Source organism: Vibrio sp. R10-SG3-ISO3 (assembly GCF_059834225.1).
Genome location: NZ_JCBDHE010000042.1, coordinates 1 through 115,343 on the forward strand (window position 1 = coordinate 1; position 115,343 = coordinate 115,343).

At 49.4% G+C, this 115,343-nt stretch carries 99 protein-coding genes, 6 tRNA genes and 1 riboswitch (1 of these 106 running past the window's edge); of the genes, 58 read left to right on the plus strand and 47 right to left on the minus strand.

Annotated elements, in window-relative coordinates; genetic code table 11:
- A partial coding sequence (locus AC6R1A_RS11255; RefSeq protein WP_500646180.1) for an Lnb N-terminal periplasmic domain-containing protein occupies positions 1 to 1,534 on the minus strand: 1,534 nt, incomplete at its 3' end.
- Between the two features lie 141 nt (positions 1,535 to 1,675).
- Positions 1,676 to 2,161, minus strand: a complete 486-nt coding sequence (locus AC6R1A_RS11260; RefSeq protein WP_500632467.1) for a DUF3015 domain-containing protein — start codon at positions 2,159 to 2,161, stop codon at positions 1,676 to 1,678.
- 360 nt (positions 2,162 to 2,521) lie between these two features.
- On the opposite strand from AC6R1A_RS11260, the gene uvrY reads away from it, so the two are divergent.
- From uvrY to pgsA, 3 genes are all read left to right on the plus strand, one after another.
- Positions 2,522 to 3,166 carry a UvrY/SirA/GacA family response regulator transcription factor gene (gene uvrY / locus AC6R1A_RS11265; protein WP_334550669.1) on the plus strand — a complete coding sequence of 215 codons (645 nt, stop codon included), beginning with the start codon at positions 2,522 to 2,524 and terminating at the stop codon, positions 3,164 to 3,166.
- Positions 3,166 to 4,998, plus strand: a complete 1,833-nt coding sequence (uvrC, locus tag AC6R1A_RS11270) for an excinuclease ABC subunit UvrC (protein WP_500632466.1) — start codon at positions 3,166 to 3,168, stop codon at positions 4,996 to 4,998. Before uvrY ends, uvrC begins: the two co-directional genes overlap by 1 nt.
- Before the next feature lie 78 nt (positions 4,999 to 5,076).
- Positions 5,077 to 5,634 carry a CDP-diacylglycerol--glycerol-3-phosphate 3-phosphatidyltransferase gene (gene pgsA / locus AC6R1A_RS11275; RefSeq protein ID WP_334550665.1) on the plus strand — a complete coding sequence of 186 codons (558 nt, stop codon included), beginning with the start codon at positions 5,077 to 5,079 and terminating at the stop codon, positions 5,632 to 5,634.
- A 33-nt stretch (positions 5,635 to 5,667) separates the two neighbouring features.
- Here pgsA and AC6R1A_RS11280 read toward each other — a convergent pair whose 3' ends face one another.
- Positions 5,668 to 8,757, minus strand: coding sequence for an EAL domain-containing protein (locus tag AC6R1A_RS11280; RefSeq protein WP_500632465.1), 3,090 nt, complete (start codon positions 8,755 to 8,757; stop codon positions 5,668 to 5,670).
- A 329-nt stretch (positions 8,758 to 9,086) separates the two neighbouring features.
- On the opposite strand from AC6R1A_RS11280, the gene AC6R1A_RS11285 reads away from it, so the two are divergent.
- From AC6R1A_RS11285 to AC6R1A_RS11310, 6 genes are all read left to right on the plus strand, one after another.
- Positions 9,087 to 9,160, plus strand: a tRNA-Cys gene (locus tag AC6R1A_RS11285).
- Between the two features lie 3 nt (positions 9,161 to 9,163).
- Positions 9,164 to 9,239: transfer RNA gene (locus AC6R1A_RS11290), tRNA-Gly, on the plus strand.
- 78 nt (positions 9,240 to 9,317) lie between these two features.
- Positions 9,318 to 9,404: transfer RNA gene (locus tag AC6R1A_RS11295), tRNA-Leu, on the plus strand.
- A gap of 28 nt (positions 9,405 to 9,432) precedes the next feature.
- Positions 9,433 to 9,508, plus strand: a tRNA-Gly gene (locus tag AC6R1A_RS11300).
- Between the two features lie 59 nt (positions 9,509 to 9,567).
- Positions 9,568 to 9,659: transfer RNA gene (locus tag AC6R1A_RS11305), tRNA-Gly, on the plus strand.
- 58 nt (positions 9,660 to 9,717) lie between these two features.
- Positions 9,718 to 9,809: transfer RNA gene (locus AC6R1A_RS11310), tRNA-Gly, on the plus strand.
- A 271-nt stretch (positions 9,810 to 10,080) separates the two neighbouring features.
- Here AC6R1A_RS11310 and AC6R1A_RS11315 read toward each other — a convergent pair.
- Both AC6R1A_RS11315 and AC6R1A_RS11320 read right to left on the minus strand, forming a co-directional pair.
- Positions 10,081 to 11,184 carry a PQQ-dependent sugar dehydrogenase gene (locus AC6R1A_RS11315; protein WP_500632464.1) on the minus strand — a complete coding sequence of 368 codons (1,104 nt, stop codon included), beginning with the start codon at positions 11,182 to 11,184 and terminating at the stop codon, positions 10,081 to 10,083.
- 28 nt (positions 11,185 to 11,212) lie between these two features.
- The gene (locus tag AC6R1A_RS11320; protein ID WP_500632463.1) at positions 11,213 to 11,731 is read right to left on the minus strand and encodes a GNAT family N-acetyltransferase; all 519 of its coding nucleotides are present in this window, start codon (positions 11,729 to 11,731) and stop codon (positions 11,213 to 11,215) included.
- Positions 11,732 to 11,972: 241 nt separating this feature from the next.
- On the opposite strand from AC6R1A_RS11320, the gene pheS reads away from it, so the two are divergent.
- The 3 genes from pheS (at position 11,973) to AC6R1A_RS11335 (ending at position 15,929) form a co-directional block, all read left to right on the plus strand.
- Positions 11,973 to 12,956, plus strand: coding sequence for a phenylalanine--tRNA ligase subunit alpha (pheS, locus tag AC6R1A_RS11325; RefSeq protein WP_334550655.1), 984 nt, complete (start codon positions 11,973 to 11,975; stop codon positions 12,954 to 12,956).
- Positions 12,957 to 12,974: 18 nt separating this feature from the next.
- Complete coding sequence (gene pheT, locus AC6R1A_RS11330) at positions 12,975 to 15,380, plus strand: phenylalanine--tRNA ligase subunit beta (protein WP_500632462.1); 2,406 nt, start codon at positions 12,975 to 12,977, stop codon at positions 15,378 to 15,380.
- A gap of 309 nt (positions 15,381 to 15,689) precedes the next feature.
- The gene (locus AC6R1A_RS11335; RefSeq protein WP_334550651.1) at positions 15,690 to 15,929 is read left to right on the plus strand and encodes a hypothetical protein; all 240 of its coding nucleotides are present in this window, start codon (positions 15,690 to 15,692) and stop codon (positions 15,927 to 15,929) included.
- A 154-nt stretch (positions 15,930 to 16,083) separates the two neighbouring features.
- Here AC6R1A_RS11335 and AC6R1A_RS11340 read toward each other — a convergent pair whose 3' ends face one another.
- Positions 16,084 to 17,523 carry a sucrose-specific PTS transporter subunit IIBC gene (locus AC6R1A_RS11340; RefSeq protein ID WP_500626853.1) on the minus strand — a complete coding sequence of 480 codons (1,440 nt, stop codon included), beginning with the start codon at positions 17,521 to 17,523 and terminating at the stop codon, positions 16,084 to 16,086.
- 237 nt (positions 17,524 to 17,760) lie between these two features.
- On the opposite strand from AC6R1A_RS11340, the gene AC6R1A_RS11345 reads away from it, so the two are divergent.
- From AC6R1A_RS11345 to AC6R1A_RS11355, 3 genes are all read left to right on the plus strand, one after another.
- Complete coding sequence (locus AC6R1A_RS11345) at positions 17,761 to 18,750, plus strand: LacI family DNA-binding transcriptional regulator (protein ID WP_500632461.1); 990 nt, start codon at positions 17,761 to 17,763, stop codon at positions 18,748 to 18,750.
- A gap of 171 nt (positions 18,751 to 18,921) precedes the next feature.
- The gene (locus tag AC6R1A_RS11350; RefSeq protein ID WP_500632460.1) at positions 18,922 to 20,541 is read left to right on the plus strand and encodes a glycoside hydrolase family 32 protein; all 1,620 of its coding nucleotides are present in this window, start codon (positions 18,922 to 18,924) and stop codon (positions 20,539 to 20,541) included.
- Positions 20,542 to 20,571: 30 nt separating this feature from the next.
- Positions 20,572 to 21,846 (plus strand): EAL and HDOD domain-containing protein, encoded by a 1,275-nt coding sequence (locus tag AC6R1A_RS11355; RefSeq protein ID WP_500632459.1) that lies wholly within the window; start codon positions 20,572 to 20,574, stop codon positions 21,844 to 21,846.
- A 79-nt stretch (positions 21,847 to 21,925) separates the two neighbouring features.
- Here AC6R1A_RS11355 and cscK read toward each other — a convergent pair whose 3' ends face one another.
- Positions 21,926 to 22,852, minus strand: coding sequence for a fructokinase (cscK, locus tag AC6R1A_RS11360; RefSeq protein ID WP_500632458.1), 927 nt, complete (start codon positions 22,850 to 22,852; stop codon positions 21,926 to 21,928).
- Between the two features lie 190 nt (positions 22,853 to 23,042).
- Between cscK and AC6R1A_RS11365 the strand changes: the two genes are divergently transcribed.
- Entirely contained in the window at positions 23,043 to 24,047 is a 1,005-nt protein-coding gene (locus AC6R1A_RS11365; protein WP_500632457.1) for a LacI family DNA-binding transcriptional regulator, read from the plus strand.
- On the opposite strand, the gene AC6R1A_RS11370 is transcribed toward AC6R1A_RS11365, so the two are convergent.
- On the minus strand, positions 24,012 to 24,470 hold the full coding sequence (locus tag AC6R1A_RS11370) for a hypothetical protein (protein WP_500632490.1): 459 nt from the start codon (positions 24,468 to 24,470) through the stop codon (positions 24,012 to 24,014). The genes AC6R1A_RS11365 and AC6R1A_RS11370 overlap by 36 nt on opposite strands.
- Positions 24,471 to 24,508: 38 nt before the next feature.
- Positions 24,509 to 25,849 (minus strand): MATE family efflux transporter, encoded by a 1,341-nt coding sequence (locus AC6R1A_RS11375; RefSeq protein ID WP_500632456.1) that lies wholly within the window; start codon positions 25,847 to 25,849, stop codon positions 24,509 to 24,511.
- Between the two features lie 137 nt (positions 25,850 to 25,986).
- Here AC6R1A_RS11375 and AC6R1A_RS11380 point away from each other — a divergent pair, with 137 nt between their 5' ends.
- Complete coding sequence (locus AC6R1A_RS11380) at positions 25,987 to 26,940, plus strand: LysR family transcriptional regulator (RefSeq protein ID WP_500632489.1); 954 nt, start codon at positions 25,987 to 25,989, stop codon at positions 26,938 to 26,940.
- 18 nt (positions 26,941 to 26,958) lie between these two features.
- On the opposite strand, the gene AC6R1A_RS11385 is transcribed toward AC6R1A_RS11380, so the two are convergent.
- The 4 genes from AC6R1A_RS11385 to AC6R1A_RS11400 form a co-directional block, all read right to left on the minus strand.
- Positions 26,959 to 27,915 (minus strand): AEC family transporter, encoded by a 957-nt coding sequence (locus AC6R1A_RS11385; RefSeq protein ID WP_500632455.1) that lies wholly within the window; start codon positions 27,913 to 27,915, stop codon positions 26,959 to 26,961.
- A gap of 164 nt (positions 27,916 to 28,079) precedes the next feature.
- A complete protein-coding gene (locus AC6R1A_RS11390) occupies positions 28,080 to 29,708 on the minus strand; it encodes a polysaccharide lyase 6 family protein (protein WP_500632454.1) in 1,629 nt (542 codons plus the stop codon).
- A 143-nt stretch (positions 29,709 to 29,851) separates the two neighbouring features.
- Positions 29,852 to 31,633 carry a sodium:solute symporter family transporter gene (locus AC6R1A_RS11395; RefSeq protein WP_500629362.1) on the minus strand — a complete coding sequence of 594 codons (1,782 nt, stop codon included), beginning with the start codon at positions 31,631 to 31,633 and terminating at the stop codon, positions 29,852 to 29,854.
- 509 nt (positions 31,634 to 32,142) lie between these two features.
- Positions 32,143 to 32,283 carry a hypothetical protein gene (locus AC6R1A_RS11400; protein ID WP_500632453.1) on the minus strand — a complete coding sequence of 47 codons (141 nt, stop codon included), beginning with the start codon at positions 32,281 to 32,283 and terminating at the stop codon, positions 32,143 to 32,145.
- 326 nt (positions 32,284 to 32,609) lie between these two features.
- Between AC6R1A_RS11400 and AC6R1A_RS11405 the strand changes: the two genes are divergently transcribed.
- A complete protein-coding gene (locus AC6R1A_RS11405; protein ID WP_500632452.1) occupies positions 32,610 to 32,792 on the plus strand; it encodes a hypothetical protein in 183 nt (60 codons plus the stop codon).
- A 569-nt stretch (positions 32,793 to 33,361) separates the two neighbouring features.
- Complete coding sequence (locus AC6R1A_RS11410; RefSeq protein ID WP_500632451.1) at positions 33,362 to 34,069, plus strand: oligogalacturonate-specific porin KdgM family protein; 708 nt, start codon at positions 33,362 to 33,364, stop codon at positions 34,067 to 34,069.
- Between the two features lie 93 nt (positions 34,070 to 34,162).
- Here AC6R1A_RS11410 and AC6R1A_RS11415 read toward each other — a convergent pair whose 3' ends face one another.
- From AC6R1A_RS11415 to AC6R1A_RS11430, 4 genes are all read right to left on the minus strand, one after another.
- Positions 34,163 to 35,050: a DMT family transporter gene (locus AC6R1A_RS11415; protein WP_500632450.1), complete on the minus strand. Its 888-nt coding sequence runs from the start codon at positions 35,048 to 35,050 to the stop codon at positions 34,163 to 34,165.
- Positions 35,051 to 35,080: 30 nt separating this feature from the next.
- On the minus strand, positions 35,081 to 35,797 hold the full coding sequence (locus AC6R1A_RS11420) for a 3'-5' exonuclease (RefSeq protein ID WP_500632488.1): 717 nt from the start codon (positions 35,795 to 35,797) through the stop codon (positions 35,081 to 35,083).
- Complete coding sequence (locus AC6R1A_RS11425; protein ID WP_500632449.1) at positions 35,797 to 37,665, minus strand: DUF294 nucleotidyltransferase-like domain-containing protein; 1,869 nt, start codon at positions 37,663 to 37,665, stop codon at positions 35,797 to 35,799. Before AC6R1A_RS11425 ends, AC6R1A_RS11420 begins: the two co-directional genes overlap by 1 nt.
- 209 nt (positions 37,666 to 37,874) lie before the next feature.
- Positions 37,875 to 38,594 (minus strand): FadR/GntR family transcriptional regulator, encoded by a 720-nt coding sequence (locus AC6R1A_RS11430; RefSeq protein WP_500626929.1) that lies wholly within the window; start codon positions 38,592 to 38,594, stop codon positions 37,875 to 37,877.
- Positions 38,595 to 39,130: 536 nt separating this feature from the next.
- Here AC6R1A_RS11430 and AC6R1A_RS11435 point away from each other — a divergent pair.
- Together AC6R1A_RS11435 and AC6R1A_RS11440 are read left to right on the plus strand one after the other, a co-directional pair.
- Positions 39,131 to 39,841 carry a FadR/GntR family transcriptional regulator gene (locus AC6R1A_RS11435; protein WP_500629356.1) on the plus strand — a complete coding sequence of 237 codons (711 nt, stop codon included), beginning with the start codon at positions 39,131 to 39,133 and terminating at the stop codon, positions 39,839 to 39,841.
- A 75-nt stretch (positions 39,842 to 39,916) separates the two neighbouring features.
- Complete coding sequence (locus AC6R1A_RS11440) at positions 39,917 to 41,272, plus strand: MATE family efflux transporter (RefSeq protein WP_500632448.1); 1,356 nt, start codon at positions 39,917 to 39,919, stop codon at positions 41,270 to 41,272.
- Positions 41,273 to 41,295: 23 nt separating this feature from the next.
- On the opposite strand, the gene AC6R1A_RS11445 is transcribed toward AC6R1A_RS11440, so the two are convergent.
- The 7 genes from AC6R1A_RS11445 to AC6R1A_RS11475 form a co-directional block, all read right to left on the minus strand.
- Positions 41,296 to 42,027, minus strand: coding sequence for a BUD32 family EKC/KEOPS complex subunit (locus AC6R1A_RS11445; RefSeq protein ID WP_500632447.1), 732 nt, complete (start codon positions 42,025 to 42,027; stop codon positions 41,296 to 41,298).
- 247 nt (positions 42,028 to 42,274) lie between these two features.
- A complete protein-coding gene (locus AC6R1A_RS11450; RefSeq protein ID WP_500632446.1) occupies positions 42,275 to 43,768 on the minus strand; it encodes a tripartite tricarboxylate transporter permease in 1,494 nt (497 codons plus the stop codon).
- Between the two features lie 9 nt (positions 43,769 to 43,777).
- Entirely contained in the window at positions 43,778 to 44,221 is a 444-nt protein-coding gene (locus AC6R1A_RS11455; RefSeq protein WP_500631558.1) for a tripartite tricarboxylate transporter TctB family protein, read from the minus strand.
- A gap of 65 nt (positions 44,222 to 44,286) precedes the next feature.
- Positions 44,287 to 45,213 carry a tripartite tricarboxylate transporter substrate binding protein gene (locus AC6R1A_RS11460; protein WP_334550603.1) on the minus strand — a complete coding sequence of 309 codons (927 nt, stop codon included), beginning with the start codon at positions 45,211 to 45,213 and terminating at the stop codon, positions 44,287 to 44,289.
- A gap of 23 nt (positions 45,214 to 45,236) precedes the next feature.
- Positions 45,237 to 45,713, minus strand: coding sequence for a hypothetical protein (locus AC6R1A_RS11465; RefSeq protein ID WP_500628437.1), 477 nt, complete (start codon positions 45,711 to 45,713; stop codon positions 45,237 to 45,239).
- A gap of 337 nt (positions 45,714 to 46,050) precedes the next feature.
- Positions 46,051 to 48,204, minus strand: a complete 2,154-nt coding sequence (locus AC6R1A_RS11470; protein WP_500632445.1) for a heparinase II/III domain-containing protein — start codon at positions 48,202 to 48,204, stop codon at positions 46,051 to 46,053.
- A gap of 22 nt (positions 48,205 to 48,226) precedes the next feature.
- A complete protein-coding gene (locus AC6R1A_RS11475; protein WP_500632487.1) occupies positions 48,227 to 50,392 on the minus strand; it encodes a heparinase II/III domain-containing protein in 2,166 nt (721 codons plus the stop codon).
- Positions 50,393 to 50,703: 311 nt separating this feature from the next.
- Between AC6R1A_RS11475 and AC6R1A_RS11480 the strand changes: the two genes are divergently transcribed.
- From AC6R1A_RS11480 to AC6R1A_RS11530, 11 genes are all read left to right on the plus strand, one after another.
- The gene (locus AC6R1A_RS11480) at positions 50,704 to 51,039 is read left to right on the plus strand and encodes a cupin domain-containing protein (RefSeq protein ID WP_334550598.1); all 336 of its coding nucleotides are present in this window, start codon (positions 50,704 to 50,706) and stop codon (positions 51,037 to 51,039) included.
- Positions 51,040 to 51,070: 31 nt separating this feature from the next.
- Positions 51,071 to 52,003 carry a 2-dehydro-3-deoxygluconokinase gene (kdgK, locus tag AC6R1A_RS11485; protein WP_500632444.1) on the plus strand — a complete coding sequence of 311 codons (933 nt, stop codon included), beginning with the start codon at positions 51,071 to 51,073 and terminating at the stop codon, positions 52,001 to 52,003.
- 58 nt (positions 52,004 to 52,061) lie between these two features.
- Positions 52,062 to 52,685 (plus strand): bifunctional 4-hydroxy-2-oxoglutarate aldolase/2-dehydro-3-deoxy-phosphogluconate aldolase, encoded by a 624-nt coding sequence (locus tag AC6R1A_RS11490; protein ID WP_334550595.1) that lies wholly within the window; start codon positions 52,062 to 52,064, stop codon positions 52,683 to 52,685.
- Between the two features lie 188 nt (positions 52,686 to 52,873).
- Positions 52,874 to 54,955, plus strand: coding sequence for a DUF4962 domain-containing protein (locus AC6R1A_RS11495; RefSeq protein ID WP_500632443.1), 2,082 nt, complete (start codon positions 52,874 to 52,876; stop codon positions 54,953 to 54,955).
- A 293-nt stretch (positions 54,956 to 55,248) separates the two neighbouring features.
- Positions 55,249 to 56,997: a sodium:solute symporter family protein gene (locus AC6R1A_RS11500; RefSeq protein WP_500631554.1), complete on the plus strand. Its 1,749-nt coding sequence runs from the start codon at positions 55,249 to 55,251 to the stop codon at positions 56,995 to 56,997.
- A 290-nt stretch (positions 56,998 to 57,287) separates the two neighbouring features.
- A complete protein-coding gene (locus AC6R1A_RS11505) occupies positions 57,288 to 60,605 on the plus strand; it encodes an MHYT domain-containing protein (RefSeq protein ID WP_500632442.1) in 3,318 nt (1,105 codons plus the stop codon).
- Positions 60,606 to 60,619: 14 nt separating this feature from the next.
- Positions 60,620 to 61,645 (plus strand): HD domain-containing phosphohydrolase, encoded by a 1,026-nt coding sequence (locus tag AC6R1A_RS11510; protein WP_500632441.1) that lies wholly within the window; start codon positions 60,620 to 60,622, stop codon positions 61,643 to 61,645.
- Between the two features lie 193 nt (positions 61,646 to 61,838).
- On the plus strand, positions 61,839 to 62,816 hold the full coding sequence (locus AC6R1A_RS11515; RefSeq protein WP_500632440.1) for an isopenicillin N synthase family dioxygenase: 978 nt from the start codon (positions 61,839 to 61,841) through the stop codon (positions 62,814 to 62,816).
- Between the two features lie 135 nt (positions 62,817 to 62,951).
- Positions 62,952 to 63,191: a hypothetical protein gene (locus AC6R1A_RS11520; protein ID WP_487902401.1), complete on the plus strand. Its 240-nt coding sequence runs from the start codon at positions 62,952 to 62,954 to the stop codon at positions 63,189 to 63,191.
- Between the two features lie 203 nt (positions 63,192 to 63,394).
- Entirely contained in the window at positions 63,395 to 64,663 is a 1,269-nt protein-coding gene (locus AC6R1A_RS11525; protein ID WP_500632439.1) for a GGDEF domain-containing protein, read from the plus strand.
- Positions 64,664 to 64,806: 143 nt separating this feature from the next.
- The gene (locus tag AC6R1A_RS11530) at positions 64,807 to 65,727 is read left to right on the plus strand and encodes a dienelactone hydrolase family protein (RefSeq protein ID WP_500632438.1); all 921 of its coding nucleotides are present in this window, start codon (positions 64,807 to 64,809) and stop codon (positions 65,725 to 65,727) included.
- A 66-nt stretch (positions 65,728 to 65,793) separates the two neighbouring features.
- Here the strand turns inward: AC6R1A_RS11530 and AC6R1A_RS11535 are convergent, their stop codons facing one another.
- Positions 65,794 to 67,275, minus strand: a complete 1,482-nt coding sequence (locus AC6R1A_RS11535) for a carboxypeptidase M32 (RefSeq protein ID WP_500632437.1) — start codon at positions 67,273 to 67,275, stop codon at positions 65,794 to 65,796.
- Positions 67,276 to 67,480: 205 nt separating this feature from the next.
- On the opposite strand from AC6R1A_RS11535, the gene AC6R1A_RS11540 reads away from it, so the two are divergent.
- Positions 67,481 to 68,122 (plus strand): LysE family translocator, encoded by a 642-nt coding sequence (locus AC6R1A_RS11540; RefSeq protein WP_500628425.1) that lies wholly within the window; start codon positions 67,481 to 67,483, stop codon positions 68,120 to 68,122.
- Positions 68,123 to 68,233: 111 nt separating this feature from the next.
- Here the strand turns inward: AC6R1A_RS11540 and AC6R1A_RS11545 are convergent, their stop codons facing one another.
- Positions 68,234 to 69,604 (minus strand): alanine/glycine:cation symporter family protein, encoded by a 1,371-nt coding sequence (locus tag AC6R1A_RS11545; RefSeq protein WP_500632436.1) that lies wholly within the window; start codon positions 69,602 to 69,604, stop codon positions 68,234 to 68,236.
- Positions 69,605 to 69,706: 102 nt separating this feature from the next.
- A riboswitch (glycine riboswitch) is annotated at positions 69,707 to 69,814 on the minus strand.
- A 324-nt stretch (positions 69,815 to 70,138) separates the two neighbouring features.
- Complete coding sequence (locus tag AC6R1A_RS11550) at positions 70,139 to 70,477, minus strand: YggL 50S ribosome-binding family protein (RefSeq protein ID WP_500632435.1); 339 nt, start codon at positions 70,475 to 70,477, stop codon at positions 70,139 to 70,141.
- A gap of 217 nt (positions 70,478 to 70,694) precedes the next feature.
- Between AC6R1A_RS11550 and AC6R1A_RS11555 the strand changes: the two genes are divergently transcribed.
- From AC6R1A_RS11555 to AC6R1A_RS11570, 4 genes are all read left to right on the plus strand, one after another.
- Positions 70,695 to 70,853 carry a hypothetical protein gene (locus tag AC6R1A_RS11555; RefSeq protein ID WP_487902409.1) on the plus strand — a complete coding sequence of 53 codons (159 nt, stop codon included), beginning with the start codon at positions 70,695 to 70,697 and terminating at the stop codon, positions 70,851 to 70,853.
- 17 nt (positions 70,854 to 70,870) lie between these two features.
- Positions 70,871 to 71,602 carry a chromosome partitioning protein ParA gene (locus tag AC6R1A_RS11560; protein ID WP_334550558.1) on the plus strand — a complete coding sequence of 244 codons (732 nt, stop codon included), beginning with the start codon at positions 70,871 to 70,873 and terminating at the stop codon, positions 71,600 to 71,602.
- A gap of 149 nt (positions 71,603 to 71,751) precedes the next feature.
- A complete protein-coding gene (locus AC6R1A_RS11565; RefSeq protein WP_500638613.1) occupies positions 71,752 to 73,521 on the plus strand; it encodes a putative bifunctional diguanylate cyclase/phosphodiesterase in 1,770 nt (589 codons plus the stop codon).
- Between the two features lie 8 nt (positions 73,522 to 73,529).
- Positions 73,530 to 73,946 carry a ribosome recycling factor family protein gene (locus AC6R1A_RS11570; RefSeq protein ID WP_500632168.1) on the plus strand — a complete coding sequence of 139 codons (417 nt, stop codon included), beginning with the start codon at positions 73,530 to 73,532 and terminating at the stop codon, positions 73,944 to 73,946.
- A gap of 11 nt (positions 73,947 to 73,957) precedes the next feature.
- Here the strand turns inward: AC6R1A_RS11570 and paeA are convergent, their stop codons facing one another.
- Entirely contained in the window at positions 73,958 to 75,262 is a 1,305-nt protein-coding gene (gene paeA / locus AC6R1A_RS11575; protein WP_334550554.1) for a polyamine export protein PaeA, read from the minus strand.
- 162 nt (positions 75,263 to 75,424) lie between these two features.
- Between paeA and AC6R1A_RS11580 the strand changes: the two genes are divergently transcribed.
- Together AC6R1A_RS11580 and AC6R1A_RS11585 are read left to right on the plus strand one after the other, a co-directional pair.
- A complete protein-coding gene (locus AC6R1A_RS11580) occupies positions 75,425 to 75,820 on the plus strand; it encodes a DUF2391 family protein (RefSeq protein WP_334550553.1) in 396 nt (131 codons plus the stop codon).
- A 3-nt stretch (positions 75,821 to 75,823) separates the two neighbouring features.
- Positions 75,824 to 76,069 (plus strand): Rho-binding antiterminator, encoded by a 246-nt coding sequence (locus AC6R1A_RS11585; RefSeq protein ID WP_500632432.1) that lies wholly within the window; start codon positions 75,824 to 75,826, stop codon positions 76,067 to 76,069.
- A 59-nt stretch (positions 76,070 to 76,128) separates the two neighbouring features.
- On the opposite strand, the gene AC6R1A_RS11590 is transcribed toward AC6R1A_RS11585, so the two are convergent.
- Complete coding sequence (locus AC6R1A_RS11590; protein ID WP_500632431.1) at positions 76,129 to 77,238, minus strand: M20/M25/M40 family metallo-hydrolase; 1,110 nt, start codon at positions 77,236 to 77,238, stop codon at positions 76,129 to 76,131.
- Between the two features lie 368 nt (positions 77,239 to 77,606).
- Between AC6R1A_RS11590 and hppD the strand changes: the two genes are divergently transcribed.
- The 4 genes from hppD to maiA are packed head-to-tail and all read left to right on the plus strand — an operon-like array spanning position 77,607 to position 81,480.
- Entirely contained in the window at positions 77,607 to 78,680 is a 1,074-nt protein-coding gene (hppD, locus tag AC6R1A_RS11595) for a 4-hydroxyphenylpyruvate dioxygenase (protein WP_500632430.1), read from the plus strand.
- Positions 78,673 to 79,821 carry a homogentisate 1,2-dioxygenase gene (locus tag AC6R1A_RS11600; protein WP_500632429.1) on the plus strand — a complete coding sequence of 383 codons (1,149 nt, stop codon included), beginning with the start codon at positions 78,673 to 78,675 and terminating at the stop codon, positions 79,819 to 79,821. The genes hppD and AC6R1A_RS11600 overlap by 8 nt, the downstream gene beginning before the upstream one ends.
- Complete coding sequence (locus AC6R1A_RS11605; protein WP_500638634.1) at positions 79,818 to 80,831, plus strand: fumarylacetoacetate hydrolase family protein; 1,014 nt, start codon at positions 79,818 to 79,820, stop codon at positions 80,829 to 80,831. The genes AC6R1A_RS11600 and AC6R1A_RS11605 overlap by 4 nt, the downstream gene beginning before the upstream one ends.
- Positions 80,824 to 81,480 (plus strand): maleylacetoacetate isomerase, encoded by a 657-nt coding sequence (gene maiA, locus AC6R1A_RS11610; protein ID WP_500638635.1) that lies wholly within the window; start codon positions 80,824 to 80,826, stop codon positions 81,478 to 81,480. Before AC6R1A_RS11605 ends, maiA begins: the two co-directional genes overlap by 8 nt.
- An 89-nt stretch (positions 81,481 to 81,569) precedes the next feature.
- On the opposite strand, the gene AC6R1A_RS11615 is transcribed toward maiA, so the two are convergent.
- The 4 genes from AC6R1A_RS11615 to AC6R1A_RS11630 all read right to left on the minus strand — a co-directional run bounded on the left by AC6R1A_RS11615 (position 81,570) and on the right by AC6R1A_RS11630 (position 84,692).
- The gene (locus tag AC6R1A_RS11615) at positions 81,570 to 81,752 is read right to left on the minus strand and encodes a hypothetical protein (RefSeq protein ID WP_500632380.1); all 183 of its coding nucleotides are present in this window, start codon (positions 81,750 to 81,752) and stop codon (positions 81,570 to 81,572) included.
- Positions 81,753 to 81,936: 184 nt separating this feature from the next.
- Positions 81,937 to 82,998, minus strand: coding sequence for a tetratricopeptide repeat protein (locus AC6R1A_RS11620; RefSeq protein ID WP_500632379.1), 1,062 nt, complete (start codon positions 82,996 to 82,998; stop codon positions 81,937 to 81,939).
- A 179-nt stretch (positions 82,999 to 83,177) separates the two neighbouring features.
- Positions 83,178 to 83,861 carry a DUF2786 domain-containing protein gene (locus AC6R1A_RS11625; RefSeq protein ID WP_334550544.1) on the minus strand — a complete coding sequence of 228 codons (684 nt, stop codon included), beginning with the start codon at positions 83,859 to 83,861 and terminating at the stop codon, positions 83,178 to 83,180.
- A 147-nt stretch (positions 83,862 to 84,008) separates the two neighbouring features.
- The gene (locus tag AC6R1A_RS11630; protein ID WP_500632603.1) at positions 84,009 to 84,692 is read right to left on the minus strand and encodes a DUF3334 family protein; all 684 of its coding nucleotides are present in this window, start codon (positions 84,690 to 84,692) and stop codon (positions 84,009 to 84,011) included.
- Between the two features lie 200 nt (positions 84,693 to 84,892).
- Here AC6R1A_RS11630 and ydiJ point away from each other — a divergent pair, with 200 nt between their 5' ends.
- From ydiJ to AC6R1A_RS11650, 4 genes are all read left to right on the plus strand, one after another.
- Positions 84,893 to 87,940 (plus strand): D-2-hydroxyglutarate dehydrogenase YdiJ, encoded by a 3,048-nt coding sequence (gene ydiJ / locus AC6R1A_RS11635; protein WP_500632569.1) that lies wholly within the window; start codon positions 84,893 to 84,895, stop codon positions 87,938 to 87,940.
- 113 nt (positions 87,941 to 88,053) lie between these two features.
- Positions 88,054 to 88,515 carry a methyltransferase family protein gene (locus AC6R1A_RS11640; protein WP_500632570.1) on the plus strand — a complete coding sequence of 154 codons (462 nt, stop codon included), beginning with the start codon at positions 88,054 to 88,056 and terminating at the stop codon, positions 88,513 to 88,515.
- 128 nt (positions 88,516 to 88,643) lie between these two features.
- On the plus strand, positions 88,644 to 88,781 hold the full coding sequence (locus tag AC6R1A_RS11645; RefSeq protein ID WP_500632571.1) for a hypothetical protein: 138 nt from the start codon (positions 88,644 to 88,646) through the stop codon (positions 88,779 to 88,781).
- Positions 88,782 to 88,901: 120 nt separating this feature from the next.
- Complete coding sequence (locus tag AC6R1A_RS11650) at positions 88,902 to 89,207, plus strand: hypothetical protein (RefSeq protein WP_500632572.1); 306 nt, start codon at positions 88,902 to 88,904, stop codon at positions 89,205 to 89,207.
- Between the two features lie 232 nt (positions 89,208 to 89,439).
- Here AC6R1A_RS11650 and AC6R1A_RS11655 read toward each other — a convergent pair whose 3' ends face one another.
- From AC6R1A_RS11655 to AC6R1A_RS11685, 7 genes are all read right to left on the minus strand, one after another.
- Entirely contained in the window at positions 89,440 to 90,165 is a 726-nt protein-coding gene (locus AC6R1A_RS11655; protein ID WP_500626361.1) for a DUF3581 domain-containing protein, read from the minus strand.
- Positions 90,166 to 90,317: 152 nt separating this feature from the next.
- Complete coding sequence (gene hutH / locus AC6R1A_RS11660; RefSeq protein ID WP_500632573.1) at positions 90,318 to 91,856, minus strand: histidine ammonia-lyase; 1,539 nt, start codon at positions 91,854 to 91,856, stop codon at positions 90,318 to 90,320.
- 19 nt (positions 91,857 to 91,875) lie between these two features.
- Positions 91,876 to 93,576 (minus strand): urocanate hydratase, encoded by a 1,701-nt coding sequence (hutU, locus tag AC6R1A_RS11665; RefSeq protein WP_500632574.1) that lies wholly within the window; start codon positions 93,574 to 93,576, stop codon positions 91,876 to 91,878.
- Positions 93,573 to 94,646: a formimidoylglutamase gene (gene hutG / locus AC6R1A_RS11670; protein ID WP_500632575.1), complete on the minus strand. Its 1,074-nt coding sequence runs from the start codon at positions 94,644 to 94,646 to the stop codon at positions 93,573 to 93,575. Before hutG ends, hutU begins: the two co-directional genes overlap by 4 nt.
- Positions 94,639 to 95,859, minus strand: a complete 1,221-nt coding sequence (gene hutI / locus AC6R1A_RS11675; protein ID WP_500632576.1) for an imidazolonepropionase — start codon at positions 95,857 to 95,859, stop codon at positions 94,639 to 94,641. The genes hutG and hutI overlap by 8 nt, the downstream gene beginning before the upstream one ends.
- A gap of 107 nt (positions 95,860 to 95,966) precedes the next feature.
- Positions 95,967 to 96,677: a histidine utilization transcriptional repressor HutC gene (gene hutC / locus AC6R1A_RS11680; protein WP_334550531.1), complete on the minus strand. Its 711-nt coding sequence runs from the start codon at positions 96,675 to 96,677 to the stop codon at positions 95,967 to 95,969.
- Between the two features lie 152 nt (positions 96,678 to 96,829).
- Positions 96,830 to 97,603: a nucleotidyltransferase family protein gene (locus AC6R1A_RS11685; protein WP_500632577.1), complete on the minus strand. Its 774-nt coding sequence runs from the start codon at positions 97,601 to 97,603 to the stop codon at positions 96,830 to 96,832.
- A 309-nt stretch (positions 97,604 to 97,912) separates the two neighbouring features.
- Between AC6R1A_RS11685 and AC6R1A_RS11690 the strand changes: the two genes are divergently transcribed.
- Entirely contained in the window at positions 97,913 to 98,566 is a 654-nt protein-coding gene (locus AC6R1A_RS11690; protein ID WP_500632578.1) for a thiopurine S-methyltransferase, read from the plus strand.
- Positions 98,567 to 98,678: 112 nt separating this feature from the next.
- Here the strand turns inward: AC6R1A_RS11690 and purT are convergent, their stop codons facing one another.
- Positions 98,679 to 99,854 carry a formate-dependent phosphoribosylglycinamide formyltransferase gene (purT, locus tag AC6R1A_RS11695; RefSeq protein WP_500632579.1) on the minus strand — a complete coding sequence of 392 codons (1,176 nt, stop codon included), beginning with the start codon at positions 99,852 to 99,854 and terminating at the stop codon, positions 98,679 to 98,681.
- Positions 99,855 to 100,041: 187 nt separating this feature from the next.
- Between purT and AC6R1A_RS11700 the strand changes: the two genes are divergently transcribed.
- Positions 100,042 to 101,271, plus strand: a complete 1,230-nt coding sequence (locus tag AC6R1A_RS11700) for a cyclic di-GMP phosphodiesterase (RefSeq protein WP_500632580.1) — start codon at positions 100,042 to 100,044, stop codon at positions 101,269 to 101,271.
- A 149-nt stretch (positions 101,272 to 101,420) separates the two neighbouring features.
- On the opposite strand, the gene cdd is transcribed toward AC6R1A_RS11700, so the two are convergent.
- The 5 genes from cdd to AC6R1A_RS11725 all read right to left on the minus strand — a co-directional run bounded on the left by cdd (position 101,421) and on the right by AC6R1A_RS11725 (position 105,806).
- Positions 101,421 to 102,308 (minus strand): cytidine deaminase, encoded by an 888-nt coding sequence (gene cdd, locus AC6R1A_RS11705; protein ID WP_500632581.1) that lies wholly within the window; start codon positions 102,306 to 102,308, stop codon positions 101,421 to 101,423.
- A gap of 206 nt (positions 102,309 to 102,514) precedes the next feature.
- Entirely contained in the window at positions 102,515 to 103,192 is a 678-nt protein-coding gene (locus AC6R1A_RS11710) for a CidB/LrgB family autolysis modulator (RefSeq protein WP_500632604.1), read from the minus strand.
- The gene (locus AC6R1A_RS11715; RefSeq protein ID WP_334550520.1) at positions 103,192 to 103,557 is read right to left on the minus strand and encodes a CidA/LrgA family protein; all 366 of its coding nucleotides are present in this window, start codon (positions 103,555 to 103,557) and stop codon (positions 103,192 to 103,194) included. Before AC6R1A_RS11715 ends, AC6R1A_RS11710 begins: the two co-directional genes overlap by 1 nt.
- 15 nt (positions 103,558 to 103,572) lie before the next feature.
- A complete protein-coding gene (gene sbcB, locus AC6R1A_RS11720; RefSeq protein WP_500632582.1) occupies positions 103,573 to 104,997 on the minus strand; it encodes an exodeoxyribonuclease I in 1,425 nt (474 codons plus the stop codon).
- 182 nt (positions 104,998 to 105,179) lie between these two features.
- The gene (locus AC6R1A_RS11725) at positions 105,180 to 105,806 is read right to left on the minus strand and encodes a Rossmann-fold NAD(P)-binding domain-containing protein (RefSeq protein ID WP_500632605.1); all 627 of its coding nucleotides are present in this window, start codon (positions 105,804 to 105,806) and stop codon (positions 105,180 to 105,182) included.
- A gap of 509 nt (positions 105,807 to 106,315) precedes the next feature.
- Between AC6R1A_RS11725 and AC6R1A_RS11730 the strand changes: the two genes are divergently transcribed.
- The 8 genes from AC6R1A_RS11730 (at position 106,316) to btuD (ending at position 113,288) form a co-directional block, all read left to right on the plus strand.
- On the plus strand, positions 106,316 to 106,927 hold the full coding sequence (locus AC6R1A_RS11730) for a flavin reductase family protein (protein ID WP_500632583.1): 612 nt from the start codon (positions 106,316 to 106,318) through the stop codon (positions 106,925 to 106,927).
- A gap of 1 nt (position 106,928) precedes the next feature.
- The gene (gene cobT / locus AC6R1A_RS11735; protein ID WP_500632584.1) at positions 106,929 to 107,957 is read left to right on the plus strand and encodes a nicotinate-nucleotide--dimethylbenzimidazole phosphoribosyltransferase; all 1,029 of its coding nucleotides are present in this window, start codon (positions 106,929 to 106,931) and stop codon (positions 107,955 to 107,957) included.
- The gene (locus AC6R1A_RS11740; RefSeq protein ID WP_500632585.1) at positions 107,957 to 108,766 is read left to right on the plus strand and encodes an adenosylcobinamide-GDP ribazoletransferase; all 810 of its coding nucleotides are present in this window, start codon (positions 107,957 to 107,959) and stop codon (positions 108,764 to 108,766) included. Before cobT ends, AC6R1A_RS11740 begins: the two co-directional genes overlap by 1 nt.
- On the plus strand, positions 108,763 to 109,323 hold the full coding sequence (gene cobU, locus AC6R1A_RS11745) for a bifunctional adenosylcobinamide kinase/adenosylcobinamide-phosphate guanylyltransferase (protein ID WP_500632586.1): 561 nt from the start codon (positions 108,763 to 108,765) through the stop codon (positions 109,321 to 109,323). Before AC6R1A_RS11740 ends, cobU begins: the two co-directional genes overlap by 4 nt.
- 8 nt (positions 109,324 to 109,331) lie before the next feature.
- Complete coding sequence (locus AC6R1A_RS11750) at positions 109,332 to 110,015, plus strand: histidine phosphatase family protein (RefSeq protein ID WP_500632587.1); 684 nt, start codon at positions 109,332 to 109,334, stop codon at positions 110,013 to 110,015.
- A 423-nt stretch (positions 110,016 to 110,438) separates the two neighbouring features.
- Positions 110,439 to 111,467, plus strand: a complete 1,029-nt coding sequence (locus AC6R1A_RS11755) for a succinylglutamate desuccinylase (RefSeq protein ID WP_500632588.1) — start codon at positions 110,439 to 110,441, stop codon at positions 111,465 to 111,467.
- 86 nt (positions 111,468 to 111,553) lie between these two features.
- Entirely contained in the window at positions 111,554 to 112,549 is a 996-nt protein-coding gene (gene btuC / locus AC6R1A_RS11760; protein WP_500632589.1) for a vitamin B12 ABC transporter permease BtuC, read from the plus strand.
- Positions 112,536 to 113,288, plus strand: coding sequence for a vitamin B12 ABC transporter ATP-binding protein BtuD (gene btuD, locus AC6R1A_RS11765; protein WP_500632590.1), 753 nt, complete (start codon positions 112,536 to 112,538; stop codon positions 113,286 to 113,288). The genes btuC and btuD overlap by 14 nt, the downstream gene beginning before the upstream one ends.
- Before the next feature lie 445 nt (positions 113,289 to 113,733).
- Here btuD and AC6R1A_RS11770 read toward each other — a convergent pair whose 3' ends face one another.
- Positions 113,734 to 114,309, minus strand: coding sequence for a nucleoside triphosphate pyrophosphohydrolase family protein (locus AC6R1A_RS11770; protein WP_500627853.1), 576 nt, complete (start codon positions 114,307 to 114,309; stop codon positions 113,734 to 113,736).
- Positions 114,310 to 114,597: 288 nt separating this feature from the next.
- Between AC6R1A_RS11770 and AC6R1A_RS11775 the strand changes: the two genes are divergently transcribed.
- Positions 114,598 to 115,343, plus strand: partial view of a sensor domain-containing diguanylate cyclase gene (locus AC6R1A_RS11775; RefSeq protein WP_500632591.1) — the 5' portion only. Its footprint extends 325 nt past the window's final position; 746 of the gene's 1,071 nt are visible here — the first part of the coding sequence; its start codon is at positions 114,598 to 114,600; the stop codon falls past the right edge of the window.

Sequence of the window (115,343 nt, forward strand, 5' to 3'; positions counted from 1 at the left end):
CTCCCCCTTGGCCGAACCAGCGTCCGGACGTGTTGGTGCTATCGGGCTGTCTGTCAAAGCCTATGCGAATATTCCATGCCCAACTGCTGAAGACGCGATTACTCGGCGCAAGCGCCATTGCGTCAATAACATACAGCTTCTCTAACCGGCTTGTGCCGTTGTCATCAAGGCTCATTTGCGCATCAAGAAAGCTAATTTGTGCGCCGGGAATAAATCCAGCTTGCGAGTCTAATAGATCATGATACGCGGCGCGCCAATCTAAGGTCAGCCGATGACGGTTGAAATCGGAATAGCGATAACCTAGCCCGACACGCGCAGAACCATGCCCATCTTCAGGCGATACGCTAGGTACGGGGACGTCGCTGAAGGGTGAGGGGGTTTTAATGATACTGCGTTGATACAAGAGGTCGGTGAGCTGTTTGGCGGTAGGGTCGCGCTCTAACCCTAGGTCGTAGAGCTCAAAGTTAAGCCACTCATAGGCGAACTCAAGGATCGCCGCACGTTCTGCATCACTGTATTCTGATGCGCTAGGGTAGATGCCCTTTTTTGCGCGTTGCGCCGCAGCAAAGCGCTCATCACTCATCGACTGCGATTGATGCAGTAAGCGTGTACCAAAGGCCGCACGATACTGGGGCGCGGCTAACAGATCTTGCGCAGCGAGGGCTTTGACTGTATCCGAAGGAATGGCCTGAACGGGGAACTGATCGACTAAATAGAGATCTTCACGAGCCAATTCCAAAAGAGCGAGCAGTTGGTAAGAGCAGTTTTCATCCAAGAAATAGTAATCAAATTGAGCTTGCTGCATTTCCCAGAGATGCAGTAAGACCCGTTCCACTTCATCTTCTGTTAAGTTGAGGGGGTATTCCCAAATATCTCTCGACTCGATGTCATTGTATTCCCTTACCTTTCTGTAATAGGGCATCACGGTATAGCGACCTGGATAAGCGCCAAACAACCCTTTCATCGCATAGAGTGCTGCGTTGTCTTGCGTTTCCGGCTCCGCGGCGAAATTCACCGCAAACGCAACTAACTCTTTATGACGCGTCTGGTCTTTGGCGTCGACGCGCAGCAGGGTGTGGCCAAACATGGAGGACGGGTTGTTCATAAAAGCAGTAGGAAACACCAGTGTGAGTCCTTGAGGATCCAGTACCGCCTTCCATGTCTCCAACTCCGGGCAGTCGAGCGTCGCTCGTCGTCCTTGTTGCTCTTCAAGCCAAGTAAAGCGTGCGGGAAATTGGCACCTTGCAATGTGGGCTTGTGCTTCCTCCTGCTGATAGAACGCATGAATAGTCGCCTCAAGCTCTCGCTCTGGCGAACGCTTACCCTGTGCAGAGAAAAAGAATTCGTCCGAATCTACTTGGCTCTCTATACGGCCAGACCAATGGCTCTGATAGTGGCCCAGTTTCTGCCAATATGAAGAGTGAGCTAACGTTGCGACGTCTAGTGCGACCTCGGTCGGCGACTCGGCTTGCGCCAAGCAAAGAGGGGAAGAAAGTGCAAGTAAGGCGCCAGTGAGTGGCATCAGTTTTTTCATAGTTGGTCGGGGAGATCCTAAATCGGCTTGCGATGACTTTAACGCCAACATGCTGATAATACGAGTGTTACAGTGATATTCAATACAAGTTTGAGAGGATAAAAGACGCCACACAAGCGTGCAGCGCCTTTTAAGCGAGGATTAAATCGCGTAGTTGGCCAGTGTTTGGTCGCTTGAAACCAAGGCGTTGAGGTTGGTGAACACCTCTTCAGACGTGACGTTTTCAGACTGGAACACTTGCGAGAAGTTCTCTTGCGCTAGCGTATTGAACGCGCCTTTATCTGATTCTTGGATGCCCCACACTTCAGAAAGTGTCGCGAGCGTTTCACCTTCGCCTTTCGCGATGTCACGCGCAAGATTGTCCATGTTGCCATCGATAAACAGGGCTAATTTCTGCGCTGAGTTGATCGTGCCGTTGCCATCACATCCCAATGTACCAAATGTAATACCAAAGGTTTGGTTACCGAACGTACCGTTTGTTGTGGCGCCTAGCACTTTGAAGACTTTGCCAGATTTACCATCAAAAATCATGGTACCTAGACCACAACCGATATCAGAATCGGCCATTGCGACGTTTGAGAGAGGAAGAGTTGAAGCCAGTGCTGCCACTGCGAGAAGCTTTTTCATACCATATCCTTATATCATTATGGTTCGTCAGCTTAATGCCAACGAAGGTTATGCAACGCAATTCGTTACATCCTTTTTATGAATAGTTGAAATTGATTGCATTTTCAATGCATAGCTACGAATAAAGTATTCATGCTCCAAATGTTGAGAATCTATCGCTTAAAATAGTGTCAAACTATTGATTCTTAGGTTAATTAAGTGCAGCCCAACAGTTATGAAAATAAGTTCTTGCGAAACTTTGCGTTTGGGCACATATTCAGTGCAGGCAATAAAAACCAAAATGAGTTAAACTAGGCAGCCATGCTGTTATCCACTGTATAAGTGGGTGCAGAGCCAAGTTAAAAGTGTGGAGATACAAGTTTGATAAATGTTTTCCTTGTAGATGATCACGAGCTGGTTCGCACAGGGATACGACGTATTATTGAAGACGTCCGTGGAATGAACGTAGCAGGGGAAGCTGTAAGCGGTGAAGATGCAGCAAAATGGTGTCGTAGCAATCATGCAGACGTCATTTTGATGGATATGAATATGCCCGGTATTGGTGGCTTAGAAGCGACAAAGAAAATCCTGCGATTCAATCCAGATGTAAAAATCATTGTTTTGACTGTTCATACGGAAAATCCGTTTCCAACGAAAGTGATGCAAGCGGGAGCTGCCGGTTATTTAACCAAAGGTGCAGGTCCTGATGAAATGGTCAACGCGATCCGCGTTGTTCACAGTGGTCAGCGTTACATCTCACCAGAGATAGCGCAGCAGATGGCATTAAGCCAATTCTCACCCGCTTCTGAAAATCCATTCGCTGATTTATCAGAGCGTGAGCTGCAAATCATGATGATGATCACCAAGGGGCAAAAAGTGACGGACATTTCCGAACAACTCAATCTTAGCCCCAAAACGGTAAACAGCTATCGCTACCGTTTGTTCAATAAGCTGCACATCAGTGGCGATGTTGAATTGACGCACCTAGCGATACGACATGGAATGCTCGACACCGAGACCCTCTAGTGACACAAACGTTTGACTCGGTAACCTTCCTTAAGACTGTGACCAATCAGCCCGGTGTGTACCGCATGTACAACACCGAGGCTGAGGTTATTTATGTCGGCAAAGCCAAAGACCTCAAAAAGCGCCTCTCTAGCTATTTCCGCAAAAATGTGGATAGCGAGAAGACTCGCGCGCTCGTCAGCCATATCGCCAAGATAGATGTCACCGTTACGCACACGGAGACGGAAGCCCTTATTCTTGAACACAATTACATTAAGCAGTATTTGCCTAAGTACAATGTGCTATTGCGTGACGACAAATCCTATCCGTACATCTTTGTCAGTGGTCATAAGCACCCTCGACTTTCAATGCATCGTGGGGCGAAAAAGCGCAAAGGTGAGTATTTTGGTCCGTATCCTGACTCTGGTGCTGTTCGAGAAACGTTGCATCTGATTCAGAAGATCTTTCCGGTTCGTCAATGTGAGGATACGGTATACAGCAATCGCACCCGCCCTTGTTTGATGTACCAAATTGGTCGCTGTGCTGCACCTTGTGTCAGTGACGTTATTTCTGACGCGGAATATCAAGAGTTAGTTGATCTCGTGCGCTTGTTCTTACAAGGCAAAGACAGCCAAGTGCTCTCGACGCTGGTGGAAAAAATGGAGCAGGCGAGTCAGTCACTGCGCTTTGAAGATGCGGCTAAGTTTCGCGATCAGATTCAAGCTATCCGCCGCGTGCAAGAGCAGCAATTTGTCTCTGAAGATTCGATGGACGACATGGATGTACTGGGTTTTGCTCAAGAGAAAGGCATCGCGTGTATCCACATCTTGATGATTCGCCAAGGCAAGGTACTTGGCTCTCGAAGCCATTTCCCTAAGATCCCAGCAGAGACGGATGCACAAGAAGTCTTTCACAGTTTCCTGACTCAGTACTACCTCGCGCACAATGAAGCACGCACCGTACCGACGCGTATTATCTTAAATGCCGGGTTAAGCGACGAAACCAAAGCGTTGCAAACTGCCCTCAGTGAGCGGCTCGGTCGTAAAGTCCATTTTCATACCAATCCGACAGGGACACGGAGTCGCTACCTCAAACTGGCGAACACCAATGCACTGACGGCAATCACCACCAAGATCAACCATAAAATGACCATCTCTCAGCGCTTCAAAGCTCTTCGGGAGGTATTGGGTATGGAGACGATCGCCAGAATGGAGTGTTTTGATATCTCGCACACCATGGGTGAGAGTACGATTGCCTCTTGTGTGGTATTTAATCACGAAGGCCCTTTGAAGCAAGAGTATCGACGCTACAACATTACCGGGATCGCCGGTGGCGATGATTACGCCGCGATGGGGCAAGCCCTTGAGCGCCGATACGCCAAGCAGCTAGATGTCGAAAAAATCCCCGATATTGTCTTTATTGACGGTGGTAAAGGTCAGCTTAACCGAGCCTATGACATCATTTCGCAATACTGGGGAGATTGGCCAAAGCGACCCAAACTGATTGGTATTGCGAAAGGGGTGACACGAAAACCTGGCCTCGAAACCTTAATCACCACCGATGGTGAAGAGTTCAACTTGCCCAGTGACGCGCCTGCTTTGCATTTGATGCAGCACATTCGCGATGAGAGCCACAATCATGCGATTGCCGGGCATCGTGCGAAACGTGGTAAAACACGCCGTACGAGTGCACTTGAAGGCATTGAAGGCATAGGACCGAAACGTCGTCAGGCGCTGCTGAAATACATGGGCGGTTTACAAGAGCTCAAACGTGCAACTGTTGAAGAAATCGCCAAAGTTCCGGGCATCAGCCACTCTTTGGCAGAAAACATCTATCAAGCATTGAAACAATAAGAAAAATCCCGCAACATAAGAGCCCGCCAAAACGGCGGATTGCCAGCCGTACGCACACAAAAAGAGCCTTAAATAAATATGCGTTTAAACATTCCGAACCTACTGTCTTTGTTGCGACTTTTCTTGATTCCCATTTTCGTCGTGGCATTTTATCTTCCTTACGCTTGGGCTCCATTCGCGGCGGCAATGATTTTCTTTGTGGCAGGGTTCACCGATTGGTTAGATGGCATGTTGGCGCGAAAACTGGGTCAAACTTCCCGTTTTGGTGCGTTTATCGATCCTGTTGCGGACAAAGTGCTGGTGGCAACCGCCTTGATTCTGATTACCGAGCACTTTCACTCCATTTGGGTGACCATCCCTGCTGTCACCATGATTGCCCGAGAGATCATCATCTCTGCGTTACGTGAATGGATGGCGGAAATCGGCAAACGCGCCAGTGTCGCCGTCTCTTGGGTTGGCAAAGTGAAGACGGTGAGCCAGATGTTTGCGCTTTGGGTTCTGATTTGGCGTTACGATGATTGGATGATTTGGCTCGGCTACGCGGCATTATACGTCGCGACGTTTCTTACCTACTGGTCGATGGCGCAATACTTGTTGGCCGCCAAAGATGATCTACTCGACGAAGAACATCATTAATCCATTACGTTCATGTTTCACACTCACAGCCCGTCAATCGACGGGCTGTGTTGTTTCTAATGCTGAAGGTTCAGTCAAGGCGGGTTGTTGCGCCGGAACGTAGTGACTGAGTTGCTCTATAGGGCTCGGCATAGCAAAACAGTAGCCTTGCAAGAAATCCACGTCCAGTTTGGTGAGTTTATCCAAATGCGCGGTGGTTTCCACGCCCTCTACCACGACGCGCAGCCCAAGCCCTCTCGCCATCACGACGATGGTCGAGACAAAGTTAAGGTCGTTGTCGTTAAACACGATGTCTTTGACAAACGAACGGTCAATTTTTATCTCATCAATCGGCAGTTTTTGCAGTAAAGAGAGAGAGGAGAAGCCGGCGCCGAAATCATCGAGTGAGATCTTCGCGCCCGCTTGGCTCAAGGTGGTGAGCGCTTGTAAGCAGGCGTCGAAATCTGTGATGGCGGCGGTTTCTGTGACCTCAAAACAAAAACGGCTGACAGGAAGGTGGTGGTGATGAATGATGGTGATCAGCTCATGGGCGAAGTCGGGTTGGATTAATTGTTTTGCACTCAAGTTGACAGAGACATGCTGGTAGCGGCTAAGGCTGACGGACTGTTTTATGTCGCGACACACCTGATTAATCAGATGCTTACCCAGTGCACCAATCAGGTTGATTTCCTCTGCGAGACGAATGAATTGATGCGGCGCAACGTGTCCAAGCTGCGGTGAGTGCCAACGCGCCAAGGCTTCCACAGCGGTAAAGTGATTGTCCGTTGGGGAAAACAGCGGTTGGTAGTGCATGACGATTTCGCGGTTTTCAATCGCGAGCTTGAGGTGATGCTCCATGGTCACTTTATCAAACAGGGATTCTTCGTCTTGTTGGCGATAGCAGGCGGGCTGTGTTGCACCTTGGCGCTTGGCTTGGTACATGGCAATGTCTGCCCGCTTGATGAGATCATCGGGTGTTGTCGCATCCCACGGATACATGGCAATGCCAATACTGCCGCTGGCGACCAGCTCAATCTCTTCGCAGTGCAGCGGTTTTTTGATGACGTCCAACATATCACTGGCGAGCGCCAGCGCTTGTTCGCGGTTTGCCACATCGCAAAAGAGTAAGAACTCATCACCCCCGAGTCGGGCGATGCGATGTGTCGCGGCTAATGTGCTTTGTATTTGTTGCGTGACATGTTGTAACAAGGCGTCACCGACATGATGACCAAAAGTATCGTTGATGAATTTAAAGCGATTTAAATCCATCAACATGACCGCTTTGGGCTGTGTAGGTAGGGCGGCAAGTTGGCTGTTCATGACTTCAATGATCTTGCGGCGGTTCGCTACGCCTGTTAGAGCGTCGTAATAGGCCATTTGACGGATTTTTTCCGCGCTCACTCGGCGCTCGGTGACATCGGTGACCGAGCCGATCATTTTCACCGCGCGACCCTGCGCATTATATAGGGCGGAACCAGCCGCATTGACCCACAATATCTCACCTTTCGAACTTTTTAAGCGAAATTCCAACTTGAAAGGGGTTTGATCGCGCAGATGCTGCTTGAGCGCTTGCTTTAGCGTCTCTCTATCTTCATGGTGAGCTAACTCGATGACCTGTTCGAGAGGGTAGACGCCGCTGGTTCGGCTGCTCTCTATACCCACCATCGCCAGTAAACGACCATTGAGGCGAAAATGGTTAGCGGCGATGTCCCACTCCCAAATACCATCGTTTGAGCTATTGGACACCACTTCGAGTTGTTCTAGCAGTTGCTGTGATTGTTGCTCGTTATGTTTGCTGGTGGCAATCAGTGCGTCACGCTCGATAAACAGCGCCAGCATATCTAAATAGTTATTGAACATCGCCATCGAGTGAATGTTGACTTCGTCACTGATGGCGTCCACAACGGACACCAGTTTCCACTGCTGCTGGGTTCCGGTGGCGATCGGAATGATGGTGGCAATGTAGTGGGTATCGTGTTGGATAAACGGAAAACTCTCGATCCCGTCGCTGATACGATGTTGACTATCCAACGTACTAGGATGTGTCATCCCTTTCTCAGCCCAACTGTCGACGTGGTACTCACCATGACGCCCTGTGGCTAAACATGCCCAAGCGAGCGGACTGTTATAGATACTCTGGGCATCTAATATGGCAGAAAAGCCCTCTTGAGCGAGGGAATAAAAGTTTTCGAAAATCTCAAACGACGATCGCCCTTCATTGGTGAGTAAAGCTTGGCGAATCGGGGAGCCGAGGGTGGGGTCGATGGCTTTGAGACCTTTACGAGGCTTAGTGCCACAAGAGCGCCGCACAATCAACTGTTGCTCGAGCGATGTGCTGATTCTTGAATAGGGTGCACCTTGCATCCGCTTAAGGGCACGAAAGAAGACATCTCGAGTGAGCGTCTCAAGCCTTTGGTCGACAGTGGTGAGCGGCGGGGTAGTGTGGTCGCCAAGAAAGACATTGTCTACGCCAACCACCGCGATGTCCTGTGGTACCTTTAGGCCCTTGTGTTCAAGCTGTTCTATCATTCCTATCGCATTGTGGTCAGTGGCACAAATAATCGCGCTACATGGTGATTGGCGCTGTTGATAAAGCACCGCTGCTTCACGGCCGCCGGCCAGCGAGCAGTTGTTGACCTCGAAGATCATCGCTTGACTGGCAGGGTGACCATAGGCCTGTTGGATGGTTTTATAGGCAGAGAAACGTTGTCGAATGTCATCAACGGTAAAATCGCCACAAAAGCCTATCTGGCGGTGACCAAGTGAGGTGAGATGCTGGTAGAGGGCGGTGATTCCCTGAGCTTGGTCGCTAAAAAACTGTTCAACGTCCAATGAATAATGCCCACCCATTGAAAGGACGGGAATGTTGAGAGAGAGGGCTTGTTCAACCAAACGTTCACTGGCGCAACCGAGCAATACAATGAGGCCATCTAAATGCTGAAAACCGACGGGTAAATCGAACTCTGGATGATCGCCACTGCGAATAAACATCAGGTTGATATTGTTCTCAAAGGCAAGCTGCCTGAGGGTCGCGTTTATCTCACCCATGTAAAATCCACTCAGCACCGGCATGATGATACCCAGCGTCGGTCGCGTTGGAATAAGGTTGTCTGGTTGCTGCATTGGGGCTTGTCTCTCCGCCATATTCTTTTTAGAACTTCATTCTATATAGAACTCAGTGCCGAACGAGCAGCAAAGCAAGATTTTGTTTCTTGGCTCACGCTCTGTGCAAGAGGGTACGGGGCCTAGCGCACAGTTGGTGTCGATCTGATTGACAACGAAACAGACAGAAACAAGGTGAAGAATTGGCGGAAATTGAACAGAAAATAGTTAATTTTGAAAGTTTTGGCGGTAAATTAGACAAACGATTCAAAAAATAAAAATTAGTGTTGACGAACAAGTTCGAATCCGTAGAATGCATCCCGTACCCAAGAGGAAGGCAGCAAACAAGCAGCTTAACTTGGTGCAACGAAGGCGCGTTGGCAGAGTGGCTATGCAGCGGATTGCAAATCCGTGGACCTCGGTTCGACTCCGGGACGCGCCTCCATTTGCGACACTAGCTCAGTTGGTAGAGCGCAACCTTGCCAAGGTTGAGGTCACGAGTTCGAACCTCGTGTGTCGCTCCAAATTTTCAGATAGCGATAATTCGATATCTAGATGGTGTGTTACGTTTCCGTAACGGCATCACAAATTTAGATTTGTGTGCCCTGGTGGTGGAATTGGTAGACACAAGGGATTTAAAATCCCTCGGCGTTCGCGCTGTGCCGGTTCAAGTCCGGCCCGGGGCACCATCTAGCGCTAAGTTATTAGCAAACCTATGCGACACTAGCTCAGTTGGTAGAGCGCAACCTTGCCAAGGTTGAGGTCACGAGTTCGAACCTCGTGTGTCGCTCCAAATTGCAAGCCCTAGCAGAAATGCTGGGGCTTTTTGGTTTTTGGTGAATGTCCATGCCAGTGAATAGTGGCATCAATTGGCAGAGCGCAACCTTACCAAGGTTGAGGTCACGCTGATGTTCAAAAGAAAGCGAACCTCGTGTGTCGCCCCAAATTGCAAGCCCTAGCAGAAATGCTGGGGCTTTTTGGTTTTGGTGATCGTCTGTGTCAGTGCATAGTGGCATCAATTGGTAGAGTGCAACCTTGCCAAGGTTGAGGTCACGCTGATGTTCAAAAGAAAGCGAACCTCGTGTGTCGCTCCAAATTATGAGCCCTAGCAGAAATGCTGGGGCTTTTTGGTTTTTGGTGAACGTCCATGCCAGTGAATAGTAGCATCAATTGGCAGAGCGCAACCTTGCCAAGGTTGAGGTCACGCTGATGTTCAAAAGAATGCGAACCTCGTGTGTCGCTCCGAATTATAAGCCCTAGCAGAAATGCTGGGGCTTTTTGGTTTTTGGTGATCGTCCTTGCCAGTGAATATTATCACCGTCTTAACTTGTAGCCGATTTAGCTGCGGCGCAGGCACCCAGCGCTCTAAGGCTTAGTCAGTTGAAACAGTTTTCCGCTGTCTGTACTAAACACGATGCCTCCGTTGGGGAGCACTTCGATATCTCGAATACGTTCACCTAAAGGCTCCAGTAAGCGCGTCTCTTCGATAATGTTGTTGTTTTGCAAGGTCAAGACGTTGATATGGGTGAGTTTTAGCGCCCCAGCGAGAAGTTTGCCATCCAGCTCAGGAAAGGCCTCGCCGCGATACAGCACTAACGAGCCAGGTGCGATAGACGGGACATACACTTTTCGGGGAGACGTCACGCCGGGCGCTTCTTCAGCTTCACCTACCGCAAGCGGCCCCCAATACTCTTTGCCGTGCGATGTGATAGGCCAACCATAATTCGCGCCTTTTTCTATCAGATTGATTTCATCGCCGCCGCGTGGCCCATGCTCTATAGACCAAAGTGTTTGACTCGGGCCGTCGTAAAACAGTCCTTGGGGATTTCGGTGACCATAGCTCCAAATTTCTGCTTGCGCGTCCTTCTCGGTAACAAAAGGGTTGTCTCTTGGGGCTGTACCACCGGGATGAAGCCTTAATATCGAACCTGCATGCGTGGAACGATCTTGACCATTGGGCCGCTCACCACGGTCGCCGACGGAGAGGTAAAGGTATTGGTCATCAAAGGTAATCCGGCTGCCAAAATGGCGACCGGTATCAGAGCCAGATGTTGTCACGAGCAGTTCACGCCACTGGCTGAGTTTACCCGCTTGAATCGCTGCAGTTGCCAGTGCGGTTTCAAGCGCATCGCCGACACGCTTAGTGAAGGTAAAGTAGTAGCGATCGCTCTCGAAAGGTGAACGGGCGACATCCAACAATCCACCTTGCCCCGACACCGCCACATCGCTAACTTGATGGATGGGCGTGTAGCGCTGAGTGTTGAGATTCACTTGACCGATTTCGCCATTTCTCTGGCTGATAAGTAAGGTGGTGTCATCGACAGCGGCGATTCCCCAAGGGACATTGAGCCCGGAGACGATAAGATTGGCTTGCCACTCGTTCTCTGGCGCTTGCGCAGTGGCGTAAGTGACGTTCAGTGAAGCAAGTGTACAGATTAAAAAAGCGCGCGTGAGAAATAGCTTGGTCATACATCGTCCTCTGAGTTAGAGCCGAAAACTAGTCCGTTATGAATGATTTTAGCATCCATACGTCGCAGCCGTTGTGCTCTGTTTCGTCCATTGGCTCGGATAAGTGTGTAAAGCCTAAGGATTCATACAGAGCGATGGCTTGCGTCATGCTTGCGAGTGTGTCGAGATAGCACTCTTCAAATCCGGCGGATTGAGCGAACGCCAAACATTGCAACGCCAACGCTTTGCCGATTCCGAGACCGCGAGTTTCAGGCAAAAGAAACAATTTCTTCAGTTCACAGCGCGTAGCGGATTGGCCAAACGGCGCCAAACCACACCCACCAACGACTTTGCCATCCAAGACAGCAACCAAGTAGAGGCTGCGTTCGCTCGGTCGGTAGTGCTCACTCATGGCGAGCACTTCGGCATCGGAAGGGCCAAAGCCTTCCCCAATGGCGCCGAACTCTTGCCCGACACGTTTGATAATATGGCAGATTGCATCGTTATGTTCTGCTGTGATTGGGGTGATGGTATGGTCTGGAGTGCTGGTATAGCTCGGTGTGTCCAATTCTGATTCCTTGTCCGTTTAAATTTGTGTTACCTACGATAGGCCTAAATAGAGTTTTATCAAGGCTTGGGGCGAATTTTCATTCAAAGGCAGTAATTATCACGATTTCGGTTTGGATTTGACCTTGGCATTCGTTACTATGTACAGCTATTTGAAAATGCCCACAATCCCTTTTGGGAACCTTATGGACACTACCACTTATGGCGGTTGTGATTGACCGGCATAGGGTAATGAGGAAACGATGCAACATCTACAAGAGATCATTGCTAATGCGAACGCAGCCATTGATGCTGCGACATCGCTCGTCGCACTTGATGAAGTGCGTGTTCAATACCTAGGAAAAAAAGGTGAGCTGACGGCTCAACTTCAAAGCCTAGGTAAACTGCCACCGGAAGAACGTCGCGAAGCGGGTCAAGAGATCAACAAAGCGAAAGGTGTGGTTCAACAAGCTATCGCGGCGCGTAAAGATGCCCTTCAACGCGCAGAGCTAGAAGAGAAACTGGCTGCTGAAACCATCGACGTGACACTGCCTGGTCGTCGCATCGAAAACGGTGGTTTGCACCCGGTGACTCGTACGGTTGAGCGTATCGAGCAGTTCTTTGGTGAGCTAGGATTCAATGTTGAGTCTGGTCCTGAAATTGAAGACGCTTTCCACAACTTTGATGCCTTGAACATTGCAGAGGATCACCCAGCACGTACGGATCACGACACCTTCTTCTTCAATCCTGATTTGATGCTGCGTACTCACACATCGGGTGTACAGATTCGTACAATGGAAAACGGTCAGCCTCCTTTCCGTTTCATTGCACCTGGCCGTGTTTACCGTAATGACTATGACCAAACGCACACGCCAATGTTCCACCAAGTGGAAGGCATGCTGGTGGATGAAAACGTCAACTTTGCTCAGTTAAAAGGCATCCTGCACGACTTCCTATGCAACTTCTTCGAAGAAGAGGTTCAGGTACGTTTCCGTCCATCTTACTTCCCATTTACTGAGCCTTCAGCGGAAGTGGATGTAATGGGCAAAAATGGCAAATGGTTGGAAGTTCTCGGTTGTGGCATGGTTCACCCGAACGTACTTCGCAGCGTTGGTATCGATGCGGAGAAATACTCTGGATTTGCATTTGGTATGGGTGTCGAGCGTTTGACTATGCTGCGCTACGGCGTCAACGACTTGCGTGCGTTCTTTGAGAACGATCTTCGTTTCCTTAAACAGTTCAAGTAATCCAGGGGATACATCACTATGAAATTTAGCGAATCATGGCTTCGTGAGTGGGTAAACCCTTCAGTCTCGACTGATGAACTTACTCACCAAATTACTATGGCCGGCCTAGAAGTCGATGACGTGCTACCTGTCGCTGGCGAGTTTACTGGCGTAAAAGTGGGTAAAGTGGTCGAATGTGGTCAGCATCCAGATGCGGACAAACTGCGTGTGACTAAAGTCGATGTTGGTGCAGAAGAGCTGCTAGACATCGTGTGTGGCGCGTCGAACTGTCGCCAAGGTATCAAAGTGGCTGTCGCAACGGTTGGCGCTGTGCTACCGGGCGATTTCAAAATCAAAAAAGCCAAGCTGCGTGGTCAACCATCACACGGCATGCTGTGTTCATTCTCTGAGCTCGGTATTGATGTTGAATCTGATGGCATCATGGAGCTAGCAGAAGACGCAGTCATCGGTACTGATTTCCGCGAGTTCCTAGGTCTTGACGATGTAACCGTTGACGTAGACCTAACGGCGAACCGTGCGGACTGTTTCAGTATCCGTGGTATGGCACGTGAAGTGGGCGTTCTCAACCGCGCTGACGTAACTGAGCCAGCGGTGAACCCAGTGGCTCCTGTTATCGATGATCAAGTCTCTATCGAAGTGAAAGCGCCGGCGGCGTGTCCACGCTACCTTGGCCGTGTGGTTAAAAACGTTAACGTTCAGGCTGAAACGCCGCTTTGGATGCAAGAAAAACTGCGTCGCTGCGGTATTCGCTCTATCGACCCTGTGGTCGACATCACTAACTTTGTTCTGCTAGAGCAAGGCCAGCCAATGCACGCATTCGATCTTGCTAAGATTGAAGGTGGCATCGTGGTTCGTATGGCAGAGCAAGGCGAAAAGCTTACTCTTCTAGACGGCAGCGAAGCTGAGCTAAACGCAGATACGCTAGTGGTTGCAGACCACAACAAAGCTCTAGCTATTGCGGGTATCTTTGGCGGTGAAGAGTCTGGTGTAACGACTGAGACTAAAGACGTACTACTTGAGTGTGCATTCTTTTCACCAGACCACATCCGTGGCCGCGCGCGTAGCTACGGTCTACACACGGATTCTTCCATGCGTTTTGAGCGTGGTGTGGATTTCGCACTACAAGCTAGCGCAATGGAGCGTGCAACAGAACTTCTTGTTGAGATCTGTGGCGGTGAAGTCGCACCTGTTGTTGCTGTAGAGTCAGAAGCTGACCTACCAAAAGCAAACACAGTAGCTCTACGTCGCACTAAGCTAGACAGCCTACTAGGTCACCACATTGCTGATAGCGATGTTGTTGAAATCCTAGAGCGTCTTGGCTTAGTGGTTGAAACAACAGACGCAGGTTGGACAGCAACAGCACCGACATGGCGTTTTGATATCGCTATCGAGCAAGACCTAATTGAAGAAGTCGGTCGTATCTACGGTTACGATAACATCCCTAACCAAAACCCAGCCGCAGCACTCAAGATGCACGACCACGTTGAAGCGAACATTCCGCTAAAACGCGTTCGTAACTTACTTGTTGACCGTGGTTACCAAGAAGCGATCACTTACAGCTTCGTTGAGCCTGAGCAGCAAAAACTGATCGTTCCGGGTGTTGAGCCACTCATCCTGCCATTCCCAATCTCTGCGGATATGTCAGCAATGCGTCTTGGTTTAATTCAAGGCCTGCTCAACACTGTGGTTCACAACCAAAAGCGTCAACAGCCACGTGTTCGTCTATTCGAATACGGCCTACGTTTTATCCCTTGTGAGTCTGCTGAAAACGGTATGCGCCAAGAGCCAATGCTTGCTGGTGTTATTGCAGGTACTCGCAGCGAAGAGCACTGGGACATCGAAACCAACACGGTTGATTTCTTTGACCTGAAAGGTGATTTAGAAGCGGTGCTTGAGCTAACAGCAAACGAAGCCGCTTACTCTTTCGCAGCGCTTTCTGCAGAAGATAAAGCTGCGAACCCAGCGCTTCACCCTGGTCAATCCGCAGCTATCATCGTTGATGGCAAGCAAGTTGGTGTGATTGGTACCGTTCACCCAGAGCTAGAGCGTAAGTTTGGTCTAAACGGCCGTACTATCGTATTCGAAGTGGAATGGTCTGCAATCAACACCAAAGTGATTCCAGAAGCGGTAGCGCTTTCTAAGTTCCCATCAAACCGTCGTGACATCGCGGTCGTTGTTGACGAAGCCGTCGCTTCTGGCGACATCGTTGCAGCATGTCTAGAGCAAGGTGGTGAGTTCTTGAAAGGCGCGAAACTGTTCGATGTTTACGTTGGTAAAGGCGTTGAAGAAGGCAAGAAGAGCCTAGCCATCGCTCTGACCTTGCAGTCGGTTGAGCGTACGCTCGAAGATGCGGACATCGCCGGTGCGGTTGACGCCATCGTCGCGCACATCTCGGACAAGTTTGGCGCGAGCTTGCGCGATTAATTGTCCATATTGACTGAATAATAGAGAGCCCGAAGCGACTTCTTCGCTTCGGGCTTTTTTATCTCTATCGCTCTGCATCTCAACGGAAGCAGAAAAAATTACTGTCAATAATGTTGTATAGTATGACAAAATATGTGTGCTGAGCGTGAGTTTCGTGCTTCAGTGAAGGTTACACTATCACTCCCCCCAAGTGTGTTGTTGCGTATCGATGAGATCGGTTACGCAATAGTTTTGCCCAAAAAAGCAAACGTTTGCACCAAGGTGATAAGACAGAAATAGATACAGATAATTGAATATTAAGGGTTAGTTGTGGAAAAGTTTTTTACAGCATTAGATCAGTTGGGGTTAGCTTGCACCCCAACTCAAGAAAATTCTCAGACGCTCCTTTGGGATGGCGTGGTGGACAATCAAGGCACAGAGACCAATGTTTGGATTCGTTGGTGCAACGAATTCAAGCGCCCGATTTATTGCAGTTTTGGCTTTCAAAGTTATTGCCATGCATTGTTTATCCGTAAGAACTTTGACAACGCATACCCTATCAGCGCTTAATTTCGTGTGGCTATAGGTCACAACTGAAAAAGCAAAACGCCCCATTATCAATGATATGGGGCGTTTTTTGTTCTTTAAGACTTTCAACTAACAAAAAAGAGCCCCGCTCAGGCGAGGCTCGGCGTCAAAAACATGTTTTGACTGCGGGGGTAGGTTAGGCCGTCGCGGTGGCCACCGCTTTGGCTTTGTCTCGCGCACCGAGTACCAATGTCAAACCAAAGGCGACAGCGAATGAGATAGCCATGCCGGCGACATAGTATCCAATCTTATCAGGGGTGATTGAGATAATGCCCGGTAGTCCTGCTGCGCCCAATGCTTGTGCTTTCACATTGAATAAGGTGACAAACGCACTCGCCGCCGCTGCGCCAATGATGGCAGCGATGAAGGGGTAGCGTAGCTTGAGGTTCACACCAAACATTGCAGGTTCGGTAATACCGAGCAGAGCTGTGATACCAGATGGCATTGCGATACCTTTCAGTTTTGTCTCTTTGGTGGTGATGCCGACCGCTAGTGCCGCTGCACCTTGTGCGACGTTCGACATTGCCGCAATCGGGAAGATGAAGGTACCACCGGTCACAGCGATGTCTGCCAATAGTTGAGTTTCAATAGCGATAAAGCTGTGGTGCATGCCGGTGATAACAAACGGCGCGTAAATAAAACCAAACAGCGCGCCGCCAATAAAGCCAGCCGAGTCGTAGAGCCAGTTGAGGCCATCACCGAGCAAGAAGCCGATATCGCGGGTAATGGGTCCAACGAGTGTGAACGTCAGGAAGCCCGTAATGAAGATTGCGAGCATGGGTGTCAGTAAGTTATCCAACACAGATGGGATAAACGAGCGTAGGCCATTTTCGACTTTCGCTAAGATGAACGCTGACACGAGTACAGGCAGAACCGAACCTTGATAGCCGACTTTCTGAATCTCAAAGCCAAAAATGTTCCAAGTCGGAATCGTACCCGCAACGCTCGCGCCGCCAAAACCCCAACCATTGAGCAAATCTGGGTGGACCATCAACATACCCAGTGCTGCGCCTAAGAAGGGGTTACCACCAAATTTCTTACTGGCAGAGAAAGCGAGAAGAACTGGCAAGTAAACGAAAGGCGCATTGGCGAAAGTGTTGATCATACTTGCAAGATCGGCGAGGCCTGGGTTTGCGTCAATGAGTGACTGTCCTTCAATGAACAGACCCGTCGCGGTCAGCACATTAAACAGACCCATCAACAGACCTCCCGCCACAATGGCAGGGATGATAGGGACAAAAATGTCCGATAGCCCCTTAACAGCGCGTTGGACGATGTTCTGCTTTTGTGCACCCGCAGAGGCAACGTCCGACGTCGACATTTCGCTCATGCCAGTCAGTTTCGCCATTTCTGCGTAGACTTGGTTGACGATGCCTGAGCCAAAGATAATTTGGTATTGCCCTGCCACTTTAAACTGACCTTTGACGCCATCGAGATTGCCGATAGCCTCTTCATCGATTATCGAATCGTCTTTCAATGCTAGGCGAAGACGAGTCGCGCAGTGGGCGAGTGCTTGGAGGTTATCTTTGCCTCCTAGCAGCGTGAGCAGCTCTTTTGCAATATTAGGATAATTCATTCCGGACCCCAGTTTGGTTCGTTACTGTTGATTATATACAATTCTCGCTTGTTCTCTTTGGGAACGTTTGCAATATGGATTTTTGGAGATTTAACCTATTCAGTCAAAGAATATTGGATGTTTATGTGAGATGGATCGGTTTATATTTTTTGCTAAATCGTTTGAGCAGAGTGATTTTTGCGGTGTTTTTTGCTAATTTTTGCAAACAATCCCAATAAGTTAACCCAAGGAATTCCGATGGCGAGCCTACATGACGTCGCGAAGTTAGCCGGCGTCTCTAAATCGACGGTATCCCGAGTCATTAATGATGAATATGGCGTGAAAGAGGCCACCAAGCAAAAAGTGATGAAGGCAGTCGAAGAGGTCGGTTATGTGGTGAATCAGGTTGCCAAAGACCTTAAATCGCAGAAAACCAATTTGGTGGGCGTCATCGTTCCTCGTATGTCATCAAACGCTGTTTCCCTCGGTGTTGATGGCATCAGCGCGGCGTTTGATGCCGCAGGAAAACACGTATTGTTGGCGAGCTCTCAACAGCTGTCAGAAAAAGAAATTGAATACATTCAGGTGTTTAATCAAAAGAGGGTCGAGGGTATTGTGCTCTATGCGACCCATATTGACATGCAATTGGTCGATGCTATCCGCGCCTCTCGCGTTCCCGTTGTACTTGTCGGGCAAGATGGCTCTCTGTTCAACATACCCAGTGTGGTACACGATGATTTGCGCGTGGGCTTTGAAGCGGGTCACCGCTTATTGGATGTGGGCTGCAAAAACATCGGCTTTATGGGGGTAAGAGACTCCGATATCGCTGTCGATAGCTTGCGTTCGCAAGGCTTAGAGCAAGCCCTAAGCATGCGCGGCGCACAACCTCTGCTGTTCCATAGTCATGGAGAGTTTTCGGTTGATTCGGGTTATGCGCAGATCCCGTCGCTTATCGAGCAATACCCTCAATTGGATGGCCTATTTTGTGCGACGGACCGCATTGCCGTTGGCGCGATCAAGGCCTTGCAAGAGCGTGGCATTCGAGTTGGCGAGCAAATCAAAGTGCTCGGAGTGGGGAATGATGAACTGGGCTATGTGGTATCACCGAGTTTATCTACCTTTGGTTATGCCTTTGATAAAGCGGGAGAAAAAGGTGCCAAGCTACTGCTCGATTTGATTGAAGGCCAACCTCAAGAAATGAGTAAAGTGGTATTAACGTTTGATCGGGTTGATCGAGAGACGTGCTGATCCCTTGATACTCAGATTTTTATCTTCAGTTAGGCTACTGGGACACATGCTATCAAGCACTTAGCCTTAAAAGGACCACTGAAGTGCGGTTCATGACGGACTCATTGCTTGCTCAAACCATCATTTTTGATTAATCTTGCAAACGTTCCCAAAATTTTTAGGTGTTGAGCCATGTCGTTAGAATACTACGTTGCGCTGTGTGGCGGTGAAGAAAATCTCCTTCGAGTCCTAATCCCCGATAGTCGGTTGATCTTTGCGGTGAAAGAGAGGGATTGCTTGTCAGATGAACTCGACCTCAAGGCCATAAGCCGTGTCGGTGACGAATGGCAAGTAACTTTTGTTCGTCCCTCAGACATAGAAGCCGAGCTTCTCCAGCTTGGGCAAAAGATAGCAAAGCGTCAGCAACTAGCGCTCAGCGAGGCCATGGTGCCTGCCGCGTGCTCATATCGTCCTAAGTGGCACGTTTCTCCGCCGCAAGGGCTTCTCAATGATCCAAATGGCTTTATTTATCATCAAGGGCAATACCACCTCTTCTATCAATGGTACCCGTTTGGTTGCGTGCACAAAGACAAATACTGGGCTCACCTGACCAGTAAAGACTTAGTCAATTGGCATTGGCAGCCAGTGGCATTGACGCCATCGGATTGGTTCGACAGTCATGGCGTATTCTCGGGTCATGCGCTGAGTGATGATGAGACATTAATGCTGTTCTACACAGGTAACACCCGGATTGATGAGCAGCGGGATCGGCACACCACGCAGTGTCTTGCGACTTCAACCGATGGCATTCATTTCATCAAGCATGGCCCAGTGATTGATTCGCTGCCACCAGGCGTGACTGCCCATATTCGCGATCCCAAAGTGATACGTCACCAGCAGGAGTGGTTGATGTTGCTCGGTGCGCAAACCACCGATCTGAAGGGGCGCCTAGCGGTGTATCGCTCTGATGACTTGCGCAACTGGACTTTCTCGGCTTTGCATGGTGATGAGCTTGGCGATTTTGGTTATATGTGGGAGTGCCCTGATTGGTTTGAACTCGGTGGGGAGACGTTTGCTGTACTTGGCCCGCAGGGGATCGAATCGTTCTCGCCTCTCAATACCATTCCACACCATAACGGCATTGCCCGCGCATCATGGGATGGTCAGCAATTGCAGTTGGAGGATTTTGTACACCTAGATTACGGTTTTGACTTCTATGCGCCCCAAACGTTGTTAACACCTGATGGTCGACGTGTCATGTGTGGCTGGATGGGCTTACCTGATGAGGTGGATCAGCCATCCAGTGACCACGGTTGGGTTCATCAACTGACGGCGCCACGCGAGCTCACTTACAGGGATGGGAAATTGTATCAATGGCCTGTTGAAGAATTGATGCAGCTAATGATAAACTCCAGTATATTAACATTGTCTAATGTAACTCAGCGTCTCGACGTAAACAGCTATCAACTAGAAGTTGAACTGCAATGGGGGCAGACGTTAAACCTTTTCGAAGGTCATGGGCAAAAGGTAGCTTTGACCGCAGACGCTAACCACCGCCGGTTGGTACTAGATCGCAGTGAGACGCAAAATCGCGCTCAAGATGAATGTCGAGAAGTGCCGCTGACCAGTGATAGCGTTCGTTTACTGATTTTAGTCGACACGTCCAGTGTCGAAATATTCATTAACAGCGGTGAAGCGGTGATGACCTCAAGAGTGTTTGTCGATGCTCAGTCGACGGGCATTTCGGTCACGGGAGCGGCAACCCGTGCTGAACTGAGATATATGAACCAAACGACGGAGCCATTTGTTTAGCGGTTCGTCGAAGTTGATAAAGGGCGACCAATGGCAGTATCGGAATACCTCGCATCGAAGGAAAAACAAGATCAGGGTTTAGCATCCGCAAGTTACTCATTTATAGCACGACAGCCTATTTTAGATAGTAATCGAGAGATTCATGCCTTTGAACTTTTGTACCGCGACGGTGAGCACAACGGTTTTCCGGTGCATATGGATTCCTCTTTGGCGACGCGAAAGTTGCTTGCGGAGCACTTCCTCAGTTACAAAGCGAGAGTGTTGGAATCCTACAAAGGGTTTGTCAATTTCAGCCAAAGTTGCTTGATAGATGGTGTTCCTTTTGACTTTCCCAGCGATTCTTTAGTGGTGGAAGTATTGGAGCAGTGTCAGCCCGACGAAACGTTGTTTCAAGCGCTCAGCAAGCTTAAGAAAGCAGGTTACACCATCGCATTAGATGATCATGTTTTCGATTCGAACTGGCAACGGTTTTACCCGCTTATCGATATTATAAAAGTCGACATTCAGCAAACCTCCATGCCCAAAAGTGCGCTAATGATTGAGGGTTTAAAACATCTCGATATCATGTTTCTTGCGGAGAAGGTCGAGACAAATGACGAATTTGAAAGGGCCAAAGCGTGTGGCTTCACACTTTTTCAAGGCTACTTTTTTACTAAGCCGGAAATCATAAAGAGTCGAAAAATTAACGCGTCATTTACCGACTTGATGTCATTATCTGAGAAACTCTCTGCAGATATTATTGATTTTGACGAAATTAGCCAAATTGTGGCGAAAAATCCGGTCCTATCACTTCAACTTCTGAATTTCATCAATGGTAGTTGTAAGCTTCGTGCGCCGATTCAATCCGTGAAGCAGGCAGTGGCTTATCTTGGTGAAGACAAGTTGAAGAAGTTTGTCACTTACGTATTGATTTCCTCACTCGCGCCCGGCAAACCAGAAGCTTTGTTTCTCATGTCATTACACAGAGCAAAAATGGCGGAATTGTTGGTGCACTATATGCGTCGATCAAGCCTAAAAAATCTTGCATACCTTTGCGGTTTGCTGTCTCTGATCGATGGCATTCTCGATATAGATATGCGAGAGGCTTTGCAGTATATCCACTTAGATAGCACCATTAAGCAAGCATTGATTTATCGAAGCGGGACTTTGGGGCAGTTAATTGATTTATTTGAATATATTGAAGCGTCAGAGTGGGATAAGATCGATCAGATTCGTCGATCCCTAGACGTGAATGACCAAGATATCATTGGTTGTAATGTTGAGGCGTCAATGTGGCTTAATGAGCTTTCAGTGCAGCCCGATTAGTATTTCTATCAATGATCATTATATCGCCCCATCTGCTCAGAAGAGCCAAACGGGGCGATGAATCCTCCATCAAAGGCGCTTAGAGTGCAGTGATATAATCGCGTAGCGCACTTTCGGATGGCAATGCGGTCATCGCGCCTTTTTGGGTTGTCGCAAGTGCGCCACAGCCATTGGCCCACTCAACGGCATGATGAATAGCCTCTTGGTTATCCCATTGATCGTATTGAGAGAGTTTAGCCAGCAGGCCGCCCACGAACGCATCGCCTGCACCTGTCGTATCGATGGGTTGAATCGCCTTTCCAGCTTGTAGGGTCTGCGTTCCCTCAAACACCACCAATGCACCTTTCGCGCCTTGCGTGACGACCACCAAGCGGTTGTTGTTACCCTTAATCGCCTCTAGTCCGGCATCGAGTGTGTGGGTCTGTGTGAGGTACATCAGTTCATCGTCAGAAAACTTAAGCACATCTGCCAGCTCAAGTGCTTGGCGAACAACCGGTAAAATCTCACTAGGGTTAGCCCACACTTCTTCTCGCAGGTTAGGATCAAAACTCACATAGCCCCCGGCTTGTTTAATTCGACGCATCGCTTCCAAGGTACTACTGCGGCTCGGCTCATTCGCCAGTGCAATAGAGCAGACATGCAGCCAATCTCCGGCAGCAAACTCAGGAATATCGCTGGGGATCAAGAACTGATCGGCGCTGGGTTTGACCATAAAGGTGAAGCTGCGCTCACCGCTGTCGTCCAGATCGACGATGACAGTCGATGTGCGCTGTTCTTCATCAAGCCGCATGCCCTGTGTGTTGACCTTTTCTGCGGTTAAGGTCTCTTTCATAAATCGGCCCAGTGGGTCGTTTCCTACACGGCCGAAAAATCCACTCTTGCCGCCTAATCTTGCGATGGCAACCGCCACGTTTGCGGGTGCACCGCCCGGGCATTTTAAGTAGGTGGTGTCGGAATCTGGAATCAGGTCAACAACCGCGTCACCTGTCACCCAAATCATGCTCATGTTCTGTTCCTCGCATAAATAGATACTGGCTTATTATAAAGCTAAATCGATTTAGCTAAACGCTAAACGGATTGTTTTGTGGTTTAGATCGTTTAATTTCTGACAAAAATCGGCCCAGGTAGAGTAAAGATAGTATTTCCTTCCCAGCGGGGTAAGATAAGGACCGATTTTGAGGAAAGAAAGGCTGAGGGTGATGAGCAAAAGGCCCAAATTGGCAGATATCGCGGCGTTGGCAGGGGTATCGAAATCGACGGTGAGTTTTGTGCTTAACGGACATGCAAAGAAACACCGAATTCATGCAGAGACGGTTGAAAGGGTACTAGCGGTAGCCAAAGAGCACAACTACGCCCCCAGTTTGTACGCACGGGCGTTGAAATCAAGTCGCACCTACAGCGTCGGCTTAGTGATTCCCGATATCCTCAATATGGGGTTCGCCACTATTGCCAAAAGGCTTGAGCAGCTAAGCCGAGAGGTGGGCTACCAACTCTTAATAGTCTCTTCAGAAGACGATGCCGATATGGAGCAAAGCGTCATCAAACACTTGCTGGAGCGCCAAGTAGACCTACTGCTGGTGGCCAGTGCAGCGCAAAATGCCGATTTTTTACTGGATGTGAATCAACACACGCCCGTCATCACCTTTGACCGCGTGTTTGAAGGCAGTCCCCTTTGTGGGGTGAAAAGTGATGCGACTGCCGCCACAAAGCAGGTGGTGGCAAAACTGTGTCACGAGCGCAGCGAGTGCGTTTATATCGGCGGGCAGCTTACGCTCTCTACTAGCCAAGAGCGATTTGAGGGGTATCGACAAGGATTAGTCAGTGCAGGGCTCGATTATCAGCCACAGCATGTGTTGATCAAAGATTATCAACCTCAAAGTGGCTATGAGCTGATTGAGCAGGCTCACCGGTCTATGGGACGTTTACCCCAAACGGTTTTTACCGCCTCATATTCCATTTTAGAGGGCGTGCTCCGTTATCTTAGTGAACACAAGCTATTAAATGCCGACATTCGTCTCGCGACATTCGATAACTATTCAATCCTTGATTGTCTGCCGCTGGCGATCGATTCCATTGAGCAAGATTGTGAGCAAATTGCACTGGCGCTGTTTGAGTGTGGTAAACAGTTACTTGAGAGCGATGAGCCCCTAGAGTTGCAGCGTAGCCTAGCGGCCAAAATCCATTATCGAGATACCCGCTGACGTAAAGCGGCAATCTAGGTGCTGTTTATCACTTTGATACCACTCAGTGGGCATGGCGTTTAGCAGGCCCGCCTTTTTTAACCGGTTCTTTTCGGCTTTGGTGATGACAACAAAATGCAGCAAACTTTGTAGTAGTCGCCTTAGCTGCGGTTTGGTTAGCTCACCGTCTCGCCAGTGGCGTTTGATCTCACCCACCACCACGGCATAAGGGACGACAGGTTCAAGCTCACACCCTTTGATGTGGTTGACCTGCAAAGAGCGAGGCGCACTCGCGCGTAATTGCTCCCAGTCTGCTTTTCCTTGTCTCGTCACCACACCGTGAGCAAGGCAGTAGTAACTGAGCAGAAATCGTTCGATGTGCATCCAACGCTCAGCCGATACTTCCAGCCAGATGTGTTCAAACTCAATATCGATATCGGTCATGACTTGGGACATTAGGGTGAAAACCGCGAGTGTAGCGACTAACTGACCGCGTGCGCAAGTTCAACGGTTTGGCCCTGCTTGCGTATCGCCGCCATCAATTGTGCGAGCAGCAATACGCCCGTCACCGCCAGACCAATGCCGATGCCCGCCCAAATCCCTTCGAGTTGATGGTGTTTCATCAACAGCCAAGCTGCAGGCAGACCGAACAACCAGTAGCCGATCGCGGTCATGATGGTCGGAGCAATCACGATCTTCATGCCGCGCAGTAGATTGATCGCCAGCAGTTGCCAAGCATCAACAACAAACGAAAGCGCCACGACCCAGAGCACTGAGACCAACAAGGCGCTGAGGTCTGCACTTAAATTGAATAGATGAGCGATGCCTTCTGGCCAGAGCATAAGTCCGCCTGCCAGAATGACGCTAACCACGGTGGTGATCGTAAAGCTACGTATGGCGGTTTGTTTAATGCCGCTATAGTTCTGCGCACCAAAATCTTGGCCTACCAGTATCGCGGCGGCTTGGGAGAAGCCGAAATTGACGTTCCATGTAAAGCTCAAGCATTGCAGCAGAATTTGATGCAGTGCAAGAGCACTGATGCTGATGGCGCCTGCCATCAAGGTTCCGCCATAGATCAAGCCGTGCTCTAGCAAGGCTGCAATGGCGATAGGCAATCCCATAGAGAGTAGGGGAATCATGAGCTTGAGCGAGTACTCATCACGATTTAGCCAAGGGGCATACGGGCGATATTTTTCGCTGCTAAAGACCCAGTAGCCATAGCCAAGCATAACGCTAAAGGCAGAGAGCGCCGTGCCTGCGCCTAGACCAGCGAGACCAAAATCGAAGGTAAAAGCGAGGAGGTAGCTGATGGGCACATTGAGCGTGACGGTGAGCAGAGACATCACCATGATTGAACGCACATTGCCGAGCGCGCTTGTTAGACCACGCAGTACCAGGAGGATCAAAGAGGGCAGCATCGCCCATTTCAAGGTATTCACGTAAGTCATGGCGAGCTCAACCAGTTCGTCGGGCTGCTTGGCGTAACTCAGTAAAGAGGGTACCCATTGGAAGGCGACCATTAATAGCACAGAGAGCGTGAGCGAGAGCAGCACCGCGCCTTTCACCGCGAAGCGAATTTGTTGGTTGCCATACTCCGGGCGAGCAATTCTTTGCCCATAAGCAATCGCAATCAGGTTTGCCACGCATCCAACGGTGCTGCTAGCAACGATAAAAACAAACGAGTAGACCGATGCGCCTAAACCGCCAGCGGCGATGGCGGTCATACTCAGGCGTGACATCATCCAGACATCCGTCAATACCAGTGCCATCGCAATCAGTTGCGACACAATAAGGGGCAGCGCCAGTTTTAAAATGGTATTCATAATGTTCTCGATCTTGGCTGTGTGCTGTCACGATTTTGTTCGTGATCTCTATCACGCTAAGTTAGTGGTTGTTCATCTGGTTTTCAAATGACATTTATGCCACTCTGAAATGATCTGAAATCATGCGAGTAAAGAGTGTGCACCCTTACCCGAATCTCCCGTATTCTCATAACGCGCTGAAAGTATTCGAGTCCGTGGCAAGGCTGATGAGCTTTACCAAAGCGGCGCAAGAGCTGCATGTGACGCAAAGTGCAGTGAGCCGTCAAATTAAGCAACTGGAAGATGATCTCAATTCATCCTTAATTGTACGTCAGCATCGGGCGATATCATTGACGCCGCGCGGAAAAGAGTTGTTTGAAGTGCTGCGTAAAAACTATCAGTCTCTCTCTCATTTGATCGCATCTTGGCAGGCGCCGACAAGAAAACGAATTGTGATTAAAAGTGCGCTCAGCTACGCAACGCGCGTCTTACTGCCCAAGGTGGAAATGCTCAATCAACGTTACCCCGATCATGAGGTGGTGATCATCCCCTCTATTGAGGAAGACCCGGACTTGAGCCATGAAGATTGCGATTTGCTTATCATCAACACCCAGCGTCGTGAGCAGTATCAGGGTCAGAAAGGGGTCACCTTTCTGCGTGATGAATACATGGCACCAGTCTATGCACAATCGATGTCTGAGCGTCGGATCACCCAACAGGATGTACTCAGCTTGCCCCACCTTCATGCCACATTGGAGCATCAAGATTGGAATATCTGGCTGAACAACGCGGGGTTAGATGGCGAGAAACAAGGTCGCGATACTGTGTTCTTTAGTTTGGATTTGGCCCTCAGTGCTTGCTTGTCCGGCCAAGGCGTGACCGTCACGGATTTGTTGTTGGTCTTGCCGGAGCTGCAGCGTGGCTTTTTACAATGCCCCGAAGGGTTGGCGCTGCAACATAGTCATTGGTGTTACTTTTGCTACCGAAATCAAGATGACACATTAAGTCAAGAAATCTTGGAGTGGCTGGTGGCACAAACAGAGCAAGAGAGGGCACTGCTGCGCCGTCTAGCGCATGAGCACGGTTGGGGATTAGAGAGCGTCACCTTATAAGTGTCATTGGCAACGGCGTTAAAACGCATCAAGGCCAATCAGAATCATTACACCTAGGGTACATGTGAACGTTGAGACGACGGTGGTCAAGGCGATGATGTTGGCAGCAAGTGTTGCGTTACCTCCCATTGAGCGTGCCATTACATAGCTGGCGGCGGCCACCGGAGAGGCGTTCATGAAGAACAGTATCCCCAGCTCTACTCCGCGAAATCCCCACCAATAGCCAGCACCTGTGATGGCGATAGGGGCGAGCACCAGTTTGTAGCCGGCGGCAAACCAGGTTGGCTTTTGATCGCTCTTCATCGACGAGAGATTGAGCGACCCACCGGTACAGAGCAAGGCCAAAGGGAGCGTCATACGCGCTAAATAGTCACCTGCGTCAACGGCCACCTTAGGGACGGGAATAGATAATAGATAGAACACCACGCCGGTGACGATAGCGATGATCAGTGGGTTTTTGGTCAGGGTTTTGACCATCACTTTTGCAGCCTGGGTGCCAGATGTCTGCCCGCGAGGGGTTAAGCAAATCACCGCTTGAACATTATAGATAAAGGTTGTAGCCGCGACGTAGAGCGCGGCTTGTGCGACGCCTTGATCGCCAAAGGCGTTGGCCACATAAGCGATACCTATGATGGCGGTGTTGGCGCGATAGCCACCTTGGACAATCACCCCTTTATCCGCTGAGCCAGCAAAAGCACCGTTGACGGAGAGTGTGGTGAAAATGAAAAATGCCACACTGGCAATGGCACCAAAGCCGATAAATCGCCCGGCTGAGACGAAGTCGTGATCGGAGATGACGATACTCAAAAAGAGCATGGCAGGTAGGCAGACTTGAAACACCAGCTTTGACGCGACATCGATAAAATTGTCGTTGATTAAACCGATGCGCTTAAACGCCACACCCAATACCAGCATCAAGCAAATAGGGCCGGTAATGGAAAGTGAGAACTGTAACTGACTAACAATGGCGTCCATGCGTGATCCGATTATGAAGAAATAAGTGGAGAAGAATCCACAACATAGCGATTAGTTGGCGAGATCACAATAGCGACATCTTACCAAGGTGAAAAACAGTCAAGCCTGGTGTTCTCACCAGGCTTGTTAGGCGCAGCTTGTTTGCTTGAGTGTCTCAATATGGGTTACTTGAGCTTTACCGCATTGATGAGTCGATAGCTCGGTCCTGCGACCTCAGCGGTGATCACGCTCAGCGATTCGACGTTCGCACCTGCACCTTCGTAGGCATAAAAACCACCAATTTGTGTTTTGCTTGGTAGCGTCGCACTGTAATCATTGATCTGTTCTTTAGCCGTGACTGTGCCGGCGTAGAATTCATTGTGATAGGTCGCGTTGACCAGTGGGTGTTCATCAGTCGCTCGTACACTAACAAATTCTGGATTGCGCGTATTGTCTACCACGTTTGAGTCGAAGTCGACATCTACGCCTGTGTAGATAGTATCGACGACGTCATTGTTAAACAGGCTCACGCGGTGCGTTTGATTGCCGTAGACCATACCCCACTCAGTATCCACTAAGGTGTTGTGGTGAATCTGAATATTTTTCGGTGTCCACTGCTTGTTGAGCTCTTTCCCTTTGACCGCTTGATCCAGCATTTCACCGTTCGCCACATCAATGATGCCCGTATTGATCACGACACCGCCGCGCAAATCGGCATTGCCCTCTATCAATCCATCACGTCCACGGGTACCTGAGATGTAATTATTGCTGATCACATGGTCTTCGTCATAAATGCGAATGCCGCCAGTCAGCAATTTCTCATTGCCGACGATGATGTTGCTGTCGACAGTGTTGGCTTTACCGTGACGCAGCGAGATCAGTGCTGCACTTTCAAAAATGGTATTGCGCGCAATGGTGTTACCACCGGATTTGATGGAAATCAGCTCTCGCTCACCATCCATATTGATCAGCAGGTTATCGACAAACTGAGAATTCGAATGCCACTGAGACGATTTAGAATCACCAATGCGAATCGCTTCCCAGCTATTGCCGTTGTAGCGAATGGCTTCTTTGATATCCAACTCATTGAACTGATTCTGTTGCTGATCGAGGAAAATGTTATGTGCGATCAAGTGGTTATCCGGCGTGTCATCTTTTTGAACGCCGATTAACGTGCCACGCTTTTGCTTGCCTTCAAATTGGTTGTTGATGACTTTACCGTCTTTGCCCCAGAGTGATAACCATAGGTACTTCGGGTACTCAGAGCGGCGTTCATCTGGCTCATACGCATAGTCATGGTTGAAGTAGTAGAAGGTTGAGTTTTGCAAGGTATTGCGATCGCCCATCATACGTACCGCACCAAAGCGCTCGGCTGGACCACCTTCGGTAAAGACCAGGCCATCAAGAGTGATGTCGTCGCCTTCAAGGACAAATTGCACTAAGCCTGTAAGCCACGCGCTACCTGCTTGCTCTGCGTTGATGGTGATATTGTTGGCAGAAATCGTGACGACGCCAAGATCTGCATATTTGCCAGCAGGTAGAGTGACAGTGTCACCATCTGCTGCATTTTCCAGTTGGGCTTTGAGTTTCGCGGTTTCTTGCGCTGAATGTTCAATCAACGCACTGCCGTCAACGATATCGAGTCTCGTTGTTGAAAGAAGGTAGTCTCGGGTCAGTGTATGTGCAGAGATATCCGCCGTGGCGGGTGTGGGTGCATCTAGGGCTAGCTCATTTGATTGTGTGGTCGTGCATGCTGTCAAAGTAACAACAGAAAGAGAGGCGGCAATCACGCCCGCCAGTAGAGTTATTTTCATTGTTGGTCTCAGTCTACTTAGGTAAGGAAACATACTCAAAGCGTCTTATGTGATGGAGCAAAATGGAGGTGACACAAAACGCCTTGAGTATGTAAGGCGGCCGAAGCCGCCTTGATTAAGAGAGTTACGCCGAAAGAGAGCGTTTATGCTGTCGCAGATTTTGACTCTTTTTTGTCTTCAATGCTCTGATCGACCGCTTTGACCAGCAGTAGACCAACACCCATGACAATGGCGCCGCAGAGAATAAAGATGAAGCGTCCCCATAGCGGGTTAGGCAGTAAGAACATCGCCATCACACCCACACCCGCTACTGCGATAAGAGAACCCAGCATACGACGTTGTTTGTTGTCGAGTTTCTTCTGTTCCGTTGACTCAGAAACTAGTGGTGTTGCCAAGTTTTCGAAGAACTTATCGACGTTCTTCTGGCGCTCTTCAGAAAGAGGCTTGTAGAACAGGGTAGTGAGGATAAAGAAGCCGCCTGTAAACACTAGGTGTCCAATCAGACCAATCGCCACTTTCAAGTCAGACCATTCACGACCTGTTAGTGGTTCAAGGTTGAACCAGTTTGCGACCATTTCTGCATTGATCACAAAGCCCACGTAGTAAGAGACGATAGCACCGACAACCAGCGTACCCCAGCCAGCCCAGTCCGGAGTTTTCTTGATAAAGAAGCCAAGGAAAGCAGGGATGGTCATTGGGAAGCCAATCAAAGCACCTACGTACATCATGGTATCAAATAGGCTCAAACCTTTGAGTGAGTTGATAAATAGTGCAACGAGAATGATCGCAATACCGAAGAAGGTAGAAGTCAGTTTCGATACAAGCACCAACTCTTTCTCTGTCGCGTCTTTACGCAAAATCGGTTGGTAGAAGTTCTTAACGAAAATACCAGAGTTGCGGTTGAGGCCAGAGTCCATGGATGACATGGTCGCAGCGAACATCGCCGCAATCAGTAGACCAACCATACCCGCTGGCATGTACTCTTGGACAAAGTAGAGGTAAGCAAAGTCACCCGCTTTCTTGCCTGCTTCAGGGTATTGCATCGCTAGGTCGACACCTTGACCCGCAATAAACCAAGACGGCATAAACCAAATCAGTGGACCCATTGTCATCAGAATGCACGCCAGTAGAGCGGCTTTCTTCGCATTTTTGGAGTCTTTTGCCGCCAAGTAGCGGTAAGAGTTCAACATGTTGTTGGTGATGCTAAACTGCTTGAAGAAGATAAAGAATGCCCAGATACCAAAGATGCTTAGATAGTTGAGGTTGTTACCTGAAACAAACGACGCGCCTTCTTGTACCGGGAAGTTGCTGACGATCTCACTCACGCCGCCACCTTGGATAACCGCTACAACCGCACACGTCACGGTCACAGCCATAATGATCACCATCTGCATGAAGTCAGAGGCAATTACCGCCCAAGAGCCGCCGGTGACCGACATCACCAATACAACCAGACCAGTAATAATAATGGTGGTGGTCATATCAAAGCCGAAAATACCAGAAGCAATGATCGCTAGGCCGTTTAGCCAAATACCGGCTGAAATAACGCTGTTTGGCATACCAGACCAAGTAAAGACTTGCTCGTTGAAGTTACCAAAACGCATGCGAATCGCTTCAATGACCGTAACAACGCGAAGTTGGCGGAATTTCGGTGCAAAGTAGAGGTAGTTCATCAAGTAGCCAAACGCGTTGGCAAGGAAGATAACGGCTACCGCAAAACCGTCTGCGTAGGCTTTACCCGCCGCACCGGTGAAGGTCCAAGCACTGAACTGCGTCATAAACGCGGTCGCGCCGACCATCCACCACAGCATGCTGCCGCCCCCGCGGAAGTAGTCACTGGTGTTACTAGTGAAGGTTCTGAACATCCAACCTATCGCAATCAAGAATAGGAAATAGATGCCAACAATAATTGTATTGAGTTCCATCTTTTGACCTTTGTAATGTTATGTAATGTCACCTCACTATGTTATCTAGCTCTTTGTTTATTTGTACTACAATAACTCAAAAATGTGACCGATGATCGAAGAGTGTTGGATTAATAAATCATACAAGTGATCGAGATCGAATCTCTAAATATTCAATGATCGCGATAGAGTTGGAGGTTGCTCCATTGGAGCTAAATTAAAACGGTGTTTTAATTGTATGATTTAAATTAGGGGGGGAATAGGATAAAAAAACGCCCACATATTGCCTGTAATATGTGGGCGCAAACGGTATGGGTACCGTCTGGATAATCACCATCGTCGTTACACTTAAACCAGTGATACACATCAAGACGCAAAGACGGAACGGGGGTGAGCGATGTCCTGTCTTTTGAGCCGTGATTGCAGCACCAGATCTTCGAGCGTTTAAGCTGCCGGAGCGAGGCTGTGTCCAGAAAATATTATTGTTAATTAGGTTGGGAGCGAACTTAAAACTCACTTCGCTGCTTGTTTCACTGAGTAGAGAGCATCGACAATGCCAATAACACCTTCGAAACAAACAGCAATAATACTGTTGCGACCATCAACACACGTGCACTTAATACCAGCGTTCCAATCAAACTTGCTTTGAGCATGGTGGTCAAAGTTTGCATTGTTTGGTCGCTATTCCTGCCTTAGTGCGTTGTTCAGTCGTCTTTTTTGCTAACTGTTCAACATCCAACGCTGCGTATAGTAATGTAGGACTATTAAAAATGAAACTGTTTTTTATAAAAATCAAATCAAGCGCACATTTTGTGTTCAGTGACGATTCGCCACTTCTTGTCATCACCCCGTACAATCAGTCATTTAGCAAAATCAAAGCCCAAATGATGAAGGGCCTGTCACTGCTTTGTTACCAAAATCGGAAATGAATCACAGAAACATTTTATTTCCTTACTGGTATTTTAATACTACAAATAAGTGAAAAGCAAGGAAAAACATGAAATTTAATGTGAAACCTCTACGTCTTGCCGCTATCGTGTCGACGGCTCTGTTAAGCAGCCAAGCGGTGTCAGCGAATTTTGTCTTTTTGGATCAGAATGTCATCGAAAAAAATCGCGCCGTTCTCCATTCCCAAGAGGCACCGCATTCGATGAAAGTGGCGTATCAACGTCTACTGTAAGAAGCGGGTCTTGCGATGCAAGATGGGCTTTTTACAGTCGTCGATAAGAGAATGACACCTCCCAAGATGCTCCTCGACGTGTTGAGCGCATGACCCCCTTTACCTCAAAGGCGGCATCGCCACGGGCAACCAGGAGTGGGTCAACCTCGCCAAACAAACGAACTTTGATGCCTATACGGTCAAGAAAAATCTCGCTGAGGTCTGGGCTCAGAGAGATATAGAGTTGCTTTATTCTACCTACTAATCCTTTTAAGGCCTCTTCGGAGGTCTTTTGGTTGCCTCATGTCCAACACTAAGTATGGATAGAGTGAATGAGTGATATGATAATTACTTTTTAAAAGTAATACAAAATAAATTATTTCATTTTGTAAACGACAGCTTTAGATCACACGCTCAACAATAGGTTTTCAAAGTGTTTTTACATAAATTCGTTATAAAACAAAGTATTAAATTTATTCTCTGGATTGGCTTTTAGTTAAAAAACAAACCAGGTGATGAAAGTCACAGAAAGGGATTGTGGTTTTTAGTTATTATATTTGTATTACATTAACACATAATAAGGTCTAAAAATGAAAAAGCTGACTAAAACCTCACTCGCGGTGGCCACTCTATTAGCAACAACTGCGGTATCCGCCACGACGATTAACTTGCGTCACGAATACATTGATCGTGACGATGCGGACTACAGCCATGCAGATCGTATTTCGGTCTCTCACCGTTTTAGCAACGGCATTGGTTTCTCAGCGGAAGCAAAATGGCGCTATCAAGATAGTGATAAACAAAAAGGTCTCATTAACAACGGTCATGAAGTAGGGGTAAGTTACAACCACAAGTTGAATGATACATTCACTCTACAACCTTCCTACGCGGCAGATGCAAGCAACAACGCCAATCAAGTGACACATAAGTTCAACATTCGTGGTATCGCAAAAATTACTGACGAGTGGACCACTAGTCTTCGCTACCGTTATGGTTACCAAGCAAAAGCGAATCGTTCGGATAGTAACGGTCACTACCATCAATATAATCTAGTGAGCAGCTACAACTTAGGTTGGAGCAGCTTTGGCGTCGATTTAGAGTATAAAGATCTACAGAGTGGTGGTTGGAAAAACAAAGGTTCAGATCATCTCGTAAACTTCTTCGGTGAGTACAAAGGTCTGGAAAGTGGTTGGGTACCGTTTGCAGAACTTGGTGTCATCACGACCAAGGACGACGGTTCCGCTTATAAAGAAGATTACACTTTACGTTACCGTGTAGGTGTGAAGTATAGCTTCTAACTCCTCATAGTAGATAGTGAAAAGACCTAGCGTTTGTGCTAGGTCTTTTTGTAGAGAGCCACAATATATCAATGCTTGTCAGGAGTTTGATGCTTACACTTCGGGCTGAGCGGAGGTGACTGTGCGTTTCTTTCCTCTTATCCACCGTTTCCAACGTATTGGCATCATTGGAACAATAATCAGTATTATGCCTAGCGCTGTGAACAAATCAGGGATTTCATCAAACCACATCACACCAAACAGAGTGACAAAGGCAAGGCCAGAGTATTCGGCGAGCGCGATTTGGCTGGCGGGGGCTCGGCGAAAGGCTTGTACAACAAGGGCATGGTAGCTCAGCACAAACAGGTTGATCGCTACAATCCAGCCTACGTGGTGCCATTCGATAGGTTGCCACTCAAGGTAGGCAATGACGGCGCCGATGGGCAGAGTCATTAAGGTGGTCCAAAACAGAGTGCACACCAAGGGCTGATTTTGAGGCATACGTCTGATGAGAATGTTACCCACCCCCATGGCGAGCGCACTGCCTAGCGCGATGATGGCCGCCCAGTGAAAGTGCTCCGGGCGCAAGACAATCAAAACACCAATAAAGCCCAGTAGCGTGGCAAAAATTTTGCCCGCGGAAGGGCGCTCTCCCAAAAATACGATGGAAAGCGGCAACACTAACAGTGGCCCAACGTAGAAAATCGCATTCGCGGTCGCCAAGGGCAGGTGAGTAATGGCCACCATGGCACATGCGCTTCCCAATAAAATCAATTGTGCGCGCCAAAAGGTAATGCCATCACAGCCCATTCGACGGCGCTGCTTGGGGAGTGACCACCAAAAGGGCAGTAGCAGAGTGAGGCTAATCAATTGACGGAGGAAGACATATTGAAATGTCGGGACTTCACCATTGAGGATTTTTAACGATACATCAGACAGTGAAGCGAGTAAGTTTGCGCCAACCAGCAGGAAGATGGCGAACGAGACATCATTTTTTTTCATACAGTGTGTTTAAGGTGCGGGAAAACCGAGTTAATGACTGAGTTTATACAACTGGCTCAGCGTCACCGTCTTGTGGGAAGCGATGCGTTTTTTCTGCGCCAATAAAAGTTCTGCCGTGGCGACCGCATCCGTGAGGGCGTTGTGGGCGAAATATTCGGGTAGTTGATAGCGTTGTCGTGTGGCTGAGAGCGACACGTCGATCTCTTCGTGGTGATTGATCGCTTTTGCCATCTTCTTTTCGATACACAAGGTGTCGAGCCAGGTGAGAGGAAAAGCGTTCAGGCCAAATGATTTAGATAAGTAACGATTGATGAAATTGCTTTCTACCATACAACCGTGCGCGACGAGTATTTTGCCGTGTGCGGCTTCAAAGAAGGTGTTCATCGCATCATGAATCGAAATGCCATCTTCAAGCATTTGTGGCGTAATGTGGTTGATGACTGCTGTCTCGGCTTTGATTTGCGAACGGCTATTAACATAGTAGTGGTGCGCCGAGGTCATATCGATAGACTCGGCGGAGAGCGTGACCCAACCAATCGACAAAATTCTATCTACTTCACTGTCTAAGCCCGTCGTCTCAAGGTCGACAACCAAATAGTCGTAGTCACTTGCAAGCGTCAACAAATTGAGTTCAGGTTGTTTCACCAACGGGTAAAACACATCGGCGAGACGAACATTCGCAAGGTAATGCTCGCGCGCTTTAATGTGATGGGACAGCGGATGGAAATAGCGATTAAAGAGCTGAATCATCGTGAGCCAAACCTTATCTTCGCCCCGTCTTGTAGCTCAGAAACGATACGGAACGCATCTTTTAGGTGATTACGCTCAAAGCTACCGAAGCTGTCTGGGTTGATGTGGTTATCTGCCACCTCACCGCGTTTGAGCGCTTCCACTTGATGGCTAAAGCGAAATGAGAGAATAAACTGATAGGCACGCAAGATGTTCTTATACGAATCTTCACTCATGATGCCTTTTTCAAACGCGGCTTTAAAACGCTCGTCGGTTGCAGAGACATCGGACTCCACTGCTAATCCATAGATACGTGCCAAATCAATGATCAAGTTGATGGCGTATTTCTTAATATTGAGTGTTTTCTTGTTCTCGCCAGATTTTTCTAAAACGAGCTTGTTAAAGATGCCGAGTGGTGGGTTGGTTTGCACCGAATCATTGACGAGGATACTCAAGAAAGCATGGTTATCACGGATGTTGCGATGCAACTCATCACGGAGGATCTGCTCAAACTCTTTGTTGCCGTAGACGGAGCGAATCTCTAAGAACACGCTGATATTCAGCAGCCGCTCATATTCTGGATTCGCGACCCACTTTTTGTAGTAGTGCTTCCAAACGCTCAGCGGCTGGCACCATTTGGGCGTCGCGGCCATGTACTTGCCAGGGCATAAGGGGTAACCACAGCTCGCTAATCCATTGGAGACCATCATCGCCATGTGTTTAAAGTAGATTTTATCACTGTCGGTGGCGTCGTCGGCGAGAACGATCGCACTGTCTTGATCCGACAGCATGTGAACTTCATTACGTGCATGAGACCCGGCCACCAACCAAGAGAACTCACACGGCGGCGGTCCCAATTTGTCGATAGCAATTTGAATCAAACGGCGCGTATAGGCATCCATGATCATTGTCATGACTTTACCGATCACTTCTGGTGCGACATGGCCCTCGACCAGAGCTTCGAAAATTGCTTGTCTTTCCGGTGTGTAACTGGCCAATGTCTTGATACTGCCTGAGTATTTAATCTTTTCAATCAAGAAGATGGCTTGCACGCGGTGGTTTTGCACCAAGTGGGTGGTGGTAAGCAAACCGACCACTTTGTTGCCTTTGACCAAAGGCAGGTTACGGATGTTGAACTGCATCATCATAGAGGCAGCGTGCATCACAAGATCATCTGGGCTGATGGTCAGCGGCGACAGTGTCATGACTTTGGAAATCGGCTCATCGGTGCTGACGTCCTGTGCGATGACGCGTTTGGTCATGTCACGGTCCGTGATGAGACCTACAATTTTTTCGTCCTCGTAGATCACCGCACACGGTGAGCGTTTGATCAGCATCTCTTTGGCAACTTTCTTGATGGAATCTTTAGCATCACCAATCGCAACGCGACCACTGGCAACCTCAGAGACCTTCTTGATAAAGATGCCTTTCTCTTTGTTTGACCACACCACATCTAATGCAGATTTAAGCCGCACTTGAGCTTGGGAAGCAAAGTGCTCTGCGCATTCAGGGTGTGCCTTAAACAGAGCCTTCAGGGCTGAGTGAGGCACGATGTAGAGCAGGGTGTTTTCTAGCGCAATCGCTTTGTAGCCTTTATCGCTGTTACTATCGACATCTTTTGAGAGGAAGGTAAAACCAAAAATATCTTCAGCTTCGAGCTTGGCGCGCAAGACGCCATCGTTTTTACGTTGCTCCATTGAGCCGGTGCGGATCATGTAGAGGGATTTTTCTTTGCCCTCCTTACATAGATCTACGGTGTCTCCTTTGCACAAATAGGTGATCTGAACATTCCCTGCCAATTCACGCACTGCGGTTTTAGGCAGCTTATCAAAAGGGTCAATTTGCGCGATAAATTGGACAATATTTGGCAGTAAAGATTCGGTCATGAGCGATGTGAGTCAACGAGTCAAAATGAATTGTCTTATGATAGCCCCTGTTGCTGGGTGAAGTCCAAATTTAAGTCAACTTTTGCGGAAATTTTGGGAGGTTAGGCGAGATAGAAGTGCGCTAGGCTTGCAGTAAGTTGGATGATTTATGTTGAAAATGACAAAGCCCTCGCATCGGCGAGGGCTTTGAGTTTGATATGTGCCAGTGATCAGTTCACTGCTGCGAGGCGGTGCTTCGAATCTTGCAGGTGAACGATAGACGCTTGACGCGCTTTGTCTGGGTTGCCCGCCATGATCGCATCGTAGATGTGGCGGTGCTCATTGATGCAAGTGCTGCCTTCCTCTGACGAGTGCGCAATAAAGTTGACAAACATGGTGGTCAGAATGTTACCAAAAGGCAGGTAGAAATCATTACCGGTTGCGTTGAAGATCAGGCTGTGGAATCGCGTATCCACTTCCATCCAGCGCTCTTGGTCAAACACGTCAGCTTCGGCAATCTCAACCATCTGTTGGAAGGTCTCAGAAAGTTCAATGCGCTCATCAGCCGACGCATGGATGGCGGCAAGTGCGCACGCTTCGGGTTCAATGGCACGGCGCAGACCCAAGAACTGTGAGCAGAACTGGTCAGTGTCTGTTAGTCCATCCATCCACTCAATCAGTTGAGGGTCGAGGAAGTTCCAGTAGGCACGATTGACCACTCTGGTTCCGACTTTAGGTCGTGACTCAAGCATGCCTTTCGAGGTCAGCAATTTGACGGCTTCGCGCAGGGCAGTGCGGCTGATGCCAAATTGTTCACATAATTCCATCTCACCAGGGAGAATAGAGCCTTGTGCCAATTTGCCAGATAAAATGCCTCGAGCGATTTCTCTCGCGACTTGTACGTGCAGGCTACGTTTTGAACCTGCGATTGAGTTAAAAGCTCCAGTCATCATATTGCTACTTCTTCGACCTGTTTCAATTAAAAATATAAGTATTATTTAAGCCTAAATATAGCACTCTTCTCACCGTTGACCAACCATTGCTTTTGCAAAGCGCGATTGACTCACACTCTTTGTGCCATAAAGGCTCGCACGATCACTCAAAAGGCTCAATCTAGCACGTAGAGAGGGGCGAGTTGCGTCTGTTTTTTGCGCCTTTTTGTGACTAAATGCGTGTTAAATCTGCGCATTATTTCTTGAGTTTGAACTGGTTCACAAATATTAAATGAAACAAAGGTTTATTTTGTTGGGTGGTTATTTTACTGAGAAATTAAGTTGTTAAAAATTGATATTATTGTATTATTAATGGTGTTTGGTGTGTTTTTCTCTCCACGCAACCCTTCGTCTGACCCAAAAGCCGACGCTGACTGGCTTTTTATAATTCAAGCGTTCTTCTTGCTGAGAGTGTTTCGATTATATCATTGTGTCTGTGCTCACTATGGCCTTGTCGTGAACCTGGTCATCATTGGGTGCATCGGGAGTACTGTATGGCGACATTTACCTCAGTCGAGGATTCAAGCCGTAAAATTCACGTTCAAGTCGCGCGGCAGATCGCTCGGCGCATTTTATCGGGGGGATTGCAGCCTCTGGAAAAGTTGCCTTGTGAGCTGGAGATGTGTGACATTTTTGGTGTCAGTCGAACCTCATTACGTGAGTCGATCAAACTTTTGTCCGCCAAAGGACTTATTGAGTCCAAACCCCGGGTAGGAACGCGAGTTCAAGGGCGTAATAATTGGCATTTTCTTGACCCTCAGTTGATGGAATGGATCCAAGATTTAGAGGATAATCAACGTTTTCTTGCGCAGTTCCTCGGACTGAGAAAAGCGATTGAGCCAGAAGCGTGCGCCCTTGCCGCGAAACATGCCTCGGTCGCTCAGCGTAAAGATCTGTCTATTGTGTTTCAGCGCATGACCTTTGCGGCACAGAGCCACAACATGGCGCAGTGGACAGAAAACGATCACTTATTTCACCAACTGATTTTTCAGTCAACAGGTAATCAGTTTTTCTTGCCGTTTAGCAATATCCTCTCCACTATCTTCCGCGAGTTTATTGATGAGTCGGCAGAAGGCGGACGGTTTTGTTTAGCCGAGCACCAACGCATTTACGATGCGATCATGGCAGGAAAATCGGATGCGGCGCGTCTCGCCTCTCAAACGCTACTGAATGATGAGAACCAGCGTTTAGCGCAAGTCGTTTGAAAAAGAATCACCCCAATAACGTCACTTCGGTGACGTTTTTTCGTTTGTTTAAGCATCGGAAATCGAGTCATCACCATGCCCCTTAACCCTTACGTTCGCAAAAACCTATCGCTTGCTTGGCCCTTAGCACTCAATGCATTGCTGATGCAATCCATGCTGATGATCGACACCTTGTTGGTGTCACCGCTTGGTGAGATATCGCTAGCGGCGATGGGGATAGCGTTTACCATCGTCTCTTTCTTGCTCGGGATTCAAATCTCATTGGCCAATGGCTCGCAATTGGTGCTCAGTCGCGCGTTTGGCTCTGGTCAAGAGAGTGCGCTGAATAAGGGCTTCTGGGCGGCGATTTTGATTAATGGCTGTATTGCTGTGCTGTTTTTAGCCTTGTTGATGCTCGCAGACAGTGCGCTTATTAGTGCGCTGACCAATGATGACCTTTTAAAGCAAGAAACCGCGCGTTACTTATCGGTGGCGAAGTACATTGTGGTCATCAACGCGGCGACGCAGGTGATGATTGCCCTCTTTAACGCACTGGGGAAAACCAAGTTGCCGTTTAAAGGGTACCTACTTGAAGCGCCTATTAACGTCGCGGTTTCATACGCGATGATTTACGGTATGGGGTCATGGCAAGGCGTTGGGGTGCAAGGGGCGGCAATCGGAAGCTTGGTGGCGATTACTGTTCGGCTGCTGTTTCTCGTCCTTTGCTTACAGCGTAGTCATGTGCGTCTCTCGCTGCGCACTTTGGATGCGTCATTGCGGCGCAACGCTATCAACCACTTTAAAGAGATCTTTCCCGTGGCGGCTAATGTCACTATGCTGATGACGGGCGCAACACTGTACATGCTGACTTTTTCGCAGTTGCCGCTTTATTCCTACGTGGCGATCACCATTATTATGCCTTGGGTTAAGGCGGGTAATCAGTTCATCACGGCGTGGGCCGTCTCATCGGCCATTACCATTAGCCAAGCGATTGGTTCTAAGCAGCTGGATGACTTACGCAAGAACGTCGATGTCAGTATTGATGTCGCGGTGACCATCTCGGCATTGTCTTGCTTGGCCTTTTTAGGATTAAGCTTTCTGTTGCCCCATTTGTATTCCAATTTGGACCCCGACACCTACCTTGCACTGGCGGTGATTGCACCTTTGTATATATTCCTTCCGATTGTGCGGGGCTATAACACCGTGCATGGGCAGGTTTTGCGTGCTTTGGGTAAAACCACTGAAGTTTTTAAGATCAACTTTACGGGGCAATGGGTGATTGCGCTGCCGCTGTGCGCTGGCATCGTACTGTGGCTAGAAGGCAGTATTTTCTGGGCGTTTGCTGTGATGCCACTTGAAGAAATCGTCAAAGCGTGGCCGTTTAGACGCTTAGCCAGACGTTCTTTGGATGAGTTTGATGCAGAAAAAGCCAAACAATTGATGTATGACTAGAGCGCTTCTAGATGATGAGCGCACTAACGAAGTGCGCGGCTCAATAGGCGCTCAAGTAGTAAAAGCTGGCGTGACAATCGGTTCGATTTAAACGTCAGCACTAACTTGGCCATCCAGCGATTGTAGGTGAGAAAGCGTGCGACAACGGCTAGGTTGTGCGTACTGCCTTGTCCCACTTGCTGTTGCCACTCAGTAAGGAGCGCCAAACGTGTGGCTTGACTGACTCGCGGTAAACGATAGGAGTCGAGTAAAAGCAAGAGCACATCGCGCGTGCGCAGTGTCTGGCAGGCAGAGAAGCGCGACTCTTCGAAATCAATGTAGGTCACCTGTCCAGCGTGATTGATTAAAATATCCCGCATCGCCGGACGGCCATGAATCATGTCTTGTTGGTGAAACGCAATCAGCCCGCGCATCGCTTTGGTTAAGCGCTGTTTGGGGGAGACAGTGTGCGACTCGGTCAAAGGCTGGCCGGCACACTCGGTAACAAACAACCCGCGACCTTGCATCACGACGCGAGGCACCGGGAGTGACCGTTTTGCCGCCTCAATCAAGTGACTCTGTTCAAGCAAAAAGCGCGTTTTGGTGTCGAAGCCACTGTGTAACTGCCAATTTTGGCTTTTTTCTGACAGCGTCATCAGACGATTGAATAGGCGGTTAATTGGATTACGTTTGTTCTCACCACAGAATTTCATCCAGTAGCGCTTATCGTGTCTTTTCAACTGATAAATAAACGTTTTTCGATGTTTAAAACCCATAACCGTACCTATTTGAACGCGCAGAAATCTTATCAACTAGCAACGCAAATAGAGGAGAGGTATTACTCTAGTTTATGTAATAAGCCAATTAAATCAGTGATTTAATTGGTCTGGAGCGTTGCGCGGGGAGTATAGCAAAATCCGGCGTTGTTGATGACGAATAACGGCTATTCCAACTTGGCATAATGTAACAAACTGTGGTGTGACGACTCCCAAGCAGGCTTGGGAGTCTGGGGAAGGGAAAAGCTTACTGGTGCGCGGATTCGAGTTTGGCTTTCTTTTTCATCTTCATTGTTGAGTAGACAGAGAAGATGGCCAATAAGACAAAGCCAAGGGCGATTGGACGTTCATAGAGGAATGACCAGGAGTTATCGTACATCAATAGAGCTTTTCGTAAGTTCGTTTCGGCCATAGGGCCAAGAATGATGGCGAGTAAGATGGGTGAGGATGGAATATCAAGCTTACCCAATACAAATCCAAGTAGGCCAAATGCAATCGCAATACCGACATCGAACATGGAGTTATTGATGGCATAGGCACCGACGATCGATAAGAAAATGATGATGGGTATCATTAAAAGCTTCGGCACTTCGATGATGCGACAGAAAAAACGAATGCCAACTAAGCCGACGATGAGCATCACTACATTGGCGACCAACATCGAGCTAAACACACCGTAAACGACATCTGGATTTTGCGCAAAGAGCAATGGACCCGGTGTGAGGCCTTGCACAATCAAGGCACCAAGTAGTACGGCGGCGACCGCATCGCCGGGTACACCAAGCGTCAATAGGGGGACTAATGCACCGCCGGTAACACCGTTGTTTCCAGCCTCTGCGGCGGCGAGACCTTTCACTGAGCCTTTGCCAAATTCATCAGGATTTTTCGAGACCCGTTTGGCTTCGTTGTAACAAACGAAGGCCGAAATGTCTGCACCCGCACCGGGCACAGAACCGATGGACGTGCCAAGTACGCCGCTTTTCACCGCGGTGGGCATCATCTCTTTTAAATCAGATCGGCTGAGCAATGTGTGGTCGAATTTGGCGATTGAGGCACGTTTCTCATTGAGGAGTTTCTCAATTTGATTGATGGCCTCAGACAGAGCAAACAGACCAATCAGAACCGGAATGACGTTCACGCCACTGTATAAATCCATCACGCCAAAAGTGAATCTGGGTACGCTGCTGATAGGGTCTAAGCCTATCGTAGAGACCAGTAAGCCAATGGTGCCAGCTAACAAGCCTTTAAGAATATTTTGTGCCGAGACACTGGCGATGATGGTTAAGCCAAACAGGGCGAGGGCGAAATATTCCGGCGCGTTGAAGCGTAGGGCGAAATTGGCCAATAGGGGCGCGATGGCTATCAAGACTATGGTACTGATCAATCCACCAATAAAGGACGCGACAGCTGAGATACTGAGTGCACGGGCGGCCTGGCCTTTCGCCGCAAGTGTATGCCCATCCAACACCGTCGCTGCGGAAGCGGGTGTACCGGGCGTCTTAAGTAAAATCGCCGCGATAGAGCCGCCGTAAATGCCCCCAATGTAGACGCCGATAAGCATCACCAGTGCCGGAGTGGACTCCATGCCGAAGGTGAAAGGCAGTAAAATGGCGACCCCCATCGTCGCGGTCAATCCTGGTAGGGCGCCAAGTACAATACCGCCGACAACGCCGAAAATCAGCACTGGCAATACAGCTGGGCTAAAAGCCGTCAAGAGGCCGTTAAACAGATGTTCTAACATACGCCCTCCTTAATAGAAGTAGCCGTCGGGCAAAGCAATGTAAAACACCTCGCCAAACAGATAGTAAACAGAAAAGACAAATACCCACGCCACGGCATAAAATACCGGCTTTTTCACTCTAAAGCAGATCAGGTAGAGGGTGAACGCGAGTAAGCTGGCATACAAGTAACCGATCACGCTGATGAGCGCGGCATACGTAATGAGAAAGGCCAAACCGAACCACGCCATTTTGGAGAAAATCGGCGCATCGCTAGACGCAGTGGTTTTGAGCTTGTGTTGAATAATCAGCGCAACGCAGATGACGATTTGCATCATAGCGATCACGCTCGGGAAGAATTGTGCGTTGACGCTCGCATCTTGAAATCTCGGTTGATCAAACTGAGTGATGACTGCAAGAGTCAGTGCGCTCAATACAATCATGAGAGAAGGGAAAATTACATGACGGTTCATCATAGGGACACCTTGATACAGCAAAAAATGGGAGCCTCAAGAGAAGGCTCCCAATAACTCGACGTCGATCAGTTGATGAGTGTGCTCAGTGCTTTGGTATCGTCTTTGACGAACTGAGTAAACTCTTCGGCGTTCATGTTGTGGATAGTCATCGCACCTTTTTCCATGAACTGTTTGAACTCAGCAGATGCCATTGCTTCATCAAAGGCTTTACCTAAGGTCTCAATGATTTCATCTGGCGTGTCTTTTGGCGCGCCAATACCACGCCATGTACCTGTTACCACATCAACGCCTTGTTCTTTGAGGGTTGGGACATCTGGAATGTACGAGATACGCTCATTAGACATCACGCCGAGCGCTTTAAGCTGACCTGAACGAAGCTGCGCAATCGCTTCTCCTGGCGTAACCATAGTCACGTCGGTGTGGTTACCCAATACAGACGGGATGGCTTCCGCTGCACCGTTGTAAGGAATGGCGTTTAACTTGATGCCTTGGTCTTTTTCTAGAGCCATTAGGTAGAAGTTTGGCGCTGCGGTGGAGGCAAACTTCACGACGCCATCGCCTTTTTTGGCTTCGGCAATCAGATCGTTGATGGTGTTGTATGGGCTGTCTTTGTGCACCAACACAACCGCAGGGTCAAGGTTGACCAAACGGATCAATTTAAAATCGCTCGCGTCGTGTTGCATGAGTCCCATTTGAGGTAATGACGCAATTTCGCGTGTAACGACCGTCAGTGTGTAGCCATCGGGACGTTGTTGAGCACCAAAGCTCATGCCTACGGCGCCTGCACCACCAGTACGGTTCATCACGGCAATGTTTTGACCGAGAATATCTTTGGCAGAATTGGCCAAGGTACGACCTACGGCATCCGTACCGCCACCCGCACCAAAGGGAACAACAAGTCGAATGTTTTTGGTCGGATAGTCGGCGGCGATAGCGCTCGCTGAAGCCATAATGCCCGCGGTAACCAGTAGAGATTTCAGTAGTTTGCTCATAGTCTTAGACCTTCTCTTCACGTTCAGTTTCGGTAAGTTTGTGTAGGGTTGTTACTTTTATTGTTTTGGTACTCGCTCATGCACAGTTGCTCAAATGCGACGGCTAGCCATCCGCTGATGAGCATGTCGTACCATTGTTCGACGCCGCTGCACGCGACGACGACATCGCCGTATACAAAGGAGCCATAGAACAGCAGATCCTCCGATTGCAGTGATGATGTGTGCAGGGTTTGGTTGACCAGGTTAGGTTGACCGCTGCGCCATGCTTGCTTAGCTTTATTAAGGGCAAATTGGTCAAAAGGGATGGTCCACTCATCTGGAGAGCCCAGTGAGGTTTGGTACAAAATGGCCTCTTCGAAGCTTGCCTCCCAAGGTTTGAGCCTTGGGTCCATGATCACTATGTGTAGCTCCTGGCGATTGGTTCGCTCAAAGAGCTTGTCTATAGCGGGTTTGACAAGTTCGACGGCATCTTTAGCTATGGATACGTGATCCTTCTTCATGGGCATTAATTCCGTGTTACGTCCTAATCACAATCAAATGATATTGTATTATTTTAATAATGAACAACGCAGAATTGACTGACTGTTATTTTGATCACTATTGAGAGTGCCAAACAGTGCTCTGGCTCAGATATTTAAAGGTCTAAAGGGAGGTTTTAGTGATCGCGAGCACGATGAAATCCTCATCACAGGCGTGGTTATTTTGTCATATGATAACTTGTAAATAAAAAGCCGAGCGGGATGCTCGGCTTTTGTCTTAGTTCGATTTTTACATCAATAAGTCCATGTGAGAGAGGGGCACTTAGTCGGTGGAGCCAACGAGCGAACCGAACACGGTCTAATCAATTTGGGCAAAGGCACCCTGCCAGGTGTAGGCAGTACCATTAAATTCAACACTGTGCTCGCCATGTTGTGCCTGTTCATCAAGGTTACAAATGGCGTAGTGGTAGTGATTACCTGACGTTGTATCGATACGAATCACAGTGCCGACTTCGTTGTGACCCACCACGGTCACCGCGTTGACAAGACCACGTGCATTGACGGATTGTTCAAACTCTTCGTTGAAGTAACCGTGTGTCTCAAGGACGGAAGCAAAGACATGATCTTTTGCACTTTGGCGATGAATCAACGCTGGCTCACTGCGTAGGTTGAAGTCAGGATCGCTGGCGCCGAGACGAGCAAAAATCACTTCGCTGTCAGCAGTCGCACTGGTGACTAATGTGTAGTAGCTGTTTTTCACTAGCCAACTGACCAGCGCGCTGCCTTCAACTTTACCTGAGCCTAGGTTCCAAAGGTGCTGATAACCGTCAGAATCGCCAAGCGGCTTGAGTGTGGAGTGTGTGTTGTATTCAAAGTCGGTACGAATGATCTGGCCGCTGTAGTGTACAGGAAGGTCGTACTGGTTCTCCTGCTCGGATTCGATTCGATAGACATCAATCACCAGCGGTTTTTCAAACTCGGGTAACTCGGCAAGTAGGATGCTGCGCTGCATCTGCGTGCCTTCATAGTAATCACAGATACAACCACTCATGCCTTGCAGTTTGGCGTTGTCGATGTTGAAGAAGTGCTTCTCACCAAACTTTGACTCTGCCAGGGCAGTGTTGAAATTGTTCTGCGTTTTCTGATTCACCGTCACGGTGTTGTGGGCGACCGTTTGTTTGCAGTACGACTTGTTCTCCGGGATGTAGCGTCCACCAAACTTAGGCTCGACATTGACCCAGCGACCGTAGCCGTAATCGTGCAGGACCTCTACGCCGCGATTGAATACGCTCAGATGCAAACCATCGTAGTGACCATGATCGAGTGCTGAGTGGTATTGGTGATCAGAGCCGTGTTGCCCAAACCAGATCAATGCCATGGTGTCGTCGTCTTGCGCATCGCGGTGACGCAAAATACCGAGACCCCCTTTCTCACCTTGTGGGCCGTCGGTAATGTATAAGCTCCCCCAGTTGAATGGCTTGATGTCGCTGGCATTCGCAACCGCATCAGAGAGCGTTTTACCTGAGATGTGTACCCATACGTCCTGTTGGTGGTTGGCCATCGCGAGCAAGGTTTCGTTCTGTTCATAGCGATGGAAGCAAACAGACGTCGCCATCACCACGCCTTCATCATTGATAGAGATGGTTTTTGACGAGTCGTTGCACGCTGGTAAGGTGCCGTCTGGGAACGCGGTTTTGAACACTGCGTAAGACGTCGTCTTAATGACCGAGTTATTGAACTCGTAGATCCCAATCTCTGGCTGACGGCGCTCAATCGCTTCGGCGAACAGGTAAATAGGACGCAGTGAGAAGCGGTGGTAGTAGGGGCCTTCCATGTAGTAGCCATCGGGCGAGAATAGTTGATCAAGCTGTGCTAAGAAGCCGCCACTGACCTTGTCCAACTTCAGACCATACAGTGCTTTATCAACCGAGGCTTGATCGTTAATGGCATAACCACAAATACCGACCGCAGCCACTGCCCAAAGACCGTGGTTGTGAACGATATCAAAATCATGGCCATAGGTGACAACAAACAAGTCAATCATCTGCTTGAAGAGATCGTTTTCGATCAGCGCCTTTTGCTCATCCGATAGTGTCTGGTAGACACAAGAGTAGGCGCACGATGCGTAGAGCATCCACATGTTTTCATTCAGTGTCTGGTGAAAGATCTTGCCTGGTGGGTTGGTATCTTTACTGACATTGCTCTCAAGCGTTGGGTACACTTTGGCGTAAGCGGTGAGCATATCGACAATGTAGTCACGATACTTATCTTCTTGGGTGATGAGAAACAAACGACCCGCCAAATCCATGTGGATATAGTTCTGCTTGTGGCGGTTATGCTCATAACCGCCACCTTCACCATGACCAGGGACTTCAATGCCAACCTGTGTCATATATTGGTCGGTTTTTTTGATGTCGCGCGCCAATGCGCGTCCTAATAGGCTATCCGTGCCAAGTGCTTTACGTAGTTCAGCTGCTTCCTCAACATTCATTAATAGAGGTTGATAGCTCATTATGTTGTCTCCTGACCGATACTTAGTTATTTGGGGTGATGTCTAACGCGTAGGCACCGTTCCAGCTGTAAATGTTTGCATTCTCTGTGTCCGCCACTTGGTGCGGCGTATTCTCAGCCACGTGCTGCTGGTGGCTGACCATCAAGGTAATTTCATGGAGGCGGGTGCGGATCTGCACAACGCTCCCTGCATCGCTATTGGCAACCACTTGGATGGACTCCACTTGGCCTCGAGCATTGACCGACTGTTCAAATTCTTCATTAAAATAGCCGTGCGTTTCAAGCGCAGAGGCAAACACCGTCGACGGGCCTTCACTTCGAAGCAGAAAGGCGGGTTCGCTGCGCAAATTGAAACTAGGGTCATTGGCCCCTGTGCGTGTAAAGATTAGCTTGTTGCTCGGATTTGAACTCGCGCCAACCCAAGTGTAGTAGCTGTGGCCCTGAAGCCAACTGACCAATGCACAATCTGCGACTTCTCCTTCTGCCACGTTCCATAGGTGCTGATAACCGTGGCTATCGCCCAGTGGGCGCAGCTCTTGATGGGTGAAATACTCCACGTTGCTACGAATGATTTGACCTTGATATTGGTGTGTGTAGTCGTAACTGTGCAGCGTATTGGCTTGGTCCGGTTGGTTGTCGATGCGGTACAGGTCAATCAAGAGTGGCGCTTCTAGCTCGTCTAGGCTGAGTAAAAAGACACTGCGCTGCATGTCGCAACCATCCACATGCTCGTTGGCGAATGCGCTCATGCCCTTTAGTGTCTCTTGAGTCGCATCGAAAAAGTGTGGAGTCCCGCTGCGAGTGTCTGCGCGTTCGACGTCGAATTGGTTCTGGCACTTTTGATCAACGGTGACCAGATTATGAGCAACGGTTTGGCGAGCATACGATGGGTTTTCGGCTAAGTAGCGTCCACCAAACTTAGGTTCAATGTTGACCCAACGCGCAAAGCCATACTCACGTAGCACTTCTTGACCGCGATTGAATAGGGTGATGCCAAGGGTATCGAAATGGCCATGCCCCATGCCGTGCATGCCATAATTCATCACAAGTTGGGTTACATCGCCACTTGGATCTTGCATGCGGATAAAGCCTTGTGCACCTTGATCGCCATTTGGACCTTCACACAGTTCAACACTTGGCCAGTAGGGTAGACCAATCTCACGCTGCGCCTGAACCTCTTCAAAGGCATTAGAGAGTGCCAAACCGCAAGGATGCATCCAAACGCCTTGTTGAATTTTCGCCATGCCTAGAATGTTATCGTCCAAACCATAATGCGCACCATAGATGCTCACGGCGACCTGCACGCCGGCATCGTTGATGCTCATGCTTTGTGAGGCGTCATTCAGAGCAGGGAACACCCCATTGGGGTAAGCGGTCGCCAACAACGCTTGCACGGTTTTACCGACCACACCATCTTTATAGCGGTAAATATCGACCTCAGGTAGGTGTCGGTGGATGATCTCGGCAAACAGCACTAACGGTCGAATGGTAAAACGAGAGTAGTAAGGCCCTTCAAGGTAATAACCCGATGGGGAGAAGAGGTGCGATACTTGATCTAAAAATCCGCTCGTTGCGTTTCTATCGCGGCCATAGACGGCCATCTCCAAGTACTCAGGTTTATCAATCGCGACGGCGCAGGCACCGACAGCGGCGACTGCCCAGACACCATGATTATGAATATGGTCAAAACGGTGTGCATACTTCTCTGTACTCATTTCAATCATCGGCACAAAGAGGCGATCAATAATGCGCGTTCTTTGCGCTTCACTCATAGTGTGAGAAACACAGGAATAGGCAATGCTGGCAAACAGAAGCCAGCCATGTTCATTAAGGATCTGGTGGAACAATCGTCCAGTGGGGTTGGTATTCTTCTGAACTTGATAATCAAGCGTTAAATAGATATCCGCATAGCCATCGAGTAAATCACGAACAAACGCTGCATATCGCTCATCTTGTGTGACCAGAAACAAGCGTCCAGCAAGGTTTATGTATGTGTAGTTCTGTTTGTGGCGATTGTGTTCGTAGCCACCGGCTTCACCGTGACCGGGTACTTCGAGGGGTAAGCGCATAAACGCTTCAAGTTCACGACAGTGTTTGTCGATGGTCTTGCCCATTAAGGTGGGCTGACCCACTTCCTGGCGTAGGAGTGTCAGTTCATCTTGCGTGAATAAGAGCGCGTTCATCGTTATGTCCTCGTCACCTTTGGGTGTAGCAGAGAAATTATTTGTCACATAAAGTAATACAATATTGATTATTATGGTAGGGTAGAGAGGAAAAATGATGAGCGAAATCACTGAATTCGCATTGAGGACCTGAATTAACGGGCCAGAACACAGAGATTTACTCGACGTTTTCTTGTTCGATAATTGATGGTGAAATAGTTGAAACGTAGTTTCATTTTTGATTTGCGTCACACTTTTGGTTTGTATTGTATTACAATTAATCTCACTGAGGTATGATGTGAACAAACAGCACTACGCTAGATTTTAGGAGCAAAACGATGAATCCATTTTTTCTTTTAGACGATCACCCTTGGGAAGACATTGGCGGCGGGATTAAACGTAAAATTGTTGGCTATACTGACGACTTGATGGCGGTTCACCTTGAGTTTGATAAAGGCGCGATTGGTCACCCTCACGCTCACGAAATTCACGATCAAATCGGCTACGTAGTGAAAGGCAGTTTCGAAGCAGAAGTGGACGGCGTGAAAAAAGTACTGAAGCCAGGCGATGCGTACATCGCACCGAAACACTTTGTTCATGGCGCGGTTGCGCTCGAAGAAGGCAGTATCCTGCTAGACGTCTTTAACCCTGCACGTGAAGACTTCCTGAAGTAATTCATTGGCAGTTCAATTGCTAAGGTAAACAATGAAAATGATTAACGTTGCTATCATCGGCGAATGTATGGTTGAGCTTCAGAAGAAAGAAGGTGAACTAAAGCAATCATTCGGTGGTGACACACTAAACACCGCACTCTACCTCTCTCGCTTGACCAAAGGTCACGATGTGAACACCAGTTACATTACGGCGCTGGGTGAAGACTCGTTCAGTACTGAGATGCTACAGGTTTGGCAAGAAGAGGGGATCGATACGTCACACGTGATGCGAATTCACGGCAAAAACCCAGGTATGTACTACATCGAAACCGATGATACTGGCGAGCGTTACTTCCACTACTGGCGTAACGAAGCGGCAGCGAAGTTTATGTTCGAGCAGCCTGAGTCTAAAGCATTGATTGATGCGCTGTTTGGCTTTGACGCGGTTTACCTAAGCGGTATTACGCTCGCGATTTTGACCCCAGTGGGCCGTGAGACGTTGATCAACTTCCTAACGCAATACAAAGAGCGCGGCGGTCAAGTATTCTTCGATAACAACTACCGTCCTAAGCTATGGGCAGACCAAGCTGAAGCGATTGAGTGGTACTCGAAGATGCTGTCTCTGACCGACACTGCGTTGTTGACGTTTGAAGATGAGCAGGCATTGTACGGTGATGAACACCTTGAAGAGTGCATCAAGCGCACATCGGAAGCGGGCGTAAAAGAGATCATCATCAAACGTGGTGCGCAAGATTGCCTCGTCGTTGAAGGTGAAGAGGCGAACTACGTCGCGCCAAAACCGGTCAGCAACGTGGTTGACACCACAGCAGCAGGTGATTCATTCAGCGCCGGTTTCTTAGCGAAACGTCTGACGGGCGGTAACGCACAAGAAGCAGCATTCAACGGCCACTGCATGGCAGGACAAGTGATTCAGCACAAAGGTGCGATCATTCCTCGTGATGTAATGCCAGATTTACCTTTGTAATCGAATGAATAGTAAGCTCGCCTTTGTGCGAGCTTTATAACGAGAGAGTCTAAACATTATGACAACATTGAACGAAAAACTAGCAAGCCTGAAAGTGATCCCTGTTATCGCCATCAACAAAGTTGAGCACGCGATTCCTCTAGGTCGTGCGTTGGTAGAAAACGGCATGCCTTGCGCAGAGATCACGCTACGTACTGAATGTGCCATTGAAGCGATCCGCGTGATGCGTAAAGAGTTCCCGGACATGCTGATCGGTTCAGGTACCGTTCTAACGAACGAGCAAGTGGACGCGTCTATCGATGCGGGCGTTGATTTCATCGTTAGCCCAGGTTTTAACCCTCGTACCGTGCAATACTGCCTAGACAAAGGCGTGGCGATCGTTCCTGGCGTGAACAACCCAAGCCTTGTTGAGCAAGCGATGGAAATGGGTCTTCGTACGTTGAAGTTCTTCCCTGCTGAGCCTTCAGGCGGCGTGCCTATGCTAAAAGCATTGACAGCGGTTTACCCAGTTAACTTCATGCCAACGGGTGGCGTTAGCCTTAAGAATGTGGATGATTACCTATCTATCCCTTCTGTACTAGCGTGTGGCGGTACTTGGATGGTACCAACGAACCTGATGGACGAAGGTAAGTGGGACGAGCTAGGTGCACTAGTGAAGGCGGCGGTTGCGCACGTAAACTAAGCCGACACCAAATCGATGATGAAAGCGAGCCGTGTGCTCGCTTTTTTGCGTTTCTGAGCTGTCAATTTGTTTTAGGTCACGGAAATGACAAAAAAGCCCATTTTTCGCGTTTTAAGGTTTAATTGTCCTACAATAAGATTTATATTATTGCCCATACCCTTCAAACCCTCACTACAAAGAGAGTTAACATGAGCAACCAAAAATCTCTTGATGCGATCAGGAAGATGAAGCTGGAAAATGACACTTCAGCAGGTAACCTTGTCGATCTACTCCCAATCGAAGTACAAAAGCGCGATTTTGATTTGTCGTTCCTGGACAACCTAAGCGAAGCGCGTCCGCGTCTTCTTGTTCAATCTGCGGACCTAGACGCGTTTAAAGCCGCGGTACGCGCAGATGAATCTCACTGCATGTTCGATGACTTCTACAACAACTCAACGGTTAAGTTCCTAGATACCGCACCATTTGAAGAGCCTCAACCTTACCCAGAAGAGACGGTAGGCAAAGCTTCTCTATGGCGTCCTTACTGGCGTCAAATGTACGTTGATTGCCAAATGGCGCTTAACGCGACACGTAACCTTGCCATCGCTGGTATCGTGAAAGAAGACGAAGAGCTCATCGCCAAAGCAAAAGCTTGGACTCTAAAGCTCTCGACTTACGATCCAGAAGGCGTCACTTCTCGTGGTTACAACGACGAAGCCGCTTTCCGTGTAATCGCAGCCATGGCTTGGGGTTACGACTGGCTACACGCTTACTTCACTGATGAAGAGCGTCAGCAAGTTCAAGATGCACTAATCGAGCGTCTTGACGAAATCATGCACCACCTACGCGTGACAGTTGATCTACTGAACAACCCTCTAAACAGCCACGGTGTACGTTCAATCTCTTCTGCTATTATCCCAACGTGTATCGCGCTTTACCACGATCACCCGAAAGCAGGCGAGTACATCGCATACGCTCTGGAATACTACGCAGTACACTACCCACCTTGGGGCGGTGAAGACGGCGGTTGGGCTGAAGGTCCTGACTACTGGAACACGCAAACTGCATTCCTAGGCGAAGCATTCGACCTATTGAAAGCCTACTGTGGCGTAGATATGTTCAACAAGACATTCTACGAAAACACTGGTGACTTCCCACTATACTGTATGCCTGTTCACTCTAAGCGCGCGAGCTTCTGTGACCAGTCATCAATTGGTGACTTCCCAGGTCTAAAACTGGCTTACAACATCAAGCACTACGCAGGTGTTAACCAGAAGCCTGAATACGTTTGGTACTACAACCAGCTTAAAGGCCGTGATACTGAAGCTCACACGAAATTCTACAACTTCGGTTGGTGGGACTTCGGCTACGACGACCTACGCTTCAACATCCTTTGGGATGCGCCAGAAGAGAAAGCACCGTCAAACGATCCACTGTTGAAAGTATTCCCAATCACAGGTTGGGCGGCATTCCACAACAAGATGACTGAGCGTGATAACCACATCCACATGGTCTTCAAGTGTTCACCATTTGGCTCTATCTCTCACTCACACGGTGACCAAAACGCGTTCACTCTGCACGCATTCGGTGAAACGCTAGCTGCTATCACTGGCTACTACGGTGGTTTCGGTGTAGACATGCACACTAAATGGCGTCGTCAAACCTTCTCTAAGAACCTTCCTCTATTCGGTGGTAAAGGTCAGTACGGTGAGAACAAGAACACCGGCTACGAAGGTCACCAAGATCGTTTCTGTATTGAAGCGGGCGGTAACATCACTGACTTCGATACTGAATCTGAAATCAAGATGGTTGAAGGTGATGCGACAGCATCTTACAAATACTTCGTTCCAGAAATCGAGTCTTACAAGCGTAAGATCTGGTTTGTGAAGGGTAAAGTATTCGTAATGCAAGACAAGGCTGCTCTTTCTGAAGAGAAAGACATGACTTGGCTAATGCACACAACATTCGCGAATGAAGTGGCTGACAAGTCATTCACTATCCGTGGCGAAGTAGCGCACCTAGACGTGAACTTCATCAACGAGTCTGCTGACAACATTGAATCTGTTAAGAACGTTGAAGGCTTCGGCGAAGTTGACCCATACGAGTACCAAGATCTTGAAATTCACCGTCACGTTGAAGTGCAGTTCAAACCATCAAAACAGCACAACATCCTAACGCTTCTTGTGCCAAACAAGAACGCCGGTGAGCAAGTGGAAGTCTCTCATAAGCTAGAAGGGCAGTCGCTGATTCTTACCGTTGATGGTGAGACTGTTGAAATCTCGCTGTCTTAGTATAGTGTGTAAGTAGTAAAAAAAACCCAGCGTAAGCTGGGTTTTTTATTTTTAATTGTATGACTTTTTGGAGTGTCGTTGTCGGGAGTACTCGAAGTAGTACCTTTGTATCATTCTTCGCTATGTATCTGTGCTCTGCATCTTGTTTATGTATGAAACTAAATATTCGCTTGCAAATAAAGTGTGCGATCAAATCTGTTTTAGATCACACAAAAGGCATATTGTAGTACAAATGGATTTATGTTCGGGTATGCTTGTCACAAGCTAATGTTATTAATTTTAAGGCTGAAAAAATGACCATTGATACTCTTGTTGTTCTTGCCTATTTCTTCTTTTTAGTCGCGATTGGGTGGATGTTCCGTAAGTTCACCACCTCAACCAGCGACTACTTTCGAGGGGGCGGTAAGATGTTATGGTGGATGGTAGGAGCTACCGCCTTCATGACGCAGTTTTCAGCATGGACGTTCACAGGAGCCGCAGGACGCGCGTTCAGCGACGGTTTCGTCGTTGTTATCCTATTCCTTGCCAACGCGTTTGGCTATTTCATGAACTACATCTATTTTGCGCCAAAGTTCCGTCAACTTCGTGTTGTTACGGCAATTGAAGCCATTCGTCAGCGCTTCGGTAAGACGTCAGAGCAGTTCTTCACATGGGCAGGTATGCCAGATAGCTTAATTTCAGCAGGTATTTGGCTGAATGGTCTTGCTATCTTCGTAGCCGCTGTCTTCAACATCCCGATGGAAGCCACGATCGTTGTGACGGGTCTGGTTCTCATGCTGATGGCGGTGACAGGCGGCTCTTGGGCGGTCGTAGCCTCTGACTTCATGCAGATGCTCGTTATCATGGCGGTAACCATTACCTGTGCGGTAGCGGCATACTTCCACGGTGGTGGTCTAACGAACATCGTGTCTAACTTCGAAGGCGACTTCTTTGTTGGTAACAACCTAAACTACATGAGCATCTTTGTGCTTTGGGTGGTATTCATCTTCATCAAGCAGTTTGGTGTAATGAACAACAGTATCAATGCATACCGCTACCTATGTGCAAAAGACAGTGACAACGCTCGCAAAGCAGCAGGTCTTGCTTGTGTACTTATGATTGTTGGTCCACTGATTTGGTTCCTACCTTCTTGGTACGTAGCGGCGTTCATGCCGGACTTCGCTGACCAATACGGTAGCGTAGGTGGCGATGCAGCTTACCTAGCATTCGTACAAAACGTAATGCCTGCAGGTATGGTGGGTCTACTAATGTCAGCAATGTTTGCGGCGACCATGTCTTCAATGGACTCAGGTCTGAACCGTAACGCGGGTATCTTCGTGATGAACTTCTACAGCCCAATTATGCGCCCTCATGCGTCTCAGAAAGAGTTGGTTGTGGTAAGTAAAGTGACCACTATTGTGATGGGCTTTGTCATCATCGGCATTGGTCTGTTTATCAACTCACTTCGTCACCTAAGCCTATTTGACATCGTACTTAACGTGGGCGCTCTGATCGGATTCCCAATGTTGATCCCAGTACTACTGGGTATGTGGGTTCGCAAGACGCCAGACTGGGCTGGTTGGGCAACGCTAGTGGTCGGTGGCTTCGTCTCTTACTACTTTGGTATCTCGCTAAAAGCAGAACATATCGAGAACTGGTTCGGTATGGAACAAGCATTGACTGGTCGTGAATGGGCGGACTTGAAAGTGGCACTGAGCCTTGCGGCGCACGTAGTGTTCACTGGTGGCTTCTTCTTAGCGACAACCTTGGTGTACAAAGGACGTTCGCCAGAGCGTGAAGCGGAAGTAGAAAAACTGTTCGAAAACTGGAATACGCCTGTGGTGGCTAACTCAGAAGAACAGCAGAACCTCGATACTAAGCAACGTGGCATGCTGGGCAAACTGATCAGTGTTGCTGGTCTAGGTATTCTTGCGATGGCATTGATTCCAAATGAATTCACTGGACGCCTTCTCTTCATCTTGTGTGGCACCATGGTTCTGACCGTTGGTGTGCTCTTGGTCAACGCATCGCGCGCGCCACAGCAGCAGTTTGTCAGCGAATAGCTCTTAAATTTGACCTTTTGGTCATCAAAAAGCCGCAGAATTCTGCGGCTTTTTTGCGTTTTAGGGGGAGTGTAAAGATCGGAAAATAAACAAAAGTGATTGAAATAGCTGTCAAGTTTTTAGATCAGCGAGATTCCACTAATAATTAAGGGTTATAAATGCCTACACATTTATTAATACAAATAGTACCTTATGCATCCAATAGTTGATAAAAATATCATTACAAAAAGTGGGTGATTTCCCTCATGCTCGATAGGTTATTCATAACAGAAGTTGGCTCATATACGTTGATGACAGGAACCTACGTTCCTTGGTTGGTTGTTGTCTCCATCTTTCTTGCGATGATGGCGTCATTCTTTGCACTGAGACTCGCCGCTGCCGCTCGTCACATCGTTACGCCATCACATAAGCAGGTGGCGTTGATTTCTGGTGCTTTCATTATGGCGGGGGGGATTTGGAGTATGCACTTTGTCGGCATGCTCGCCTTTCAGATGCCTCATCACATGAGTTATGACACCTTACTCACATTGATATCGCTTCTTCCTGCGGTGTTAGCCAGTTATTTGGTACTGCGATCGTTGATCAACCAGCGTGATTCTTATCGGCTTATTCTGCGCAATGGTGTGGTGGTAGGCGCGGGTATTGGTGCCATGCACTATATCGGAATGGAAGCCATGGAAATGGGGGCCATGCTGCGCTATGACCCGTATTGGTTTGGTCTGTCGATTGTTGTCGCGGTCGGATTGGCCATCGTCGCACTCTCTGCGCGCCGCTTACTTAAGCATCATTTCCCTACCATGCGTTCATTTCATATCAACTTGGTTAGCGCTGCGATCATGGGATGCGCCATTTCAGGTATGCATTACACCGGCATGGAAGCGGCGCGCTTCATTATGCTCGAACCTCATTCTATGATGATGGCCCCGCAGGATTTACACGAACAGTCTTTTATCGCCATCGCCGTTTCCATTGCGACTTTGCTTATTTCCACCTTAGCGGTGAACGTCAGTTCACAGCTGCGCTACCGACAGTTATTAACCGAGAAAACTGCCAGCGAATCTCGATTGCAAGCAATCCTCGATACCGCGACGGACGGGGTGATTACCATCGATGCGAAAGGCGTCATTCAAGGTGTGAACTTTGCCGCAAGCCGAATTTTCGGTTGGCAAGAGCATGAATTGCTCGGGCAAAACATTTCCAAATTAATGCCAGCCCCCCACAAGCAGGCACACGATGGTTATTTGGCTAATTACCTCAGAACGGGCGAGAACAAAATCATTGGTGCGCCGCGCGAAGTTTATGCACAGCACAAAAAGGGCCATCAATTTCCAGTGCGCCTTGGTGTAGGGAAAGTCCACCTAGCGCATGGTGATACATTATTTGTGGGCTTTATCGCGGACATTTCTGAACGTAAAGCGATGGAAGTCAAGCTGCGTGATAGCCAAGAGCGATTAACCTCTTTGATGCGTAATATCCCCGGCGCGGCTTTTCGACGCTGTTTTGACCCAAAATGGAGTCCGATTTTCCTCAGTGATGCCATCGTGGAGCTCTGTGGCTATCGATCGGAGGAGTTCCTTGAAGGAAACATAAGCTTAGCTTCACTGATTGTTGAAGAGGACGAGCAATCGGTGCGTGACACGATCGCCGCCTTGCCCAGCAACAAGCAAACCTATGCTGTCGAATATCAGTTGATTGATAAAGCCGGTCAACCCGTATGGGTGCTTGAAAACGGCATGGTAGTGCGCGATGAAGACGGCACCATATTGTGGATTGATGGTGTGATGATCAACATCACCAATCGCAAAGAGATGGAGTCTGAACTGTTAAATGCGAAACGCATTGCCGAAGAAGCGGTCGAAACCAAAGCTGCATTCTTGGCTAATATGAGTCACGAAATCCGCACGCCCATGAACGCGATCATCGGTTTTACCAATATTTTGCTCGAATCACCAATGGGTAGCGAGGATAGACGTCACCTGGAAACCATATCCAACGCGTCTCGCTCTTTGCTTCATCTTCTCAATGATATTCTCGACAGCGCTAAGTTGGAAAAAAGCAAGCTCGAAGTCGAACCTGTGGTGTTTCATCTTGCGGATTGTGTCGATGGCGTCATCTCTACGTTATGGCTTAATGCGAAAAACAAAGGCATTGAGCTCAACCTACATATTGATGATCGCGTGCCAGCTATTGTCTTCGGCGCAGAAGACCGCATCCGCCAAGTACTGATGAATTTAGTGGGTAATGGCATCAAGTTTACCGAAGAGGGGAGCGTCACGCTTAACATCGCGCCCACTGAGCTGAGCGATGTGATGCGTTTTAGCGTGATTGATACCGGTATCGGCATTGCGCCTGACCGGGTTGAGGCGATTTTTGATCCTTTTACGCAAGCCGATGCTTCCATGAGCCGTCGTTTCGGTGGTACGGGGTTAGGGACCAGTATTTCCAAGCAGTTGGTTGAACTAATGGGTGGAGAGATTCATGCCACCAGTGAACTCGGAAAAGGAAGCTGCTTCTACTTCGAACTGCCCCTGCCCAAAAGTGAACGGCTGCCGCGCGCGGACGTTCACTCGCAAGTGAAGCTGCCAAGCCAGCGAGTGTTAGTCTGTGACGATATTGAACAAAACGTGACGCTGCTTTCTCTGCTTCTTGAACGAGCGGGTCATCAAGTATGGGTCGCGCGCGATGGTGTTGAAGCGGTCCAGCAATACCAAACGCACGAGATTGATTTGATATTGATGGACTTACAAATGCCGCGCCTCGATGGCCTACAAGCCAGCCGTCAGATTCGTCAATGGGAACGCGAGCAAGACAAACCCCCTGTCGCGATTATTGCTCTGACTGCCAGTGTCTTGACCGAAGACAAACGCCAAGCGCAAGAAGCGGGAATGAACGGCTTTGCCAATAAGCCGGTTGATTTTAACCGTTTGAGCGCAGAAATGGCGCGCGTGTTAAAGGTTGAATCACAGGTCAGTATCCCATCGTCGCCCGCAGAGCCGTCTGGCAAAGAGAGCCGTGATCAGGCGATGATTCATTGGCAGAAAGCGCTGACACTTTGGGTGGATGAGGCGCTCTACTTAGCGGAGCTTGGCAAGATGCTGGACAAGCATGAGGGGCTTCCGAGTGCCTTGGCGCAGTCACTGCAAAACCAAGACTGGCGGGCTGTGCGTTCGCAAGCCCATGCACTCAAAGGCGTGTGTGGCAACTTGGCTTTAATGGCGCTGCACCAACTCTTTGCCCAGATAGAGCACGCCGCTATACAGCAAGATCACGCGAAGGCGCTGCCATTGATTGGCGATCTGTCGCTATGTTGGCATAAGGTCAAGCAGGAGCTCGATAGTCGCATTGCACTGAGTCAAACCGATACCCAAGTTAAAGAAATAACGCTCGATGACGCGTTGCATGCCGATGAGATTGAGCGTCTATTAACAGAGTGGCGAGCGGCGACCCACAGTGGCGAGTTGCGTGAGGATATTGGTGAAACCCTTCGCAGTCGCGCGCCAGACAAACTGCAAAAGCCGATCATCGATGCCATGAACGCGATCGACGAGTTTGAATTTTCCAAAGCCAGCGAGCATATCGACTTGGCGTTAACCTACCTAGCTGAATAAGGAACGCTGTGACGATGACAACATTAACGCCAGAGCCCCTCACACGTCATAACCCAGTGATGCGTTCGGTGCCAAGATTATTGGTCGTGGACGATGAACCCGCGAACTTGAAAGTGATGAAACAAGTACTGCACAGCGATTATAGGCTCTCCTTTGCTCGCAGTGCCAAAGACGCATTAAGTTTGCTCGAGCAAGAGAAGTTTGACCTTATTTTGCTTGATGTGATGATGCCTGAGATGACAGGGTTTGAGCTTTGTCAGCAACTGAAAGCGAACCCCGATACGGCAATGATACCGATCATTTTTGTCACCGCGCTCAGTGACAGCATTGATGAGGAGACCGGTTTTAACCTCGGCGGAGTCGATTACATTGTTAAGCCTATTGTCCCTGCCATTGTGCGTGCTCGAGTTAAAACGCAGTTATCTATGGTCAAAATTGATGTACTCAAAGCGACGCAAATTGACTTAATTCAGCGCTTAGGCCGCGCCGCTGAATACCGAGACAATGAGACCGGGATGCATGTACTGCGCATGAGTCATTATGTGAAAACTCTGGCGCTTGCGATCGGTTTTGATGAAGAAGCGGCAGACGAACTGCGCATGGCGGCATCGATGCACGACATTGGAAAAATCGCGATTCCAGATCGTATTTTGCTCAAGCCGGGTCGATTGGAACCAGAAGAGTTTTCGTTGATGCAGACGCATGTGGAAGCAGGGGTACGAATCTTGGAAAACCCGCGCTCTCCGCTTATCGCCCTCGCTCAAAGTATTGCGCTTAACCACCATGAAAAATGGGATGGAACCGGATACCCTCAGGGATTAAGCGGTGAAGCGATTCCGATCGAAGGACGCCTAGCGGCAATTGCGGATGTGTTTGATGCCCTGACCAGTGAACGCCCATACAAGAAAGCTTGGCCGGTCAGTGATGCTGTTGCCCTAATTCAAGAGCAAGCCGGAAAACATTTTGATCCACAATTGGTGCCCGTATTTATGGACCAGTTACCGAATATTCTGGAGATTAAAGAGCGATTCATCGATTGATGTCGGCTCGCTATATGTTTCCTCACTTTGGTGCAAACACAATCCTATTCGGCAGTTTGTGGGGCAAATATCATTTGGTTTCTCTTTCGCTTTAGTTTAAGCGATTGATAATATTGGATAAATAAAAGTTGGCTTGTTGGTCAGCTTTTTGCTCACTCCTTGCAGAGTCAATGACACACTGCAAGGAGCATTCATGTCACTTCCTATTATCGATATTTCTCCGCTCAATTCTGATGATCGCCGCGACTGGGGCCCAGTTATTGATCAGATTGATCAAGCCTGCCGAGAGCTCGGCTTTTTTTATGTAGTAGGACATGGTATTCCTCAAACTCAATTTAATCAGATTGAACACTATGCACGCTCTCTGTTTTCCCTACCGCAAGAGGAGAAACAAGCGATATCGATTGAGCACAGTATGAATCACCGTGGTTGGGGGCGTTTGAGCGCCGAGAAACTCGATCCACTCGGTGAGTTGGATTGCAAAGAGTCGTTTGATATGGCGCTTGACCTTTCACCCTATCATTCGCAAGTTGCGCGTTGTCCAAAGCTCTATGGCCCCAACCAATACCCCTCGATTGAAGGCTTTACCCAGGCGATGAATCAGCATTACAGCCTTACGTTAGATGTCGGCCTTAAGTTACTGAAAGCGATGGCAATTGCACTGAATGAGCCAGAAGATTTCTTTACCCAATATTTTACGTTAACTATCTCTGTGTTGCGTATGTTGCACTACCCAAGTCAAGAACCTTCAACCAACACGGTGGGAAATGGGGCGGGAGCCCACACGGATTACGGCTGTATCACATTACTCTACCAAGATGCGAGCGGCGGCTTACAGGTGCTGAATAAGCAAAATCAATGGATAGACGCCACGCCCGTCGAGGGAAGCTATGTCGTGAATATTGGCGATTTAATGCAGCGCTGGACGAATGATATTTATCGCTCCACTAAGCATCGAGTCGCGAGTCCGAGCAACGGTAAGACGCGTTTTTCCATGCCATTTTTCGTCGAGCCAGATTTTGATACCCCAGTCACGACGCTAAAATCCTGCCTAGCTGAAAAACAAGGGCAGGGTGGCTACCCTTTGATCACGGCTGGGGATTGGATTTTGTCACGCTTTGCGGATACCTATGAGTACCGACGTGAAGGGACACTCAGCACAGAACGTTGACTTTGATCTGGAATTTTTAACTTTCTATTGGTTTAAATTTAATTGTAACAATCAGAGACTACGCTTTCTGCAAAATTTAACACTGCCAACGAGCAGTGACTAACAACGTCAATCCGAAAAATATAAGAAACCGTTATGCCAAGAACACCACACCCAGCCGACATGGAAATCATCAAGTTGCTTCAGCAGCAAGGTTGTATCAAGAGTGAAGCGATGCAACGCCTCAAACGCGAGGTGTATCAACTTCAACCTGAAGAGATTTCTAAGGTGAAAAATTACGCCGATCATTTTGGTCTCCGTGCGAAAGAGCAGCTTATTGATGAAATCCTAGAGTTGCGCCGTGATGAGCTACTGACTCAGTTGGCGGAGGCGTAAGCCTAGGAGCCGAGGTTTGGCGATTGCAGTGGTGGACGTTGTACAGCATAAATGTGAAACCTGTCTCAAATGTGACGTCACGTTGAAATATGCCAAAAAGTGATTGAAAAGATGAATATTTCTTGAGTGTAGAGGTAGCGATTGCTAGGTTTGGACTTAGCGTTTTCATACAGGGACATCCTGGGTCTTAAAAGGAAGGCATCGTGCTACTTACCTCATTGCCTATGTTTATCGCATCAAGCATCAGTTTAGTGCTGAGCTTCTTTTTTGTGATGCTGTATAACCGGCTTCAATCTCGTTACGAGGAAAATGTTCATTACTATCGAATATTTTCCTTAACCGCTTTAGCTAGCGGACTGTTCCTTGGTGCGTTTGGCATTATGCTGAACGTTAGCGACAGCCTGGTTCTGCTGAATATTTTTAACCGAGTCGCCATCGTGACTTCAATGTTTACGATTGTACTCGGTCTGCATTTTTACATCGCTTTCTTTGACTATAAGGCTCCGACCCCATTGAAGATTGCCTACGCGATATGTGGTCTGTTTTCATTGATGGCTGTGGTTCCGAGTCCATACTTTCTGGACAACCAATTTTACGTGACATCCAGTTACTACACCGGACTAGTGTTTGGTCCTCTGTTTGAGCTTTGGGGTGCGTGGATATTACTGCTGGCGATGTATTGTATGATCGTTCTATTTCGTGTTTACCTAAGGCAAAGGGCTAAGCGACAAGAGGACGATTTGCGCACATTGAGAATGTTGTTGGCCGCCAGTGCGATTTGGATGTGCACTGGCGTCAGTGATACGCTGACCGCGATAGAAGTGCTCGATATGCCACCCTTGACTTGGATAGGCTCGTTTCTGCTGACTTGCTGTATTACGTGGATATTGGTCCTCCATATCGACGAGTTATACAGTGAGCGTCAAGAGCTTAGCACCCGTCTGATGTTTGACCATCTAACACAAGCGTATTCGCGTAGTTATTTTGAAATTCGTTTGGCTGATGAAGTTTCACGCAGTCGACGGGCGAGCGACCATCGTTTTTATCTCTGTATCTTTGATATCGATGATTTCAAGGCGATCAATGATCATTATGGGCATACGAGTGGTGATGGGCTACTTAAGGACATCGCCCGTATTACTCGATATACGATCAGACCGACAGACTGTTTTGCGCGTTTTGGAGGTGATGAGTTCGTGATACTGCTGTCTGGTTTATCAAATGACGAAGAAGCCGTGGCCATTGTCGAGAGAATTCGCCAACGTATTGCTCAGACGGAATTTGGGCAAGATGGGGGGCGCTTTCACGCTTCCTGCTCGTTTGGGATTGTCAGTAGCGTGGGTCCGCAGTTGCATTCAGAGGATTTGCTCAATGACTTGCTCACCTATGCTGATGAAGCCTTATACCAGTCTAAGTTCCAAGGTAAAAACGTGACGAGCTTGGCTGCGATACCAGTCGCGTCTACTGTGTAAATTTATGTAAATAACACTCGTTTTTGTCCAATCGCGACTATCTTACTTCTTGAACGATCGTTTCAAATGACGAACGTTATCAAATAACTATTGCTTCAAGTAACTATCGCTTCAAGTAATAACAGTCAATGAGGAAGATAAGGATGTCAAACATCATCGGTGAAAAGGTCACAGCGCCTATGGCGCCTAAAGCAATTCCGCAAGAAGCATTTGATTGGTACGACGAATACGCACATGGATTGATAGACAGACGAGAATTCATGAGACGTCTCTCTGGTCTTGTCGCATTAGGCTTTACGATGTCAGTCTTAACGTCAGCACTGACACCGAACTATGCACTGGCAGAGCAGGTGTCGTTTAACGATCCCGCAATCAAAGCCAGCTACGTCAAGTTTGATTCACCGAATGGTCACGGTGAAGGGCAAGGGTATTTGGTCGTGCCACGAGAGTTGGTAGGCACCGCGCCTGTCGTACTGGTTGTGCATGAAAACCGTGGGCTTAACCCTTACATTGAAGACGTCGCGCGAAGATTAGCCGCGAAAGGTTTTATCGCCTTTGCCCCCGATGCACTCTATCCGTTGGGCGGTTATCCAGGAAATGACGATGAAGGCCGCGCGATGCAAAAGAGTCTAGATAGAGAGAAGATTGAAGCGGACTTCCTAGCCGCTGCGAGCTTTTTGAAATCGCATGAGCTAAGTAACGGAAAATTAGGGGCGGTCGGTTTTTGTTTTGGCGGCTACATAGTCAATATGCTGGCTGCGACCATTCCTGAGCAGTTGGATGCAGGGGTGCCTTTTTATGGTACACCTGCAGCGGAATCTTTGATCCCGAAGGTGAAAGGGCCGTTGATGATTCAGTTCGCGGGTCTTGATGAGCGTGTCAACGCCACTTGGCCGGAGTACGAGAAAGCGCTTAAGGCCAATGGGGCGAACTATCAAGCCTACGTTTACGAGGGCGTGAATCACGGATTTCACAATGACTCCACCGGACGTTACGCCGAAAAAGAGGCCGAGCTTGCTTGGCAGCGAACATTGGAATTTTTTGAGCAACATCTTAAAGCGTAAAGAGCACACAAAAACGCCGTCACAGGGTAAACCCTGTGACGGCGTTTCATTTTACGTGAGTACTATCTACAGGTATCGACTTCTCAGGTGATTTTGGAAGAACTGAGCGTTCAACACTTCGCTTGTTGCCGATTTAACCAGCTCATCGGTTGTCAGTAAGCTGCCCTTGCTCCAGATGTTATCGCCCAGCCAAGCAAAAATAGGCGTGAGATCACCAGAGTGAATAGCTTCATCCACATCCACGGTTTTCTTCATCGCTGCCATAAACTGCGCCGCGTACATGGCCCCTAAGGTGTATGATGGGAAGTAGCCGAAGGCGCCATCCGTCCAGTGAATGTCTTGCATGCAGCCATTTTTGAAATTACCGGCGGTAGAGAGACCGAGATACTGGCGCATTTTGGTGTCCCAGAGCTCGGGAACATCTTGGTGGGAAATATCACCATTGATCAAATCACGCTCGATCTCATAGCGTAAAATGACGTGAGCCGGATAGGTGAGCTCGTCGGCATCAACACGGATAAAGTCTTTTTTGACGCGAGTATAAAGCTTTTGAAAGTTCGCTTGACTAAAAAGCGACGTATCGTGTCCGGAGAAGTGTTGGGTGGCAAGTCGCGATAGATGGGCAATAAACGCATCACTGCGGCCCACTTGCATTTCGAAAAACAGTGATTGAGACTCATGAATACCCATTGAGCGAGCTTCGCCTGACGGCAATCCTGCTAGTGCTTTGGGTAAACCTTGCTCATAACGGGCGTGGCCTGTCTCGTGAACGATGCCCATGAGCGATTGTACAAATTCGTTTTCATCGTAGCGGGTGGTAATTCGCACATCTTGCGGTACGCCACCACAAAAAGGGTGGACGCTCTCATCCAATCGGCCATGATCGAAATCGAATTGCAGTAGTTTCATCACATCCAGCCCGAGCGCTTTTTGTTGCTCGGTGGGAAAATGGCCTGTTGGGGTGAGGTAGTGCTCAGAAGACTGCTTTTCGATCACCTCATCGATCAAGGCAGGTAGCCAGCTTTTTACGTCGGCAAACAGCGTATCGAGTGACGCTGACGTGGTGTCCGGCTCGTAAATGTCGAGCATCGCATCATACGGTGTCGATCCGTTGGCATCGGCACGAATTTGCGCCTCTTCTTTCGAAAGTTTAACGACTTCTGCCCAGTTTTTCTCAAACCCGATCCAGTCGTTTTGGCCACGCTGGGTACGCCAAGCGTGTTCACATTTCGAGCCCGCTAGGGATTTGGCTTGTACCAGTGCTTCAGGCAGCAAATTGGCTTGTTGCCACTGGCGTTTAAGCTCTCGCAGTGTGGCGCTCTCTTCAACGCTGAGCGTTTCTGTTTCTGCTTCGGCAAACCAATCCGCGAGCTGTGGCTGGGTATGCAATTGATGAATATGCACGGATAGCTCGGCCATTGCCTCTGAGCGAGCTTGATTCCCTCCGCTCGGCATCACTGCCGCTTGGTCCCATCCACAGATGGCCGCTAAGTGATTAAAACGAGAAATTTTTTGGGAATGCTGTTTGAGTTTGTCGAATGCGCTCATGACCACACCTTAGGTGACTGGGAAAACCAAAATCTTAACAACCTCCTCAGGATTGACCAAGGGGTTTGCGTTCAATAATTGCAGCAAGAAGCATAATCATTGCCTATTTTGACGGCCTTGCTATAAGATGGCGATCTTTCCTGAGATGACCTGGTTATATCTCGCGCTGACTGGAGCCTTTGCTCCCCAATAATAAGGACCTGCAATGATCAACAATATGGAAGCGTTTTTGGTCGCCATCACCATTTTGACGTTAACCCCCGGACTCGATACTGCGCTTGTGATTCGTAACTCGTCGCGTGGCGGCTTTTCCGATGGTGTATTAACCAGTTTGGGGATTTGCTCGGGCTTGTTTGTCCATGCCACCTTTTCTGCGATTGGTATCTCGGCGGTCTTGGCGCAATCGGCTGAGCTATTTAGTGCGGTGAAAATGGTCGGCGCGGCCTATTTGATTTGGCTAGGTGTAATGTCCATTAAGGGGCTGTTCAATGGCCAATTGGATGCGGGGATCGCGGTGCAAACGGTGGCGCACACCAAAGCCACGGCGTGGCGCTCACTGCGAGAAGGCTTCTTGTCGAACGTGCTGAACCCTAAAACGGCGGTGTTTTATCTGGCGTTTTTACCTCAGTTCATCAATCCAGAGGGTTCTGCGTTTGTGCAGTCATGTGTGATGGCTGCGATCCATTTTGTGATTGCGATGGTATGGCAGTGTGGACTGGCGGGCGTGCTGACTCGGGCTAAATCTCTGCTTCGCAGTGCGCGTTTTAATCGCTGGATGGAAGGGACCACCGGCGCGGTTCTTATTGCGCTTGGTGTTAAACTGATGATTGAAAAACCGCAGATTTAAAGAGAGTTTAATCTATACACAATGTATTAGAAATCACAGTGGATTAGAAATGAAAAAGCCCGCGCTTGCTAGAGCGCGGGCTTTTTGATCACGTCACCTTACACGGTCGTCTTACGCGGTGGTTTTGGCACTGCTACCCACCGACAGCGCAGCAAAGTACAGTTTAGTCTCTTCGACCACAATGTGGCGCAACGCAATCAAGCCGATAAGGTTAGGAATGGCCATGAGTCCGTTGACGATGTCGGCGATGATCCAAATCATATCGAGGTGAAGGAACGCACCAGAAGCGACCAGAGCGACAAAGATGACTTTGTAAGGCAGTACAGCCTTAGTACCTAGTAAGAACACAACGCAACGTTCGCCGTAGTAGTTCCAGCCCAAAATAGTCGTAAAGGCGAAGAAAATCAGGCCAATGGAGACGAGCAATGGACCTAGCGTGTCGGCGTTAAGTCCGACGGCAAAGGCGTGAGTGGTCATGGCCGCACCAGCAAAATCACTTTGCCATGCGCCAGTCAGGATCAAGGCAAGGCCCGTCATAGTACAGATGATGATGGTGTCAAAGAAGGTGCCGGTCATCGAGATCAGACCTTGCTTGACGCAAGAGTCGGTCTTCGCTGCGGCCGCTGCCATCGGTGCGCTACCCAGGCCAGATTCATTCGAGAACACGCCGCGGGCAATCCCAGATTGAATCGCCAGCATAATGCTTGCCCCTAGGAAGCCGCCTGTCGCTGCGGTTGGTGTAAAGGCAGAGACGACTACCAATTCAACGGCAGCGAAAAGCTGATCAGAATTCATGATGATGACACTCAAACACGCCATCACATAGAACAGCGCCATCATAGGCACCACTTTTCCTGCGACTTTCGCAATCGACTGAATGCCACCTAGCGTTACAAAAGCGACCAATAGCGTCAGTACGACCGCCGAGACCTCACGGGATACGCCAAACGAGATTTCAGAAGCATCCAAAATGGCGTTAACCTGCGGGAAGGTACCGATACCAAAACAGGCGACACCGAGGGCGAAAATGGCAAATAGCACGGCTAAGGTTTTAGAACCGACACCATATTGCAAGTAGTACATCGGTCCGCCGACCATTTGACCTTTATCATCCACTTTGCGGTATTTCACTGCGAGTAGACACTCAGCGTACTTGGTGGCCATGCCAAATAGGGCCGCCAACCACATCCAAAATAGTGCGCCGGGACCACCCAGTTTGATGGCGGTGGCGACACCAACGATGTTGCCCGTACCTATGGTGGCGGACAGGGCGGTACAAAGCGCAGCAAAGCTGGAAATATCCCCTTGCTTGCCGGAGTCTGATTTGCTGAACACCATTTTCAGTGCCGTGGGAAGGTGTCTAAACTGGAGCAAGCCTAAACGAAAAGTAAAATAGACACCGGTACCCACCAACAAAATCAGCAGGGGCGGTCCCCAAACGAAATTGTCGATAGTGATCAGTAAAGATTGTAGGTTATTCATGGGTTCCCCTTAAATTGATAATGCTTAAATAAGGAGAAGAGGGAAAAGCCGAGATCGATGATCTCAAAAACGATAGACAGGAAGCTACCGAATAACGGGTCTTTTCACTCCTCTGTCCTTTTGCCTGAGAGTTTCACCTAAAAATAGGCTTGCTCCTTCGGCGACCACTTTCTACAACAAGGTAGAGCGGTTCTCTCCAGAGGTTCCTCCAACTACAGTCCTCGCTACCTAAGTAGCACCTGAAATAGTTAATTCTTCGGCGGGTTATCTTAACTAAATGTTAAAATTTAGTTATTAACCACTCTCCTGCAGTCTTCGTCGGAACAATTGCTCAATGCGTTGAGCAAAAGATGGTCAATAGTTCTGTGCTATTAACGCGAGAACTGTAACACTTTTTTTTGTGAGATCAAGCGTGTTTTTGCACTTGTGATCGTTTTAAGAGGGGAGGGCGCGGAAAACGCTGAAAGTATGGTGAATTGAGGGGAAAAAAATAGCGCTCAACTGCGCTATTTTTGAACAATCAAAGATGAAAGCTTAGAAGTAGTTGGCGTCTACCAGCTCGCCGATCTCCACGTTGGTCACTTCTTCGCGTTTTTCTAGCCACGCGCCAACCAAAGCTTGCTGCTCAGCCGTCGCATTGCCGTAGCGGGCCACACTGCATAGGAAACCGTCAAATGTCTCAAGGCCACCGCCACCGAAGCACAAACCAAGGCTGTCGATGTAGTCAATAAAATCATCCACAAAGTGGTCGTAGCGGTCGAAATCTTGAATGTTGGTTTCACAACGAATCTCGAAACCCAGCACGGCAAATTCGCCGAGGAACAATTTCTTTTGAATACGACGTTTTTTCTTCTCTAACTGATACGGTTTCATGTTTATCTCCCATTTGGTGTCGCGCTCTTTATACCCCAAAAGTGCAGCTTGCCCAAATGAATCACTCATAAAAGGTATTAAGCGCGGATAATTTGCGCACTCACCTAAGTAAACAGAATAAAACTACCGGACGCTGACCAAAAGGCGCGAAAAAATGGTATAAATGAAAAGGTTATCAAGTTGCCCCCAAGCATGTGGGTACAGCTAAGGAGAGGCTATGACAAGATTGTTAGCGATTGCCTTTTTGGTCGCATTGGCATTTGTGTTGATCCGCTATCGCACGAGCGAAAAACTGCAAAAAGCAGTGGTGGTGACGTTGATTTCAGGATTTTTAATTTATACCGTGACACTCGTGATCACCGAGTTGATTCGCTAGTGGAGCAGGAGTCATACGTGAATAAACAGACAGACGTAGATAATGATGATGTGGTCGTTATCGAACAACGCGACAAGCGAACCTACCTCTATATTGCTATAGCAGGTGTATTGGGTATCGCACTAGGAGCATTAATTGGCTCGAGCGTGACGGCGTCAAAGTGGCAACAGACATACCACGCGTTGGAATCGCAGTATCAAACGCTGGTGTCAGACAAAAAACAGCTCGTGGTGACGGTGGAAGAAAAAGTCGCCAACGTTGACGTTGAAGTGCAGCAAAAGCTGGAGCAAGCGATTGAAGAGCAAAAAGCGCAGTACGAGGCATCAATCGCTCAGCTTGAATCGCAAGTGGCGGAGCTGGAAAAGGTCAACCTGTCCCTAGAGCAACAAGTCGGCGAGCAGAAATCACAGTTAGCGGATGTCGCGGGTGAAAATGCGCAGCTTAATCGCCAAGCCGATATGCAGGCAACCATGTTTGAGCGTTCGCGTGAGCTCTTCCAACAAGAACTGAGAGTCAAACAAGAATTAGCCGCATTGCAAAAAGAGCGCGACGAGTTGGAGCCTAAGCTAGCCTCACTGAAGAAAGCGTGTGACACCTTTCTAGAAGGCACGTCTTGGGAAGCGAAATCGGATGCGTGCGACAAACAAGATGCCGCCAATTCTCGTTTGAGCCAAATCAACCAGATGATTCGTGTCCATCAAATGGATCTTGAAGAGATGAAAGCGATGGCAGAACAGCTCGGGCTGTAAAGTTATCCCTACATTCATGTAAAGAGGAAGCGGTGAACCCCTTCCTCTTTTTTGTATCTGCTTGTTCGACAAAGGTATTGGATTGACGAAAAAGTGTGGAAATTATGCAACAAAGTCGCTATAAATTTTAAATCACCCACAGATTAGGGATGGCAGTGCAAGAGAATTTATTCAATCGGTCGATCGGAATGGCGATTCAAGTGGCCTATGTTCTCTCTATTGCCCTGATTTCTCGCACCCTGCTGCTCGAACACGAGATGGGCAGAGCGGCGTATTTACTCTTTCCCCCCTTAATGATTTATGCTTTGTTCACTCAATCTGAGCAGCGTAAGCGTATCTGCGCGCTGTTAGCGGCGAGCCTGATTTTTATCGGTGGGCTGATTGAGCCGTTAGAGATGGATGCCATCGAAGAGAGCTTCATTTTACTGCCACTCTGTTTCATCGTCCTATTTCCCGGGTCGTTTTGGCCTCTGGCTATCGCGGCATTACTGATTGTCAGCTATCTTCACAGCCTAGATCCCGATGACTTTGACGAGTTTATCGAAGACGCCATAGATGTGGGCGCGATCACCGTGTTCGCTACCCTGATGACGTATTACATCAAGAAAACCCAACAACAAACGCTGGCCTTTAAAAAAGACAGCTTCACCGATTACTTGACCAAGCTGCCCAATATTAATGCCTTCTATGCGGCGGTATCGGCCATGAACGAGAGTAATGCACACTGTTTTGGGGTATTGCAGATTGGTCTGCACAATTTCAAAAGCGTCAATGACAAATTGGGCTATCGCAATGGTGATGAGCTACTGCAATCTTTCGCCAGCCACATCAGTGGATTAATAGAAAACCAAGCCCAAATGTATCGCATTGCAGGCGATGAGTTTGTCGTGCTGGTGGAAAATGTCCATGTAGAGCGAAAGCTGCAAACCGTGCTAGACACCATTCTTACCAAACACAGCAAGCTGTTTGTAGTCGGCGACACGACCTATCGGCTGAATTTTTGTGTGGGGGTCGCATTGGCCAAGCACGCGAATGGTGTGGTGAGTCTGTGGGGAAAAAATGCGAATTTGGCACTCTATCGCGCGCTATCCCAAGGGCCCGGCTCCATCGTTTGGTACGATGACCAACTGCTCGATGAGACGATTCGTCAGCATCAGTTAGAGTCGGAGATGAAGCAGAGCCTGCAATTGGGCCATTTCGTTCTGCATTATCAGCCTAAGGTCTCTATGATCAGCGATCGCGTGGTTGGAGCCGAAGCGCTGATTCGTTGGTCACACCCCCAGCTTGGTATGATTTCGCCGTTCGAATTTATCCCGATTGCAGAACGAACTGGGTTTATCGTGCCTCTTGGCCGTTGGGTGATTACGCAAAGCATTAAGCAGGTGAAAGCTTGGCATGACTCTGGGCTACTGATCCTTGTGTCGATTAATGTCTCTACCGTTCAGTTTACCCATGATGACGTTGCCAGTTTTATCATCGACGCGCTTGATAACGCCCAGTTGCCTGGAGAGGCGCTGCAAATTGAAATCACAGAATCGACCTTAATGAGAGAGCCCGAATATGTGGTGGAAGCGTGTGAACGTCTGCGAGAGCGAGGGATGTCGGTGGCCATTGATGACTTCGGGATTGAATACTCGTCGCTCAACTACTTGAAGCGTTTGCCCATTGATGTACTTAAAATCGATAAGTCATTTGTTGATGATTGCACCACTGACATCACCGATCACATGTTGGTGCGAACCATTATTCAGATGGGGCAAAACCTAGGCAAATCGGTCGTGGCAGAAGGTGTTGAGACCTCTGAGCAATTATCTCTACTGTTTAATGAAGGGTGTGATGAGTATCAAGGCTACTTTTTCTCAAAACCGCTGGACGCACAGGCCTTTTACGATAAAGTGACCCAATCCAACACCCACTGATCTCTGTTATGACTCTTCAAGCTGACCTTGTGACACTCGCACTGCCCTCATTGGTGCAAAAACTGGGCAGAGAGAAGTGTCAAAACCTCAAACGACTCGCGCAGCAGCACCACTGTGTGTTGAGCCGTGTTAGGCGTTCACGCCACTGGCAGTTGGTAGGGGAAGAGGGGGCGCTCAATGCTCTCTGTCATGAATTGCTTAGCCGCGAAGATAGCTGCGAAGATTATGCCTACGTTAGGCAAAAAATTGACACGCTCATCAATGCGCGAGTTGCCGCGCGTGCTCCTGCGCCGTTGCCACTCAACATCCAGCTTGCTCAGCTTATCGCCGGTAATCCCAGTATCACCTTAACGGAACTGATGGCGAAAACGGACTGCACACTCGCTCAAGCGAGGTCCGCCCGTTTTCAAGAGGAGTCTTGGTAACGGTTGGTGCGTTACTGCTCGTCGTCTTTTTGTTCCACTCGAGTGACCAGCAATTGGTCTACTTTATGGTCATCGATGTCGACCACCTCAAATTTGTAGCCAGAGTAGGTCACCGAATCAGTGCGTCGCGGAATTTTCTTTAACATAAACATCATAAAGCCGGCGATGGTTTCGTAGTTTTGTGAATGGGGCAGTTCGTCAATTTGCAGCGTGCGCATCACATCGGTGATCGGCGTGACACCATCGACCAGCCAAGAGTGCTCGTCACGGGCGACAATTTGCTCTTCGCCTTCGGCCAACACCCAGCTGCCCATTACGGCACTTTGCAAATCATTGAAAGTCACAACGCCCATGACCAAGGCGTATTCGTTCATCACCACAGAGAAGTCGACGCGATTGGATTTAAAGTATTCCAACGCTTCCGATAGGCTCAAGGTGTCAGGGATGATGGGGCAGGTTTGCACCACGCTGCTACTTTTAAGATCCAATGTTTGCTCATTGATGAGGCGGATCAACAGTTCGGTTGAATTGACAAAGCCTTTGATCGCATCGAGCTGGCCATCACAGACTAAAAATTTGTGATGAGGGTTGTCGGCGATCTTGCGCTTAAGCATGGTTTCATCGTCATCAAGTGAGAGAAACGCAATGTCTTCACGCGGCGTCATGGCAGACGTAACGGGGATCGATTGCATCTGAAACACGCTTTCCATCATTTGCTGCTCGTTCGTATCGAGGACGCCTGCTTCGGCTCCTGCATCCATGACGGCGTAGATGTCATCACTGGTGATGTCGTCATTGCGTTCGGCAGGGACGCGCAATAGGCGAAAAATCAGCGTCGCCAAACCGTTAAATACTAGTACGATGGGTTTGAGGATCAGAATGCACACCAAGAGTGGTTTCACGAGGGCCAACGCGACGGTTTCCGGCATCGCCATCGCAATGCGCTTAGGCATCAGATCGGCGAACAAAATAAACAGGCTAGTGACCAAGGTAAAAGAGAGCACAAAGCTGGCCTGCGCGATCCACGCAGCGGGCACCCAGTGGCTCAACATAGCAGCAATATACGGGGTAAACGCCGATTCACCGACGATACCGCCCATGATAGCCACGGCATTGAGGCCAATTTGCACCACGGTAAAAAAGTTACCCGGATGGGTTTGTAGTCCGAGGACTAAGGTCGCGCGGTGATCGCCATCGTCAGCGAGTTGGCGCAGACGAATTTTACGCGCCGCAGCCAACGAGATTTCTGACATGGAGAAAAAGCAACTGGTTAAGATCAGCGCCATGATAATGGAGAGATTTTCAAGTAGACTCATGGAGGCTATCCGAATAGAAAAGTTGCGCCATTCTAGCCACAACTGACCACGATATTGGGAAAACTTCCACGAAATCATTTTGTCGTGACGATAACGGCTCTAGCGCTTTATCGTCCTCGCCTTATCAACTAAGCTTGATAGAAAATTCTGCAGGATAAGTGAATGAAATATAGCTTTAATTTCGAAGATGCGAGTCAGATATTTGTCGGCGCCTTTGCGCTTGCTGTGCCGATTTCGTTCTCTGAAGAGGCGTGGCGTTTGGGTGAAACCTTACCGCCGCTCAATTTGTTTCTCCTGTTTTCGCTCTCGGTGGTGTTCTTAACCCTGTTTACCTATCAAAGCGTATTCCAAAGTAACGTTCAGACGCGCAAATGGGAGTTTGTTGCGCGCATCGTCGCGGCGTATTTGATTGCGGCGTGTGTGGTCGCCTTAGTGCTGGTCTGTCTGGATAAGTTGCCCCTGATGGAAGACCCCATCACCTCATTTAAGCGCGTGGTGGTGATCACCATGCCAGCCTCCATGGGTGCCATCGTGGTCGACAGTTTCGATAAGGAGTGATGCATGATACGTTGCAGTGACTATGACTATATTGAAATTGTTTGCCTCTACCGTTATCCCGTGCGTTTGGCACTCAAAGATGGCACCGAGATGGAAGGGATTGCGCTGGATACGCGCCGAGATGAGAGCAGGCGAGAAGCCATGCAGATCAGCATCCATCAACAAGAGCGTTTGGTGGTGCTCGATGAGATCAAACAGTTGTCAGTTTTGGTGGAAAATCCGCATTTTCGCGACATCACATTGAGATAAAACCCATCCGTTTCCTTACTTGGATAAAACAGATGGGCTTGTCTGTGCCTTTGGCCCGTTTACGCTTGAGTCACGTAGTGCTGAACAAACTCGGTCACTTTCACCATGTCATCAATGGCGATGTACTCTTCTGTCGTGTGCACTTTTGCCATACCCGTTGAGATGTTCACGGTCGTCAGCCCTTTGGCGTTAAAGTTGTTGGCATCACTGCCACCACCGGTGCCTTTGGTGAATGGCTGTGCGCCAATCGCGTTAAAAGAGGCTTTAACCGATTGAATCAATGGTGACGCTTCGTCGATGACAAAGGCGTTGTAAGCACGCGTCGATTCAATCTCAACCTGTGCGCCGTGGGCGTCAGCGGCGCGCTGGAAAGTCTCAATCATATGCTCAACTTGCGCGTCGAGTTTGTCGCCATTGAGCGAGCGCGCTTCTGCCACTACCGTCAGTTCAGGCATCACAATATTGGTGGCGTTGCCCCCTTCGACAATCCCGATATTGGCGGTGGTCTCTTCATCAATGCGCAGCAGTTTCATTTGCGTGATCGCCTCTGCGGCAATTTGAATGGCGCTGATGCCTTCTTCTGGCGCAAGGCCTGCGTGTGCTGGGCGGCCGATAAATTTCGCGACGATTTTCTGTTGGCCCGGGGCGGCATTGACAATGGTGCCAATCGGGCCGCCGGTATCAAGTACGATGGCGTGGTTGGACTCGATAAAGCTCATATCAAAATGCTCAGAGCCAAATAGGCCACCTTCTTCATGCACGGTGAAAGCAAGCTCAATGGTTTTGTGCGCTTGATTGTGCTCTTTTAGCACGCGTACCGCTTCCATGATAGCGGCAATGCCCGATTTGTCGTCGCCACCTAGGATGGTCTCTCCTTTAGAGCGAATAATGCCGTCTTCAATCACAGGTTCAATACCTATGCCTGGCGTTACGGTGTCCATATGACAGCTGAACGCGATGCTACCTGCTAGGCTGCCTTCCAATTTCGCATACAGGTTATGACCGTTAGAGATATGAGCCGGGACGGGCAGTTTGTGTACGGTGAAACCGAGCTCGCCGAGCTGCTCTGCTAGGTGTTCTGAAATCTGTTTTTCATTGCCTGTCTCACTGTCGATTTTGACAAGCTCAATAAAATGCTCGACCAAGCGTGATGGGTTGATGTGACTCATGGTCTACCTCATGGGTTGTGGTGAGGGGAATAGATGGCGTTAGCCTAATGAGAGCGAGCGCCATGACGCTGCGCCAAATCAAATCGAAGGCGGATTTGACTCAATCTTGACTTAAGTGGCGAGGAGTTCGCCACTGCTTAAGGAAATTTATCACACAAGAGTGATTGTAAAATAATTGTTACTGCCATTGGCCGGATTTGGGATAGTTAAATCATGTGTTTATGGTGATTTCATTGTGGTGTTACATTAATTTTACATTTCGAGGTGGTTTTTTGAATAGGTGCCAAATCGAGCCTCGATATTTCATTAATCGTATCAATGGGCGAATTTAAAGGCGATAGAGATCAACAACAGGTGAGGATAACACCATGAATACGGCACTAAACCCGTTAGGCACAGACGGATTTGAATTTGTTGAATATACCGCTGCTGATGACAAGGGCATTCAAGATCTGAAAGCGCTGTTTACGTCACTCGGCTTTGCAGAGGTAGCAAAGCATCGCTCAAAAGAGGCGTGGTTGTATCGCCAAGGGGACGTCAATTTTATCGTCAACGCGGAGCCTCACAGTCAAGCTGAGCAGTTCTCGCGCCTACATGGCCCTTCGGTTTGCGGCATGGCGTTTCGAGTCAAAGATGCTGCCAAGGCACTTGAGCATGCGTTAAACAATGGCGCCGAGCGCTATGTCACGGAAATCGGTCCTATGGAGCTCTCCATTCCGGCGGTGTACGGCATTGGTGATAGCTTGCTTTACTTCGTTGACCGCTACCAAGACGGCAGTATCTATGATGTGGATTTCCGATTCTATGCCGATGCTGACGAGCGCATGAACACTATGGATGTTGGGTTGTTTGAAATCGATCACCTCACACATAACGTTAAGCAAGGCAACATGGACACCTGGGCTGGATTTTACGAACGGATCGGTAACTTTAAAGAGATTCGTTACTTTGATATTGAAGGCAAGTTGACCGGTCTTGTGAGCCGAGCGATGACCGCGCCGTGTGGCAAGATTCGTATCCCAATCAACGAATCGTCTGACGACAAATCGCAGATTGAAGAGTTTATTCGTGAGTACAACGGCGAAGGCATTCAACACATTGCGCTGAGCACCAACGACATCTACCAAACGGTGCAGACTCTGCGCGATCGCGGCATGGACTTTATGCCTACCCCCGACACCTATTATGAAAAAGTGAATCAGCGTGTCGAGGGGCACAGTGAAGAGCTCGCACGCCTGCGTGAGCTGCAAATTCTTATCGATGGCGCGCCGATGAAAGACGGCATACTGCTGCAAATTTTCACCCAAACGGTGATTGGCCCGGTGTTTTTTGAAATCATTCAACGTAAAGGCAATGAAGGATTCGGTGAAGGTAATTTCAAGGCGCTGTTTGAATCCATCGAAGAAGATCAAATTCGTCGCGGGGTACTGAGTGATGCGTAAATGGATCACCTTTCCGCATCGGGAGGGCGTCTGTTCTAAGCAAGCCCATGCGGATTTTCCTGATGAGGCCATTTTTGAGCGAGAGGCCGGTCGCAGTGGATTTTTCGGTCCTGCCAGTCACTTTCATCATCGACACGCGCCGACGGGATGGAGTGAGTGGCAAGGGGATCTTAAGCCACGCGCGTTCAACTTCAATCAGATAGACAGTGCCCGTCAGTCCTCCCCTTGGCAAGTGCCGAAGCTGTTACATAATCGCCATTGTAAGGTTCGAGTGTGGCGCTGCGAGCAGTCGATGCGTCATTTGGTGCGCAACGCCGATGGTGACGATCTGCTTTTTATTCACCAAGGCAGTGGGGAGCTCTATTGTGACTACGGTCACTTGTCGATTTGCGAAGGGGATTACGTGATGATTCCACGTTCGACATCTTGGCGCCTAGAGATCTCAGAACCCATGTTTGTGTTGATGATTGAAAACAGCGATGCCGCCTATTCGCTACCAGAGAAAGGCATGGTCGGCAATCACGCGGTATTTGATCCTGCGGTGCTCGATGTGCCCAGTATTAATAAGGCGTTTAAAGCGCAGTATTCAGAGCAAACCACAGAGGTACACATCAAACGCCACGAACAGGTGAGTGTGGTGACCTATCCGTTTAATCCTTTGGATGCGATTGGTTGGCATGGTGACTTATCCGTGGTGCGAGTCAACTGGCGTGATATTCGGCCATTGATGTCACATCGTTATCACCTGCCGCCATCGGCGCATACCACCTTTGTCGGTGAGGGATTTGTCGTCTGTACGTTCGTACCGCGCCCAATTGAAAGCGATCCCGGTGCGTTGAAAGTACCGTTTTTTCATAACAATGATGACTATGATGAAGTGCTGTTCTACCACGCCGGAGATTTTTTTAGTCGCGACAATATCGAAACCGGCATGGTGACCTTTCACCCCGCAGGGTTTACTCACGGGCCGCACCCCAAGGCGTTTCAGGCCGGTCAAGCTCATAAGAAAACCTTCACCGACGAAGTAGCGGTCATGATCGATACCCGACATGCGCTCGACATCGGTCAAGCGGCGAGTGAGGTGGAGAATATTGATTATGTCTACAGTTGGCGTCAGCCCACGGGCAAGGAGGAAGTATGAAGCTCGCCAGTTTGAAAAATGGAACACGCGATGGTCGGCTTGTTGTGGTTAGCAAGGACTTAAGCCGTTATTTGGATGTATCAGACATTGCGCCGACCTTGCAAGCTGCGCTTGATGATTGGTCCAGCGTGGCGCCGCAGCTTGAGACTCAATATCAACGTTTGAACCTAGGCGAAGCCAAAGATTCGCTGGCGTTTTCGGCTCAGCAGTGTGAGTCTCCTTTGCCACGTGCGTATCAATGGGCAGACGGCTCTGCGTACGTCAACCACGTCGAATTGGTGCGCAAAGCACGCGGCGCGGAGATGCCGCCCAGTTTTTGGACCGATCCACTGATGTATCAAGGTGGGTCGGATCACTTTATTGGTCCAACCGATGACATCCCACTGGCGGATGAAGCTTGGGGCATCGACTTTGAAGGGGAAGTGGCCGTCATCACAGGTGATGTGCCGATGGGCGTCAGCGCTGAGGAGGCCAAATCTTCAATTCGGTTGTTAATGTTGGTCAATGATGTCTCGTTGCGCGGGTTAATCCCCAATGAGTTAGCGAAAGGCTTTGGCTTTTTTCAATCCAAACCGTCGTCGGTGTTTTCTCCGGTCGCGGTCACCCCAGATGAGCTAGGGGACGCGTGGGATGGCGCAAAGGTGGCGTTGCCGCTGCTCAGCCACTTCAACAACGAACCGTTTGGCTGCCCAAACGCTGGTGTGGACATGACCTTTGAGTTCCCTGAGCTTATCGCGCACGCAGCAGCAACACGCCCACTGGGCACCGGAGCCATTATTGGCTCAGGCACTGTTTCCAACAAGCAAGGCACAGATTACGGAACGTCTATTATGGAGGGAGGTGTTGGCTATTCCTGCATTGCCGAGCTGCGAATGATTGAAACTATCCGTGATGGTCAGCCTGCCACGTCTTTTATGCGTTTTGGCGATCGCATCAAAATAGAGATGCTCGATGAGCAGGGCGCGTCGATCTTTGGCGCTATTGATCAACAGGTTGTGCGCTATGAGTGAGCGGATTCTTTACGATTACTGGCGTTCCTCTGCGGCGTATCGAGTCCGAATTGCCCTCAACCTAAAAGGCTTGAGCTATCAATCACGCCCGACTCATCTAGTCAAAGAGGGTGGTGAGCAGCACAGCGATGCGTATCAAGCGATCAATCCTGCGAAGTTAGTCCCTGTGCTGGTGGAGGGTGATAGGCACATTCACCAGTCACTGGCGATTATTGAGTATCTTGATGAAACCTATCCACACTCAAGATTGATTCCACCGTCAGGCGACGAGCGATATTGGGTCAAAGCCTTGGCTTTGGATATTGCCGCGGATCTTCATCCCATCAATAACTTGCGCGTGCTCCAGTACCTCACTTCGACATTGCACGTCAGCGAAGAGCAAAAACAGCAGTGGTACCGACACTGGATTGAAGTCGCGTTTGAGGCGCTTGAGTCACGTATTAGCGAGCGTCGCGGCTGCTACTGTGTTGGGGATGAAGTGACCTTAGTGGACGTCTGTTTGGTGCCGCAAGTCTATAATGCACATCGCTTTGACCTCGATATGCGGCGCTATCCCAACATTGCGGATGTGACAGCGTCACTTGGTAAGTTGGCGGCGTTTGCCCGCGCGCGACCTGAGTGTCAAGCCGATGCACCAGAGAACGGTTAAACGCCAAGATAGTAGAAAACCAGAGACTAAAAAGCCACTCGTTGAGAGTGGCTTGTCGTCCTTGAGAGAAGTGCTGATAACTGTCTAACTCACAGTGAGTGTGATAGGCGCTCGCGTTGGCGGAGCTCGGCAAGATTGAATTGACGCACATCCAGTGTCGCGTATTCAAAACACTTTTTGCAAGAGTGGTGGTACTTGCCATCGACATAATCATGCTTGGTGAGTAGGCTGGGCTTTTTACACCAGTCACATACTCCTTCGATCGTAAACATCTCGTTCTCCCCATCTTACCCGAGTCTGTTTGTCTTGCTCAGGTTTATTGTCGGGCAGGATTATGACATACAGAACACGGTTAGGTTAATGATTTGTTATCGAAGTGGGATGGAGATCGATTGCGCGACGCCGAGTTTTAAACGCTTGGTGAAAACTTGAACAGGATGCGCTGAGTAAATGTAACTATTTGTTAACCTCTTTAATCAGAAGCTTGAGCGCACCGTTAAGACGTTTCATTTCCTCTTCGCTGCCTTTGAGATCCGGGTGATAAATCTTACTCAATTGCTTGTAACGTACTTTGATTTCACGCTCACTGGGCAATTGTGAGGGCTTAAAGCCAAACATTGCACTGGCTAAGTGAACCGGTGAAGGCGCCGCAGGTTTGCTCTGCGTTGGACGAGCGGGAGAAACCTTGCTCTGCCCTTGCAGTTTTTTAAATTCACGGTAGAGGGTTTCAAGCTGGCGCTTTTGCTGCTTGAGCAGAGCATCTTGCTCTTTAACTCTGGTTTGCATTTTAGACGCTTGAGCATGGCCTTGTTGCTCAGTCGCGGTGCGCTGGCGTACTAAACCTCTTTGCTTGCGCCACAGCCAAATGCACAGGCCACTTGTTAGCAGGCAAAGACCCATCAAGCCGAACAAAACACCATCGTGCTCTTGGCTGGCGTCGATGGTTTGGGCTTGAGGGCTGAGGGTGATGGATTCATCGTCAAAGGCTACGTCTAGTTGACTGATGGCCGCCACTTGCTTGGCTCTCCTGGCGTTAAATTGTGCTTCTAAGACGCGGTTGTATCCGTTTTCGGCGTCACTTTGTAAGCTTGGGTCAGTGGCATTTTGCGCAGCGAGTTGAAACCACACCTTGGCAAGATCAAGGTTGTCGGGTTGTACTGACAGTTGCTCATAGACTCGGCCAAGTTGCAGCTGAGCTTGAGCGTCATCGGCCAATGCCAATTTCGTAAGCCAGAAGAGGGCTTTTTCTAGGTCGGGTCTGACGCTGTTATTATCAAGCGACAAGCTGGCTAATTCAAACGCAGCTTGACGGTTACCCCCTTGCGCCGATGTTTCGAGCCAATAGAGGGCATCATCGATCGTTTGTTGATCGGGGTTTTCTTGTGCAAGGTAAGTGCTGGCGAGTTGGAACTGAGCGTGAACATTATTCGCTTGGGCTTGCTGCTGAAGCTCTTCAAGCGTATTGGCCCAGAGTGGGGTGCTCAGAATAAGGAAAAGTAAAGCCGCAAATCGAGTCAAAAACAACGTCCGTTTGGTAAAGTTGACCAGTGATACCTTTGATTATACTCAGCCGCGCAAAGATGTGTATGCCTCTTAACCAAGTTGATGAGTGCGCGGCGTCGCTTTTCTCTCATGCCGTTGCCGATCTAGCGTTGAAGCATCGAGCTAGCACACTCTTGGGCTAACGCACTCTTGGGTTAACGCAGCAGTTTTGGCGCTTGTCCACCATCGATCGGGCGATTGACCGATACGGTTCGACCTTTCTTAAGACCCACTTCGTAATCTTCTGTGATGTTTTTCATCGCTTCACGTAACTGCTGCTTGAAGGTTTCACGATCGATGTTTTGAAACTCTTTATCGATGTAGTCATCGATTTTTTTCGCAGACTCTTCATCTGGAGAGATGATAGGCAGTTTTTCTAGCGCACCTTCCACCCATCCAGACAAAAACGAGTTCACGCGGCGAGTGACTTCGGCGTTAGATGTCCCGGTGCCTGCAAAACTGTTTCTGAAACGACCAGTCTGTTCGTTCATTTCGCGGTATACGATGTCAAAAGCGAAGGCGGCGAAGATGGCGCGATCCGCTTCGCCAATAAACTCCACGCGTTTTAAACCCTTATGGTTCAAAAGCACTGCCTCAACGCCGAATTTGGTGTTGATACCACGGATGATGCGCAGCAGATTCGAGCTGACATTGGCAGGGAGTAAGTGTGTCGATTGGGTTTTGCCCATCTTGATAAACTCGATATCGTCCTTGTCGAGACCATATTTGAGCATCAAGCGATGTGCCATCTTGATGGCATTGGCGGCTTCGTTAACGTTGGCTGAGTTTCCGAGCTCCAGACACTTCGCTATTTTTTTGAGGGCTTTTTGTTTATCCATCGACAGCTAAGGGGTAACTAATTTAACAAAGTCGGCTATTTTAACGTGTTCTGTCATAAAACGGAAATGGTGATGTAGGAAAACGCCACCGAAAAGTCGATGGCGTTTGAAGGGGGTAAAAACCGCTGGGCTGAAAAGTTGGCGGATTTAGATACCTAGTTCGGCGAAGATGTCATCGGCATCGTCATTTTTATCGGTCGATTTTTTCTCTTTGTCCTGCATCTCTTGGCGCGCTTTCTCTAGGATGCTGTCTGGCGTTTCATCTTCGTCGTGGCTTTCAAATTCTTCGAGCTGAATAAACTCAGTCTTATCCATCGCCAACTCTAAGTAGAAGATGTTGCCTTTCTCAGTCGAGAAGGTCACACGTCGCGCTTGAGGGCGATCAAGGTTGGTATCGACCGACAGAATCACTTGTTTGTTGAGTGACAGCATTTTAGGTTGGTTCTGCGTGATGTGGGTTTGCAGATCTTTGCGCACTTGGTTGGTGAACGCACCGACGAGCTGGTTCATCAGCTCACCCAGTACATCGGCCACTTCGTCGGAGGTGTGAGTGACGGCGAGCTCTTCTTCCGGCATCCCCATATTGCGCATGTAGTTGGTGTACACCTCAAGCGCGGCTTTGGCCGTAAAGTTGATCACCACCAACCCAGAAAAACCACCATCAAAGAGGACAAAACAACCGAAGTCCGGTTTTAGGCTGGTCTTGGTGATTTTCTGCACCATGGCAGAGTAGGTAATTTGAGAGCTGGTCGCAGAGGTCATAACGCCAGAAACGGACTGGCATAACTTAAGGAGAATGTCTTCTGTCGTGATGATTTTGTTTTTCTTCATTGATGAATCGCTCATAAAAGCACTTTAAATCAAGTCCATGATTTCTAAGTGTGGGAAAGAATTGCGAGAAGTTCCAATTTGACACTGCATTTCTGTTTTGATCACCCTTTTAAATGTTGTAAAGTGACCTAACTCAAATTATAACCCGAATGTATCGAACCCAATGCTGATAGGATCAGCGCAGTAGGGGCAGGAAGCAAATGTTACCAAGATTACACTCTCAACCAGATGTCGATCCCGTCGTCCTCGGTTTTCTTGATGAATTAAAACTCGCCGGTTTCAGCGGCGATATCGAAAGCCAATACTCAAGTCGCCTCGCTGTCGCCACCGACAACAGCGTCTATCAGCAACTACCGCAAGCCGTTATCCACCCGAAATCGACGCAAGATGTCGCGCTGATTGGTCAACTCGGCAGCAAAGCCGCCTATGAACGTGTCACCTTTTCACCGCGTGGTGGCGGTACCGGAACTAATGGTCAATCGCTGACGAAAGGCATCGTGGTCGATTTGTCGCGCTACATGAATAAGATTCTCGAAATCAACTCCGAAGAGGGGTGGGTGCGAGTGCAAACCGGCGTGATTAAAGATCAGCTCAATGATGCAGTGCGCCCATACGGCTACTTCTTTTCGCCAGATCTTTCCACCAGTAACCGCGCAACCTTGGGTGGCATGATCAATACCGATGCCTCGGGGCAGGGGTCACTCAAATACGGTAAAACCTCTGATCATGTCCTGTCATTGCAAGCGGTGTTTGCCGATGGTTCGATTCTTGAGTCGGACTTATCTCATGGGCTACCGAAAGAGGGCGAGTACGCGCATAAAGCGTTAACGGTGACTGAGCAAGTGTGCCGCGACAAACGCGCGCAGATTAACGCTAAATTCCCGCCGCTTAACCGTTTCTTAACGGGTTACGATTTAAAAAATGCGTTTGATGAAGCAAACGATACCTTCGACATTACTCGTGTGCTGTGCGGCGCAGAAGGCTCGCTCGCTTTTATCACCGAAGCCAAGCTCAATCTCACGCCAATTCCCAAAGCACGTACCCTAGTTAACGTAAAATACGACACGTTTGATTCTGCCTTGCGCAATGCGCCGTTTATGGTGGAAGCCAAAGCGCTCTCCGTTGAGACGGTGGACTCTAAAGTGCTCAACTTAGCCAAAGAAGACATTGTTTGGCACACCGTCAGCGATCTGTTAGCTGATGTGCCGGGCAAAGAGATGCAGGGCATCAACATGGTGGAGTTCGCCGGGCAAGATGAGCAGGAAGTCACACAACAAGTGAGTGACTTAACCGCCCGTCTAGAAGAGATGCTCGCAGCGGGTGAAGCTGGGATCATTGGCTACCAAGTGTGTGATGATTTGGCGAGTATTGGCCGTATTTACAATATGCGTAAAAAAGCGGTGGGCTTGCTCGGCGCGGCGAAAGGACGCGCAAAGCCGGTCGCGTTTGCCGAAGATACGTGTGTGCCACCAGAAAACTTGGCCGATTTTATCTCAGAGTTTCGCCAACTGTTGGATGACAAACAGCTGAATTACGGCATGTTTGGCCACGTGGATGCGGGGGTATTGCATGTGCGTCCTGCGTTGGACTTGTGCGATCCGAAACAAGAAGCGCTGATGCACCAGATCTCCGATGAGGTGGTGAAGCTTGTGGCCAAATACGGCGGTCTTATGTGGGGCGAGCATGGCAAAGGCTTCCGCTCTGAATACGGTCCGGAGTTCTTCGGTCAAGAGCTCTTTACTGAGCTGCGCCGTGTTAAAGCCGCCTTTGACCCACACAACAAAATGAACCCTGGCAAAATTTGTACGCCGCTCGATAGCCAAGAGTCTTTGGTTAAAGTGACCGATACCAAACGCGGCTACTATGATCGCCAAATCGATGTACAAGTGCGAGATAGCTTTAAGCAAGCAATGGAGTGTAACGGCAACGGTCTCTGTTTTAACTATGACACCGCTTCGCCAATGTGCCCGTCGATGAAGGTCACTGCCGATCGCCGTCACTCGCCAAAAGGACGTGCAGGGATAGTGCGAGAGTGGTTGCGCCAGTTAAGTGAGCAAAACATTGATGTGCTCGACCTGGAAAAGCAGACGCTAGAGCGCACGCCAAGCATCAAGACTATGAGCGACCGTGTCCGCAATACACTCAACAAGCTTCACGAATACGATTTCTCTCACGAGGTGTTTGAGGCGATGAGTGGCTGTTTGGCCTGTAAAGCGTGTGCGAGCCAGTGTCCGATTAAAGTCGATGTGCCGAGCTTCCGCTCGCGCTTTTTAAATATCTACTACTCACGTTATCAGCGTCCAGCGAAAGATTATCTGGTGGCGAACATTGAAACCATGCTGCCTTTGATGGCAAAAGCGCCTAAGTTGGTCAACGGCGTACTTAGCCAAAAGTGGGTACAAGAGATGACGGCTGCCACCGTCGGTTATGTGGATGCGCCTTTGCTCTCAACACCGACGCTGAAATCGCGCTTATCCGCGCTTAAGCCGTTTAATCTTCAAGAACTTGCCGCGCTCTCTGCGGATGACAAGCAAAATCACGTCGTGATCGTGCAAGACCCATTCACCAGTTACTACGACGCGCAAGTTGTGGAAGATTTTGCCAAGCTGGTACAAAAGCTCGGTAAAACGCCGATTTTGCTACCGTTTAAGCCCAACGGCAAAGCTCAGCATATCAAAGGCTTTTTGAAGCAGTTTGCCTCAAGCGCGAAAAACACCGCCGCCTTCTTAGAGCAAGTGGCCGATGTCGGCGTACCGTTAGTCGGCGTCGATCCTGCGTTGGTTCTTTGTTACCGCGATGAATATAAAGAGGTACTTGGTGAGGCGCGCGGCGATTTTGAGGTGTTGACCGTGCATGAGTGGCTCTATCCGAAATTGTCAGAGTTTGAGGTCAACAGCTCAACCCGTGATTCAGCCAATAATGACGAACCTTGGTATCTGTTTGCGCACTGCACCGAGAAAACCAAGATGCCAAACGCTGAGAAAGAGTGGGGTGCCATCTTTACTCATTTCGGCGCCAAGCTAAATACCGTGCCAGTGGGCTGCTGCGGTATGGCGGGGACGTTTGGTCACGAGGTGGATAAGCTCACCATGTCGAAAGACATTTATCAACTGAGCTGGAAGCCCAACTTAGACGCATTGCCTAAAGAGCGCTGTTTGATCACCGGCTACTCATGCCGCAGTCAGGTCAAACGCTTTGAATCACAGGTGACTCAGCACCCGTTACAGGCGCTGTTGCAAATCGTATAAACTGATCTCACCCTAGGTCACGCTCTCAATAGCCCAGAACTCGCCTCTGGGCTATTTTTATCATATCGGCGGGTAATAACACTGCCCAAAACACAAATCAGTGGAGAACCAAGATGCAAAAGCTCGAACTTAAGATCCCTCCCGTTGCGGTATTTATCGCGATGTTTGTTGTGATTGCTAAAGTCGCTCAGCTCTTCCCAACGTTGCGCTTTCCACTGCCGTTTGGCTTTACCGTGTTTGCGATCTGTTTTGTTTGCGCTGGCTACGTGGGGATCACAGGCATCATCGCCTTCAAACGCGCCAAAACTACCGTTCACCCACAAAAGCCCCACGAAACATCACAAATGGTTGTGAAGGGCATTTATAGCATCACGCGCAACCCGATGTACTTAGGCTTATTCCTTCTGCTGTTCGGCTTTGCCTACTGGCAACAAAACCTGCTCTCCATCCTGCTATCGTTCGGCTTTGTCCTCTACATCAATCGTTTCCAAATCGAACCCGAAGAGCGCGTCTTAGAGCAACGTTTTGGCCAAGCGTTTATTGATTACAAGCAGAGCGTGCGCCGGTGGATTTAGTGGTAAGGTGATTGGAGGGTTAATATTTGGTGGTATTAGAAGTGTTTGGTGGGTGGCTCGGAAATGCCCCTAAATGAGTTTCGCCAAAAAATCTACATCCACATGCGAGTAGGTTTTGACAAAGTAGCTTGAATTGGGAAGGACATGAGTTCATTGCAAACCTGCGTGAAGATCATGTGTGGAGTGCGATTAAGCGTGATTTTAAAGATGCGAGCTTCTCAACTTTAGTCGGTGTAGGTAAGCAACTAGCTGAAGGGTATGCATAGAAAAAGGTCGAATTTCTACTGAATTCCGAATCATAAAAAAGAGTAAGAGATTCGACATTGTTATCATCCGCATTAAACGTTGTGGATATTATGAGTCATTAGATCGCTGGAGTCCTGTGTATGTTTTGGAAAATATTGTTAGTTGTTGTAGTGGGCGTTGGTGTTTTTTTTGGTTATTCAACCACTGTAAAGCCGGGAGTTGATTTTTCTTACGGTGAGTGTGTCGCTGCATATGACAAGTTTGGCAGTGATAGGGATATTCTAGAGAAACTTAAATACAAAGATAAAGGAGAAGAAAGCTATGGGAAATATACCGACAATAAGTTAACTATATCAGTAACTTTACTAAAAGATAAAGTTGACTTTAACAACTACTTACTTGTGAGACAAGTTACAAGATATATTGGTTGTATTAGTCATATTTAGTCCATCGTCATAGTAGAGGAGAGTACAAACTTCGTTGTGTGTAGTTGGTCGATTTACCATATCCCTAGTTTTTAATGATTTTCTAATTTAGCAAAATCGCTGGCACGTTTATGTCCAAAAGCATTTTAGATTAAATCCATATAAAAGAATAACTATCGTCACACATACAAAAACTACGCCCCACTATTCTGGGGCGTAGTTTTATCAATCGCTATGTAATGAGCCTAGCTAATCACGCAGCAACACTAAACTGGGCAAGAAACGCGTCTTTACGCTCGTTGAAGCGATTCACCAAATCATCGATGTCGGCTTGGTTGTAAGGCTTCAGACCACTGGCCACCATGCGCTTGACACCTTTGCCGACAATTTCGCCATCTTCTTTAAAATCAAAGTTGAGTGTTACAACGCCGCGCTTACCTTCCACATCAAAGGTGGCACCGGCAAAGCTCACTTCTGGATGAGTCAGATCTAGGCGGGTAAATTCCACTTCCATGCTCTCGTAAATCACCAAAGGACGCTGGCAGTTGATCATCATCTGCTGCTCTTCCATCAGAGGCACCATGATGTGAGGGAAGTTCATGCCGGAGAACTGTACGTAGTTTGTCACAACGTGCTCAATGAACGCAGGATCGTGGCTCACTGCGCCTTCACGGTTCATGTGCAGGTACTCTTTACCGTTGGCATCAACCACCGCGGCTTCTTTGCTGCATTTGTTCTCAATGTGCAGGGCAATGCCATCATTCACCATACCTGAGAAGTCAAAACGCATCTTCTGGCTGACGCCCTCTTTTTGTAGCAGCACAGCAAACAATAGATCACCGGGTACACAGAAGCGCTTGTTGTCTTCATCGTGAATAGGGTTGTAGTCACCGGCCACTTTTTTGGCGAAATGACTGGCCTGAAGGCGAGTGAATTGGAATTGCTTGTCGTTGCTAGAAAAATAAGGAGTTAAAAACATAATGTACGCTACTTAGCCAAAACTGCCGTGATTATATATGACGATTTGATTTCAATGGTCGATCCAGTTGAATTTTCACCAAACCATGACTCGTTTTGAGATGGGCCTAGAACGCAGGTGGCATTCTAGGCATTACGTTTGAGCGTAGAGGGTTAGATGCTTGGCAGGATCTCTTGTGGCATCAGATGGTTATGAACGGCCATTTTGAGCAGGCTATTGGCTTTTTCAATATCAGGGGCGAAGTAGCGATCTTTGTCGTAGAAGCTGACTTTCTCGCGCAAGATGCGCTTAGCCTCTTCAATACGTGGGGAAGAGGAGAGCGGGGAGCGAAAATCGATCCCTTGCGCGGCAGATAGATACTCAACGGCTAAGATACCGCGGGTATTTTCGGCCATGTCTCGAAGGCGGCGGCCGGCGAATGTCGCCATCGACACGTGATCTTCCTGGTTCGCTGAGGTTGGCAAACTGTCCACCGAGGCAGGGTGAGCCAAGGTTTTGTTTTCGCTTGCCAGTGCCGCAGAGGTGACTTGAGCAATCATAAAGCCCGAGTTCACGCCGCCGTTGTCGACCAAAAATGGTGGTAGTTTGCTGAGCGCGCTGTCAATAAGTAGCGCCATACGACGCTCTGAAAGGCTACCAATTTCGGCAATGGCGAGCGCCAAGTTATCTGCGGCCATCGCCACCGGCTCGGCGTGAAAGTTACCGCCAGAGATGATGTCGCCATCGTCGGCAAACACCAAGGGGTTGTCTGACACGGAGTTGGCCTCTACCTGCAATACATCGGCCGCGTTACGAATCTGCTGCAAACACGCGCCCATCACCTGAGGCTGGCAGCGGAGGGAGTAGGGGTCTTGCACCTTTTCGCAGCCATTGTGCGATTCACCGATTTCACTGCTGTTATCAAGCAGGTGACGATACGCCGCAGCGGCATCCATTTGCCCGCGATGGCCCCGCACGCGATGAATGCGCGGATCAAACGGACGACGACTGCCAAGCGCTGCTTCCACCGACATCGCGCCGCACACGGTTGCTGAAGCAAACAGATCTTCGGCTGCAAAAAGACCTTCCAACGCGAAGGCGGTGGAGGCTTGCGTGCCGTTGAGCAGAGCAAGGCCCTCTTTTGGCGCTAACGTGATAGGTTTTAGACCCGCGATCGTCAGGGCTTCAAGACCTGAAATGATCTTGCCGTTGTGACGCGCTTGTCCTTCACCAAGCAACACGGTGCTCATGTGAGCCAGCGGCGCTAAATCACCCGAGGCACCAACGGAGCCTTTTTGCGGCACACAAGGGTAGACTTGCGCGTTGACCAGCTCGATAAGCGCTTGGATGACACTTAGGCGGATCCCTGAGTAGCCACGCGATAAGCTATTGATTTTCAGCACCATCATCAAACGTACGGTTTCATCTGCCATCAGCTCGCCAATGCCGGCAGCGTGTGACAGCACAATACTCTTTTGCAAGGTTTCTAGATCTTCAGGCGCAATACGCGTGTTGGCCAGTAAGCCAAAACCGGTGTTGATGCCATAGACGGTGCGATTTTCCGCGATCACCTGTTCCACCACCTGCGTACTCTCTTCAATGGCAGGGATGGCGCTGTCGTCCAGTGAAAGGTTAACTGGGCTGCGACTGATGTGGCGCAATTGATGTAAGCTGAGCTGTCCCGGCTTTAACAGTAAGTTGAGCATGTTCATATTCCTTCTCGTGCGCGGGTTATTTTAGCTTTTTCAGTTCTTCATTGAGCATAGGAAGATCTAATCCTTGCTCTGCGGCGCATTTTTTCGCGATATCGTAGCCTGCATCCGCATGGCGCATTACTCCTGTTGCAGGGTCATTGTGCAGGACACGTGCAATTCGCTCGCTGGCATCTTGGCTGCCATCACAGCAAATAACCATACCCGAGTGTTGTGAAAAGCCCATACCAACACCGCCGCCATGATGCAGCGACACCCAAGTGGCGCCGCCTGCGGTATTGAGTAGTGCATTCAATAGAGGCCAATCTGAGACGGCGTCAGAGCCATCCATCATGCCTTCTGTTTCACGGTTCGGGCTGGCCACCGAGCCAGAATCAAGGTGATCGCGGCCAATCACAATCGGCGCTTTGAGTTCGCCGTTTTTGACCATTTCATTGAATGCTTGGCCAAGACGCTCGCGATCTTTAAGGCCCACCCAACAAATACGTGCCGGTAAACCTTGGAATTGAATGCGCTCGCGCGCCATATCGAGCCAATGGTGCAGATGGGGGTTATCGGGGATCAGCTCTTTCACTTTTTGGTCGGTTTTGTAGATATCTTCCGGATCGCCAGAGAGCGCCGCCCAGCGAAATGGTCCAATCCCTTCGCAGAACAGTGGGCGAATATAGGCAGGGACAAAGCCAGGGAAATCAAACGCATTTTCGACGCCCTCTTCAAGCGCCATTTGGCGGATGTTGTTGCCGTAATCTAGGGTAGCGGCACCGCGCGATTGTAAATCGAGCATCGCTTGCACTTGGCGCGCCATGGATTGCTTGGCCGCTTTCACCACGGCGGCTTCATCTTGTGAGCGCATTGTCGCAGCGTGTGCCATCGTCCACCCTGATGGTAAGTAGCCATTCAGAGGATCGTGCGCCGAGGTTTGATCGGTGACAACATCCGGTGTAATGCCGCGCTCAACCAACTGAGGGAAAATATCGGCGGTGTTGCCCAGTAAGCCAACAGAAATCGGCGAGGTGGCGTCTGCGATCATTGCTAGTGCTTCATCGAGCGAGGTCGCTTTCTTGTCGACGTAGCCCGTGCGCAGACGGTAATCGATTCGAGATTCATCACATTCAACGGCGATCATCGAAAAGCCCGCCATCGTCGCGGCCAACGGCTGCGCACCGCCCATGCCGCCTAAGCCTCCGGTAAGCACCCAACGGCCACTGGCATCACCAGAGAAGTGTTGTTTGGCTACCGCGACAAAGGTTTCATAGGTGCCTTGGACGATCCCTTGTGAACCGATGTAAATCCAACTGCCCGCCGTCATTTGACCGTACATCATCAGCCCTTGCTTATCGAGCTCATTAAAGTGCTCCCAGTTGGCCCAATGGGGAACGAGATTTGAGTTGGCGATCAGTACGCGTGGCGCATTTTTATGAGTAGGGAAAACACCAACAGGCTTGCCCGATTGCACCACTAGGGTTTGGTTTTCTTCAAGGCGCTCCAGCACCTCGACGATTTTGTCATAACACGCCCAATCGCGCGCCGCGCGGCCGATACCGCCATACACGACGAGTGCGTGTGGGTGCTCGGCCACATCGGGGTCCAAATTATTCATCAACATACGCAGTGGCGCTTCGGTGAGCCAAGACTTCGCGCGCAAGGTTGTGCCATGTGGCGCGCGAATGGTACGCGCCGTATCAAGGCGCGGGTTGTGATGCTTGGTCGGTTGACTCATTGGGGGAACTCCTTGTTCGGTTGTTTAGTCTGGCTTGGTGTGTTCACCATGGCCTTAGCTATGTCCCAGCATAAGCGGGCTGCGAATCGCGCCGTTTGCTGGTCGATGTCAAATTTAGGGTTGTATTCGGCAATGTCGGCTAGACGCAGCTTTTCAGGCTGAGCAAGACAGAGCTGTAAAAGTGGCGACAAGGTATCAAGGCTCACGCCCCTAGCGGCTGGTGCGCTCACGCCCGGTACCGTGGCGGCAGGAAACACATCCAGATCGATAGTGAGATAGAGGTGATCGCACTGCTCGATAAATTGGCGCAACAGCTCTAGTGGGGTTTTGAGTGAGTAAGGCGCGAGCTCGGTGTCTTCGATGTACAAGACGCCCAGTTCATCCGCGCGTTGAAACAGCGCGGCGGTATTGCTCGCGCGGCTTACGCCAATGCACGCGTACTGAAAGGGCCACTGATGCGCTTGGCAGTAACGAGCAATTTGATGAAACGGCGTGCCTGAGCTCGGTTGCGTGTCTTGGGTATCAAAGGTGCGCAAATCAAAGTGGGCATCAAAATTGATGATGCCTATCTTCGGTGCGATCTGCTGCTGTTGAGCTCCGCCTTGAGTTGTTGTTGCAGGCGATGTTTTATCTAAGTGGTGCTGAAGAAAGCTCGCTAACCCCTGAAAAGAGGCCCACGCCACTTCATGCCCGCCACCTAAGGTGATCACTTTGCTGTGCAGAAGGGCGCGTGAAATGTGCTGCGCGCACTCATGCTGCGCCGACTCAAGCTGACCTTGGGTGCAGGTGACATTCCCTAAGTCCAGCCAACGGCTAGATTCATGCCACGCGAGGTTTGCCAATGCTTGGCGAATCGCATCTGGCCCATTGGCGGCACCGACTCGTCCTTTATTACGCGCCACGCCTTCATCACAGGCAAAACCCAATAGAGAAATGGCATCTTGAGTGTGCTCACTGAGCGCGTCACTAGTGGTAGAGGTAACGACATGATGCACGCGCTGGCCCAGTACGCCATCTTCTTTGTCATCGCGCCCTTGCCAGTGAAAAGCTAAGTGGGGTTGATTAGGCATGATTGAGCTCTCCCAATACAACACGTGCGGTTAAACGTGGCATGCCTTGCTGGTAGCTAAGGTCTGCTGGGTGGGCGATGTCCCAAATCGAAAGATCAGCGTCAAAGCTCGGTGCTATCTGCCCGCGTGTCTGTCCATAGCCCAGCGCTTTCGCGGCGTGGCAGGTGACACCGCGCAGTGCTTCTTGCGGCGTTAAGCCAAACAAGGTGCACGCCATGTTCATCACCATGGTCAAGTCGGCAAACGGCGAGGTGCCGGGGTTGAAGTCTGTCGCTAGCGCCATAGGGACGCCGGCTTGGCGCAAGGAGCCTATCGGAGGGCGCTGCGTCTCTTTTAAAAAGTAAAACGCGCCGGGGAGCAAGGTGGCAACAGTGCCTGATTGAGCAAGCTCATTCACGCCGGTCTCATCCAGGTACTCAATATGATCCGCTGAGAGCCCAGAGTACTTGGCCGTTAACGCACTGCCGCCAAGGTTCGACAGTTGCTCAGTATGCCCTTTAACCGCGAGCCCATGCGCGGTCGCACATTGGAAGACACGCTCGGTTTGCGCCAGTGAAAAGCCGATGGATTCACAGAAGACATCCACACTAGTGGCAAGCTGCTCATCAGCCACGGCAGGAATGATCGCTTGGCAAATATAATCAACGTAATCGTCGGCGCGTCCTTGGTATTCTGGTGGCACTGCATGAGCGGCAAGCAGGGTGGGCGTCACGCGCACCTTACGGTGCTGCTCTAGTGCTTTGGCCGCGCGCAACATTTTCAGTTCATCGGCAAGCGTCAGGCCATAACCGGATTTGATTTCCACAGAGGTGACACCGGTGCGCAGCAGTCCATCCAAACGAGGCAGCGCGAGTTCGGTGAGCGTCTGTTCGCTCGCCTCTCGAGTGGCTTTCACGGTTGCGAGAATGCCGCCGCCTTGCTCCGCGATGGTTTGATAACTGGCGCCGCACAATCGCATTTCAAATTCGTGTGCTCGGCTACCGGCATGAATCAGATGGGTATGGCAATCAATCAACCCCGGCGTCACCAGTTGGCCTTGGCAATCATAGCGTTCGGGCTGCGGTTGGATGTCGCCGATAAAGGCGATTTTGCCTTGCACAATACCGATACTGGCCGGCGCGCTGACTTGATAGCCGCTCTCGCCCTCACACATCGTCACGAGCCGAGCATTGCAGAGCACCAAGTCGTAGTGGGGTAGCTCAGAGGAGAACATTCGATAGACTCTTAGATTTAAATGTATATACAAATAATGAGTCTTGAGTAGTCAAATGATCAAGTGTGATGTTATGAAAATGTGATCGCTAGACCAATTTCAAACGGTCAGAAGGTCACTTTAGAGCTGAGTTTGTAACGCGTACCGGGGTGATAAAGTAACGCGGTACTGACCAGTTTATCTTGGCTCCAGGTACGGCGATTGAGCAGCAAACAGGGCTCGTTCGCCGCCAACTTTAATGCGCTGCGGACTTTATCATCTGCCACGATCGCTTCCACTGTGTGTTCAATCGCACTGAGCGGGCAGTGCTGAGAAAGGTATTGGTTGGGCGTTAAGGTGGTGAAGTCCTGCGAGAGATAGTCGGGCGCATACGCCTCGTTGACCCAGCGCAGTTCGTATTGAATTGGGGAGTTGTCCTCAAAGTGAATGATTTCACTGTAAAACACCTTGGTATCGAGCATCACCCCCAGCTTGGTCGCAATCACGCCGTCGGCCAATAACTCGACCTGCTTAATCACTTTACTGGAGTAGGCTTTGCCTCGCTGCGCGACCTCTTCTGCGATATTACGAATATCAAGCAGCGGTGACTCCGCTTTCTCATCTGGTGCACAAACAAACGTGCCCAATCGAGGTCGGCGCTGAAGTTTGCCCTCAGCAACCAGATCGCGAATCGCTTTGTTGACCGTCATACGGCTGACATTGAACTGCTTGGTTAACTCAAGCTCGGTGGTGATTTGGTGACCGACCGGCCAATGACCCGAGCTGATCTGTTGTTCGATGTAGTGTTTGATTTGCAGGTACAACGGTGATTGACTCATAAGCTCACTGATTTCAGAGGGACACGCCATCCATTATTGACTATACAAAAGGGTAACCGATTGGTTGAATGCGTCAAGCAGGAGTGAGCAAGTTGTGAGGCAAACAGGGTCTTGACCCTTGTTTGCCCATTAATGAGGAGAGCTGAACTTAATTAGGCAGCGCTAAGATGCGTAGTGAGGTAGGGGTGCCAAGCGTCTTGATACAGCGCTTTAGAGAGCTTGCGCATTTTATCGACCTTGGCCATTTCAATGTCATTAAGCGGGCGCGATTCGGCGGCGGCTTGACGCTCAATCAGCTGAATCTGCTCATAAATATCGTGCTCTGCGCCATTTTTGACGTCCGCAATGGCTTTGAGGTGCAGTTGCACTTCTGCAACCAATTGAGTTTTAGGCAGTTGAACCAAAATATTCAAGTCACGATAGCCTGATGCTTGTGGGCTCTTAAAACGGTTTTTCACTTTGACTAACGTAGTTTCACGCGCTAATGCTTCATAGGCGGACATCAAGCCATCAATATCGTGCGCCACTATGGTGGCTCTGGCAAGGTCGGTGATGCGATCCACTTGACCGTCGAGCTCATGGGCAATTTTCTCTTGTGCTCGCTGGCTTGATTTTACGCCAGCAAAGTAAGCGTCGGTGGAGGTTAACAGTGCGGTACTTTTACATAAGGTTTCGAGCTCCGCTTGTGCTTGGTGCGCTTTGCTGTAGAGCACGTCAAAATCTGAATAGGGTTGAGTGGGTGAGGCGTCGGTTGATTTAATGCCGTACAAACCGCTCAAGTTGTGTTTAAACGCTTTAGGGCTGACTTGGTTTTGCTTAGTACTGGATCCTTCATCTCGGTCAGGGGCCATAGGGATCGCGGCAAACGCCGGGGCGCGGCTGAGCATTAACAGCATCAGTGCAGTGGTACGCAAGAATACGCTCATTCACTCTCCTTAGAATCGTAGTCGCTTAGAAAATGGAGGAAAAAGGAACCGCTAAGTGCTACGTGTCTGATTAAGATCTTGGGATGGAAATGGCCTTTCCAAGGTCCGCTATTCGATAAACTTTTGAATTATGATGTTGGTCTCAATTTCATTAACTTACCTTGGTTGGATTGCGCGTTTTTGCTTAAGTTCATCCGCTAGTTGTAACCAATTATGACCAGATTCCATCGCCGAATGCCTTATGCCACCTACCACGAAGGCTGACTTTCCGTTAGGCTATGGCACGTCAGTCATCGAAAGAGAAAGAGAATGAAAGATCCAGAGTTTTGGCATGCCAAATGGGCATCCAATGAGATTGGTTTCCACTTGGAAGACGTGAATCCACTGCTGATTCAATACTGGCCAGCGACCAAACCCAGCGCAGACGAAAACGTATTTGTGCCTCTGTGTGGTAAATCAGAAGATTTGGTGTGGCTCGCCACCAAACACAGTGATGTGCAAGGGGTGGAGCTGAGTAACATTGCGGTGCGCGCCTTTTTCGCCGAGCACTTTTATACGCCGTTGGTGATCCCTCTCAATGGTCAGCATGAGCTGTTTCAGTTCGATGAGCTTTCTATTTACACCGGAGACGTCTTTACCGCGCCCGTCAAACCGGTCGATTTGGTCTATGACCGCGCAGCCTTAGTGGCGCTGCCTGAAGAGATGCGTGTCGACTATGTGGCAAGAATTCAGTCGTTACTTAAAGCCGGTGGGCGGATTTTACTCGTCACCTTAGATTATCCTCAATTAGAGATGGCGGGGCCCCCATTTAGTGTTGCCGAGCAGGAAGTTCGTACCCTGTTTGAGGGGTATCAAGTGACTAAGCTCTATCGAGATGATGCCGACGAGCGCCATCCAAAAATTGCGAAGCGCGGTTTGTCACGCTTTGCCGAAGAGGTCTATTTGATTCAGGCGCCATCATGAGTCGACGACCGGAACTCTGACAATCGGCGAAAATAAAAAACTCTGGCCATTTCGGACCAGAGTTTTTTATTACTTAAATAGAGGCAGGCGTGTAGAGGCAGGCGTGCACCTATCAGTAAATCACCTTGATCTTACTGGCTGCGTCGACGGCGCTCTCGATGGCTTGCTCAATGCTGTCACGGCGTGTAATCGCAACGCCAAGACGGCGGCGACCGTTAATATCAGGTTTACCGAATAAACGCAGCTGGGTTTGAGGCGCGCTGAGTGCCTGTTGCATGCCTTCAAAACGGATGTCTTGTGAGGTGCCTTGACCTAACACGACGGCAGACGCGGCAGGGCCGTATTGAGTGATGCTGCTGATTGGCATGCCGGTAAACGCGCGGACATGCAGTGCGAACTCTGAACTGTCTTGTGACATCAAAGTGACCAGGCCGGTATCGTGTGGGCGCGGCGAAACTTCATTGAAAATCACCGTGTCGCCTTTGATAAAGAGTTCGACACCAAAAATGCCGTAGCCGCCTAATGCATCGACAACGCTTTGCGCCGCATGCTGCGCCGCTTTTAGCGCCTTATCCGACATGATTTGTGGCTGCCAAGACTCACGGTAATCGCCATCTTCTTGGCGATGGCCAATTGGGGCGCAGAAATGAACGCCGTCAACGGCGCGTACCGTCAGTAGGGTGATTTCGTAATCAAAATCAATAAAGCCTTCAACAATCACGCGACCTGCGCCAGTGCGGCCGCCATCTTGAGCGTATGCCCAGGCTTTTTCGATGTCTGCATCTGTCTTAATGACGCTTTGTCCCTTACCCGATGAACTCATCACAGGCTTGCACACGCATGGCAGACCGACCGCTTCAATCGCTGCGGTGAATTCGTCATAGTTGTCGGCAAATCGGTATGGAGAGGTGGTCAGAGAGAGTGTTTCTGCGGCTAAGCGGCGAATGCCTTCGCGGTTCATGGTCAACTGTGTGGCTTTCGCACTCGGCACGACATTGAGACCACGCGCTTCAAGCTCCACCAGCTTGTCGGTTGCGATCGCTTCAATTTCTGGCACGACATAGTGAGGCTGCTCTTTGTCGATGATGGCTTGCAGCGCGTCGCCGTCAAGCATGTCTAGTGTGTAACTGCGATGCGCGACTTGCATAGCAGGGGCATCTTCATAGCGGTCACACGCGATGACTTCTAAGCCCAGTCTCTGACACTCAATGGCGACTTCCTTACCCAGTTCACCTGAGCCGAGGAGAAGAACACGCGTTGCATTTTGACGAGTCGCTGTACCAAACATAATCAACCTTTTAGAGATGTAGAATTTGGCGCTGATCATACGAGGATAGATCTCAAAAGGCAAACGTTTGCGTCTATCTCAATTTTGTGACTTATATTAGGACTCTTGCATGTATTTGTTGGGCATGTAGCATAAATCAGAGTTATAATATTAAAGTGACTTGTTGTAGAGTAATCATCAAATAAGAATGCAATACGATCCTAATAATTCCATCAAAATTCCAATCGACACTCTAACCGTCGGTATGTTTGTCACCGCACTGGAAGACAACAAAAAGGTGAACCTAGCAAATGCTGGGCGCGTGCCGTCAGAGCAAGCCGTCAATCAACTGATCAAAAATGGTATCCAATTCGCTTGGGTTGACGAAAGTTTGTCTGCTAAAGGTTGCACTTTTAAACCCGTGCAACAGCCATTCGATGACTCGCACAACATTTCGCCACCTGCGGCGGTAGAATCGGTGAAGACCGAGGCAGTTAAGCGTAAAGCCAAAAGCCGTTTTTCCATGCAGAAGAAAGCGAGCAATATTATTCGTGAAGCCAAAGGGCTCGCTCATCGCGTATTGACCCAAACTTTTGATGGTAAAACGGTCCATGTCGATGAGTTTGATGATTGGGCGGAAGATTTGATTGAATCGGCGCTGGTGGACTCCGATGCGCTGCAATGTGTTTCAGCGCTGCGCAACAAGGACGAGTATCTATTGGAGCATTCGGTCAATGTGGCCACCTTATTGGTGACCTTTGGTAAACATCTGCAATTGCCAAGAGAGATGCTCAAAGAGATGGCGATCGGCGGCATTATTCATGATGTGGGCAAAGTGAAGGTGTGTGATAAGGTGCTGCACAAACCGGCACGCTTAACACCGGAAGAATTTGAGCACATGAAGCTTCATCAAGTGTTTGCGAAAGATATGATCATGTCCGTGACTGGGCTCAGTGATGTGAGCCGTGATGTCTGTCTGATGCATCACGAAAAACTGGACGGCAACGGCTACCCGAATGGCCTTAAAGGGGATGAAATTCCACTGCACGGTCGCATGAGTTGCATTGTGGATATCTACGATGCCCTCACCGCGGATCGCGTCTACAAGCGCGGAATGAGCTCGGCAGAGGCGTTTAAAATTCTATTGAGCCTCACGCCCAATCACCTCGATCGTGACTTGGTGTATAAGTTCATCAACTGTATCGGTATGTACCCAGTGGGGGCGTTAGTCGAACTCAGTGATGGGCGAGTGGGCATCGTCTGGACATCCAATGAATCTGAGCCGCTGAAACCGGAAGTGAAGTGCTTTTACTCGCGTAAGAACAAGCGTTATGTTGATGTGGCTTTTGTCGATCTCAAGCGCAGCAGCGTCAAGATTGCCAAAGCGATTGCGCCAAGTCAGCTAGAAGTGGATGCGACGCCGTTCTTTGACGTTTGATGCATCGATAGTGAGCCGCTACTTTTCGTTGTAGGCAGAATAGGTCTTCGCAGACAACACTGCCACCGTAAACAGAAAAAGCGCCTTTTACTCACGTTATGTGGATAAAAGGCGCTTTTTTATCGAGCACAATTTGTCGGCGCTAAAGCTTAGATCGCAAGATAGGTCAGCGGAATATCTGGTCCTAATACTTCAAGGGTCGCTTGCGTGTCGGCGAGGTGGCTGATTCCGCCTTCGGCCATCTCTGCCAAGGCACCAGATTCAATGTCGCTGAAGGATTTACCGGCCATCAACAGTTGAATTAACGCGACTTGCAGTGGTGGCAAGCTTGGGTTGAACGCAGCGTTTTCAGCGTACGCACCGAGATAGGTCGACCCATCGGTGGTTTTGAGTGCGACACCGCTCAGGTTGTGAGTGTAAGGTGAGTGGCTCATATTCAGCGCTTTCAGAGCCGCTTGTACCAACTCGTCACCGTCTTCACTGTGATAGCCGTGATTGACCTCAGACATCAAACCCGACTCAATGCCGAGATCGCTAGGGCCAAAGGCTTCTGGCAGATAATCGTGCAGAGTCTTGCCTTCACGTTCAGGCAATTGAACCGTGAGTTCTTTTGCCGTCGACAGTTCATTCATAAACTGACGACAGTGGCCACAAGGGCTGTAGTTGATGGTGATGTCAGAAATGCCTTGCTCGCCTTTCATCCACGCATGGCTGATGGCACATTGCTCGGCGTGTACCGTTTGACCGAGTTGCACACCGGCAATCTCAACGTTGGCACCGAAATATAAGCGACCCGTTAAGCCGCGCACAATCGCGCCCACGTAGAATTTAGACAGGGGGGCGTAGGAGAACGCCGCCGCGACAGGCAAGAGCATCACTCGCGTATCAGCATCGTTTTTACCGCTGATGTTTTTTAACTGCTCAAATTGGTCGGCTGACAGGGTGGCATCAAATGACTCGCTCAGCACGATGGGTTTGAGGTAATCGGCAACGTCGCTAGGGAGCTGTGTCAGGGCTTGTTCTATGCGGCTGGTCATAGTGAATCCTTTATTGTTATTTCAGAGTCAAGCTCGATGCTAGGGAAAACATAGCTAGGTTGTTGACATCTTGTGATACTGGACAATCATTCTATGCGACGCACCAAACAATACAGTGATAAAAATCACACTTACGTTTGTAACGAGTGCAAATTTGCTGATAGATGAGTGATGTCACACAATTCTGGCGCACTGTCTAGCCGCAGCTAGTGCGATAACCAGAGTGCCAGAGCGAAAAATGACGGTGCCAATATGGAGGTGATCACGCCACATACCACCAGAGCCAGAGAGCTAAACGCCGCATCTTGCGCGTTTTTCTCCGCACAGGTCGCGGTGCCAAGGGCATGTGAGACGGTGCCCATGGTCAGACCCTTTGCAATTGGGTGGGTGATGTTTAACAGCCCATAGATAGGGTAGGCGAAAATCGCCCCAAACAAGCCGACCAATAGCACCAAAATCGCTGCAATCGCGGGTTCGCCACCCAAATGGCTAGAGACTTCCATCGCAATCGGTGTGGTTACCGATTTGCCGAGTAAACTGGCGATCAAGGTTAAGTCGGTGTCTAGGCTAACGGCAATCAGACTGGCCGTCGCCATTGACAGGACGCTACCCACGCCGCATGCCAACATAATGATGCGCCAATTGGCCCGAATTTGGGGGAGCTGCTCATACAGTGGGTAGGCCAAGGCCACAACCGCAGGCTGCAGCAGGAGATTGATCCAGTGATTGCTTTCGTAATAGCTTTCAAAAGGAACGTTTAGCCAAGTCAGGAGCGGGATAAGAACCGCTAGGCTGACCAGCAGCGGGTTCATTAACGGTGAGTTGACTCTACTGCACACCCAACGCGCACTCAAAAACACCACCACAGTCACGAGTAGCCACATCATTGGTCGCCTCGCTTAAGCAGGCGATCGAGCATCCAGCCCAGAGAGATGAGGACAATCGCCGTGCCACCAATCGCACTTGCCAGAATTGGCCACGCATTGTGGTAGAGCAGATCGAAGTGTTCCATCAAGCCGACACTGATGGGCACAAACAGCAGTACCATATAGCGAATAAACAGCGTCGCACCGGGTTTGACCCACTTTGAGGGCACCAAGCCGCTTGCCATCAAGGAGAACAAAATAAGCATGCCGATGATGCTGCCGGGAATCGAGGTCTCCAGCCATTGCTGAATATTGAGACCGGCGATCAGGCAGAGAAAAATCAAGCCAAATGAGATGAAGTAGTGCAATAAAGTACGAGGCATAAGAGCGGTGTTGCCTTAAGAGACCAACTGTTGAACATATTGATAGACCGATTTTAAGATCGCGACTTTCTTTTCGTCACTTTCATGTTCATGAACTAAGTTTTCCAGATTGATCATGTAATCTTCAATGCGACTTTCGAAGTACTCGCGGCAATGCGCCGCCCACTGTTGCTGCTCTTTTTCATCCAATGTCCATGGGTAGTGGCGTGCGCGGTAGCGAAATAGTAGCGGGGCGATGCGTGGATCACTGAATTCAATGTCTAGACCTGCGAGTTGCTGCGGTTCAGTTTGGCGAATGATCTCCATGGCTGCTTTGTCGGCAGGAGAAAAGAAACCGTCATACAACTGAGTATCCACGTCGGATGACGCGGCGTACTCTCTTTCAATACTGTACAAGCCAATCAACTTTTCGCGGATTTCTGGGTGTTGGCGAAGCGTGGCTAGGTTTTGTAAGCACTGCTCGCGGTCGATGCCAATATGAGCGGCATTGTCCGCCGTGAGGGTTTTCGCAGGGGCGAGAATTGGGCACTTATTGAGATGCACCAGTTTGACCGGCACGGGCAGTTCATCTGGCCCTAGGTCGTCTCGCTTGGTGTACAAACGCGTGTTGAGTGCGTCGACATCAAAATCCAACAGTGGCTGAGGATCTTTGGCTAAGTCCACCATGATAACCGCGTTTTGGTTGGTCGGGTGCCACGCCACTGGAACCATCCAACTGGTGTATTGGCACTCTCGGCCTAACATGCCGGAGACGTGCATCAAGGGGGTCATGTTGACAATATCGATCAGCTCATTGAGTTTGCGTTTGTGGCGCATCGACAAAAAGTAATCAAACAATTTGGGCTGTGCGGCTTTGATTTTTTTTGCCATCTCAATGGTGGCAATCACATCCGCCATCGCGTCGTGCGCGTTGGCGTGTTCAATGCCATTGGCGACCGACAAATGTTCCAACTTAAAGCTAATAAAGCCTTCTTCGTTTTCTGGCCACTCGATGCCTTCAGGTCGCAACGCATGACAAGCGCGTAGCACATCCAAAAGATCCCAGCGAGAGTTGCCGTTTTGCCAGCTCCACGCATAGGGATCAATAAAGTTGCGGTAACAGGTATAGCGCGTCACTTCATCATCAAAACGAATGCTGTTGTAGCCCAAGCTAATGGTATTAGGCGTTGCCAATTGCGCGTGAATCTGGGCGATAAATTCAGGTTCTGGCAGCCCTTTACTGACCGCCGTTTGCGGAGTGATACCGGTGATGAGCGCCGCTTCTGGCGCGGGTAAGTAATCGGCAGGTGGCTGACAGTAAATCACCAGCGGCTCACCGATGATGTTGAAATCCATATCGGTGCGTACGCCTGCAAACTGGCTCGGCCTGTCTTTGGCAGGGCTGGTTCCCCAAGTCTCATAATCAAAGAAGAAAAACGTCGGTTGATTATCAGATTGCATGGGTTCTCCAGAAATTGCGTGCGATTGACGTGAAGTATCCGTCAAGAAAGGGCGCGCAAGCAAGGGAAATGGCGAAAAACTTTCAAGCTAGGGCAATGGGTGACGATTTTCTGCGCGTCAGGACAAATCAAGGACAATAAGGACTCGACGGCCAACGTAGAGGCGCTACGAGTCATCGACTGCTAACGATAGCGCTCAATCAGCGCCAACATATCTGGGCTTTCGAGGACACGGATTCTGCTCTGGCCTTTTTCTTTTGCAAACAGCGCGTACTGCATAGCTCGCGCGACGTCACTGGCATGAATGGGAATCAGCTTGCGCAATGGGCCTATCATGAGTGGACGCGCCACTTTTAGCACCGCTTGCAAAACCAGTTCATCATTTCTAGGGGTGTCTCTTAGCCCCACTAATGGACCAGGGCGAACGAACACCACTTGCTCAAACCCCATACGCTCAATGGTCAGTTCCATTTTCCCTTTACAGCGTAGGTAATGAGACAGTGAGCGCGATGACGCGCCATAACTCGAGACAACTGCGAGACGCGTCACGCCAAGCAGTTTCATTTCGCTCGCGACCTCACACACCAGCTTGACGTCGACGTGTTCTAGCGCCTCTTTAGAGCCTGCCTGCTTGCGTGTGGTGCCCAAACAAATGAAGCCATAGGTGGGCGTCGGTTTGTCGTCTGTCCACGTCTGTACTTCCAGTTCAGGGTGAATCAGCGTCTCTAATTTGGGATGAAAATAGGGCAGGGCTTTACGAGATAACGCGTAAATAGCCTCGATGGGCTCGGCCTCGAGCATCTGCTTCATTAGCTCGTTGCCAATTAGGCCCGTGGCGCCTGCCGTGATGACGACAAGCGGTGCACGTTCGTTGGGGTTGTGTTCAGTCTGGTTCACCGTCAGCCTTGCATGAATTCGAGGAAGGTGAACGAAGAATCCTACAGGATCAGCGAAAAGTCTATGATCCCATCCTATCTTTTGCGATCTAATAGGTATTTGTGTCCTTGTGTGGAAGAACCGGGGTTAGGTGAGTGAGAAAGGTAAGCGACGAGTGCTTTTCTTGGGTGAGGACGAGCCGTTTTTGGGTTTACTTGAACGTCGATTTGCAATCATACAGACCTCCTTGCGCTCTACGTTACTGATCAAAGCGTTCTACGTTATTGATGAAAATATAGTACAAATGGAGAAAAATACCAGTTGAGGTCAATAAAACCGATGAATTGACCAGCAAATGGTCAATCACAACAGGGGCGGCGGGTGTTCAAAACGGTATTTCGCGGTACACTGACAAAAATTCAATCTCACCATAGGGATACGTGATGAACATTGACTTGACGACCATGCCGCCTGCGGACATTTATCATTTGATGACGCAAACGGTGATTCCCAGACCTATCGCTTGGGTACTGACGCAATCAGGCACGCAAAACTATAATTTGGCGCCGTTTTCGTACTTTACGCCAATTTCTAGCAATCCACCGCTGTTGATGTTTTCGGTGGGCAAAAAGCCCAGTGGCGAGATCAAAGACACGACGCGCAATGTACTAGCAAACCGAAAAATGGTGGTGCATATCGCTCATCAGGCGCAAGCCGAGTCGGTGACGCAAACCGCCGCAACCCTAGAGCATGGTGAGTCAGAAGTGGTAGCCACCGGTCTTGAGTTGGTTGGCTTTGACGGTTTTGAACTGCCTCGGGTGCAAGGTTGCCCGGTGGCGTTTGGTTGTTCGCTGTTTGAAGTCAAAGAGATCGGTGATACCCCGCAAAGCCTTATTTTTGCCAAGATTGAGCAGATCTACCTTGATCCTAATATCGTGACAGAAGAGGGCAAACGCCTGACGATTGATGCTCTGTCGCTCAACCCACTTTCCCGTCTCGGGGGCAGCCAATACGCTTTGACCCGTGACGTTTTTTCTGTAGCTAGGCCCAAATAACATGTTAAACCACGCTTTTTCTGACGCCATTTGGCACCGTATCAACCAAAAAACCAAACCTCTTGGCTCGCTTGGCTTGCTTGAGTCAGCCGCCCATCAATTGGCGCTGATCCAAAGCAGCAAAGCGGGAAAACTCGCGCAGCGCATCACGCTCAACCAACCTGCTGCTATCGTCTTTGCTGGCGATCACGGGATTGCCGATGAGGGCGTCAGCATTGCGCCTAGCGCTGTGACGCAGCAAATGGTGCTTAACTTTTTAGCGGGTGGCGCTGCGGTGAACTGTTTCTGCCGCGCCAACGATGTTGCGCTTACTGTCGTTGATTGCGGAATTTTACTGCCTGTGGAGTCTGACTCGGCGCAGTTTATCTCTCAGCGCCTTGGCGTGAGAACCCACAATTTTGCCAAGCAAGCGGCGATGAGTGCTGAGCAGGTCGAGAACGGCTTGCGTCTGGGGACGCAGGTGGTCGACAAGGTGATCGCATCTGGTTCTGATCTGGTGATGTTTGGTGAAATGGGCATTGGTAACACCAGTAGCGCGGCGGCCCTGCTGAGTGCCTTGACCAAGGAGTCGGTCGAGCGCTGCGTCGGCCGCGGAACGGGCATCACCGATGAGCAGTACGAGCGCAAAGTGGCGCTGGTTGCTCAAGGTGTTGCGCGCTGTGACGGTCTAGACGTGAAAGAGATATTGGCCGAGGTCGGCGGGTTTGAGATTGTGCAGATGGTTGGCGCTTTCTTGGCGGCGGCTAAAGCGAAAGTGCCGGTGCTAGTTGATGGTTTCATTGTCAGTGTGGCAGCGTTGGTGGCAAGCGAACTTGAACCTTCAAGCCGAGAGATGATGATTTTTGCCCACCGCTCGCATGAGTCGGGTCATCAATTGTTGCTGCAAAGACTGGAAGCTTTGCCGCTGCTTGACTTGCAGCTGCGCCTAGGTGAGGGCACTGGCGCGGTATTGGCCGTGCCTTTGCTGCGCAGCGCCGCCGAGTTCTACAACACGATGGCGAGCTTTGAAGAAGCCGGAGTAACGGTCTAATGTGGCGCGCGAGCAAATATCAATGGCAACTGTTTTGTTTGGCGTTGGGATTTTTCTCGCGTCTCCCTATCCCGTCTTCGACGCCTTATAGTGAGGCGCGCATGAACCAAGCCGGGCGTTATTTTGCGTTGGTCGGCGCCATTTTGGGCGCGTTGTGCGCCTTGGTGTATGGCGCAGCGCAGTGGTGGCTGCCCAGCAGTGCGGCGCTGTTTGTCATGATGGTGTTTAGCTTGATGCTCACAGGCGCCTTTCATGAAGATGGCCTAACGGACATGGCGGATGGTATTGGCGGCGGCATGACCACCGAGCGCCGCCTTGAGATCATGAAAGACAGCCGCATCGGTACTTATGGCGCCAGTGCACTTATCATGGCGCTATTGGGTAAGTTTGTTTTGCTGAGTGAACTCATCGAGCAAGTGAGTCAAAGTATCACTGCCATCGGTGTGATCCTTATTGTCGGCTATACCTTGAGTCGTGCGGTGGCCGCCTCGTTCATTTTCGATATGCCTTACGTCAGCGATCTCAGTGGCAGTAAAAGTAAGCCCTTGGCGCAGCGTCAAACTCGGCTTGAATTAGCCATTCTCGTTATGACAGCCGCAGCGTCTTGCCTGTTTTTATCCGCGGGCGCGGTGCTAGCGCTAGTGATTGTCGCTGTGGTGTTTCGCTTTGGCTTTAAACGCTGGTTGCAGGCGCGCCTCGGCGGCTTTACCGGTGACTGCTTGGGCGCGGCGCAGCAGATCATGGAGTTGCTCTGTTATCTCACGTTGCTTGCGCTCGGTGGCCCCATTCTCACTGGAGGTGCAGGGTGACGATTCATTTGGTGCTTGGCGGCGCTCGCTCAGGCAAATCGCGCTTTGCCGAAGCGCAAATTCGCTCGCTGTGTGAAGCGGGTAACGCCGCGCTGGGGAGTGAGGTAGTCAAAAAACACTACATCGCCACGGCAACTCATCTCGACCAAGAAATGGCCAGTCGGATTGCGCACCATCAAGCTCAGCGCGTCGGTGAAGGGTGGCACCTGCATGAGTGTCCCACTGAGTTGAGTGAGCAACTGGTCCACTTTGGTCAGTACGATGTGGTGCTGATCGATTGTTTGACGCTGTGGCTGAACAATGTCATTTACAACGGCGGCGAGACGCTCAGCGATGAAAACACCCAACAAAGCGTGGCGCAGTTAGTAACGAGCATTCAGCGCTGCCGCGCGGATATTATCTTAGTCAGCAACGAAGTAGGGTTGGGCGTGGTGCCATTGGGCGAAATCTCGCGCCGCTTTGTCGATCATGCCGGTTGGATGAATCAAGCCATTGCCCAAGTGGCAGACAAGGTGACGCTGGTGGCCGCTGGTTTGCCTGTTTCATTGAAATCGTAGGAGTGCGGATGTCTTCAATCCGAGTCTCGCTTGTTCGTCACGCCAAAGTGGATGGCAAGCCTGCTTTGTATGGTCATACGGATGTGGCGGTGGCGGCGGAGCGCCAACAGGCGTTCGCGCGTGCGTTGGCGGACAATGGATACGCTTTGCTGCCGATCGTCACCTCACCCCTGCGTCGTTGCGCTGATCTTGCTAAAGCCCTGAAGGCGTTGGGTGAAGAGCAACAAAGCGCCGCCAGTCCACTCACCCATTCGGTCTCAACCCCAGTTACGGTCCCTGTGACGATAGAGCCTCAATGGCGCGAGATTTCGTTTGGTCAACTCGATGGCATTCCTTTTGATGAGGTGGGTGAGCAGTGGTCTGCACTGGAGGCGTTTTGGCAGCATCCGGCTCAGCACCCGTTACCCGGCGCAGAAACGTTAGAGCGTTTTTATCATCGCGTCGTGAACGCTTGGCAAGCGTTTGTTGCTGAGCTTTCACACGATACCTTAGTGGTGACGCATGGCGGCACGATTCGGATGATTTTGGCTTATGTGCTTGGACTCGATTGGCAAAATCCGGCGCTGTTTTCAACCTTGCATATTGAGAACCAATCGATCACGCAGCTTGAGTTTTACACCGATGAGAGCGGTCAGGTCCAAGCTCAGCACGCACGGGTACGAATGATTGGCGCGCCGCTAGGGACTGGGTAAGGGTTATCTCTTAATCGCTTAAGGCTGTCTTGTCACCGATAGCGACTTAACAATGGCGAGCAGGTATCAAGTCACATCAATCGATACGCAATGGGCTGCATTTAAGCACACAAAAGCGCATCGAAAGACGCAAAAGAGGATGCGTTTTATTGTGATTCGATTACACTGCCTAAAGCTTGGCGCGTTGTCAGAATGGGACGACGGCGCGTCATGAACAACCTCTTTAAATGATTGAAGTTTTTACGTAGCTGAACGGGGCGCCGTTCGGTTGCCTGCACAGTGAGTCTTGTGGGTAGGGTGATGCCCAGTTGATGGATAATTTTCGATGAAGCACACAATTGGTGTCGATAAGTTTGATCGCTTCTACATAAATTGTCGGTTCAATTCATTAACATACACCGCTGTGCAATAAAGGAGTAGCGCATGACGAAATCCCTCTTTCGCCAATCTTTTCTTTTTGACAGCCTCAATGTCGATCAAGAGATGCCTGTGGGTGAAATGACGGTCGCCAATGGCGTCGTTTTCCGGCTTCATCAACGTGGCGTTTTGGAAGTGATTCCTGCCGACTTTGATGAGACCACCAAGCATATTGTATTGTCTACCGGCATTCATGGTGATGAGACTGCACCGATGGAGCTCATTGACAAGATTGTCGATGACATTCAAACAGGTTTCCAGCCGGTCAGGGAGCGTTTGCTGCTGATCGTTGCCCATCCGCAAGCCACCAATGCTCATACTCGATTTATTGACGTGAATCTGAATCGTCTGTTTGACGATAAAGACTACGAGCCGAGCATTGAGCTATCGATTGCTAATGAATTGAAAGATGTCGTTGGGCGCTTTTACCACGGTACTGACCCTGCCGCCCGTTGGCATTTAGATTTGCATTGCGCGATTCGTTTATCGAAGCACTATACCTTTGCCGTCAGCCCGAAAGTCCGACATCCGGTGCGCAGTAAAGCCCTCATGGACTTTGTTGCCAGTGGCCACTTAGAAGCCGTGATGTTTTCGAACGCACCCTCAAGCACCTTTAGTTGGTTCAGCGCAGAGAATTTTGCGGCGCAAGCTCTGACGGTCGAGCTGGGGCAAGTGGCCAAAATCGGTGAGAACGAACTGGGCAAGCTGGTTGCGTTTGATTTGGCGATGCGCGATTTGATTTCACGCAGTAAAGCAGAGCACTTACCGCGTAAGCCGACTATGTATCGCGTCAGTCGTACTATCGTTCGCCTGCATGACGATTTCGACTTTTTGTTTGCCGATGACGTTGAGAACTTTACTGCGTTCAAACATGGCGAAGTGTTTGGCCATGATGGAGACAAACCGCTGCTGGCGAAAAACGAAGGAGAAGCGGTCGTCTTTCCAAATCGTCATGTCCCGGTTGGACAGCGCGCGGCACTGATGGTCTGTCCGGTAAAAGTCCGCTACGAAGAGGAACAGGTCGTTTACGATTAATCGTCTTCTAACACTTTTCATTTTAGTGGCTTAGCGTTATCGTTAGGCCACTGTTCTTTCTAGCCCGCCAAATTGACCTACCTTGCATGGAATTTAGCCAACTTCTACATCGTAAACAGCACCGTTGGACACGCGCCGCATGGTTAGGTGCCGGATTGTTTCTTCTAGTGAGTCTGTTTTACGTCATGGTCGGGGAAGTGTTCATTAATCCGCTTGGCGAGCTCAGCCACATTCAAACCCAGTTGCTTGTTCATCTGCGTCTGCCTAGATTGATCTCTGCCGTGGCGATCGGCGCGGCGCTCGCGTTGTCGGGGGCAGTGCTGCAAGTCTTGCTTGGCAATGTGCTCGCAGAGCCCGGTGTGCTCGGCATTTCCGGTGGCGCGAGCATTATGATGGTGCTGGTGCTGTTTTGTTTCCCTGCGTTTGCGACGCCGTTAGGTTATATGCTAGCAGCGATCGTCGGTGCGCTCTGCTTTACCTTACTGTTGGTCTCGATTGCCAAAATGATGAAGCTGACGACAGCACGTCTTCTCTTGGTGGGGGTCGCGCTGGGCATTTTGTCGGGGGCAGTGGTCACTTGGGCTTTCTATTTCAGTGATGATTTAAGCCTCAGGCAGTTGATGTATTGGCTGATGGGCAGCATTGGTGGCGCAAGTTGGTCTCATCACTGGTTGACGTTAGCCCTCATCCCGGTTGTGGTTTGGCTATGTACTAAGGGAGCGCTGTTGGATCGCCTGATGCTCGGTGACGTTTATGCTAGGCAGCTGGGTATCGATACTGACGCCGTACGCTGGAAACTCATTTTGGCGGTATCGATTTTGGTCGGGGGCGCGGTCGCACTCGGTGGAGTGATTGGCTTTGTCGGCTTGGTTGTCCCGCATTTGCTGCGTTTATCGCTGGGGAGCGAAAACCGCTTTTTGTTGCCACTCTCTGCGCTTTGCGGGGCACTATTAGTGCTGGTGGCGGATCTTATTGCGCGAACCGCGCTGCATTCGGCGGAACTGCCGCTTGGCGTTGTGACCACCTCAATAGGCGCACCGGTGTTCATTTGGATGTTGCTGAAAAATCATGATTCATATTAATAATCTCTCTGTTGGCTCGCGTTTGCTTCCACTCTCTTTTGAGGTCAATCAGGGAGAAATCGTTCATGTCATTGGCCCAAATGGCAGTGGCAAAAGTACTTTGTTGACCGCTATCGCAGGGCTATTAACGGCGAAAGGGGAGGTGAGGATTGGTGAGCTTGATGTGGCCAAGGCGTCGATGCCTTCTTTAGCCTCCTGCCGGGCTTTTTTAAGCCAAAGCGATCGCCCAGCGTTTAACATTGAAGTCGTGCAGTACCTGGCGCTGTCGCTGCCAAGCCAAGCGAAAAGCGTGCTTGATGAGGTAAATGCGGCGGTCCACACCCTCGCTCAGTGGTTGCAGTTAGAGGATAAGCTGCATCGTTCGATTCATCAGTTGTCTGGTGGGGAGTGGCAACGAGTGCGCCTATGTGGGATTTGTCTGCAAGTCTGGCCAACACTGAATCCGTTGGCGAAGGTATTGATTCTTGATGAACCGGCGGCGCCGCTCGATATTGGTCAAGAGACGCTTCTTTACCGTTTGATCGATAAAATCGCCCAATTAGGCATTACAGTGGTGATGTCCAACCACGACCTGAACCGAACCTTGACTCATGCGCACAAGGTGGCGCTGCTCGATCGCGGCGTGTTGCAACAATTTGGTCTGCCTGAAGAGGTATTGAATGAGGCGCAGCTGTCGCGCGTGTTTAATACTGAGGTTCGCTGCGAATCGATTCGCGGCAAGCGGGTTCTGCTGTTCTAACGCTTATCGCACTTCGCTGTGCTTTAGCGCTCCTTATCTATTTCATTATCATCCACACTATCCCTCACGAACTCGCCTTTAGAGCAAATAGTCGAACTGAACTAGTGCAGCGTTGCACTGAATCGGTTCGCGTGCCAAAGCAGTAGAGTCGGTAAATTATTAGCTCTCACACAAATTTAATTAAAAACAATAACTTAACTATTTTTAAAAAGTTGGCACGCTGTTGGCATTAGTGAAAGGGATACATTCTCGTTCTTGTTAGGCTGATTCAATTTTTCAGTACCCCAGAAAAATTGAACGTCGTCAAATTATGACTATGGCAGCTTCCGCCACCTAAGGATTCCCGTCCGTAGGTGGCGGCTTTTTTTCTAGCGCAACTTTTCTTGATGAGCGCTTATTGTAGAGGAAGCTTTTTGTTCAGGAAAAACGAGCGCTGTAAAACGGGTTATTGAGTCAGCGGTGCCAAATCCGCAGGACGGTAATAGACCGATTTCAACACCTTTCCTTGGCGGATGGTTTTTGCGTCTGACACAAAATCTTTGGCACATTTCGCGATCAGGTAATCGCCTTTTTTCACTGCGGTCAGCTCGATACCTTGCTTGGCGTAGTGCGCTTCGGTGTCAGCGAATTCTTGCTCATTACGACACACTTTACTCATGTTGCTCGAGTGTACTTCATCCCAACACGGCAGAAAGTCGATACCACGGTTAACGGCCACATTAAGCAACACATCAATCAAATAGTTGATCGCAAGGTTATCTTCAATACGTTGCTGGCCTAGATGCACCAATCGACCCATCAAAACATAGACGCTATCGACAATCGCATCGGCTTGTTCGGTTTTGCAATCCGCTTCAGCCAGTTCGGTCATTTCTTCAATGATTAAAGACGTATGGAGAGTATCCGCTTTGTCGTCTAAGCTTTCAGGTGAGGCGACAGGTAAATCGAAAGTGCTACGAAATTCGGTGATGTCTTGGTACAGGTGATTGAAAAGTTCAGTGGTGAGTTGGGTCAATTGCATATCAGCTAAGCCTAGGGTTACGAAGTATTGCCAAACGTGAAGAGAGTAAGCAAAGGTTAAGACGTGCGGCAATAGTAACAAACCGCCCTATGTCCCGCCAGAGTAACTCTGTATTCGTACGACTCATTTGATATTCGTACCCTGTGATACGTTCGAGCTCGTCCATTGACCGCTGATAAAATGGCTACCACGCTTCCATTTTGAATGAAAAGCAAGAGAACCCCTCTTTCTGTATGGGAGTTGATGCTTATAATTCTATTAAGGACTTCACGCTGATAGGGCAACATCATGGTAATAGAAAGCGAAAGTGAAAAAGTGATCAGACGTCTGTATCAAATCACCAATGATTACAGTAAAGGCTTTGATATTCAGGTGAGTCAGCTCATCATGATGGGGTTAGAGCGCTTTAATTTAGATATCGGCATTTTGTCACGCATCGATGGCGGCACATACACGGTGTTGCACTGCGTCGTTCCTGAAGGCGCGGATCTTAAAGCGGGTGACACCTTTGAATACGATTGCACCTATTGTGAAATCACCTGCTCATCGTTTGGTCCTGTGGCGATTGAGCACATGGGCCAGGACGATGCACACGCGATTCACCCTGCCTACAACGCATTTGGTTTGGAGTCCTACATCGGTGTGCCCATTTTTGTGGATGATGAAATCTTTGGCACCTTGAACTTTTCTTCACCGATTCCTTACCCACGTAAATTTAAAGATATTGATATCGACGCGCTTAAGTTGATGGCGTCATGGATTGAGGTCGAGTTGATTCGTCGTAAGCAGGAGACGCGCCTGCAAGAGCTCAATGCCTCTCTCGAGTTTCAAGCATTCCACGATCCTTTAACTAAATTAGCCAATCGCCGCGCGATGTTTAAAACCATTCATGTGGATTTGGAACGCATGAAACTGGCGGGCGGTCAGGGCAGCTTGGCGATCATCGATATTGATCACTTCAAAAAGGTGAATGACACCTTTGGTCATCAAATTGGTGATGACGTGATACGTAAAACCGCCGACGCGCTAAAAGC

Bases quoted from the DNA above. Each gene is read 5' to 3' on its own strand.
- AC6R1A_RS11550 (WP_500632435.1), bottom strand. From the start codon at position 70,477: ATGAAACCGTATCAGTTAGAGAAGAAAAAACGTCGTATTCAAAAGAAA.
- AC6R1A_RS11700 (WP_500632580.1), top strand. From the start codon at position 100,042: ATGCAATACGATCCTAATAATTCCATCAAAATTCCAATCGACACTCTA.
- AC6R1A_RS11580 (WP_334550553.1), top strand. From the start codon at position 75,425: ATGAAATATAGCTTTAATTTCGAAGATGCGAGTCAGATATTTGTCGGC.
- AC6R1A_RS11570 (WP_500632168.1), top strand. From the start codon at position 73,530: ATGACTCTTCAAGCTGACCTTGTGACACTCGCACTGCCCTCATTGGTG.
- ydiJ (WP_500632569.1), top strand. From the start codon at position 84,893: ATGTTACCAAGATTACACTCTCAACCAGATGTCGATCCCGTCGTCCTC.
- hutU (WP_500632574.1), bottom strand. From the start codon at position 93,576: ATGAGTCAACCGACCAAGCATCACAACCCGCGCCTTGATACGGCGCGT.
- AC6R1A_RS11355 (WP_500632459.1), top strand. From the start codon at position 20,572: ATGGCAGTATCGGAATACCTCGCATCGAAGGAAAAACAAGATCAGGGT.
- AC6R1A_RS11725 (WP_500632605.1), bottom strand. From the start codon at position 105,806: ATGAAGCAGATGCTCGAGGCCGAGCCCATCGAGGCTATTTACGCGTTA.
- AC6R1A_RS11375 (WP_500632456.1), bottom strand. From the start codon at position 25,849: ATGAATACCATTTTAAAACTGGCGCTGCCCCTTATTGTGTCGCAACTG.
- AC6R1A_RS11755 (WP_500632588.1), top strand. From the start codon at position 110,439: ATGACGAAATCCCTCTTTCGCCAATCTTTTCTTTTTGACAGCCTCAAT.
- AC6R1A_RS11280 (WP_500632465.1), bottom strand. From the start codon at position 8,757: ATGGCGGAGAGACAAGCCCCAATGCAGCAACCAGACAACCTTATTCCA.
- AC6R1A_RS11410 (WP_500632451.1), top strand. From the start codon at position 33,362: ATGAAAAAGCTGACTAAAACCTCACTCGCGGTGGCCACTCTATTAGCA.
- sbcB (WP_500632582.1), bottom strand. From the start codon at position 104,997: ATGCAATCTGATAATCAACCGACGTTTTTCTTCTTTGATTATGAGACT.
- AC6R1A_RS11490 (WP_334550595.1), top strand. From the start codon at position 52,062: ATGACAACATTGAACGAAAAACTAGCAAGCCTGAAAGTGATCCCTGTT.
- AC6R1A_RS11390 (WP_500632454.1), bottom strand. From the start codon at position 29,708: ATGAAAATAACTCTACTGGCGGGCGTGATTGCCGCCTCTCTTTCTGTT.
- btuC (WP_500632589.1), top strand. From the start codon at position 111,554: ATGGAATTTAGCCAACTTCTACATCGTAAACAGCACCGTTGGACACGC.
- AC6R1A_RS11600 (WP_500632429.1), top strand. From the start codon at position 78,673: ATGCGTAAATGGATCACCTTTCCGCATCGGGAGGGCGTCTGTTCTAAG.
- paeA (WP_334550554.1), bottom strand. From the start codon at position 75,262: ATGAGTCTACTTGAAAATCTCTCCATTATCATGGCGCTGATCTTAACC.
- AC6R1A_RS11605 (WP_500638634.1), top strand. From the start codon at position 79,818: ATGAAGCTCGCCAGTTTGAAAAATGGAACACGCGATGGTCGGCTTGTT.
- AC6R1A_RS11505 (WP_500632442.1), top strand. From the start codon at position 57,288: ATGACAGGAACCTACGTTCCTTGGTTGGTTGTTGTCTCCATCTTTCTT.
- AC6R1A_RS11585 (WP_500632432.1), top strand. From the start codon at position 75,824: ATGATACGTTGCAGTGACTATGACTATATTGAAATTGTTTGCCTCTAC.
- kdgK (WP_500632444.1), top strand. From the start codon at position 51,071: ATGAAAATGATTAACGTTGCTATCATCGGCGAATGTATGGTTGAGCTT.
- AC6R1A_RS11455 (WP_500631558.1), bottom strand. From the start codon at position 44,221: ATGATGAACCGTCATGTAATTTTCCCTTCTCTCATGATTGTATTGAGC.
- AC6R1A_RS11640 (WP_500632570.1), top strand. From the start codon at position 88,054: ATGCAAAAGCTCGAACTTAAGATCCCTCCCGTTGCGGTATTTATCGCG.
- AC6R1A_RS11425 (WP_500632449.1), bottom strand. From the start codon at position 37,665: ATGACCGAATCTTTACTGCCAAATATTGTCCAATTTATCGCGCAAATT.
- AC6R1A_RS11710 (WP_500632604.1), bottom strand. From the start codon at position 103,192: ATGTGGCTACTCGTGACTGTGGTGGTGTTTTTGAGTGCGCGTTGGGTG.
- AC6R1A_RS11650 (WP_500632572.1), top strand. From the start codon at position 88,902: ATGTTTTGGAAAATATTGTTAGTTGTTGTAGTGGGCGTTGGTGTTTTT.
- hppD (WP_500632430.1), top strand. From the start codon at position 77,607: ATGAATACGGCACTAAACCCGTTAGGCACAGACGGATTTGAATTTGTT.
- AC6R1A_RS11480 (WP_334550598.1), top strand. From the start codon at position 50,704: ATGAATCCATTTTTTCTTTTAGACGATCACCCTTGGGAAGACATTGGC.
- AC6R1A_RS11730 (WP_500632583.1), top strand. From the start codon at position 106,316: ATGAACATTGACTTGACGACCATGCCGCCTGCGGACATTTATCATTTG.
- AC6R1A_RS11495 (WP_500632443.1), top strand. From the start codon at position 52,874: ATGAGCAACCAAAAATCTCTTGATGCGATCAGGAAGATGAAGCTGGAA.
- AC6R1A_RS11440 (WP_500632448.1), top strand. From the start codon at position 39,917: ATGCCCCTTAACCCTTACGTTCGCAAAAACCTATCGCTTGCTTGGCCC.
- AC6R1A_RS11630 (WP_500632603.1), bottom strand. From the start codon at position 84,692: ATGAAGAAAAACAAAATCATCACGACAGAAGACATTCTCCTTAAGTTA.
- AC6R1A_RS11340 (WP_500626853.1), bottom strand. From the start codon at position 17,523: ATGAATTATCCTAATATTGCAAAAGAGCTGCTCACGCTGCTAGGAGGC.
- AC6R1A_RS11515 (WP_500632440.1), top strand. From the start codon at position 61,839: ATGTCACTTCCTATTATCGATATTTCTCCGCTCAATTCTGATGATCGC.
- AC6R1A_RS11740 (WP_500632585.1), top strand. From the start codon at position 107,957: ATGTGGCGCGCGAGCAAATATCAATGGCAACTGTTTTGTTTGGCGTTG.
- AC6R1A_RS11530 (WP_500632438.1), top strand. From the start codon at position 64,807: ATGTCAAACATCATCGGTGAAAAGGTCACAGCGCCTATGGCGCCTAAA.
- AC6R1A_RS11500 (WP_500631554.1), top strand. From the start codon at position 55,249: ATGACCATTGATACTCTTGTTGTTCTTGCCTATTTCTTCTTTTTAGTC.
- AC6R1A_RS11565 (WP_500638613.1), top strand. From the start codon at position 71,752: ATGGCAGTGCAAGAGAATTTATTCAATCGGTCGATCGGAATGGCGATT.
- AC6R1A_RS11450 (WP_500632446.1), bottom strand. From the start codon at position 43,768: ATGTTAGAACATCTGTTTAACGGCCTCTTGACGGCTTTTAGCCCAGCT.
- AC6R1A_RS11460 (WP_334550603.1), bottom strand. From the start codon at position 45,213: ATGAGCAAACTACTGAAATCTCTACTGGTTACCGCGGGCATTATGGCT.
- maiA (WP_500638635.1), top strand. From the start codon at position 80,824: ATGAGTGAGCGGATTCTTTACGATTACTGGCGTTCCTCTGCGGCGTAT.
- purT (WP_500632579.1), bottom strand. From the start codon at position 99,854: ATGTTTGGTACAGCGACTCGTCAAAATGCAACGCGTGTTCTTCTCCTC.
- AC6R1A_RS11470 (WP_500632445.1), bottom strand. From the start codon at position 48,204: ATGAGCTATCAACCTCTATTAATGAATGTTGAGGAAGCAGCTGAACTA.
- cscK (WP_500632458.1), bottom strand. From the start codon at position 22,852: ATGAGCATGATTTGGGTGACAGGTGACGCGGTTGTTGACCTGATTCCA.
- pgsA (WP_334550665.1), top strand. From the start codon at position 5,077: ATGCGTTTAAACATTCCGAACCTACTGTCTTTGTTGCGACTTTTCTTG.
- AC6R1A_RS11350 (WP_500632460.1), top strand. From the start codon at position 18,922: ATGTCGTTAGAATACTACGTTGCGCTGTGTGGCGGTGAAGAAAATCTC.
- AC6R1A_RS11540 (WP_500628425.1), top strand. From the start codon at position 67,481: ATGATCAACAATATGGAAGCGTTTTTGGTCGCCATCACCATTTTGACG.
- AC6R1A_RS11655 (WP_500626361.1), bottom strand. From the start codon at position 90,165: ATGTTTTTAACTCCTTATTTTTCTAGCAACGACAAGCAATTCCAATTC.
- AC6R1A_RS11715 (WP_334550520.1), bottom strand. From the start codon at position 103,557: ATGCCTCGTACTTTATTGCACTACTTCATCTCATTTGGCTTGATTTTT.
- AC6R1A_RS11370 (WP_500632490.1), bottom strand. From the start codon at position 24,470: ATGACCGATATCGATATTGAGTTTGAACACATCTGGCTGGAAGTATCG.
- AC6R1A_RS11435 (WP_500629356.1), top strand. From the start codon at position 39,131: ATGGCGACATTTACCTCAGTCGAGGATTCAAGCCGTAAAATTCACGTT.
- AC6R1A_RS11690 (WP_500632578.1), top strand. From the start codon at position 97,913: ATGAAAGATCCAGAGTTTTGGCATGCCAAATGGGCATCCAATGAGATT.
- AC6R1A_RS11430 (WP_500626929.1), bottom strand. From the start codon at position 38,594: ATGACTGGAGCTTTTAACTCAATCGCAGGTTCAAAACGTAGCCTGCAC.
- AC6R1A_RS11345 (WP_500632461.1), top strand. From the start codon at position 17,761: ATGGCGAGCCTACATGACGTCGCGAAGTTAGCCGGCGTCTCTAAATCG.
- AC6R1A_RS11625 (WP_334550544.1), bottom strand. From the start codon at position 83,861: ATGGATAAACAAAAAGCCCTCAAAAAAATAGCGAAGTGTCTGGAGCTC.
- cdd (WP_500632581.1), bottom strand. From the start codon at position 102,308: ATGACCAGCCGCATAGAACAAGCCCTGACACAGCTCCCTAGCGACGTT.
- pheT (WP_500632462.1), top strand. From the start codon at position 12,975: ATGAAATTTAGCGAATCATGGCTTCGTGAGTGGGTAAACCCTTCAGTC.
- hutH (WP_500632573.1), bottom strand. From the start codon at position 91,856: ATGAACATGCTCAACTTACTGTTAAAGCCGGGACAGCTCAGCTTACAT.
- AC6R1A_RS11385 (WP_500632455.1), bottom strand. From the start codon at position 27,915: ATGGACGCCATTGTTAGTCAGTTACAGTTCTCACTTTCCATTACCGGC.
- AC6R1A_RS11260 (WP_500632467.1), bottom strand. From the start codon at position 2,161: ATGAAAAAGCTTCTCGCAGTGGCAGCACTGGCTTCAACTCTTCCTCTC.
- AC6R1A_RS11415 (WP_500632450.1), bottom strand. From the start codon at position 35,050: ATGAAAAAAAATGATGTCTCGTTCGCCATCTTCCTGCTGGTTGGCGCA.
- cobT (WP_500632584.1), top strand. From the start codon at position 106,929: ATGTTAAACCACGCTTTTTCTGACGCCATTTGGCACCGTATCAACCAA.
- AC6R1A_RS11465 (WP_500628437.1), bottom strand. From the start codon at position 45,713: ATGAAGAAGGATCACGTATCCATAGCTAAAGATGCCGTCGAACTTGTC.
- AC6R1A_RS11395 (WP_500629362.1), bottom strand. From the start codon at position 31,633: ATGGAACTCAATACAATTATTGTTGGCATCTATTTCCTATTCTTGATT.
- AC6R1A_RS11545 (WP_500632436.1), bottom strand. From the start codon at position 69,604: ATGAATAACCTACAATCTTTACTGATCACTATCGACAATTTCGTTTGG.
- AC6R1A_RS11685 (WP_500632577.1), bottom strand. From the start codon at position 97,603: ATGAGCGTATTCTTGCGTACCACTGCACTGATGCTGTTAATGCTCAGC.
- AC6R1A_RS11770 (WP_500627853.1), bottom strand. From the start codon at position 114,309: ATGCAATTGACCCAACTCACCACTGAACTTTTCAATCACCTGTACCAA.
- pheS (WP_334550655.1), top strand. From the start codon at position 11,973: ATGCAACATCTACAAGAGATCATTGCTAATGCGAACGCAGCCATTGAT.
- hutC (WP_334550531.1), bottom strand. From the start codon at position 96,677: ATGAGTCAATCACCGTTGTACCTGCAAATCAAACACTACATCGAACAA.
- AC6R1A_RS11445 (WP_500632447.1), bottom strand. From the start codon at position 42,027: ATGGGTTTTAAACATCGAAAAACGTTTATTTATCAGTTGAAAAGACAC.
- AC6R1A_RS11615 (WP_500632380.1), bottom strand. From the start codon at position 81,752: ATGTTTACGATCGAAGGAGTATGTGACTGGTGTAAAAAGCCCAGCCTA.
- btuD (WP_500632590.1), top strand. From the start codon at position 112,536: ATGATTCATATTAATAATCTCTCTGTTGGCTCGCGTTTGCTTCCACTC.
- AC6R1A_RS11315 (WP_500632464.1), bottom strand. From the start codon at position 11,184: ATGACCAAGCTATTTCTCACGCGCGCTTTTTTAATCTGTACACTTGCT.
- AC6R1A_RS11555 (WP_487902409.1), top strand. From the start codon at position 70,695: ATGACAAGATTGTTAGCGATTGCCTTTTTGGTCGCATTGGCATTTGTG.
- AC6R1A_RS11590 (WP_500632431.1), bottom strand. From the start codon at position 77,238: ATGAGTCACATCAACCCATCACGCTTGGTCGAGCATTTTATTGAGCTT.
- AC6R1A_RS11405 (WP_500632452.1), top strand. From the start codon at position 32,610: ATGAAATTTAATGTGAAACCTCTACGTCTTGCCGCTATCGTGTCGACG.
- AC6R1A_RS11750 (WP_500632587.1), top strand. From the start codon at position 109,332: ATGTCTTCAATCCGAGTCTCGCTTGTTCGTCACGCCAAAGTGGATGGC.
- AC6R1A_RS11510 (WP_500632441.1), top strand. From the start codon at position 60,620: ATGACAACATTAACGCCAGAGCCCCTCACACGTCATAACCCAGTGATG.
- AC6R1A_RS11520 (WP_487902401.1), top strand. From the start codon at position 62,952: ATGCCAAGAACACCACACCCAGCCGACATGGAAATCATCAAGTTGCTT.
- AC6R1A_RS11400 (WP_500632453.1), bottom strand. From the start codon at position 32,283: ATGCAAACTTTGACCACCATGCTCAAAGCAAGTTTGATTGGAACGCTG.
- AC6R1A_RS11535 (WP_500632437.1), bottom strand. From the start codon at position 67,275: ATGAGCGCATTCGACAAACTCAAACAGCATTCCCAAAAAATTTCTCGT.
- hutG (WP_500632575.1), bottom strand. From the start codon at position 94,646: ATGCCTAATCAACCCCACTTAGCTTTTCACTGGCAAGGGCGCGATGAC.
- hutI (WP_500632576.1), bottom strand. From the start codon at position 95,859: ATGTTCTCCTCTGAGCTACCCCACTACGACTTGGTGCTCTGCAATGCT.